Genomic DNA, 115,343 nt, shown 5'->3' with positions numbered 1-115,343 from the left:
CTCGGTGTAATAACGGGCCGCGCCGCGATAGATCAAAAGTCCGCACAGGGTCACCACGAAGGGCTGGATGCGCATCTTGGTCACCAGCGTGCCGTGGACCAGGCCGATGGCGACGCCGCCGGCGAGGATGAGGAACAAGGCGGCGACCCAGTCGACGTCCCGGTTGACGATGAGGTCGATGAACAGCACGCCGAGCAACGCGATCACCGAGCCCACGGCGAGCTCGATGCCGCCAACGATGATGACGAAGGCCTCGGCGATCGAGAAGATTCCGAACATGCCGACCTGGTTGGCGGTATTGGAGAGGTTGCCGACCAGCAGGAAGCGCGGGTTGATGAAGGCGACGACGGCGCCGACCACCAGGATCAGGATCAGCAGGCTGAGATCTTTTTTCTGCACGGGCGCCCTCGCTCAGACGGTATGGCCGACGGCGAGCTGAAGCACGTTGTGCTCGCTGAACTCGTTGCGGGCCAGGAAGCCCGAAATCATGCCTTCATGCATCACGGCGATCCGGTCGCTCACCCCGATCACCTCCTCCATGTCGCTCGAGATCATCAGGATCGCGACGCCGGAATCCGCCAGCCGCCGCAGCATGTCGTAGATCTCCTGCTTGGCGCCGACATCGATGCCCCGGGTCGGCTCGTCGAAGATCAAGACCTTTGGCCGCATCGACAGCCATTTGGCGAGCACGACCTTCTGCTGGTTGCCGCCGGACAAGGTGCCGACCGAGACCTTGACGTCGGACGCCCGGATCTTGAGCCGTTCGCGCTGCCGGTCGGCATTCTCGGTCTCACGCCTGATGTCGACAAGTCCAAAGCTGAGATAGGAGGCGAGATCCGGCAGCGAGATGTTCTCGGCGATCGACAGGTCGAGCAGCAGGCCGCAGGCCTTGCGGTCTTCCGGAATGAGATAGATGCCGCGATCGATCGCCGCGCGCGGTGTCGAGATGCGGATCGGCTCGCCCTCCAGGCTGATGCCCCCGGCCAGCAGCGGCTCGACGCCGAAGATGCCGCGCGCGAGCTCGGTGCGGCCGGAGCCGACGAGACCTGCAAGCCCGAGGATCTCGCCGCGCCGGAGCTGCAGGCTGACGGCCTGGTTGGGATAGGTCGCGGTCACGGCCTCCACCACGTCGAGCACGGCCTCGCCGGGCGGCGCGGCCGGCGGCACGTAGAGCGACCGCAGGTCCCGGCCGATCATCAGCCGGATCATCGCGGCAGGACTGAGCTCGTCCCGCGTGAGCGCGCCAACCATGCGGCCGTCGCGCAGCACGATCGCGCGATCGGCGCATTGCATGACTTCGTTCAAGCGATGCGTGATGAAGATGACGCTGACCCCGCCCGCCTTCAGGCCGGCGATGACCTGCATCAGCCGCTCGGTTTCCGACAGCGTCAGGCTGGAGGTCGGCTCGTCCATGATCACGCAGCGCGCATCGAGCGACAAAGCCTTCATGATCTCGACCAGCTGGCGCTGCGCCAAAGACAACTCGGCAAGCGGCGTCTCCGGCTCGAAATCGGCCCCGAGGCGCGCGATCAGCGGGCGCACCCTGGCTCGCAGCGTCGCCCGGTCGATCAGCCGCAGCGGACCGCCATAGACCGGCTCGCGGCCGATGAAGACGTTGCCTGCGACATCGAGATTGTCGAACAGGTTCAGCTCCTGGTGGACGAAGGCGATGCCGGACGCGATCGCGTCCGCCACCGTGTAGCTGGTCCGCGCCGCGCCATCGATCCGGATCGTGCCGCTGCTCGGCTCGACGACGCCGCCGAGCACGCGCATCAAGGTCGACTTGCCGGCGCCGTTCTCGCCGACCAGGGCGATCACCTCGCCGGGCGCGACCGACAGGCTGGCGTGGTCGAGCGCGACCACGCCAGGATAGGTCTTGCCGATGTCGATCAGCTCGAGGAAGGGCTCGCGCACGCCGGCCGTCGCGCTACTTCTTCAGCATCTGCTTCATCTGCGCCATGAAGTCGTCGACGTTCGACTTCTCGATCACCTTGCCGGGCACGATGATGATGCCGTTCGCCGGCACGCCCGACTTGTCGCCCTCAACGACCTTCGCCATCAGCTTCATGCCCTGATAGCCCCACTCGAACGGCTGCTGCACGACGGTGCCCTCGATCGCGCCGTCCTTGACGCCGCCGAGCGTGATCGGATCCTCGTCGAAGCCGATGATCTTGATCTTGCCGAGCTTGCCGGCCTCCTTCAGCACCTCATAGATGCGCGGGGTGTTGTAGGAATAGAAGCCGACCAGGCAGCTCACGTCCGGCATCGCTGCCAGGATGTCCTCGACATTGCGCTTGGCCCGGGTCTGGTCGATCTCGTCGCCGCGCACGTCGACCAGTTCGACCTTCGATCCCTTGATGGTCTCCTTCACGCCTTCGATGCGCTCGCGAGCGTTGTCAGCCCCGAGCAGGCCGACGAAGCCGACACATTTGCCGCCGTTCGGGAGCGCCTTCAGCATCAGCTTGCCGGCATCCTTGCCGAGCTCGGTATTGGAGGAGCCGATATAGGCGATGCGTTTGGATTGCGGGGCGTCGCTGTCGGTGGTGAAGAGCACCGTCTGTGCCGCAATCTTGTTGAGGTGCTCAGTCTGGTTCTTCGGATCGACGGCGCTCACCATGATTCCGGCGGCCCCGGCCGCGACGAGGTCATCCAGCATCCGCTGCTGCACGGCGGCTGCCGCCTGCTCGGGATATTTGAGCTGCAGGTTGTAATTGGGCAACTCGCCCTGCGCCTTCTTCACGCCGGCCTCGGCGATCTTCCAAAAGTCGGAGGCACCGTTGACGACGAAGGCGAGGACCTTCTTGTCCGCGGCTCCCGCGGAGCCGAGACCGAGCGCCATCGACAACAAGGCAGACGCACCGGCAATCCAAAGACGCTTCATTGAACCCCTCCCATGTGAAGCCGGCCTGCTTTGATGCGGCCGGCATTTGGTAGTCGAACGATATCTAGTCGCGAACAGTCGTCTCTCGTCCGAACCGCTGGCTCCGCCCGGACGAACAGCACCTCGATCTGGACAGCGTCCGCGCGATCGTTCGCTCAGGGCAAGACGACCAGACCGGTCCCTCACCGCTCAGTTTGCGATCCAGCTCGACTGCGCGTGCGTGCCCCAACCCACCCATTCGAAGACGCGCAAAGTACCGACCTCAAATGAGGGGCGCACCTCAAGGTAGCATGGTCATGACGGGCACGCAACAGAGGCCCGCGCAGAAAGCGCGAAACCACTGCGTTTTGCGATGCGGTACAGCAAAGTCGGCGATCAGACGCTCGAGAAATCGATGCGGCAATGCAACCGAGGCCCGCCGCTGACGAGGCGCGCACCTCTTTGGGCGCAGACGCCATCATCACGGCGATCCAGGCCCGGCGACGTCGAACGGCGGCAGTGCCCTGTTACTCGCCGTCGCGAAGCCGCCGATACACCGCGCCGAGAATGTTCGAATAATCGTCGGTCCAGACCCGTTCGCCGTCGGTCGGCTCAGTTTCGGTCCACTTGTCCGAGGAGGCCAGCTTGCCGACGTCGGCGTCCTCGCGCGCGCTGATGACGACGTCGGTGGAGAAGATGTACTCGTCGTCGCGGCCGGAGTCCTCGTTGTAGACCCAGCTCTTCAGGTCGTTGGCGTCGGCGATGCCGACGACGACGCTCTCCAGCTCCAGATGGCGATTGGAGACGTGCATCACGACGGCGCCCTGCGGCGCCAGCTTCGCCTTGTAGATCGCCATCGCCTCCTCCGTCGCCAGATGGATCGGAATCGCATCCGAGGAATAGGCGTCGACGATGATCAGATCGTAGGCGCCGTCCGGCTCCTTGGCAAAGGTCAGCCGGGCATCGCCGATGACGGGCTTGATGTCCGGCGCGCAGTTCCTGATGTAGCTGAAATATTTCGTGTCGCTGGCGGTGTCGACCATGGTCTGATCGATCTCGAAGAATTTCCAGCTCTCGCCAGGCTCGGCTGCGCATGTGAGCGTGCCGGCGCCGACGCCGATGACGGCGACCTTGAGCGGCGCGCCCTTGCGCTCCCGGATCGCGGTGATGGCGCGGCCGATGCCGCCGTCCTTGTGATAGTAGGTGATCGGCTCGGGCCGCCCCGTCACCTTGGAGCCATCGGCGTTGAGATATTTCTGCGCGCCGTGAATGGTCGTGCCGTGCATCAGCACGTGGTAGTGCCCGTCCGATGTCACCACGATCTTGTGCACACCGAAGAAGCTGCGCACCGTCTCGACGCGGCCGTCATCGGCCGGATAGGCGCGGATCAGGACGAGCGCGAGCGCGGCCGTCGCGAACACCTTCCAGCGGCCACCGTTCAGCAGCAGAGCGAGCAGCGCTGCGAGCACGCCTACGGCGCCCGCGACATAGACGCGGTGGTCCTCGAGATAGGTCGTGACCTTGCCGGTCATGCCGGCGGGCACCAGCAGCGCGACGGCGATGACCGCGAGCGGGAGCCAGTACCAGCGCGTGATCCCGGGCAAGCGCTCGTTGGCCGCGGGCCGGCACAGCGCCGCCAGCGCCAGCAGGATCGGATATTCGGCAACCCATGAGAAGGTGAAGGGGGCGATCAAGCCGGCGAACAGGCCGCCGACCATGCCACCGAACGACAGCGCGACATAGAAGCCGGTGAGATATTTGGCCGGCGGGCGCGTGCGCGCGAGCTCGCCATGGCAGGCCATGGCGATGATGAAGAAGCAGAGCTGGTGACCGCCGAGCGTGAGCGCGAGATTCTGCTCGCCGCCGAAGGCGAGCAGCACGACGACGCCGGCGATCGCCAGCGGCTGCAGCGCCAGCATCCATTTGTGCGGCAGCAGCGGCCGCGACTGGAACACCAGCACCCAGGTCAGCAAATAGAGCGACAGCGGCAGCACCCATAGCAAGGGGGCGGCCGCGACGTCGGTGGAGATGTGCGCGGTCACCGCGATCAGCAGGCCGGAAGGCACTGCGGCCAGGAAGATCCAGCGCAGGCGCAGCAGCCAGCGTGGCGCCGGCGCATGGCTCTCCTCGGTCTGCAGCAGGCTCGTCACGATCACGGGCGACCGCAACAGCAGGACGCCGCAGCCGGCGATCAGCGCGATCAGGAGGCCATAGCCACCGGTCCAGATCAGGTTCTGCATGCGCAGGCTGAAGATCGGCTCGATCAGCAGAGGATAGGACAGCAGCGCCAGAAAGCTGCCGATGTTCGACGACGCATAGAGGAAATACGGGTCGGGCGCGGCCGGATGACCCGTGCGCACGAACCACGCCTGCAGCAGCGGATTGTTGGCGGCGAGCGCGAAAAACGGCAGGCCGATCGACACGGTGAACAGGCCGAGCAGCCACAGCCCGTAGCCCGAGGTCGGCGGATCGCCCCAGCTACTCGCGATCGACAGCGGCAAGCCCAGGATTGCGAAACCGAGCAGCAGCAGATGAATCGCGATCGGCAGCACCCGGCTGCGCAGCTGGGTGAGAAAATGCGCATAGGCGTAGCCCGCCAGCAGCAGGGTCTGGAAGAACACCATCGCCACCGACCACACCGCCGGCGAGCCGCCGAGCCGCGGCAGCACCATCTTGGTGAACAGCGGCTGCACCGAGAACAACAGCAGCGCGCTGACGAAAATGGCGGCGGTATAGACGACGAGCACCAGCCGGTTGCGTGCGGCGGAGGGCTGAGCGACGGCGGCGGGCGAGGCGATTGAGGTCATGACAACTCCGGCAGCAGCGCGGCCGGCATCAGATGCCGAGGCCGGACCGCGATGAGCAGACGAGACATAGCGGATCGCAGGGCGGTATGGCGAGCAGCTGAGGCAAAATGGAGTTTTCCTTGACGTCGCAGCCTTCCGGCGCGACAGCACCAGCCGAGGTTCCCGGTGCGGGCCATTAAACAGGGCTTCTTGAAGCTGACATGAATGAAACCGACGTCATCATCATCGGCGCGGGCCACAACGGCCTGACCTGTGCGGCCTATCTCGCCATGGCGGGCCTGCGGGTGCATGTGGTCGAGCGTCGCAAGGTGGTCGGCGGCGCTGCGGTGACCGAGGAGTTTCATCCGGGCTTCCGCAACTCCGTCGCGTCCTACACGGTGAGCCTGCTCAATCCGCGCGTCATCTCCGACCTGAAGCTGCTCGAGCACGGGCTCGAGATCGTCGAGCGCCGGGCGCAGAACTTCCTGCCCTCGCCGGACGGTCGCTATCTGCTGACGGGCGAGGGTCGCACGCTGGCTTCGGTTGCGCGGCTGAGCCAGCGCGACGCCGACGCGATCGGCCCGTTCTCGGCCCGGCTCGAGGCGATCGCGGATGTGCTTCGCAGCCTCGTGCTGCGGGCGCCACCGAATCTGGTCGCCCAGTTCGGGCTGTCGGCGATCCGCGAGGCGTTCAACGCGCTCGGCACCGCCAACACCCTGCGCGCACTGTCGCTGGAGCAGCAGCGCGACCTGCTCGACCTTTTCACGCGCTCGGCCGGCGAGATGCTCGACGAGATCTTCGAGACCGACCTGGTGAAGGCGCTGTTCGGCTTCGATGCCATCGTCGGCAACTATGCCAGCCCCTACGCTGCCGGCTCGGCCTATGTGATGCTGCATCACGCCTTCGGCGAGGTGAACGGCAAGAAGGGCGTCTGGGGCCATGCGATCGGCGGGATGGGCGCGATCACGCAGGCGATGGCCGGGTGCCTGAAAGAGCTGGGAACGCTGGTCGAGGTCGAGGCCGGCGTGCGCGAGGTGATCGTCGAGCGCGACCGCGCGGTCGGCATCGTGCTCGAGGATGGCCGCACCATCCGCGCCCGCCACGTCGTCGCCAACGTGAACCCGAAGCTGCTGTATACGCGCCTGGTGCCGGCCGGTGCCGTGCCCGAGCCGTTCCTGAGCCGCATCCGGAACTGGCGCTGCGGTTCGGGCACGTTCCGCATGAACGTGGCGCTCGACCGGCTGCCCTCGTTCAGCGCGCTGCCGGGCGAAGGCGACCATCTGTCCGCGGGAATCATCCTTGGCCCGAGCCTCGGCTACATGGACCAGGCCTATCTCGACGCGCGGGCGCATGGCTGGAGCCGCGATCCCGTGGTCGAACTGCTGATCCCCTCCACGCTCGACCCGACGCTGGCGCCCGCGGGCCGGCACGTCGCCAGCCTGTTCTGCCAGCATGTCGCGCCCGAGCTGCCGGACGGCCGCTCCTGGGACAATCATCGCGACGAGGTCGCCGACCTGATGATCGCGACCGTCGACCGCTATGCGCCGGGCTTTGCGGCCAGCGTGCTCGGCCGGCAGGTGCTGTCACCGCTCGACCTCGAACGCCAGTTCGGGCTGATCGGTGGCGACATCTTCCACGGCGCGCTGACCTTGAACCAGTTGTTCTCGGCCCGCCCCATGCTCGGTCACGCCGACTATCGCTCGCCGCTGAAGGGGCTCTACCATTGCGGCTCGGGCAGCCACCCCGGTGGCGGCGTCACCGGCGCCCCCGGCCACAATGCGGCCCAGGCGATCCTGGCGGACCATCGCGCGTTGTTCGGCTGAGGATAAGGGGTGGAAAGGCGCGGCACACCCCTGTGGACAAGCGGTGGATCAACCGCCAAAGAAGCAGTGCACGGCCGTGTGGATATGCTGTGGACCCGGCGTTCGATACGCCCTCTCAAGAGCAGAAAAACCGGGCGCTGAGGCCCGGTTCTTCGAGGACGCCGCGGCGGTCGGATTACTTCAGCGACGTGTTGATCGATTCGAACTTGCTGCTGAGCGAGCTGCCCAGGCCGTTGACGGCGGCAATGATCGCCAGCGAGATGCCCGCTGCAATCAGGCCGTATTCGATGGCGGTGGCGCCGGATTCATCACGCAAGAACTTCGACAGAATGGACTTCATCTGAACCTCGTTTCCCAACCCAGGAACCGAGGATCATCCGGTTCCCATGACGGGAAAATTAGGGGCCAGGACCCTAAAGTCGGGATAATGCCCCCAGTTCAAGTTGCAGAGATTCTTCGCTGCAATTGAACCTCAACTTTTATTCGGATCAGGAAAGGCATTATACAACCGCCGGATGTGCAGATCCGGCCGCATTGCGGCCCTATCGCTTGCGTTGGCAGGCAATTCCCTTAACCACGCCGTCAAATCTCGCCAGGATCCACCTTGATGACCTCAACGACCACGCCCGCCACCCACAAGGCCAGCTTCACGGTTGCCGATGAAGCGACCGCCCGCCCGGCGGTCGACGTCCTGACCGAGGTGTTCTTCGAGGGCGACGCGGCGGTGGCGGCGTTCGAGCGTCCGGACGGGCGCTGGGACGTCACGGTTCATTTTGCCGACCCGCCCGACCAGGCGCTGGTGCGCGAGTTGGTCGGCGGGGCGGCAGGCTCCGACGTGGCCCAGACCCTGGCGTTCGAGGTCGTCGAGGCCAAGGACTGGGTCAAGGCCAGCCTGGACGACCTTGTTCCGGTGCCGGCCGGCCGTTTCATGGTCCATGGCAGCCATGACCGGCAGCGGGTGCCCGGCAACAAGCTCGGGATCGAGATCGAGGCGGCGCTCGCCTTCGGCACCGGCCACCACGGCACCACCCGCGGCTGCCTGCTGCTGCTCGATCACGTGCTCAAGACGCGCGCGCCGCGACGGGTGCTCGACCTCGGCACCGGAACCGGCGTGCTCGCCATCGCCGCCGCCAAGGCGACGCACCGGTCCGTGCTGGCGAGCGACATCGATGCGCCCTCGGTCATGGTGGCGCGGGAGAACGCCCAGCTCAACGGCGCAGGCCCCCTGGTCCGGGTCATCCGCGCCACCGGCTTCGCCGCCCCGGACTTTGCCCGGTGCGGCCCGTTCGACCTGGTGCTGGCGAATATCCTGGCCAACCCGCTGCGCCAGCTGGCCGCGCCGATGCTGCGCCACCTCGCGCCTGGAGCCTTCGTGATCCTGTCGGGCCTGTTGACCCCGCAGGCACGCGCCGTCCGCGCCGCCTATCGTGCTCGCGGCCTGGTTCCGATCCGGCATTTGAGAATCGAGGGGTGGAGCAGCCTCTTGCTGCAGAAGCAGCAGTAAGGCGGATCAGCTCGCGGCGTGGATCGAACCTGCACGCTAACCTTCACGCTGGTGCGGCAAGCTCGCGACTACGTCTTCGGCTGGCTCTGCTGGGAGGTGGAGTCGGACTGATTACGCGAGGCACGTCGACCGCGCGGCGCAACGAGACGATTGACGAGATCGGCCAGCGCGCTGCGCGGCTTCTCGGCCGGTGCGGACGCCGGTCCGCTTGGCGCGGGCGCCGATAGTTTTTCGAAGGTAAAAGCAGGCATCGTGCATCCCCTCGCCGTTGAGTTGAGGCACTCCCCGGATCATGCGACCGACCGCGGATGATCTTTACGATCGCGGTCGTCACGTCCATACGTTTCCTCGCCGCACCTCTTTCGGATGACTGGCATGCGACAGCAAATCTTTTTGCACAGGCGAATGCAAGGAGATTCTTCGTGCACTGCACTGTCGGCTGAAGGAGTATTCGTCGCCGACGCGGCAAGATCCACTTCTGCGGCAGGATCCACTTCTAAAGTATGAGACCGATGTTCGAAGCTCTGTTCCAGACGTTCGAAGAACCCGAAACCGGCGTGGCGCTGACCGCGCGGCTGGCCGCGCTCCGCGAAGAGCTGGCCAGCCGCAAGCTCACCGGATTCATCGTGCCTCGCGCCGACCAGCAGCAGAACGAATATGTGCCGCCATCGGAGGAAAGGCTGGCATGGCTGACCGGCTTCACCGGCTCGGCCGGCCTCGCGATCGTGCTGCCGCAGGCAGCCGCGATATTCGTCGACGGCCGCTATACGCTGCAGGCCGGCAAGCAGGTCGACGGCAAGGCCTGGATGGTGGAATCGCTGATCGAGCCGCCGCCCGAGAGTTGGCTGACGCGACACCTGCAGAGCGGTGACCGCGTCGGCTTCGATCCGTGGCTGCATACGACGGCCGCGGCCGAACGTCTGGCCGCCGCTTGCGCCAAGGCGGGCGCGGAGCTGGTGCCGGTCGAGCGCAACCCGGTCGACAGCATCTGGACCGAACGGCCGCTGCCGCCGCTCGGCGCCGTCTCCATCCACGGCGCGGAATTGTCCGGCGAGAGCGAGGCGGACAAGCTCGGCCGGATCCGCCAGGAGATCGAGCGCCTCGGGGTCGAGGCGCTGGTGCTGTCCGATTCCCACAACGTCGCCTGGACCTTCAACATCCGCGGCGCCGACGTCTCGCACACGCCGCTGCCGCTGTCCTATGCGCTGGTGCCCAAGGCCGGACGTCCGACGATCTTCATCGATTCCCGCAAGCTCTCGAACCTGACGCGCGATCATCTCGAGCAGAGCGCTGATGTGGCGGAGCCGGACACGCTGACACTGCGCCTGAGCGAGCTCGCACAATCCGGCGCTGCCGTCGCGCTCGACAGCGCCACGGCCGCCGATGCCCTGACGCGGCTGATCCAGGGCGCCGGCGGCAAGGCGGTGCGCGGCGCCGATCCGGTCAGCCTGCTCAAGGCCGCCAAGAACGCGGTGGAGATCGACGGCACGCGGCGCGCCCATCAGCGCGATGCGGTGGCGCTGGCGCGCTTTCTCGCCTTCATCGATCGCGAGGCGCCGAAGGGCACGTTGACCGAGATCGATGCGGTCGAGGCGCTGGAGAGCTTTCGCCGCGACACCGGCGCGCTCAAGGACGTGTCGTTCCCGACCATCTCGGGCACCGGCCCGAACGGCGCGATCGTGCATTATCGGGTCACCCGCAAGAGCAACCGCCGCATCATGCCGGGCGATCTGCTGCTGATCGATTCCGGCGCGCAATATCAGGACGGCACCACTGACGTCACCCGCACGATCGCCGTGGGCGCGCCGACCGCGGAGATGCGCGACCGCTTCACCCGCGTGCTGCGCGGCCACCTCGCGATCGCACGCGCGATCTTCCCCGACGGCACCACCGGTGCGCAGCTCGACACCTTGGCGCGGCAGTTCCTGTGGCAGGCGGGCATCGATTTCGAGCACGGGACCGGCCACGGCGTCGGCAGCTATCTGTCCGTGCACGAGGGACCCGCGCGCATCTCGAAGCTCGGCACGACACCGCTGAAGCGCGGCATGATCCTGTCCAACGAGCCCGGCTACTACAAGACCGACGCCTTCGGCATCCGCATCGAGAACCTTGAGCTCGTTGTGGCGAAGGACGTCGCGGGCGCGGAGAAGCCGATGAACGGCTTCGAGGCGCTGACCCTGGCGCCGATCGACCGCCGCCTGATCGATGTCGTCATGCTGACCGCCGAGGAACGGGCATGGCTCGACGCCTATCATGCCCGGGTCAGGGAAACCGTCCGTGCAGCGCTCGACGACAGCGACCAGCGCTGGCTCGATCAGGCGACTGCGCCACTGTAGTCATCCGGACTGTCCAGCTACGAACTGTCCCGCTGCCCGCATGGGCGCATGCCGAAACAGGCATTTCCGCGAAGCGGAAGGCCGCTACAGTCAGGGCGTTCACCCGATTTGAGCGGCACCATGCATGGAATGATCAGCAGACCGCCCGGGGCGGCGCCACCGCGCGCCGTCCCCTCGCGCACCGTGCTGGTCCTCCTGGTCGTCATGACCGGGCTGGCGCCTATCTCGCTTTACCTGCTGGTGCCGGCCCTGCCGCTGCTCGCGACCACGTTCGGGCGCGACGCCTCCGTCGTGCAGATGACGGTGTCGTTCTACATGGCCGGCATCGCGATCTCGCAGCTGCTGCTCGGGCCGCTGTCGGACCGCTTCGGCCGCCGCCCCGTGATGCTCGCAGGGCTCGCGCTCTCGATCGTCGCGAGCGTCAGCTGCATCTTCGCCGACACCCTGCCCCAGCTGATCGCGGCGCGCTTCTTCCAGGCGCTCGGCGGCGCCAGCGGCATGGTGATCAGCCGCGCCATCATCCGCGATCTCTATCCGCGCGAGCGCATCGGCGCGATGATCAGCCTCGTCGTCGCGGTGATGATGATCGCGCAGATGCTGTCGCCGCTGACCGGCGGCCTGATCGAGATCGCGTTCGGCTGGCACGCCATCTTCTATGTCGTCGCCGCGCTGTCGATCGTGATCGCGATCGCCGTGACCATGGCGCTGCCGGAGACCCGCCCTGCCCGCATCGAAGGCGCGAGCTTCCGCCGCGACGTCGCCATGCTGGTGAAGAGCCGCGCCTTCCTCGGCTACATGCTGTGCCAGGTGCTGGCCTCGCAGATCATCTTCGCCTTCGCCGGCGGCGGGCCGTATATCGTCGAGGTGCAGATGGGCCGCTCCTCGGCGGAGTATGGCGCGTGGTTTGCGACCACCGGCTTCGCCTATTTCGTCGGCAACCTGTTCTGCGTGCGCTACGCGCCGCGCCATTCGCTCGATCGGCTGATCTGGTTCGGACTGGGGCTGCAGCTCACCAGCGCCGCGCTGAACTTCACATGGAGCCTGTTCGGCGTCAACCAGGTGCCTTCGGTGCTGTTCGGCACGCAGATGCTGCTGATGTTCGCCAATGCCGCCGTGATGGCGAACTCTGCCGCCGGCGCCATCAGCGTCCGGCCGGGCGCGGCGGGCACCGCCTCCGGCGCGATGGGCTTCCTGCAGATGGGCGTGGGCGCGCTGACGTCGCAGCTCGGCGCCTGGCTCGGCGGCCATTTCAGCAGCACGCTGCCGCTGACGTCAGCGATGCTCACCCTGTCCCTCGCCTGCGCCTGCAGCATGATCTTCCTGGTTCCGCGCACGCAGATGAAGGTGACGAAGGAGCTGATCGAGACGGCGGAAGAGGACGAAGCCGGGGTAATGTGAAGGAGGTGCGTGAGCGACTGCACGACCGCGCGTCATTCTCGGCGTCATACCCGCGCAGGCGGGTATCCAGCAGGCCGAAGCGTCTCGGCTCTATGACAAATGCCTCTGGAATACTGGATCATCCGCTTTCGCGGATGATGACAATTGTTGGGGTCTCATCCAGCGTCTGTCGCAACCGACACTGCGGAGCTGCTACTCCCCGATCAGCTGCAGCCACTCGTCCTCGGTGAGCACCTGCACGCCGTGCTTCTGCGCGTCCTTCAGCTTTGATCCCGCGCCGGGACCGGCGACGACGTAGTCCGTCTTCTTCGACACCGAGCCCGAGACTTTCGCGCCGAGCCGCTCGGCGGTCGCCTTGGCCTCATCGCGCGTCATCTTTTCCAGCGTGCCGGTGAATACCACGGTCTTGGTCGCGATCGGCGAATTGCGCTTCGGCTTCTCCGCGTCGAGGATCTTCACCTCTTTCGTCAGCCGCTCGACGATGCCGCGATTATGGTCCTCGCCGAAATAGGCGGCGACGCTCTTGATCACGGTGTCGCCGATCTGGTCGAGCGCATCCATCTCCGCGATCGCCTCCTCGTCGCCGTTGGCGACCTTGAGACAGGCTTCGTGGAACGCATCCCAGGAGCCGTAGCCGCGCGCCAACGCCAGCGCCGTGGTCTCGCCGACATGGCGCATGCCGAGCGCAAAGATGAAGCGCTCCAGCGCGATCTCGCGCCGGGCGTCGATGGCATTGAAGAGATTGCGCACCGAGGTCTCGCCATAGCCCTCGATCTGCTCGAGCTTCAGCTTGCTGTTGCGTGCGGCCAGCGTGAAGATGTCGGCGGGCTCCTTGACCCAGCCCTGGTCGAAGAAGAATTCGATCTGCTTCTCGCCCAGGCCGTCGATGTCGAAAGCGCGGCGCGAGGCGAACAGCTTGAGGTGCTCGATCTTCTGGAACGGACAGGCGAACTCGCCGGTGCAGCGGGCGCGCGAGCCCTCCTCGCCGGTCGCAATCTCCTCCCGCACGACGTCGGTATGCAGCGGGCACGGGCACGTCTTGGGGAAATGGAATTCCTTAGCGTTCTTCGGCCGCTTGTCGATGAGGACGTCGACCACCTGTGGGATGACGTCGCCAGCGCGCTGGATCACGACGGTGTCGCCGATCCGGATGTCGCGGCCCTCGCGCAGAACCTCGCCCTTGTTGCCGATCCCCTTGATGTAGTCCTCATTGTGCAGCGTCACGTTCTGCACGATGACGCCGCCGACTCCGACCGGCTCAAGCTTGCCGACCGGCGTGAACGAGCCGGTGCGGCCGACCTGGATCTCGATGTCCTTGAGCACGGTCATGGCGCGCTCGGCCGGAAACTTGTGCGCGATGCCCCAACGCGGCGTGCGTGACACGAAGCCGAGCCGCTCCTGCCAGTCGATGCGGTCGACCTTGTAGACGACGCCGTCGATGTCGTAGTCGAGCTCGGCACGCTGTTCCTCGATGTGGCGATGGAACGCGATCAGTTCCTCCACCGAGTGGCAGAGCCTGGTGAGCGGATTGGTCGTGAAGCCGCAGCGTTCGAACCATTTGATCATGCCGCTCTGCGTCTCCGCCGGCATCGCGCTCATTTCGCCCCAGGCATAGGCGAAGAAGCCGAGGGGACGCGAGGCGGTGATGGCCGGATCCTTCTGCCGCAGCGAGCCTGCGGCGGAGTTGCGCGGGTTGGCGAAGATGGTGTCGCCCGCTTCCTTCTGGCGCTCGTTGAGCGCGAGGAAGGCCTGCTTGGTCATGTAGACCTCGCCGCGCACTTCGCAGATGTCGGGCAGGTTGCGGCCGTGCAGCTTGTGCGGCACGTCCTTCAGGGTGCGGATGTTGGCGGTGACGTCCTCCCCCTCGGCGCCGTCACCACGCGTCGCGGCGGTGACCAGCTCGCCGCCCTCGTAGCGCAGCGACATCGACAGCCCGTCGATCTTCGGCTCGGCCGAAAAATCGATGCGATCGTCGGCAAGCTTGAGGAAGCGCGCAATGCGGCCGACGAAGTCGCGCACGTCCTCCTCGGCGAAGGCGTTGTCGAGCGACAGCATCGGCACCGCGTGCCGCACTTTCTTGAACCGGCCGGAGGGCGCGGCGCCGACCTTCTGCGACGGAGACTCGCTGCTGACGAGCTCGGGGAAACGCTTCTCGATCGCATTGAAGCGGCGACGCAGCTCGTCATAGGCGGCGTCCGAGATCTTCGGCGCGTCATCCTGATAATAGAGCCTGTCGTGGGTCTCGAGCTCCAGCGCCAGCCGTTTCCATTCCACCTTGGCCTGGGCCTTGGTGAGATCGGCAACGTCGACGGGCTGCTTCGGTTTTGCTGTCTTGGGCATGCGTATGATCTGCTCGTCGTTGCGGGACGGCCCGGAGGCCGTTCCGAAACGACGGTGTACACAATGCGCACGCCGGAGCCAAAGCGTTCGGCCCGCTCCGTTTCCAGCTACGCCGCCGCAGCCTCCAGCAGCCGGTCGGCGGCGGCGCGGGCTTCGGCGGTGACCTCGGCGCCGGCCAGCATGCGGGCGATCTCCTCGCGGCGGTGCAGGGTGGCGAGCGTGTTGACCCGGGTGACGACACGCTTGCCGCGATCCAGCGCATCCTTGGAAATCAGGAGATGCTGGTCCGCCCTGGCCGCGACCTGCGGCGCATGGGTCACGGCCATCACCTGAACCCCGTGCGCGAGCCGCGCCAGCCGGGCGCCGATGGCATCCGCGACCGCGCCGCCAACGCCCGTGTCGATCTCGTCGAACACCAAGGTCGGCGCCGAGCCGCGGTCGGACAGCACGACCTTGAGCGCCAGCAGGAACCGCGACAGCTCGCCGCCCGAGGCGACCTTCATCATCGGGCCCGGCCGCGTGCCCGGATTGGTCTGGACCCAGAACTCGACACGGTCGATGCCCTCCGGCCCCGGCGCCTCGGCGTCGCTGTCGACCTGGGTCATGAACTTGGCGCGCTCCAGCTTGAGCGGGGCGAGTTCGGCATGGACGGCCCGGTTCAGCTTCTCCGCTGACTTGGTCCGCGCCGCCGACAGCTTGGCCGCCGCCGCGGCATAGCGCGCATCGGCTGTTGCCGCCGCCGCCTCCAGCTTCTTCAACTGCTCGGCGCCGGCATCGATCAGGACGACATCCGCGGCATATTTGGCAGCCAAGGCCGCCAGCCCATCCACCGGCGTCGAATATTTGCGCGCAGCCGCGCGCAGCGCGAACAGCCGCTCCTCGATGCGCTCCAGCTCCAGCGGATCGAAATCGGTGGCCGCGAGCGCCACCGTCAGATGCTGATCGGCCTCCTCCAGGGCGTTGATCGCCGAATCGATCGCCTTCACCGCCGGATCGACCAGCGCGGGCGAGCTGACCGCGCGTCGCTCCAGCCGGCGAACGGCCGCGGCCAGCGCGGCGATCGGCGACTGGTTGCCGCTGACCGCATCCTGCGCGTCGCGCAGATCGCCCGCGATCTTCTCGCCCTGCATCATGGCCGTGCGGCGGGCGGCGAGCTGCGTCTCCTCGCCCTCCTTCGGCGCCAGCTTCTTCAGCTCGTCCGAGGCATGCCGCAGATAGTCGGCCTCGCGGGCCGCGCGCTCCATGCCAGCCCGGTGCTCGTCGAGCGCCGTGACCGCGGTCCGGCGGGCCGCCCAGAGGGCCTCGACCGCGGCGACGTCCTTCTCCAGACCCGCAAAGGCATCCAGCAGCCGGCGGTGGGTGGCGGCATCGACCAGCGCACGCTCATCATGCTGGCCATGGATCTCGACCAGGGTGGCGCCGATCGCTTTCAGCGTCTGCACGCTGACCGACTGGTCGTTGATGAAGGCGCGGGTGCGGCCGTCGCCGAACTGGACGCGGCGCAGGATCATCTCGCCATTGGCATCCAGGCCGTTGGCGGCGAGGATCCTGGCCGCGGGATGATCCTTGCCGATCTCGAACACGGCCGTGACCTGCCCCTGGTCGGCCCCGTGGCGCACCAGGCTGGCGTCGCCGCGACCGCCGAGCGCGAGAGCGAAGGCGTCCAGCAGGATCGACTTGCCGGCACCGGTCTCGCCGGTCAGCACCGCAAGTCCATGGGAGAATTCGAGATCGAGTCGTTCGATCAGGACGATGTCACGGATCGACAGTCGCGCCAGCATGGAACCGAAGTCCTTCGTAACGGGGCGGAACGCCCCTGAGCGAACGACTCGATGCTAGCAGCAAATAGAGAACAAAACAAGAATACAGAACAAAGCCAGATCAAACGAGCGATCCGGCCGATTGCTCAGCCCAGGCCGAGCTTCTTGAAGGCGCGCGAGATGTAGGAGCCCTTGTTCTCCTCGGGCTCGACGCCGCCCGACTTCACGAGATTGTAGGCGTCCTTGTACCACTTGCTGTCGGGGAAATTGTGCCCGAGCACGGCCGCCGCGGTCTGGGCCTCGCCGACGATGCCGATCGTCATGTAGGCCTCGGTCAGGCGATACAGCGCTTCCTCGACGTGCCGCGTGGTCTGATACTGCGTCACCACCGCCTTGAAGCGGTTGATGGCGGCCGTGTAGTCGCGCTTCTGCATGTAATAGCGGCCGACATCCATTTCCTTGCCGGCGAGCTGGTCGCGGGCGCCCTCCATCTTGGCCTTGGCATTGGTGGCGTATTCGGAGGTCGGATATTTACGCACCACCTCTTCGAGGGAGGCGATGGCCTTCTCGGTCCGGCCCTGGTCGCGGCTGATGTCCGGGATCTGGTCGTAATGCGAGGCAGCGATCAGGTATTGCGCATAGGCCGCGTCGGGGCTGCCCGGGTGCAGGGTCACGTAGCGGGTGGCGGCGCCGATGCAGCCGTCGTAGTCGCCGGCCTGATAGGAGGCGTAGGCCGACATCAGCAGCGATTTGCGGGCCCAGTCGGAATAAGGATGCTGGCGGTCGACCTCCTCGAACTTCTTGGTCGCGCCTTTGACGTCCTTCTTCTCGTTCATCAGGTACAAGCCCTCATTGTAGAGCTTGTCCGCGGGCTCATCGACGAAGGTGTCGTCCTTGGCGAGGAACTTGTCCCAGAGTCCGCCGGTGCCGCAGCCGCTCAACGGCAGCGCCAGCAGGATCAGCGACGCGGCGAGCCGGAGCCGGCCGATGCTTGCTGCGGGATGACGGAGGTCGCGCGTGAGACGCTGTATCGACATGCTTCTTTGGAACCCGATGCCTGTGATCTGATCTACGCCGTGCACCATGAAGGTCGCTTCATGACCGCGAAGGAAGAGCCCCGCCAGTGGCACGCATCACGCGGCCCCGGCCTCTCTAGCCGAAAACACTTCATCAACCAACCGCATAGGAAGCCAATCCGCCCGGATTAAGGCAACACCGAGGCTGCCGCCACGCATCATGGTTACCGCTGAAGAAGCCGCTGGAAAACATCGAAATGCCGATGATCCAGCCACGGAGAAGACGTGGCCAGTAACAAACATTGACAAAAAAGCAGCCGGAAAAAACCGAACGAAGTCGAAAGCAAAGCTCCCGGCAATGTCGCGCGTCGCGCAACCCCGTCGACGGATCAGCCGAGCGGCAGGACGGCGCTCAGGACACGTCCGGGCCGTAGGCCGGCGCGACCATGCCACCGACCATACCGCCAACGACCTCCGCGGCCACGCGGGGACGCCGCACGGTCTCGCCTTCGACGATCCGCCAAGCCGTGCGATCCGCCATCAGAGCAGTCAGCACCGCATGGTTGAGCTTGTGACCGCCACGGACCGAACGATAGGTTCCGAGCATCGGCAAGCCGGCCAGCGCCAGATCGCCGATCGCATCCAGCACCTTGTGGCGGGCGCATTCGTCGGCGTAGCGCAGACCTTCGGGATTGAGCAGGCGGTCCTCGTCGAACACAAGCGTGTTGTCGAAGGACGAACCGAGCGCGAAGCCGGCGCTCCACAGTCGCGACACGTCGCTCATGCAGCCGAAGGTGCGGGCGCGGGCGATCTCGCGGCGGAAGCGCTCGGGGCTGAGCTCGAAATGATAGGCTTGGCGGCCGATCACGGGGTTGGTGAAATCGATTTCGGCTTCGACCCAGAAGCCGGAGCTGTTGGGACGCAGCTCGCCCGTGGAGGCGCCGATGGTCACCTGGACCGGCTTGAGCACCTGAATGTAGCGCCGCGGAGCCGACTGATTGACGATCCCGGCCTGGTCGATGGCAGCGACGAACGGTGCCGCACTGCCATCCATGATCGGAACCTCGGGGCCATCGACCTCGATCAGCGCATTGTCGACACCCATGCCGCGCAGCGCGGCGAGAACATGCTCGGCGGTGGACACCAGCGGACCGTTGCGGTCACCGAGCACCGTCGCCAACTCGGTGGCGATCACCGAGCCGAAGGACGCCTGGACCTCGCGGTCGGCGCCATCGAGGCCGGTGCGGAGGAACACGATCCCCGCATCGATCGGCGCAGGCCCGATCGTCAGGCTGACAGGCGCGCCAGAGTGGACGCCTACACCGGTGACGGTGGCTTGCGAACGAAGCGTTGTTTGCCGGCTGAATTTCATCGACGATCGCCCAAGACCCCGCCTGATCCCTCGTCAGCCCGCCCCTCGCGAACCGACTCACTTTCAGGCATCCCCAAGTCACGGCAGAACTTAACGAGAGCCCCAAAGAGCGCCAACTCACGCTTCTTTACGGATTGTTACCCCATCTCTGCCGTATTCGCGCCAACCCTTAACCAAACTGGAACGAGGCCTTAACCCTCCCGGTTCCCGATCTAAACACCGAAAGAATAATTAATCATTTAAAATCAGTTAGTTGAGCGGAAATCACGGAGCCCCGGCGGCCCATGGAAAAGGCCCGGCTCTCGCGAGCCGGGCCTGTTCAGCACCATCAGGGCTGTAACAATTCTCAGGTTGCCTGCCGGCGGAGGAAGGCCGGGATATCCAAATGGTCGTCTCCCTGTGGCGCCGGGGACACAGGCGCAGGACGGCCATGGACGTCCAGACCCTGCGGCGCGGGACGGCGGGCATATTCCGAGACAGGCGATTCGTGGCTCGCAACCTGCTGAGCAACGTTCCGCTGCGGCTTACGTTCCGGCAGGGGCGGCATCTGCGGCATGGCAGGACCCGCGGTCCGCACCGGCAGCGGCGGCTCGGCGTCCTCGTCCCGGCGGCCGAGACCGACATTGGCGAGACGCTGCAGCAGCGACATTCGGGTCTTCTGCGGATGCTCGTCGCCCTCGTCGCCCCTCGCCTGACGGATCTCGGCCTGGGCCGGCATCGGCAGGTCCTCGAACTTGGGCATGCGCGGCGCGCGGACGGGAACCCGCTCAGCGGCCTGGGGAATGAAGGTCTCGGGCGGGGCCGCCGGCTCGATCGGAGCCGCGCGCTGCGCCTCGGGCTCCGGGAACAGCGACGGCTTCTGCGCAATCGGGCGGACCGTCACGTCGCCATAAGAGGCTGCCGGCGCCGGAGCAGCCGAGGGCGCCGGCTCGCTTGCCATTGCGGCCGCAACGGCGGCCAGCGTGTCGCGCTCGAGATTCGGCGCCGGACGCGGCGCAGGCGCCATCGGCGCGGGCGCCGCGGCGGCGACGGCCGGAGCCTGCGACGCCTGCTGCTCGAGCTTGGCGGCGCGTTCAGCCAGGCGCTGATTGTCGGCGCGCAGGCGCGCAGTCAGATCGGCGAGGCGGCTTTCAGGGAGACCCGCGGCAGCGGTCGGGGCGGCGGCAATCGGAGCGACAGCCGCCGCCGGCTGTGAGGTCGTGACGTTCCGGTTGAACTGCGCCTGCTCGATGCCGGTCGCGACCACCGAGACCCGAATCAGCCCGTCGAGCGATTCGTCGAAGGTGGCGCCGACGATGATGTTGGCGTCCTGGTCGACCTCCTCGCGGATACGGGTCGCAGCTTCGTCGACCTCGAACAGCGTGAGATCCTTGCCGCCGGTGATCGAGATCAGGAGGCCGCGCGCGCCCTTCATCGACGAATCGTCGATCAGCGGGTTGGCGATGGCGGCTTCGGCGGCGGTGAGCGCGCGCTTGTCGCCGGAGGCTTCGCCGGTGCCCATCATCGCCTTGCCCATCTCACGCATGACAGCGCGGACGTCGGCGAAGTCGAGGTTGATCAAGCCTTCCTTGACCATCAGGTCGGTGATGCAGGCGACGCCGGAATAGAGCACCTGGTCGGCCATCGCGAAGGCGTCGGCGAAGGTGGTCTTCTCGTTGGCGACCCGGAACAGGTTCTGGTTCGGAATGATCAGCAGCGTGTCGACGACCTTGTGCAGCTCGGAGATGCCCGACTCCGCGGTGCGCATGCGGCGCGCGCCCTCGAAGTGGAACGGCTTGGTGACGACGCCCACGGTGAGAATGTTCATCTCGCGCGCGGTCTTGGCAATGACCGGAGCTGCACCGGTGCCCGTTCCGCCACCCATGCCGGCGGTCACGAACACCATGTTGGCGCCCGAGAGATGATCGCGGATCTCGTCGATCACCTCCTGCGCGGCGGCGGCGCCGACGTCCGGCTGCGAGCCGGCGCCGAGGCCTTGGGTCACCTGCGTGCCCATCTGGATGATGCGCTGAGCCTTGGACATGGTCAGCGCCTGCGCGTCGGTATTGGCGACCACGAAGTCCACCCCCTGCAGGCCGGCCGTGATCATGTTGTTGACGGCGTTGCCGCCCGCGCCGCCGACACCGAACACGGTGATCCGGGGCTTCAGCTCGTGGATATCAGGAGGGGTAATAGTGAGTGCCATGATTGCCTCTCGATCACGCGCGGGTGGGTTCGCCCCGGCCGCCGGCCGCGGTTGGTGTTGTTGAAAATCGCATGGGGTGGAAACCGGTCATCAGAAGCCCTCGCGTAGCCATCGTCCGACCTTTCCGAAGTAGCCGTCGGTTCCTGTCCCGACCTGCCGCGTATGCCGCGGTTCGACGTGTTCCAGGTGCGCGTATTGCGGATAGACCAGAAGCCCGGTGGGCACCGCGAAGGCGGCGTTCTTGGCCTCGTTGGGGAGACGGCCGAAACCGAGCGGACGGCCGACGCGCACCGGGCGGTCGAGGATCCGGGTCGCAAGCTCGACCAGCCCCGTCAGCTGGGAGGCGCCTCCGCTAAGGACGACGCGCGCCTTGGGTTCTGCCGCAAAGGGCGAATCCTTCAGCCGGTCGCGGACCATTTCAAAAATCTCCTCTGCGCGGTGCCTGACGATGTTCGCGATGGTGGCGCGGGACACGATCTGCGGAACATCCCGCTCGTTGTCACCGGCCGTCGGAACAGACATCAACTCACGCGCGTCGGACCCGCCAGTCAGCACCGTGCCATATAACGTCTTGATTCGCTCGGCATCTGCAATGCACGCTGATAGTCCGCGCGCAAGATCCATGGTCACGTGATGCCCGCCGAGCGCAAAACCGGAGGCATGGACGAAGCGGCCGCCGGAATAGATCGCGATCGTCGTGGTGCCGGCCCCCATTTCGACCACCGCCGCGCCGAGATCGGCCTCGTCGTCGGTCAGCACCGACAACCCGGCAACATACGGGCTTGCCGCCATGGCCTCGACGTTGAGGTGGCAGCGCTCGACCACGAGCATCAGGTTCTTGGCCACGGTGGCGTCGGTCGTGACGACGTTCATGTCGACGCCGAACTGCCGCGCCAGCATGCCGCGCGGGTCGCGGATGCCCTTCACGCCATCGAGCGTGTAGCCGACGGGCAAGGCATGCAGCACCGCGCGCCCGTCGCCGGTGGCGTGGTGCATGCCGGTTGAGGTCACGCGGCTGACATCGGCCTGGGTCACGGCGCCGCCGCGAATGTCCGAGGTGGCCTCGATCAGATGGCCCATGACGCGGCCGCCGGCGACCGGCAGCAGCACGGACTCGACCCGCACCTTGGCCATGCGCTCGGCAAGCGCGACCGCCTGCCGCACGGCCTGCTCGCATTCGACGGGATCGACGACGGCGCCGGCCTTGACGCCGCGCGACTGGATCTGGCTGTAGCCGATCAGCTCGACCGTGTGGGTGCGGCCGCGCAGCGCGTCGCTGGGCGGCGCCGGCTTCAGCCGCGCGATCATGCAGGCGATCTTGCTGGTGCCGACATCGAGAGAGGCCACAAGCGCGGTGCGCTTCTGGCCCATCGGGCGCGTCTTCGGAGTCTGGCGATCGAAGCCGGTCATGCGTCACCGGCCTTCTTCTTGGACTTCTTGTCCTTGAACAGCTCGTCGTGCGCCTTCGCTGCGTCCTCGGACAGTTGCACCGTCAGCCGGTCCGACAGCCGCAAGTCGATGGCGACGATGTCGCGCGAGAACAGCTTGTCGTCCTGGTCGAGCTGGGTCAGGGTCGCGAGCGCATTACCGACATCGTGCTCGGGCAGGCGAATATCGAGGCCGTCCTTGGTCCGCAGGTTCCAGCGACGCTCGCCGACGAACACGGCGGCCTTGGTGACCGCGCGCACCTGCGGGTAGCGGGCGAGCAGCGCCAGGAAATCACGCGCCCGGCTTTCGGCTCCCTTGCCGACCACGAGCGGCAGGGTCAGGAAACGGCGCGAGACATATTGCTCGAGCACGGCGCCGTCATCGGCGATGACCGAGAGGCGGCCCTCCTGCTGCCAGAGCGCGAACGCCTTGCGCTCGACAACGTCGATCTGGAGTTGATTCGGAAAGAACTTCTGCACCGTGGCTTCGGCGATCCAGGGGTTGGCCTTGAGCCTGTCGCGCACCGCGGCGGCATCGAGGAACAGCAACGAGGAGCGGCCGGTGACGCCGCCGACGGCGAGGATCTCGTCCTGGGTGAGCTGCTTGCGGCCATTGATCGCCACGGCCGTGATGCGGAAGCCGGCCGCATTGGCCAGGGCATTGCGGGTGTCGGACAGGGCCGCGCTGACGTCCTGGGCGTGGCCGCCCTTGACGATGCCGAGCCAGACGCTGCCGAACAAGAGTACCACCGTCGCCACGGTGCCGAGCCGCCGCGGCAGATAGCGCTCGACGAGTTCGACCACGCGCGGCGGCGCCTCGCGCTCGACCATCGGCGCGCGCGCGGCCTGCATCGACGCCAGATCTCTTCGGCTCGACCGCCTGCCTTGCTTCGTGCCGCCGTGCGCGAAGCGGATACGCGGAAGGCGGGCCGAGACATACTCGCGCAGCAGGATTGCCGCGCCAAGGGCAGCGGCTTTCAGGTTCGCTTGAGGCCTCTGCGATCGAGCGAGGCGTCCTGCACCATCCATTGCACGAGCTCATCAAACTGTTGCGCCCGCAGATACTCGCGGACCCACGCCTGCGCTCCCGGCCGGCCGGAGGCTGGTGACGTCGCGATGCGTGACGTCACGACCCGGCAGCCGAGCACCACTGAGGCGCCAGCGTTAACCTTCGGACGTCCTGGTAAACAAAAAGTAAAATCGGTCCGGAGAGACGAATTTTTTCTCCGATTTATGAGGACCTTGCCCGGAATTCTTAAGCATTTTACGGGTTACAGGAACCACCGGGAGACGCCGGGCCGGGTTCCTGCGGGGCGTCTACCGAACGCCGGATCGACGGCTGCGCCCCTCCGCCAAGGCGATCTGCTGATTGAGGAAATCGACAAAAGCGATCCCCTGCGCCGCGAGCGCCTTGGGATACAGCGAGGCCGCGGTCAGCCCGGGCAGCGTATTGGTCTCGAGATAAACGGGACCATTGGCCGAGACGATGAAGTCGGTCCGCGAATAGCCGCCGCAGGACAGCGCGCGATGCGCCTTGATCGCCTCCGTCTGCAGCGCGGCCGTCACCTCCGGACTGAAGCGGCCGGGACAGATCTCCTTCGTCGCCGCGGCGAGGTACTTCGCGAAATAGTTGAAGGCGCCGTCGGCGGGGAGGATCTCGATCGGCGGCAGCGCGATCAGCGAGCCGTCTACCTGTTCGAGCACGCCGCAGGTCGCTTCCGTTCCGGTGACGAACGGCTCGATCAGATACTCCTCGGTCGCGGCCGCCGCTTTGACGGCAACGAGGTCCTGGCTGGTGTTGACGAAGATCAGCCCAAAACTCGATCCGTCCTTCACCGGCTTGGCGATCAGCCGGCCGTAGCGCGCCAGCGCCGCTTCGGCGTCATCGAACGCGACGCCCTCGGCCGCTGTGACCCCGCCGAGCACGGCGAAGCGCTTGGCGGCAACCTTGTCGAAGGCGAGGTGCGAGGCGGCCGAGCTCGAGCCGGTGAACGGCACGCCGCGAAGCTCGCACATCAGTTGAAGCTCGCCATTCTCCGCCCGGCCGCCGTGGAGACCGAGCACCAGAACCCGATCCTCGACCCTGGCGCGATCGAGCGCCTCGGCGAGCGTCCCGATACTCTCACCATCGGCGGTGAACGGCTCCTCGAACGGCTTGGCGTGAGCCATGAGCGCCGGGCCGCTCGCCTGATGCACCGTGTCGTCGGCCTCCCAGAACCAGAGGTCAGCCTCGGGCAGCGCGGCATGCAGCGCTTTGGCGCTGGCGACCGAGACGAGGCGCTCCTTGTTGGAGCCGCCGAACAAAATCGTGGTGCGCATCAATGTCTTCTCGGTTGATCTCACAACCGCAGTCGCGATTGCGCTGACGTCACTTGAGCAGGCGGGGCGATCAGCTCGCCTTGACTCCGATCCGCTTGATCTCCCACTGCAACTCGATGCCCGATTTCGCCTTGACCCGCTCGCGCACGGTCTCGCCGAGAGTTTCGATGTCGTCAGCGGTGGCGTTGCCGGTGTTGATCAGGAAGTTGCAGTGCATTTCTGAAACCTGGGCGCCGCCGACCTTGAGACCGCGGCAGCCTGCGGCATCGACCAGCTTCCAGGCGGAATGTCCCGGCGGATTCTTGAAGGTCGAGCCGCCGGTCTTCTCGCGGATCGGCTGCGCCGTCTCACGATGCGCCTGCACCTCGGCCATGCGCGCCCGGATCGCCTCCGGCGCCGACGGCGTGCCGCGGAAGCGCGCTGCCGTGAAGATTAGCGACGGATCGACGCCGCTCGCGCGATAGGTGAACTTCATCTCGGCATTGTTGAAGCGGTGCGTCTTGCCATGGCGGTCAATCGCGATCGCCTCGACCAGGATGTCCTTTGTCTCGCCGCCATTGGCGCCGGCATTCATCCGCAGCGCGCCGCCGATCGTGCCGGGAATACCGAACAGGAATTCCAGGCCCGCGAGATTGGCCGACGCCGCGATCTCGGCGACGCGCTTGTCGAGCGCGGCGGTGCCGGCGGTCACGATGTCGCCCTCCGCCTTGACCTCGCCGAACGCGCGCGGCGCCAGCCGGATCACGACGCCCGGCACGCCGCCGTCGCGCACGATCAGGTTGGAGCCGACGCCGATGACGTAGAGCGGCAGATCACTGGACAGGTTCTTGAGGAAGTAGGCGAGGTCGTCGGCATCCGCCGGCGTGAACAGCACCTGCGCCGGTCCGCCGACGCGAAACCAGGTGAGAGGCGCGAGACTCTCGTTGGCGAGGAGCCGCCCGCGCAGCTCCGGCATTACGGCTTTGAGCTCGGGCGTAATGTCGGGGAAACTCACGCGGCTGCTCTCACATCGTGCGCCGACATCGTCAGGGTCGGCACGCACTCTCCGTTCCCTCCCCCCTTGTGGGGGAGGGTCAGGGAGGGGGGTGAGCCCCAGGCGCCGGCGCTCGTGGTCCCCCCCTCTCCACCTCTCCCCCACAAGGGGGGAGAGAGCAGAGTATGCCGCGTAGCTGCCAGCTCGCCCAACGACACAGCCCTCATCCCAGCGCCTTCAACTCACCGGGCAGCGCGTAGGCCCATTGCGTGATGTTGCCGGCACCGAGGCACACGACCAGGTCACCGGGCTTGGCGAGACCCTTGACGATGCCGGCGAGATCGGCGGCCTTCGGCAGCGGCACCACGTCGCGATGGCCGTGGGCGCGCAGGCCCAGAACGAAGTGATCGCGATCGATGCCCTCGATCGGCGCCTCGCCGGCCGGATAGACGTCGGCAACGACGACCGCATCGGCGTCGTTGAAGCAGGTGCAGAACTCCTCGAACAGCGATTGCAGCCGGGTGTAGCGATGCGGCTGCACCACGGCGAAGACCTTGCCATTGGTGGATTCGCGCGCCGCCTTCAGTACCGCCGCGATCTCGACCGGATGGTGACCGTAGTCATCGATCACGGTGACGCCATTCCACTCGCCGGTGCGGGTGAAGCGGCGCTTGACGCCGCCGAAGCCGGCAATCGCCTTGCGGATGGCCTCGTCGGACAGGCCGAGCTCGCGCGCGACCGCGATCGCCGCCGTTGCGTTCGAGGCATTGTGCCGGCCTGGCATCGGCAGCGCGATGTCGGCAATCTCGTGCGTCTCACCGCTCTTGCGGTCGCGGAACACGACCTTGAACGACGAGCCGCCGCCCATCGGCGCGAGGTCGACAAGGCGGACATCGGCTTGCGGGTTCACACCGTAGGTGATGATGCGGCGGTCCTCGATCTTTCCGACCAGCGTTTGCACCACCGGATGATCGATGCACATCACGGCGAAGCCGTAGAACGGCACGTTCTCGACGAAGGCGCGGAAGGCGTCCTGCACGGCCTCGAAGGTCTTGAAGTGATCGAGATGCTCGGGATCGACATTGGTGACGATCGCGACATCCGCCGGCAGCTTCAGGAAGGTGCCGTCGCTCTCGTCGGCCTCGACCACCATCCATTCGCCGGCGCCAAGCCGCGCGTTGGTGCCATAGGCATTGATGATGCCGCCATTGATGACGGTCGGATCGAGACCGCCGGCATCGAGCAGCGCCGCGACCATCGATGTCGTCGTGGTCTTGCCATGGGTGCCGGCGATGGCGACGCAGCTCTTCAGCCGCATCAGCTCGGCCAGCATCTCGGCACGCCGGACGACGGGAATGCGCTGGGCGCGCGCCGCCATCAGCTCGGGATTGTCGCGCTTGATGGCGGTCGAGACGACGACGACGTCGGCACCCGCGACGTTCTCGGCCTTGTGGCCGACGCTGACGGTGATGCCCTTCTCGCGCAGGCGTGCGACGTTCGCATTGTCCGAGGCGTCCGAGCCCTGCACCGTATAGCCGAGATTGCACAGCACCTCGGCGATACCGCTCATGCCGATGCCGCCGATCCCGACGAAGTGGATGGGTCCGATCTCGCGCGGCAGTCTCATGGGGCATCTCGTCTCAAGGGTTCCGGGCGCCCGGCGGGAGGGAGCGGCCGCGAATCATCAGCCCTTCTTGCAAGACATGACCGACCTGGACAAGTCCGCCCAGGCCGTAAGAATTGCCAAATTCGCAGGCGTTCGCCCGATTTTGGCCGATTTTGGCAGCCCAGCCGGCGCGGTCGGCCAGGAGTTCCCGCTCGATCCCACCTTCACAAATTGTTAAGCGCGATCACACGCTGCCCCCTCCCAACAGGATACCTGCAATTTTTGCGCGCTCGCCGCGTCAGTTCGCGTGGCATGAGTAGCGGGCGGCCGGCGTGCCGGGCACGCATATTTCAATCTTTGATGGAGAACCCTCGCCGATGTGCTCGCTGTGTGAAACGCACCCTCCCGTATTGTCCCGGCGCCGGCTGCTTGGCGGCGGCGCAGTGCTGGCTGCCGCGGCGGTCGGCGCACTTCCGGCGTTTGCCAAGGAAGCCAAGCAGGCGAGCGACAGCGCGATGCCTCCCAACGCCATCTCTCCGGACGACGCGATGAAGCGCATCGTCGATGGCAACGCGCGCTACGTCGCCGGCAACCTCGACAACAAGGATTTCTCGGCCGGCCGGGCAGCGCGCGCCGCGGCCCAATACCCGATCGCCGCGATCGTGAGCTGCGCCGATGCCCGGGTCGCCCCCGAGCTGGTGTTCGATCAAGCGCCCGGTGAGCTGTTCGTGGTCCGGGTCGCCGGCAATTTCGTCAACGACGACGGTCTCGCCAGCCTCGAATATGGCGTCAAGTTCCTCGGCACGCCTCTCGTGCTGGTGCTCGGTCACAGCGGCTGCGGCGCCATCGATGCGACGATCAAGGTACTCAAGGACGGCACCAAGCTGCCAGGCCACTTGCCCGCACTGATCAATGCGCTCAAACCCGGCGTCGAGGCTGCGATCGCGAAGAAGCCGCAGGATCTGCTGGCCGAAGCCACCGCGGAGAACGTGCGCAGCAACGTCCGGCGCCTGTCGACCGCCAAGCCGATTGTCGGCCGCATGGTCGCCGAAGGAAAGGTGAAGATTGTGGGCGGCATCTATGACATCGGCACCGGCCGGGTCACGATGATCTGACGCCTCAAGCTGGCCGCAGCACGCGATCCGCACGCGCGGCTGCGGCCGCGAGCCAACACACTTGGTGGCAGAACCAGGCCTCCACGGAGGCCACGAAACCCGGCGTCAGTATCAGATGCCGGCGCCCGTCGGCGAAGCGCAGCAGACCGCGCCCCTCCATGGTCGTCAGCAGATTGCGGATATGGGAGCGCGAGACGCCGAGCGAGCTCGCAAGCTCCGCCGTCGAAATCGCGACGGCCTCGCGCCCAACGGCGGACCGGGCGACGAGCGTCAGCGCCAGATGGATGCCGCTGTCGTGCTCGTCGGTCCAGGCGAGATCGGGAAATCCCGTCAGGGGCCGATTGTCGCGGCACAGCCAGCTCGCACATTGCCGGATCGTCTCCGCATAGAACGCGGCGTCATCCTGCAGACGAAGGCTCAGTCCGCCGGCATGCGTCAATCGGGCGTGGCAATCCAGATGCATGGCAAGCCAGCCTCGCAGCCCCTCGAGGATGACGGGGCCGGGCACCAGGTAGCGGATACGAGCATCCTCGGGATCGCGCTCGACGGTCACCAGCGACAGACCGCGCAACACCGCGACGAACGCCGCCGTCTGCCGCGGACCCGGCAGCCGCCTCTGCAGGCGTGTCAGGGTCGGCCGCTCGACCGGCTTGCGCGCCGACATGTGCATCATCACGATGTGCGCAGCGATTTCCGTCGGAGCGCGCTGACCGAACAGCTTGATCATCAGGCGTTGACCGCGCAGCGGCGCAATCAGCTGGTCGCAAAATCCGACGAGCACAGGCACAAAGGACGGATGGCGCCGCAAGTGCATCGGATGATCGTCAAGCAGGACAGCGCCATTGTCGGAGCTCCGGTTCATCATGGGATCACCGTGCGCTTGCGCGACTAGAGCGCCGCCGTCCTGATCACGAGATCGGCCAGCCGTTCCGCGGCATCGAGCCGCCCGGCTGTGCGCGCAGCCTGGGCCATCGCGGCGAGACGCGTCGGCTCGGCGGCGAGCGCCGAGATCTCGGAGGCCAGCCTGTCGGAGGTGAATTCGCTCTGCACGATCCGGATCGCGGCGCTCGCGTCCGACAGCACGCCGGCATTCGCGAACTGGTCCTGGTCGATGGCGCCCGGCAGCGGCACCAGGATCGAGGGCCGGCCGATCGCGGCGAGCTCGGCCACGGTGCCGGCGCCGGAACGCGAGATCACGAGGTGATTGGCGGCGAGCCGCGCCGGCAGGTCGGTGAAGAAGGGTTGCAGATCGGCATTGATCTTGAGCCGGTCATAGACCGCGCGCACCCGCGCCATGTCCTCCTGGCGCACCTGCTGGGTCAGCACCAGACGGACCCACAGCGCCGGCTCCAGCCGCTCGATCGCGCCGGGCACGATGTCGCTCATGATGCGCGCGCCCTGGCTGCCGCCGACGACGAGCAACCGCAGCGGCCCGGCGGTCTCCGGCGGGACATAGGGCACGCCCGCGGCTTCGAGGATTGCAGGTCGCATCGGGGTGCCGACCGTGGTCGTCTTGCCGGCCAGCGCGGGATCGCGGTCGAGCACGCCCGGCAACGAGGTTGCAATCGCCTTCACATGCGCGGACAGGAAACGATTGGCGCGGCCGAGCACGGCATTGGCGTCGTGGATCAGGCTGGGCACGCCGGCGAGGCGCGCCGCCAGCAGCGGCGGCACGGTCGGATAGCCGCCGAAGCCGATCACGGCCGCGGGCTTGAGCCGCCGCATCAGGTTGAAGGCCGCGATGGTGCCGGTGCCGAGCAGCAGCGCGGTGCGCGCGAGCGCGACCGGCGAGCGGCTGCGCACCGTCTCGCTCGGCACCACGTCGATCATGTCCTTGGTGAACAGGCCGCTGTAGCGCAGCGCGCGCGCGTCGGTGACGAGACGGACGCGATAGCCGCGCCTGATCAGCTCGACGCCGAGCGCTTCAGCCGGAAACAGATGGCCGCCGGTGCCGCCGGCCGCGAGCAGAATGAGAGGCGCGGTTGAGGTCATGCGCGCTTGTTTACAGGCAATGTCTCGTCATTGCGAGCCAGCAGCCTAAGCGTAATTGCGCAGCGCGCCGGCTGCGTCGCCGGCCTCGAGCTCCATCCGCGGCCGCTGTCGGGTCAGCGCCAGCATCATGCCGACGCCATAGGCCAGCGACACGATCGAGGAGCCACCGTAGGAGATGAAGGGCAAGGTCATGCCCTTGGCCGGGATCAACTGCAGATTGACCGAGATGTTGATGGCCGCCTGGATACCGAACAGGATCGCGAGGCCCGAGGCCGCGAAGCGCGCAAAGCTATCCTCGGTCGCATAGGCGCGCGACAGCGTGCGGATCACGATGAACGCAAACAGCGCGACCAGCGCCAGGCACAGGATGATGCCGAACTCCTCGGCAGCGACCGCGAACACGAAATCGGTGTGGCTGTCCGGCAGGCTGCGCTTGGCGATGCCCTCGCCCGGCCCCAGCCCGAACCAGCCGCCGTTGGAGAACGCCTCCATCGCGGTGTCGACCTGGAAGGTGTCGCCGGAGGCCGGGTTCATGAAGCGCTTGATGCGGCCGGCGACGTGCGGGACCAAGAGATAGGCGCCGAACAGGCCGGTGGCGGCGGCGCCCGCGAGGCCCGCAACCCAGATCATGCGCATGCCGGCGATGAAGAACAGCGAGCCCCAGACCATCAGGATCAGCATGGTCTGGCCGAAATCCGGCTCCATCACCAGGAGCGACACCAGCATCAGCAGCAGCACCAACGCCATCGTGGTCGCCGGCATGTCGGGCCGCCGCGCGGATTCCGAGAACAGCCAGGCGGAAACGACGACGAAGGCCGGCTTCGCCGCCTCGGACGCCTGGATGTTGACGCCGATCAGCGTGATCCAGCGCCGCGAGCCCTTCACCTCCGGGCCGATCGCGAGCGTCAGCACGATCAGCACGATGGCGATCGTGAACACCACCAGCGCGCTGCGCCGGATCTGGCGCGGCGACAGGAAGGAAACGCCGATCAGCACGATGAACGACGGCAGCAGGAACAGGACGTGGCGGTTGAAGAAGTGGAACGGATCGAGCCCGATCCGAGTCGCCACCGGCGGGCTGGCCGCGAGCGACAGGATCACCCCGCACAGCATCAGCGCGAGGATGGAGCCGAGCAGCGGCTTGTCGACCGTCCACCACCAGTCGGACAGCGGATTGCGTTCTTCACGGGAGAGCATCGGGCGTCCACCTGAGCCGAGTGTCAGCCCATTGGCACCCAGGATGGTTATCGAAGGGTTAAGAAAATCGCTGGCAATGCTGCCTCAGGCCACCCGCTCCACGCCCGGTAGCGCCTGCACCAGGTCGCGGAAATGCGTGCCGCGGATTTCGAAGTTGCGGAACTGATCGAAGGAGGCGCAGGCCGGCGACAGCAGCACCACGACATCCTTCAATCCCGAGGCCTCCGCATCGGCGGCCGCCTGGGAGACCGCGACCTCCAGCGTGCCGGACATGTCGTGCGGCACCTTGTCGCCCAGCGTGCCAGCGAACTCCGCGGCCGCCTCGCCGATCAGATAGGCCTTGCGGATGCGCGGGAAGAAACCCGCGAGGCTGGTGATGCCGCCGGCCTTCGGTTTGCCGCCGGCGATCCAGAAGATGTCGGCGAAGGACGACAATGCGTGCGCGGTCGCGTCTGCGTTGGTGCCCTTGGAGTCGTTCACGAACAGCACGTTGCCGCGACGGCCGACCTGCTCCATGCGATGCGCCAGGCCCGGGAAGCTGCGCAGCCCTTGCTGCAAAACGTCCTCCTTCACACCGATCGCGAGCGCCGCGGCGGCGGCGCAGGCCGCATTCTGAGCATTGTGCTGGCCGCGGAGCGAGCCGATGCCGCCAAGCCGGGCGACCTCGCTGCGGGCCCCGCCTGCACTGCACACAATCGTCTCGTGCTCGACATACAGCCCGTCCGCCAGCGGGTTCTTCACCGAGATGCGCACGACGCGCTTGCCGGCCCGGTCGAGCCGGTCGGCGATCGCGCGCGAAAAACCGTCGTCGACGCCGACGATCGCGGAGCCCTTGGACTGGACACTCGCCACCAAGCGCTCCTTTACGGCCGCGTAGTTCTCGATCGTGCCATGCCGGTCGATGTGATCCTCGCTGACATTGAGCAGGATGCCGACGCTCGGATCGAGCGATGGTGTCAGGTCGATCTGGTAGGACGACATCTCGATGACGTGGACGCGGCCCATGCGCGGCGGCTCGAGGGACAGGATCGCGGTGCCGATATTGCCGCCCATCTGGGTGTCGTAGCCGGCGACGCGCATCAGATGCGCGATCAACGCCGTCGTGGTCGATTTGCCGTTGGTGCCGGTGATCGCGACGAACGGCGCATCCGGCGCGTGCCGCCTGCGCTCGCGGCAGAACAGCTCGATGTCGCCGATCACCTCGACCCCGGCCTCGCGCGCCTTCAATACGGTCCAATGCGGCACGGGATGGGTCAGCGGCACGCCCGGCGCCAGCACCAGCGCGGCGAAGTTCGCCCAGGAGACGGTGCGCAAATCGGCGGTGATGAAACCCGCCTTCGCCGCTTCCGTCATCCGATCGGCGCCGTCGTCGGCCGCGATCACTTCGGCGCCGCCGGCCCGCAGGGCATGACACGAGGCCAGCCCCGAGCCGCCGAGCCCGAACACGGCGACGGTCTTTCCAGCAAATGCGGTGACGGGGATCATGTCAGCGCAGCTTCAGCGTCGAGAGACCGACCAGCGCCAGCATCACCGAGATGATCCAGAACCGGATCACGATCTGCGGCTCGGTCCAGCCGAGCTGCTCGAAATGGTGGTGGATCGGCGCCATCTTGAATATGCGCTTGCCGGTCAGCTTGAACGAGGCGACCTGCACGATCACCGACACGGCCTCCAGCACGAACAGGCCGCCGATGACAGCCAGCACGATCTCGTGCTTCACCGCGACCGCGATCGATCCGAGCATGCCGCCGAGCGCCAGCGAGCCGGTGTCGCCCATGAAGATCGACGCCGGCGGGGCGTTGAACCAGAGAAAGCCGAGGCCCGCGCCGAGCACCGCGCCGCACAGCACGGCAAGCTCACCAGTGCCCGCGACATAGTGGATCTGCAGGTAGTCCGAGAACACCGCATTGCCGGCGAGATAGGCGATCAGGCCGAAGCTGGCGGAGGCGATCATCACCGGCACGATTGCCAGGCCGTCGAGCCCGTCGGTCAGGTTCACGGCATTGCCGGCGCCGACGATGACGAACGCTCCGAAGATGACATAGAGCCAGCCGAACTTGATCACCAGATCCTTGAAGAACGGAATGGCAAGCCCGGTCGAGGACGGATCGCGCCCGAGCCGCACCAGCGCGTAACAGGCGACCAGAGCGATCGCAGCCTCGATCAGCAGCCGCAGTCTGCCGGCAAAGCCGGAATGCGACTGCTTGGTCACCTTCAGATAATCGTCATAGAAGCCGACGAAGCCGAAGCCGAGCGTCACCGCGAGCACGATCCAAACATAGGGGTTGAGCGGATTGGCCCACAGCACGGTGGAGACGACGAGGCCCGACAAGATCATCAAGCCGCCCATCGTAGGCGTGCCCTTCTTGCTGATGATGTGCGATTGCGGGCCGTCGGTGCGGATCGGCTGGCCCTTGCCCTGGCGCAGGCGAAGATGATCGATGATCCAGGGCCCGAACAGGAACACGAACAGCGCCCCGGTGACGACGGCGCCGCCCGTACGGAACGTGATGTAGCGGAACACGTTCAGCAATCCGCGAAAGACGGACAGGCTCGGAAACGTATTCGTCAGCTCGATCAACCAGTAGAACATCCAACCCGCCTATGCCGCCTCACCGAGACCGCGAACACGAATTCGGTCGCGAATCCGGTCCAGCCTCTTTTAACCATGATCGGGGCCGGGTGCGAATCATAGCCCGGCGGAATGACCCATCCGGCATGACCGCTTCGACCACCAGTGGAAAATATCCTTCTGCCGCGCCGCGATATCGCCCGATTTTCAAGTGGGCCGCTGCAGCGCCGCGGCGAGCTTCGACACGAACTTATTGACCCAGAAGATCTTCTTGCTGCCCTTGATGACGACGACGTCGCCCGGCGCAAGCAGCGCCGCGACCCGACCGGGATCCAGAGTCACCGGATCCTCATGCCAGCCGAGCCGCTTCGCGTGAGGCAGGCTATCGAACAGGTGACGCATCAGCGGACCGACGCAATAGACGCCGTCGACCCCCGCGAGATGAGCGACCATCCCCTGATGATAGGCCGGCGCCTCGTCGCCGAGTTCGAGCATGTCGCCGATGATGGCGATCCGCCGTCCCCGCACCGGTCGCGCCTGCAGACTGTCGAGCGCCGCCGCCATGCTGGCCGGGTTGCCATTGAAGCTGTCGTCGATCAGAACAATGTCGCCGACGGTCTGCTCGACGCCACGGCCGGTCATGATGCCGACATCGCCGAGCGTCGGCGCGAGCAGCGCTGGATTGAGCCCGGCCGCTGCGATGGAGGCGAGCGCCGCCAGCGCATTGTGCAGGCGATGCGGCGCACCCGGCGTCAGCGTGAAGGCGACGCGGCGACCGGCGATGTCGGCGCTCACATCCCAGGTCTCGCCGCGCGAGTCGTGCGAGAGCTCGCGGACGTCAGCGCCGCCACCGAAGCGGATCACCTTGCCGGTCCATTCCGGTGCTGCGAGATCGGCCGGCAACACGAGGACGCCGTCAGCCGGCAGCCCATGCGCGATCGAGACCTTCTCTCTCCTGATCGCTTCCAGGCTGCCGAGCTTCTCCAGATGCACCGGCTGCACATTCACGACCAGCGCCACCGTCGGCTGCGACAGCTCCGTCAGCCGCGCGATCTCGCCTTTTTGATTCATGCCCATCTCGACGACCCACACCGAAGCGGAAGGATCGGCGTTGCACAGCGTCAGCGGTACGCCCCAGAAATTGTTGAAGCTCGACGGACTCGCAGAGGCACCGGGATAGGCGGCGATGAACTCCTTGGTCGAGGTCTTGCCGGCGCTGCCGGTCAACCCGATCACCGGGCCATGGAAGCGCGCCCGCGCGGAGCGCGCCAGCGCCCACAGCCCATCGATCAGCGTGTCCGGCACCACGAGCTGCGGCACCGTGATCCCATCGATCCTGTGGGGAACGATCATCGCCACCGCGCCGGCCGCTTCGGCATTCGCCGCGAACTCCCAGCCGTCGCGGCTGGAGGCGAAGCTCGATACGAAGCCGCCACTCGGCGTGCCACTCAGTGCCACGAACAGGCTGCCGGGCTTCACCGCGCGACTGTCCTGCGTGACGAAGTCGATCGGGGTCTCCGGGTAGTCGCCGGCGAGGCCGAGCGCGCGCGCCGCCTCTGCCACGGTCCACAGCGCCTTCGTCATGATGTCCTCGCTGCCAACGCGTCCGCGACCGCTTCATGATCGCTGAAATGCAGAATAGTGCTGCCGATGATCTGTCCGGTCTCATGGCCCTTGCCGGCGATCACGAGCGCATCGCCGGGCTGCAGCTCGCCGATCGCGACGCGGATTGCCTCCGTTCGGTCGCCGATCTCACGCGCACCGGGTACGGCGGCCAGGATTGCAGCGCGGATCGCAGCCGGATCCTCGCTGCGCGGATTGTCATCGGTGACGATGACACTGTCGGCCTCTTCGGCGGCGATCGCGCCCATCAAGGGGCGCTTGCCGGTGTCACGGTCGCCGCCGGCGCCGAACACGACGACGAGCTTTCGCGGAGCATAGGGCCGCAGCGCATGCAGCGCCTTGGCGAGCGCATCCGGCTTGTGCGCGTAGTCGATGAAAATGGGTGCGCCATTGTGCTCGCCGACCAGCTCGAGCCGGCCCTTGGCGCCCTCGAGCTGCTCGAGCGATTCGAACACCGCTTGCGGATCGCTGCCGGTGCCGATCGCGAGGCCCGCCGCGACCAGCGCGTTCTCGATCTGAAACGCGCCGACCAGCGGCAGGCGGACCGCATGCATGCGGCCGCAATGCTGGATCTGGAGCTGCTGCGCAAAGCCGTCGATTGCAACGGCCACGAGGCGAATGCCCTCGCCTGCACCGTCGCCATGCGTCCCCACCGTCATCAGGCGAAGACCGCGCGTCTGCGCCGCAGCGATGACTTCCGGCGAGCACTCATGATCGGCCGAGATCACCGCAGGCCCGCCCGGCGGCACGAGATCGCGGAACAGCCTCAGCTTGGCGTTGAGGTAGTGCGCGATGTCCGGATGATAGTCCATGTGGTCGCGCGACAGGTTCGTGAACCCGCCGGCCGAGACCCTGACACCGTCGAGCCTGAACTGATCGAGCCCGTGCGACGAAGCCTCGAACGCTAGATGGGTGACGCCATCCTGCGTGATCTCGTCGATCTGCCGATGCAGCGCGATCGGATCTGGCGTCGTCAGCGAGCCGTAGACGGTGCGCTTGTCCGACACCAGCCCGACGGTGCCGATGCTGGCCGAGCTGTGGCCGAGGCGCTGCCAGATCTGGCGCGTGAAGGCCGCGACCGACGTCTTGCCGCTGGTGCCGGTGACGGCGGCAATCGTCGCCGGCTGCCGCGGATAGAACCGGGACGAAGCGAGCGCGAGTGCCCGCCGCGGGTTCGGCAGCGCGATGAATGGAACGGCCAGCCCTGTTCCAGGGCCCGCCGCGCCGGCCACGGCGACCGCACCGGCCGCGATTGCCGCCGCAATAAAGCGGGAGCCATCGGTCTTGGTGCCGGAGAGTGCAAAAAACAGGTCGCCGGGCCGCACGGCTCGGCTGTCGACGGCGAGGCCGGATATCTCGACTGCGGCGATGGGAGCGTCGAGCGTCGCCTGATCGCCCAGGAGGTCGTGAAGTTTCATCCTGGTTCCGTGCCAGTCCTGGCCCCGCCCGGGATGGCGGCAGCTCCAAAGCCTGCGATTCGACGACGGCTTACTGTGTCAGCCGCGATGCCGCAAGAATTTGGCGGTCGGACGGCGGAAGGTCAAAACGGGGCTCAATTCCCAGCAGCGGCCCGATCCGGGAGATCACGTTGCCAGCGGTCGGCACCGCGTTCCAGCCCGAGGTGATGAAGCCATAGGTTTCCTTCAGCGGCTGCGGCTCGTCCAGCATGATCAGGAGCTGGTATTTTGGCTTGTCCGCCGGGATCACGGCGGTGAAGAGGGTCAGCACCTTCTTCTTGGCGTAGCGGCCGTTGATCACCTTCTCGGCGGTGCCGGTCTTGCCGCCGATGTAGTAGCCCTTCACGTCGGCCTTGCGCGCGGTGCCGACCTCGGCGTTCAGACGCATCAGATACCGCATCTTCTCCGAGGTCTCCGGCTTGATCACGCGCTTGGCGACCTGCATCGCCTCTGCCTCGGTGCGCTTCATGAAAGTCGGCGGGATCAGATAGCCGCCATTGACCAGCGCACTGACGCCCATCACACCCTGCAGCGGCGCCACCGCCATGCCGTGACCGAACGCGATCGTGACCGTGTTCAATTCGCCCCAGCGCTTGGGCAGGATCGGCGAGGCGCTCTCAGGCAGCTCGGTGCGCAACCGGTCGAACTGGCCCATCTTGCGCAGGAACGCCTTGTGCGCTTCCACGCCCTGCGTCAACGCGATCCTGGCGGCGCCGACGTTGGACGAGAAGTAGAACACTTCCTTCATGTTGAGGAAGCGGCCCTTCGGCTCGTCGTCATGAATCGCGAACTTGCCGTAGTGCAGCGGCCCGCGTGCATCCCACAGCGAATTGAGATCATATTTGCCGGTGTCGAGCGCCATTGCCAGGGTGAACGCCTTGAAGGTCGAGCCCATCTCGTACACGCCCGTGGTCAGGCGGTTGATCCGGTCGGGATCGTGCGCTTCCTTCGGGTTGTTGGGATCGAAATCCGGCAGCGACACCATGGCGATGATCTCGCCTGTCCTGACATTGACGACGAGACCGGAAGCTGCCTTGGCCTTGAACTTGTCCTTGGCCTTGAGCAGTTCGTCGCGCAGCGCGTGCTCGACGCGCAGATCGACCGAGAGCTCGATTGGGCGCTGCAGGCGATCGGTGGCGAAGCCCGCGCGATGCAGGTCGGCAAGGCCCTGATTGTCGAGCCACTTCTCCATGCCGGCGATGCCCTGGTTGTCGATGTTCACCAGGCCGATCAGATGGGCCACCTCGTTTCCGGTCGGATAGACGCGCTTGTTCTCGCGCAGGAAGCCGATGCCCGGCAGGCCGAGGCGATGAATGTCCTGCTGCTGCTTCGGCGTCATCTCGCGCTTCAACCAGACGAAACCCTTGCGCGACAACAGTCGGTCGCGGACCTCGCCCGTATCGAGATCCGGCAAGGTCGCCGTCAGAAGCTCGATTGCCTCGTCCTTGTCGATGAGACGACGCGGCTCGGCGAACAGGCTCGGCGTCTTCACGTCGGTGGCGAGAACGGCGCCATTGCGGTCGACGATATCGGGGCGCGCGGTGGCGATGGCGTCCTGCTGCGCGGCGCGCCGCGCGCTCGGACCATCCGAGCCGATCGCGAACATCACGAGGCGGCCGCCGATGACCGCGTAGACGGCAGCAAAGGCAATGATCGCGAGGCCGACTCGCGCGCGCGCCTTGGCAGTCCGATCGACATCGCGCCCATACAGCAGCGTGCGCACCAGACGTTGCCGCCAGGGTTCCTGCGGCTTGACGTCGGGCCGAAGCTGATCGGTCATTGCTGATCCTCCGGGCGACGCACCGACCCGGTCACGGGGGGCTCTTCGTTGATCGCGTCGATCGCATCGATCATCGATCCGATCGGATCCGGATTGTCCGGTCGCGCAAATCGCGGCGGCCGCTCCGGCAGATTCTTCAGGCTGTCGTATTGTGTGGCGTTGAGCGGCTTCAGCGGCAGATGCCGCTCGACCAGCCCTTGCAGCCGCAGCGGCGCGTCGAGCTTGGCCCATTCCGCGCGCAACACTGCGATGGCCTCGCGCTGCTCGCGGATCTCGGCGCGCAATTGCAGCACGCGCTCGACCCGCGCCGTGGAGTCCATCTTGATGCGATAGACATAGGCCGCCGCGAAGATCAGCGAGCAGATCACGACGAGATGCAGGAGGCGCATCGGTCACCCTCCTCGCAGGACATCGGCCAGCCGCGGCCAGGGCGACGAGGATGCCGAAGCGTGCGCCGGCGCCGCCGTGCGCTCGGCACCGCGCAGCTTGGCGGACCGCGCCCGCGGATTGGCTTCGGTCTCAGCCTCCGCGGCCACGACCGGCTTGCGGTTGAGCAACTGGAAGCTCGGTGCCTCCTGCGCGATCTCGGGCAGATGGCGCGAGCCGCCGCCGGTCCTGCTGCGCTCGGCGAGGAACGTCTTGACGATGCGGTCCTCGAGCGAATGGAACGAGACGACCGCCAGCCGGCCGCCCGGCGCCAGCACGCGCTCCGCTGCCGACAGCGCCTGTTCGAGCTCGTCCAGCTCCTCGTTGACGAGAATCCGCAGCGCCTGGAACGTGCGCGTCGCCGGATGGATGTCGCCAGGCTTGGATCTCACCACGCGCGCGACGATGTCGGCGAGTTGCCGCGTCGTCGTGATCGGCTGTTCCTTGCGCGCGGCGACGATGGCCCGCGCCACGGCGCGGGAGTGCCGCTCTTCGCCAAAGATGTAGATGACGTCGGCCAGAGCGCGCTCGGCAGCGTTGGCGACGACATCGGCGGCCGTCGGTCCCGTGCCGCCCATCCGCATGTCGAGCGGGCCGTCGAACCTGAACGAGAAGCCGCGCGCGGCGGAGTCGAGCTGCATCGAGGAGACGCCGACATCCATCACGATGCCATCGACATGCGCAAGGCCTCGCGATGCACAGATGTCGGCCAATGCCGAGAAACGGTTCTCGACCAGTGTCAGGCGACCGCCCGCTTCGGCGAGGAGACCTGCGCCGCCGGCGATTGCGGTGCTGTCGCGATCGATCCCGATGACGTGTGTTCCCGCCGTTGCCAGGATCAGGCGCGTATAGCCACCGGCACCAAAGGTCGCATCGACGTAGGTTCCGCCGCCGCGTGGCGCCAGCATCTCGACCGCTTCGGGGCCGAGCACCGGGATGTGCCGCTGGTCAGCCGTGCTCACCCGGCCGCTCCGCACGCGCGCCGTTGCTTCAGACTGACTTTGGTTGGCAGCGAGCCCATCGCGCCCTCGATCCTCGCGCCCCGTCAATTCGCCAAGCCATCTCCCGGGACGCTCCGTCATCCGTCGCGCCGTCACGACATCAGCAGCACGATCCGGCCATGTCGAGATCCTCGATCCGACAGCGATCGCGCGGCGCCGGAGCGCCCCGGAACCGCTTTCGATCGTGATCTGCCGTGCAGGACCTTGCATCGTGGCGGCTTGCCGTCCCGAAAGCCGGCTTGGCTCTTCACCACTCAGTAACGGCGTTTAGCGTTAACAAACCGTTGATGGTCTGTGGCGGATGTTGGGCACTTGGACCGCGAGGCGGAGCTGCCCGGTAGACGTTTCGTCCTGCTCGCCGCCGTGCCGTTCGGCGGACCGGCGATCGCGATACAACGGTCCGCTCAATAGCGAGGGCTCGCATGCGATTTCGATTGCGGCTGGGTCATGTAAAAGAGTAGTGCCTGCCCATATCCGGTTTGAGCCGCCGCCGCCGTCCGCTTCGAGTCGTTCATGCCAAGTCCCTCCGACAAGCCGGAATCGAAGCGTCCTCGTGCGCTGCAGATCCCCAAAGGCGTTTCCAACCTGCCGGTCTTCACGCCGGACTCGTCGGTTGTCTCCGACGTGATCCCGTCGGCCAATTTCGGCGAGCGCAAGGGTGGGCGCCAGCCGGACATGATCATTCTTCATTACACCGGCATGCCGGATGTCGAAGGGGCAATCACCAAGCTGTGCACCGCCGGCAGCGAGGTCTCCGCGCATTACGTCGTGCTCGAGGACGGACGCATCGTCCAGTGCGTGCCGGAGGCCTTGCGCGCTTGGCACGCGGGTCTCTCGTCATGGGACGGCGAGGAGGACATCAATTCCTGCTCGATCGGCATAGAGATCGTCAATCGCGGCCACGATTGGGGCTATCCGGATTTCCCACCGCGGCAGATCGCGGCGGTCATCGCGCTGTGCCGGGGCATCATGCTCCGCCGCAATGTCCCGGCGCATCGCGTGCTCGGGCATTCCGACGTGGCACCCGCGCGCAAGAAGGATCCGGGTGAGAAATTCCCGTGGCATTCGCTGGCGAATTCGGGCGTGGGCCACTGGGTGCAGCCGGCGGCGATCACCAAGGGCGAGACGCTAAAGCTCGGCAGCATCGGCGACGACGTCAAGGGCTTGCAGAAGGCGCTCGCCAAATACGGCTATGGCGTGCCGATCACGGGTAAATTCGACGGCATCACCATGGATGTCGTCACCGCGTTCCAGCGGCACTTCCGCCCCGAAAAGATCGACGGCATCGCCGACCGCTCGACCTTGTGGACGTTGCATGCGCTGCTGACGAGCCTGCCGGCCGAGGATCAGGCGCCGCGCGTCTGACACGTCAGGCCTCCACGTCGAGCTCGCCGAGCCGCCGTGCATAGAGACGCTTGAGCGGCGCGAGCTGCGTGGCTGCGCTCGCCTCGCGGTAAGCAGCGCGCGCCTCGTCGCGCCGACCGAGCCGCCGCAGAAGGTCTGCCCGCACCGCCGGCAGCAGATCGTACTGCTTCAATCCGCCGCGCGCGGCCAGCGCATCGACCAGTGCCAGCGCCCGCGCCGGGCCGTCGACCATCGAGACAGCGGCCGCATGATTGAGCTCGATCACAGGCGATGGCGCGATCCGCAGCAGAACCTCGTAGAGCCCCACGATCTGCCGCCAATCCGTTTCAGCGTAGCTGGAGGCCTGAGCATGAAGCGCGGCAATCGCTGCCTGGACCGTATAGGGCTGCGGGAGCCCCTTCATGCCCAGGGCCTGTTCGACCAGCCCAAGCCCTTCGGCGATCTGCTCACGATTCCACAGCGAGCGGTCCTGCTCCTCCAGCAGGACGATGTCGCCCGCCGCATTGGTACGGCCGGCGCGCCGCGCATCGTGCAGCAGCATCAACGCGAGCAGGCCCTTGATGTCGCGCGCCTCCGGCATCAAGCCAAGCAGCAGGCGACACAGCCGGATCGCCTCGCGCGCGAGATCCTCACGAATCAGCTCGGTGCCTGAGGTCGCGAGATAGCCCTCGGTGAACACCAGATAGATCACGGTCAGGACACCGCGCAGCCGCTCCTCGAGCGCATCGCGTCCCGGCACCTCGTAGGGAATGCCGGCGAGGCGGATCTTCTGCTTGGCGCGCACCAGGCGCTGCGCCATCGCCTCCTCGCCGGTGACAAGTGCGCGGGCGACCTCGGCGGTGGTGAGGCCGCAGACCGTGCGCAGCGTCAGCGCCACCTGGACCTCCGGCGCGAACGACGGATGGCAGCAGGTGAAGATCAGCCGCAGCATGTCGTCGTCGAGATCGCCCGGCGCGTCGGCATCGTCGTTGGCGGCATCGCGCTCGATGGCGTGAACGATCTCCGCCTCCTTGCCGCGAAAATTGCTCCGCCGCCGGATCCGGTCGATCGCCTTGTTGCGGGCGACATTGACCAGCCACGCCCGCGGGTTGGCGGGAGCGTCGGACCCCCGCCATTTGAGCAGCGCCGCAGCGAACGCATCCTGCAGCACGTCCTCGGCCAGATCGAAGTCACCGACGAGCCGGATCAAGGTCGCGAGTGCGCGGCCGGCCTCATCGCGGAACACCTTGTCGATCGCATCAAGCGTCATCGGTGACCCTTCTCGGCCGCGAGCGCACCGGCCTCAATGATTATATTGCCAGACCGGCCGCACCTCGATCGAGCCGAAACGGGCGCCGGGAATCCGCGCGGCAATCCCGATCGCCTCGTCGAGATTCTTGGCCTCGATCATGTAATAGCCGCCGAGCTGCTCGCGGGTCTCGGCGAACGGACCGTCCGTGGTGAGGATCTTGCCGTCGCGCACCCGCACCGTCGTCGACGTCGTGGTCGGCTGCAGCCGGTCGCCGCCCTTGTAATTGCCGCTCGAGATGATCGACTGGGTGAAGGTCTGGTACTCCGCCAGCATCTTGCCCTCGGCCTCCTTCTCCATCTTCGCGTAGTCGACTTCGTTCTGGTAGATCATCAACAGATATTGCATCGAACTTGCTCCCTTGTTTCGGCCGGATCGCCGACATCCAGTCGAATGGCGCGCTCACGAAACGACACGCCCAGGATAATATTTTTGCCGGCGCAGCGATGGCTTGACCTGATGGCCGGGAAGCCCCATTCAAGCTGCGTCAGTCGGCCGGACGGCCGCTCCGGCAGGCGCCGAAAGGCCGCCGGGGAGGAAAGTCCGGGCTCCATCGACATGCGGTGCCGGATAACGTCCGGCGGGGGCGACCCCAGGGATAGTGCCACAGAGAACGAACCGCTTCCTCCCGCGAGGGAGGCGAGTAAGGGTGAAAAGGTGCGGTAAGAGCGCACCGCGGGGCCGGCAACGGAACCGGCATGGTAAACCCCACCGGGAGCAAAACCGAATAGGGACGGCCACGCGGAGACAATCGCCAAGGCAGATGATGCCAAGGCGATGACGTCCGCGGGAGCGATGTCAGGCTCGCCGTCCGGGTAGGTTGCCCGAGGTCGCGCGCAAGCGCGATCCCAGAGGAATGGCCGTCACGTATCGTCATGCGCAAGCATCACGGTGCCCTACAGAACCCGGCTTACAGGCCGGCTGATATGTTCATGAGGGGCTCGGCGCAGCAGCGCCGGGCCCCTCACCATTTTTGTCAACCGGCGGCCGAGAGCTGGCCGAACTCGGTGGCCTGGCGCTCGAACAGGCTGCGATAGAGTCCGCCGGGTCTGCCAACCAGCGTGGCGTGGCTGCCCTGCTCGACGATACGGCCGCGGTCGAACACCAGGATGCGATCGAGGCTGCGCACGGTCGCCAGCCGATGCGCGATCACGATCGCCGTCCTGCCCTTCATCAGCCGCTCCATCGCCCCCTGGATCAGCGCCTCGGATTCCGAATCGAGGCTCGAGGTCGCCTCGTCCAGGATCAGCACCCGCGCGTCCGCCAGGAACGCCCGCGCCAGCGCGACCCGCTGCCGCTCGCCGCCCGACAGCTTGACGCCGCGCTCGCCGACCAGCGTGCCGTAGCCCTTCGGCAGGCGCGTGATGAACTCATGCGCGTTGGCGAGCCGCGCCGCCTGCTCGATCTCGGCCTGGCTGGCGCCAGGACGGCCATAGGCGATGTTCTCGGCCAGCGAGCGGTGGAACAGGATCGGCTCCTGCTGCACGATCGCGATCTGGCTGCGCAGCGAGTCCTGCGTGGCATGCGCGATGTCCTGCCCGTCGATGAGGATGCGGCCGCCGCCAACGTCGTAGAGCCGCTGCACCAGCTTGACGAAGGTCGTCTTGCCGGAGCCGGAGCGCCCGACGAGGCCGATCCGCTCGCCCGGCCGGATGTCCACCGAGAGCCGGTCGTACAGCGGGGTGCGATGGCCGCCATAGTGGAACGTCACCGCATCGAACACGATGTGCCCACCGGTCACCGCGATCGGCCTGGCGTCCTTGGCATCGATGATGCCGATCGGCTCGCTGTGGATCGCGACCAGCTCGTCCATGTCGTTGACCGCGCGCTGCAGGTTGTTGATGTGCATGCCGACGTCACGCAGATACGCATGGATAACGTAGTAGCTCGTCAGCACATAGGTGACGTCGCCTGGCGAGGCCTTGCCCGCCATCCACAGCAGCACGGCGCCGCCGATCACCGAGGAGCGCAGGCACAGCAGCACGCCGAGCTGCACGGCCGCCGTGGTGTTGTAGCGCAGCCAGGTGCGGTTGACGCGGCGGCTCCAACGGCTGACGACGCGCATCAGCCGGCCGTCCTCGCGGGCTTCCGCGCCGAACGACTTGACCACCGCATTGCAGCTCAGCGCGTCCGCCAGCGTGCCGCCGACCTTGGTGTCCCAGGCGTTGGAGATCCGTGCGGCCGGGGCGATGTAGCGGGTCGAGAACGCGACGGTCATCGCGACGTACAGCACCGCGCCGACGGCGATCACGCCGCCCAGCGCGCCCCAGTGCAGGCCGAGCAGCACCATCGAGCCCAGCAGCACCGAGAGCGACGGCAGCAGCGCCAGCAGGATGGTGTCGTTATAGAGGTCGAGCGCCCACATGCCCCGGGTGATCTTGCGCACCGTGGAGCCGGCGAAGCTGTTGGCGTGCCAGTCGGTCGAGAAGCGCTGCACGCGCACGAAGGCGTCGCGCGCCACGTCGGACATGATGCGCAGGGTGAACGGCACGATCAGCTGCAGGCCCGACAATCGCAGCACGATCGAGGCGAAGCCGAGGGCTACGATGGCGGCGAACGCCACCAGCGCACTGTGCCGTGCATCGGCATTGCCTGGGCCCAGGGTGAGCGCATCGACCAGCCGGCCGGAGAACAGCGGCATGAACAGATCGGCAGCGGTGGCGCCGAGCAGCGCGCACGCAATGCCGAGCGTCATGCGTGGCTGCTTCAGCCAGTGGCGGGTCACGAACGGGATCACGACGCGGATCGCGGCGGGACGCTTGTCGGCCTTCAGGCCGGAGACGTCGACGGTCATGGCATCATCCGGCCGCGCTCGCAGCGCCAGCCGGCTCCAAATAGTGCAGACGCGACGCGGCGCGCGATCTGCGGATGAGTAACTCAGGCGTTGGGAAGTTAAGCGATGGTGCTCAAAGCGAGCGGCCGAACACCAGAACAGGCATCGAGCGGGTGCATGCGATCTGCAGATGCGATGTGGTCATGCAAATCTCCCCGGTTCGAGCGACAATTCTTGTTCCATACCATCGACGGTATGATTTGGCAACCCGCGGCGCGCGCAGGAGCCGCTCACGTCAATGTGCGTCGCCGCCGCCCGCCATCGGCGAGCTCGGCTTGTTGAGCAGCATCACCATGAAGCTGAGCCCGATGTAGAAGCAGGTCAGCATGAAGAACGCATCGCCATAGCCCATCACGACGGCCTGGCGATGCACGATCTGCGACAGCTGCTTCATCGCCATCAGGGCCGAATCGCCCATGCCCTGCAGCTTCTGCTGCAGCATGTTGAGGGTCTCGACCGCGGTGGCATTGCCCCAGTTGACGCGCTCGTGGAGGCGGGAAATGTGCAGGTCGGTGCGATCGTTCAGCACCTGGTTGATCACGGCAAGGCCGACGGCGCCGCCGAGATTGCGCATCAGGTTGAACAGGCCGGATGCATTCTTGACCCGATCCGGCGCCAGGGTGCCGAGCGCGATGTTGTTGGTCGGCACCATCGCGAACATCATGCCGACGCCGCGCAGCACCTGCGGCAGGAAAAGCTCCCAGAAGTCGTAATCGCGGGTGATGCCGGTCATCTGGTAGGAGCCGATCGCGAAGATCACGAGGCCGAACGCGATCATCAGGCGCATGTCGATCTTCAGCATCAGGCGGCCGACCACCGGCGCCATCAGGAACATGGTGACGCCGGAGACGAACATCGTCTCGCCGATCATCAGGGCGCTGTAGCCGCGAACTTCAGCGAGATAGCGCGGATAGATGTAGGTCAGGCCGTAGAGGCCGATGCCGATGCAGAACTGCAGGAGGCAGCCGACCGCGAAGTTGCGGTTGCCGAATGCGAAGAGGTCGACGATCGGCTCGTCGGCCGTCAGCACCCGCCAGAAGAAGGCGACCGCCGACACCGCGCAGACCGCGGCGAAGATCGCGACCGACGTGTCCTGCAGCCACTCATATTGCGGCCCCTCCTCCAGCACATATTCCAGCGAGCCGAGGAAGCCGGCCATGAACAGCAAGCCCCACCAGTCGAAGCGGTCGAGCAGCTCGAAATGCGGCTCGTCGAAATCCACCAGCGCCAGCACGCCTGTCGTGATGATGATGCCTGGCACGATGTTGACGAAGAACAGCCAGTGCCACGACATCGCGTCGGTGATGTAGCCGCCGACCGTGGGACCCACCGTCGGCGCCAGCGTCGCGACCAGGCCGATGATGGGACCGACGATGTGGAATTTGGTGCGCGGGAACACCGTGTAGGCCGAGGCGAACACGGTCGGAATCATGCCGGCGCCGAGGAAGCCCTGCAGCGCGCGCCACACGATCATCTGCTCGATCGACGAGGCGAAGCCGCACAGGAAGCTCGAGATGGTGAAGCCGGCCGCCGAAATCGCGAACAACAGCCGCGTGCCGAGCGCGCGCGACAGGAAGCCGGACAAGGGAATCGCGATCACCTCGGCGATCAGATAGGCCGTCTGCACCCACGACACTTCGCTGGAGCTCGCCGACAGTCCGGCCTGGATCTCGCTCAGCGACGCCGAGACGATCTGGATGTCCAGGATCGCCATGAACATGCCGAACACCATGATCAGGAACGCGATCAGCCGCCGCGGCGCGATGCGATCGGCCGGCGCCGCCGGCGCGCTCATGGTGGGGTTGGCTGTGGTGGCGGTGGCCATGGTGTTGTTCGCTGTCGAGAGAGCACGACCGCCGCGGCATCTTCGGTGCACTCCCCTCCCCCTTGCAGGGAGGGGTCGGGGGTGGGGGTCCCCAACGGCGGTCTCGCGCGGAGACCCCCCACCCCAACCCTCCCCCACAAGGGGGGAGGGAGTTCACTGCCGATGACGCGAAAGCCAACGCGATCGCATCATTCACTAACTACTTCCCCTGCACCGTCGCCGATGCGTCAAGGTCGGCTTCGGTGTCGGCATCCTTGGCGTCGGTGGTGTCGACGGTGACGTAGACCGACATGCCGGCGCGCAGCAGGTTTTGCCGCGCCACCTCCTTCGGCACGCGGATGCGCACGGGCAGGCGCTGCACGATCTTGGTGAAGTTCCCGGTGGCGTTGTCCGGCGGCAGCAGGGTGAACACCGAGCCCGCGGCCGGCGAGATGCTGTCGACCACGCCCTTGAAGCCGCGTGCGCCATAGGCGTCGACCTTGATCGTGACCAGCTGGCCCGGACGGATGCGCCTGAGCTGGGTTTCCTTGAAGTTCGCGTCGATGAAGACGTCGTCGAGCGGCACGACGTTGCCGAGCCGCTGGCCGACCGCGACGAAGTCGCCGGTGTTGACGAGACGGTTGGAGAAGGTGCCGTCGACCGGCGCGCGCACGGTGGCGAATTCGAGATCGCGCTCGGCCTTTGCAAGCGATGTCTTCAGCTCGGCGAGCTGCGCCTGGGCCTCGACCTGCTGCGCCTTCGTCACCTCGACATTGTCGCGCGCGGCGTCGTACGCGGCACGGGCGGCGCGGACCGCCGCCATGCCCTGGTCGCGCGCGGCTTCCGACTGCTCGAAGGTCGCATGCGAGGCAAAACCCTTGCTGCTCAGCGCCTGCTGGCGCTCATAGTCGAGCCCGGCGCGCTTCATCGCGGCTTCGGATGAGGTGAGATTGGCCTGCGCCTGCTCGGCGGCACTCTGCTGTGCGGCGACCTGGCGACCGATGCGCGCGATCGTCGCCTCCTGCGTGGCGATCTTGGTGCGGGCGGCGTCGACCGCGATCTTGTAGTCGCCGTCGTCGATGCGGAAGATCACGTCGCCCTTGCGAACCACCGAATTGTCCCGCGGCACGATCTCCTGGATGTGCCCGGAGACGCGCGCGCCCAGCATGGTGTTGTTGGCGCGGACGTAGGAATCGTCGGTCGAGACCATGAAGCGGCCGACCAGATAATAGTGCGTGGCATAGCCGGCGGCGGCGAGCGCGAGCAGTACGCCGATGCCCGCCAGCACGCGCTTGCGTTTGCCGGATTTCGGAGCGGCGGCGGGCGCGGCTTGCGGCTTCGCGCCCGTGGGAGCGCCGGCCGGCGCCGGCCGTTCAAGCGGCGCCTCGGTGCTGACGTCGGCCTTCGGGTCAGCCGGCTTGGCATCAACCGGCCTGCGCTGTGCCGCGTCGCTGGCCTGCGGCCGGACCGGCTCAGACCTCGTCTGTTCCAGCGTTTCCTCAGCGTCCGGACGGCGCGCCCGCACAGCCTGATCTCTCGCAGCGGCCATCAGAGACTCCCACCCATGACAGCGGGGCCGCTCAGGCCCCGAAAATCGAAAATCCCGACCGAACCGTTCGGTCAATCCACATCTACCATTGACCGAACCGTTCGGTCAATCTATATCTTCGCTACCGCAACATATCCGCGCAGATGCGTTTGTGACGTTGGCACCGGCCAAATCTTCGGGAACAGCCTAAACCAATGATTGAGCCGTACCAAAACACCACCCAGGCGACGACGGACGACGATTCCTCGAAGCGTCGGCAAATCCTCGAGGGCGCCCGCAAGGTGTTCATGGACATGGGCTTCGACGGCGCCAGCATGGGCGAGATCGCGCGCGTCGCCGGCGTCTCCAAGGGCACGCTGTACGTCTACTTCGCCGACAAATTCCGCCTGTTCGAGGCGATCGTCGAAGAGGAGAGCGTGCATCGGGGCGCCTCGAATTTCAGCTTCGACCCGGATCGCGATGCCGCGACCGTGCTCAGCGAGTTCGGCAAGGCCTGGATCGCGGTGGTCTGCCGGCCGGGCGGCGGATCGGCGATCCGTACCGTAATGGCGATCGCCGAGCGGATGCCGGACGTCGGCCGCCGTTACTACGAGTGCGTGCTCAACGGCACGATCAGCCGGCTGGCGGCCTATCTGCAGGCCCGTGTCGACGCCGGCGAGCTCGCCATCGACGACTGCCATCTGGCGGCCTCGCAATTCCAGCAGATGTGCCAGGCCACGCTGTTCCTGCCCTTCATCTTCCAGGCCGAGCCGGCCCCCTCGCCCGACCGCGTTCACAAGGTCATCGCCAGCGCCGTAGGCATGTTCCTCGCCCACTATGGCGTCAAGAACTGAGGACGGGCCGCGGATGGCGGCATCTGCGGCTCTGTTCTCACCAGCATCGGGCATGCGCTTTCCTTCTCGCGACGGATGACGTCCGAGCTTGGCGTCCGGATCACCCTCGAATCGATCGGAGGGTGCAGGGAAGGCCGGGCGCTGGCCGCGCCCGTGGCCCGCCTGCTCAAAAAAATGCAGGCGGCAGGTACCACAGGTTCAGCCGAGATCACCCGGCCCTCCCTGCGCGATGGGCTTACGACTTATACGTAGTCTCCCCGGTGTCCGGGCTTGTAGCCACCGTCATCAGCGCGATGCGCTGGGCATCGTCGCCAACTTGGCGCCAGCATCGGGGCGCCAGGACCATACGACTTCATCGTCCTGCCGGTCGCGTTCGTCCGCTCGCGATTTCAGCGCGCTGCGCGCCGACAGGCCACCGCTCCCCGCCTCCAACGCTCGTGACGACCGCGAAACGTCCCTCTTCGATCGAGGCGGGATGGCGGTAGACAACCATGAAATTCGGAAAAATGGAAGATCAAAATTTTTGCGCGAGGGACTGGACAGGGCAAATCAGTTTGATCGGGCAAACGAAATCGAATTCTGCGCGCAGCCGGCTTTAACCGCGCGCGACCGCAGCAGCAGCGGGCGACGATACCTCGGCGCCGTATCCGCGGAAGGAGCCTAGCGTCCGAGAAGGGTCGCGAGCCGACCTTGCAAGCGGTTGCGGATTGGGGCAATCGAAGCTCGGCAGCCGCGCATCCTGGGCCTACCATGTCAAAGTTCTTCGCTATGGAATCCGTCGGATCTCCCTGGGGTGACTACGGCGATATTCTTTTGAACGGCCTCGTTGAAGCGACCGAGTGCGTCGGGCCGCCGATCGTCCGCATCTTGCGCACTGGCCCATATGTGCCGCCGATGACCCAGCCATTCGGCTTCATCATCGTCACCGACGAATTTCGACGTGACCTTGAACGCAGCCAGTTGACTGGCTTTGACTTCGAGCAGACTCAGTATGGGAAAGTCGTCCGCCTCGATTGGCAGACTTGGAGCACGGACACCAATGAGCCGATGTCGTATCCCGAGACAGGCGAACCAGAGGACTACATTTTGGGATGCCCCCACGACCCCACTCTTCTGGCGCAGATGCCTCGGTTGTGGGCTCTCGCCGTCCGGCCTACGCCCGAATTGCAGGTCCAGGGCACACATTCCTTCCGCGCAGATCGACATCCGGGCACGGACATCGCTCGTGAGCATACGCTCCATTGGGTAAGCGAGCGTATGAAGGTTTGGCTCGAAAGATCGTCGGCGGCGAGATGGATTGCGTTTCGTTCGATAAGGCCGCGATGAACAATGTCCGCTTCGGGACGATTTCGTTGAAAAAGTCAGCAGTTGCGACGCAGAGATATCGGTGATTCAGTCTGTCTAGTGGGCAGGACTGAAGGTCATGATGGGGCATCGGCAAGTCGAACAGGCTGCGTTGTTCTATGAGTTCTCGCTGGAAAGGCACATCCCAGCCGACCACCTCGTGCGGTCGATCGATAGGTTCGTCGACCTTGAGGACTTACGGCGGGAGCTGGCGCCGTTCTACAGCAACATCGGGCGGCCCTCGATCGATCCGGAGCTGATGATCAGGATGCTCTTGATCGGCTATTGCTTCGGCATCCGATCGGAACGGCGCCTCTGCGATGAAGTCCATCTCAATCTGGCATACCGCTGGTTTTGCCGGCTGGGTCTAGATGGAGGCGTCCCCGATCACTCGACGTTCTCGAAGAACAGGCACGGCCGCTTCCGTGAGAGCGATCTCTTCCGTCGCGTGTTCGAGACCGTCTTGCGCCGCTGCATCCGGGAGCGCCTGATCGGCGGCGAAGGGTTCGCAGTCGACGCGAGCCTGATCAAGGCGGATGCCAATCGGCAGAAGGGAATCGAAGGCGATAAGAGGCTTCCGCCGGAGGCTGCGGGTCGAGCGATCGACGAGTATCTTGCCGTTCTTGATGATGCCGCGTTCGGTGCCGCGACGGAGGTCACGCCCAAGTTTGTATCGCCCTCCGACCCGGCGGCGCGCTGGACGGGAGCGCACGGCGGCCAAGCCTTCTTCGCCTACTCGACGAACTATCTGGTCGACGTCGAGAATGCGATCATCGTCGATGTCGAAGCGACCACGGCGATCCGCCAGGCAGAAGTATTGGCCGCCAAGCGCATGATTGAGCGTTCAATCGAAAGGTTCGATCTTTATCCAAGCCGGCTTCTCGGCGACAGCGCCTATGGCTCCGCTGAGATGCTCGGGTGGCTGGTCTACGAGCACGGGATCGAGCCGCACGTGACCGTCTTCGACAAGTCGGCCCGCACCGACGGGACCTTCTCGCGTGAGGCCTTCACCTACGACCATACCAGGGACGTCTATCGCTGTCCCGCTGGCAAACCCCTCACCACTACAGGGACGCTGGTGAACAACGACACGACGGTCCTCTACCGTGCGAGCAAGCGCGATTGTCAAGCATGCTCTCTAAGAAGCAGGTGTTGCCCCAACACCCCGGCTCGAAAAGTGCCGCGCTCGATCTACGAGGGCGCTCGCGACATGGCACGCGAGATCGCAAGCTCATGGGAAGGCCGCACTTCACGCCGGCTCCGCAAGAAGATTGAGATGCTGTTCGCGCATCTCAAGCGCATCCTCAAGCTAGATCGGCTGCGACTAAGAGGGCCGAACGGCGCACGCGACGAGTTCACCCTCGCTGCAGCCGCTCAGAACCTTCGTAAGATGGCCAAGCTGATCCCGATGCCCGCGCTGACGCCCGCGTGAACCACAACGCGCCAATTCGTCCTCGAAACAGATGGCGTTCACGACGAAACTACTGCCGACTTTTTCAACGGAATCGGACAAAATGGGATTCTGGTCGCAACAGCGGCGGAATATCTTCTGTCGTGAATGCACCAGTTGACGCGCTTCAGGATTAAACCTTCCCCGCCGCTGCCAAAGTACCTGCGGCAGCTCGTACCATTGTCATCACCGGCACGAGCAACGGCATTCTACGGCGCGCGACCGCAGTAGCACGGCGTCATCGCGAGCGAAGCGACGCGATCCAGGGGCCGCGCCGAGACTCTCGATTGCCTCAGCCCGATCGGCTGGGGCGGACACGTCGGCGCAAGGACGCCTTGCTCCGCCGCAGCCGCGGGTGATGATGCAACGGCGCCGTATCTGCGGCCGGAGCCTCGAGCCCGAGATGGGCCAAAGGCGGAAGACAAGCCGTGCAACAATCAGCCGACGCTGTCATATCATTCGGTGACGATTGACTTGGGTGAGAGTCTGCAGGAGCTACCGGAACATGCGACGCGACGGGACTCTGTTGAAGCGATATCGGGCGGGTGAGTTCGATCAGGTTTGGCGAGAAATTCGCACCTACCCAAGTATTGAAGGTGAGTTCCGCGAGGAAGTGATGGAGATCGCCGATGCGACCATGCAACGGGTCGTCCAAAACGCCGACCTCGTCGCCTCGCGATTGCAGGCCATTGGCTGGCAGGTCCTATCATCTCAAGATCAAAGTCTTCGGACACCACCGAAATCGAGCGACGAGGCGGTTTTCTCTCGCATTGTCGAGATGTCCGGAGCACCGATTCCACCGACTCTTCTGGCATTCTGGCGTGTCGTTGGTGGAATCAACTTTGTGTGGGACTACAGATCCGAGGATCGTCCGCCGGATCTTGGGTTCGATTTGCCGTCTGAGGAACACGACGCCCTATGCATAGATGCGCCCTCCATCGTTACGGATCTGTTCGATGAATGGATTTATCAGAAGGCAGACACGGAACGAGATCACGAGCATCAGCTGAGTATCGTCTTGGCACCGGACTATCTGCACAAGGCAAACATCAGCGGAGGCAGTCCATATTGCGTCCTGGTGCCATTTCTCGGTGCCGACCCGTTGTTCTCTGACGAGCGACATGGATTGCCGTTCCTCGACTATTTGCGCCTTGCATTCCGTTGGGCAGGCTTTCCCGGTCTCGATCGGCATTCAGCTCGCAGCGATGTGCGGGATTTCATAGCCAGATTCGGAAAAGATCTGCTTCCCTTCTGAGGCTCGACCGGGTCAACGGGCGCGGGCGCGAATGCAGGAGTTGTAGGGCAGGCAAAGCAGCCGCCTGCAGGACGGTCGCGTGCCCGCCATCGCTCCGCGCAGGAGATTGCGGAATGGTGGGCACGGCGCGCGGCGCATCGCGTCTGATCATTGACATCGCGGGCGCGCCTTTGCCCACCCTACCCTGTCGTCATTGCGAGCGTCAGCGAAGCGACACAGGGGCGGCACGAAAGGTCTGGATTGCTTCGTCGCTGCGCTCCTCGCAATGACGATCGGGGCAGCTATCGCGCCACACACCGGCTGTCATCGCCCGGCCTCGACCGGGCGATCCAGTACGCCGAGACGGCGATGATCCCATAGAGAGGCCGCAACGTACTGGATATCCCGCTGCGCGGGTTATGAGGAGGGAGAATTTGGCAGGCGGCGTGCCCTATCGTCTTCCGTGTTACCTCTTCCCGCTCTTCGTGCTGTGGGAATGCGAATGGCTGTGACTATGGCTATGACCATGCGCGTGCCCATGGCCTTGCGCCGGATCGACCGGCATCATCGCGACGTGGCCGTGGCGGACGCCGCGTTCGGCGATGACGTGGTCGGCGAACGCCTTGACCTCGCGACGCTCGCCCTTGAGCACGGTGACCTCGAGGCAGCTCTCCTGGTCGATGTGGACGTGCAGGGTCGCCTGGGCGAGGCCGGAATGGTCGTGCGCCTCCTGCGTCAGGCGCTTCGGCAATTCGCGCGCGGCATGGTCGTAGACGTAGCTGAGAGTCGCGATGCAGTGGCGGCTGTCGGCGGCGCCGGCGTCGGCCGTTTCGAGGCCGCTGCGCAGCAGATCGCGAAACGCCTCCGAGCGGTTGTCGTAGCCGCGCCGGGCCATGAAGGCGTCGACCTCCGCGAGCAGATCGTCGTCGATCGTGATCGTCAGGCGCTGCATGTCCGTCTCCTCGATCTGCGCGGCAAGCGCCTATCCACCAGATGAGTATGATGTTTTCACGTTGACATCATACCGGTGTCACCTTAGCGTTCTTTAACATTCGACAGTGGGGCGATCCAAGCGAGCATGTCGCGGACCAACGAAGGCGCGCGGCAGTTGACGATGCATGCCCTGTGGCGAGCTCTAGGGGCGTGACGATGCGGTGGCGTGGGGCGAGTGTTGGCGTGCTGATGGCGGCATTGGCGCAGCAGGCAAACGCCCATCCGGAACGGGCCCCTGCCGAGTTGCCGACGGTCGACGTCGACGCCCCCCGACGCACGGCCAAGCCCAAGCCGCAGGTCCGGCGCGCGGCGCAGCCGCCGAAGCCGAGCGCGGCCGGTGCGGCTGCGCATGTGATGCCGACCGCCACGACGGCGGCTGCACCGTCCGGCGCGCCCAGTGTCGGCTCCGGCCCGGCGCGGCCGCAAGGCATGGCGAGCGAGGTCGTGATATCCGGCGAGGAGATCAACGCCCGCCCGGCGACGCGCCCCGGCGAGGTGCTGGAAGCGGTGCCCGGCCTGATCGTCACGCAGCACTCCGGCGAAGGCAAAGCCAACCAGTATTTTCTGCGGGGCTACAATCTCGACCACGGCACCGACCTCGCGCTGTTCGTCGACGGCGTGCCGGTCAACATGCGCACCCATGCGCACGGCCAGGGCTATGCCGATCTGAATTGGCTGATGCCGGAAACGATCGGCCGGGTCGACGTCCGCAAGGGCCCCTACTTCGCCGACGAAGGCGACTTCGCCTCGGTGGGAAGTGTCCATATCGGCCTGATCGACAGCGTACCCAAGGCGATCGCGCAGATGACGGCCGGCAGCTTCGGCTATCGCCGTTTCTTCGGCATGGACTCGGTGCATGTCGGTGACGGCCACCTGTTGATTGCCGGTGAAGCCGGCCGCTACGACGGCCCGTGGACCACGCCGGACGACGCCAAGAAGATCAACGGCCTGATGCGCTACTCGCAGGGCACCGCGACCGACGGCTTCACCATCACCGGCATGGCCTATGCGAACCGCTGGACCTCGACCGACCAGGTGCCGGAGCGTGCCATCACCTCGGGCGATCTCGGCCGCTACGACGCGGTCGATCCGACGGACGGCGGCAAGACCAACCGCTTCGCGCTGTCGGGCCGCATCGCCGGCACCGACGAGGCCGGCTCGTGGAAGGCCAACGCCTATTTGGTGAAAAGCCAGCTCGATCTCTACAACAATTTCACCTACGCGCTGAACAACCCAACCTATGGCGACCAGTTTCACCAGCACGACGACCGGCTGATGCTCGGGGCCAACGCCTCGCGCACCTTGAACGGCAGCTTCGCCGGACGGCCGATGGAGACGACGTTCGGCGTCCAGACGCGCTATGACGACATCGCGCTGGCGCTGACGAACACCCGTCAGCGGGTGCTGCTCTCCGACATCGATCCCTTGAGCACCGGCGTCGTTCGTGCCGACAAGGTCGGCGAAGGCAGCGTCGGCCTCTACGTCGAGAACACCGTGCGCTGGACCGACTGGCTGCGCACCACGGTCGGCTATCGCGGCGACTATTATCAGACCCACGTGTATTCGCTGACCAACGGCAACAACACCGGCGATGCCGCAGCCGGCCTCGGCAGCCCGAAATTCCGGATGGTGATCGGGCCGTTCGACAAGACCGAGTTCTTCGTCGGCGCCGGCTATGGCATGCACAGCAACGATGCCCGCGGCGCGACCACGACCGAGGATCCGGCCGATCCGACCAACAAGCTCGCCTCCTCGCCGCTGCTCGTCCGCACCAAGGGCGCCGAGGTCGGCGTGCGCACGCGCATCATTCCGGGGCTCGACTCGTCGCTCAGCTTCTTCCTGCTCAACCAGGATTCCGAGATCCTGTTCTCGGGCGATGCCGGCAACACCGAGGCGAGCCGACCGAGCCGGCGCTATGGCTTCGAGCTGACCAACCATTACCGCCCGGCGTCGTGGATCGACATCGATGCCGATCTGGCGATGACGCATGCGCGCTTCGTCGGCGACAACACCGACCAAGCGGCGGTCTACGCCTCGCTCGCAGGCTACCCCCAGGCCCAGCTCGGCAATGCGCCCGGCAACTACATCCCCAACGCGCCGGCGATGATCGCGTCGGCCGGCATCACGCTCGGCGAGAAGACCGGCTGGTTCGGCGGTCTGCGCTGGCGCTATCTCGGCTCCACGCCGCTGACCGAGGACAACTACTTCCGCTCCACCCCGACCAGCGTGTTCAACGGCCGCATCGGCTTCCGCGACGCCAATGGCTGGCGCATCCAGCTTGACGTGCTGAACCTGCTCAACACCAAGGCCAGCCAGATCTCCTACGGCTACGGCTCGCTGCTGCCGACTGACCAGCTCTACCAGGCGTGCTACGGCTCATCGACCTCCCCGTTGCCGCCCCCGCCGGTGCCGCCGGCCCAGGTCTGCCAGACCGGCGTGATGGACCGCGTGCTGCACCCGATCGAGCCGCTGACGTTTCGGGTGACGGTGGCGGGGACGTTTTGAGGCGGAGCTTGCTAGGTCTCACGCCCTCTCCTCGCGGACGGTGAACTCCCCTCCCCCTTGCGGGGAGGGGTTGGGGGTGGGGGACCACGAGTCCCGCTGTTCGTGATGGAGAGTCGATCTATCAAGAACACTGGAGAATCATCGCGCGCGTCGAACGACCGCAGTCGAACGCGTGAAATCGTTCACGCGTGAAGTGTGCCCCATGGAACGTTCAGCGCGTGGGGACCCCCACCCCCGACCCCTCCCCGCAAGGGGGAGGGGACTCACCGCCGGCTGGGCAAGAGTTCGAGCCGTCGCGTGCTATAATGTGTGCCTCTTCTCGGGACCGAAACCATGTCCGACCGCACCACCCATTGGCAGAACGTCTACACCACCAAGGCCGAGACCGAGGTGAGCTGGTACCAGGACGACCCGGCGACGTCGCTGCGGATGATCCGCGAGGCCGGTGCGACACCGACATCGCGGATCATCGACATCGGTGGCGGCGCCTCGCGGCTGGTCGATGCGCTGCTCGCGGCCGGCTACGGCGCGCTCGCCGTGCTCGACATCTCCGACGCGGCACTGGCGACGGCGCGCCGCAGGCTTGGCGCGGCGGCGGCCGGGGTGACGTGGATCGCCTCCGACGTCACCACCTGGTCGCCGGACGCGCGCTACGATGTCTGGCACGACCGGGCCGCCTTCCATTTCCTCACCGCGCCCGAAGACCGCGCCGCCTATGTCGACCGCCTGCGCGCGGCCGTGGTGACCGGCGGGGCCGTCATCATCGGCACGTTCGCGCCCGATGGTCCGGAGAGGTGCAGCGGACTGCCGGTCGTCCGCTACGACGCCCACGGACTGGCCGCTGCGCTGGGTCCTGCTTTCACGCTGGAGGACAGTTGCACCGAGGTGCATCGCACGCCATGGGACTCGACGCAGCAGTTCCAGTTCTGCCGCTTCCGCGCCGGTTAGAGCATGATCCGGAAAAGTGGAAACCGGTTTTCCGAAAAGATCATGCTCAAACAAGGAGATGAGATCATGATGCGATTCCGTGGAATCGCATCATGATCTAGTCAGCAGCACAGAGGCGGGCCATCCGACACGACGAGAACCTCGGTGTCGGCATCCTCGCTGCGCGCGGCATCCTCCGCTCCACCAGCCGACGTCTCGCTCTCCGGCGGCGTGCGCCAGGGAATCGGCTTCGGCGGCATCCGCTCCAGACGCTGTGCATCGGCGACGGCGCGGCGTGCCGTCTTCAGCGAGCGGCAGACCAGCACGGCCTGCTCGGCGGTGCCGACCTCGAAGCCCGCCCCAATCGCCTTGATGCGATACGATGCCATCTCCGCCTCTCCCAATCCGGCAGCAACCAGAACCCCGCGCGCCTTGTTCCTGGCGACTGTGGCAGGTCTAGTGTCGGCCAAAGGCGGACGGCAAAACTGGTCAACGGACTCCTAATCCGCAGCGCGTGACGTCGGGGTTTCCGTTTCGGGGCGGGACAGAGCGCGGTCAGGCGCGGCTGACGGCGAAAGAAATCCACAGCCGCGCACAGGAATGGCGAATGGCGAGCAGGTGATCGTCCCGATCCCGATTCGCTACTCGCTGTTCCCTATTCGCCCTCTCAATAGTCCCGGAATTCGTCTTCCTCGTTGATCAGCTGGCCGATGCTGCGCGGCTGCTTGCGCGACGGGATCGAGCTGGTCACGTCGGGCTCGCGCTGGCCGTAGCCATAGCGCCGCTGCTGCGCACGTGCCGCCACCGCCTCGCCGGATTGCGCGGCTGGCTGGCAGATCATGCGGCGGCTGGCGCGGCGCATCAGGTCCACATGGATGTGGTCGTAGTGATAGACGTTGGAGCCGGGCGCCAGCACGGTGGTGAACTGCTGGCACGCCCCGCCCTGGATGTCGCGCAGAAAGCCCTGCTCCTCCGGCAGGCCGATCCAGCCGTCCTTGACGCTGATGCGGCGGCCGTCGGCGAGCGTGAAGGCGGCGATGTCGAGCGCGTTGCCGAAGGCATGCTCGGAAATGTGCGCGCTCGGATTGCCGTTCATGCCGCGGCAGGAATAGGCCGAGATCTGCTTGATCTCGACGACCTTGGTGCCGAACCAGCGCTGGGCTGCCGGCTGCACCGACTCCGCGATCCAGCGGTCGAGTGCCGAGACGATCGGACAGGCGAGCGTCGCGGTCGGCTTCACCGCGACCGGGCCGACGGTGCCGACCGGATCGCGCGACGGTCCGAGCCGCGGCGGCGGTTCCTGCTGCGGATAGGCGGTGCGAGCGGCCGGCTGACCGCGATAGGGCGAATAGGCCGCGTCGGCCGGCTGATCGACGTCGTCCTCGCCGACCGGCGGCTCGAGCTGCAGTGGCGCGCCGGGAGGGGCGCCATGGGACGGCGATGCCGAATTCGGATAGGCCGCGCTCGACGCGGGATAGGCCGGCTGCGGCGCGGCCTGCGGCTGATAGGTCGCGGGCGGGGCGTAGCGTTGCGGCGGCTGGTTGATCGGCCAGCGCGGCTGGCCGCCGATCGCGGCCGGTGGACGCAGGCTTTCATCGGCGAAGCCATAGCTCGTGGTCGCTTCGCCGAGCGCCGCCACCTTCAGCGGATAGTCGGCGCCGCACATGCCGGGGCCGGAGATCGGATTGATGCGGACGATATCCGCGCTCTCCTTCACCGCGCCCGATTTCAGGCAGGCGATCTCGGCCTCGGCCCGCCACGGCTCGCGCTCCTGGAAGAATCCACGGCCGCAACCCGCAAGCGAGACAAGGACGATGGAGCCGACGAGATACAAACGAACTCCGCGCGTCATATGCAGAGGTTTGCGGCAATTTGCTTAAGGACCTGTCAATGCCGTCCATTTACGGCGCGCAAACCATCGTGACGTGAAAGGCAGTCCATTTACGGGGAAGCGACAACCGCGCTGTCTTTTTTGCCGATGCCGATCGGATATGTGTGGCGCGCGCTTTGCGGAGCAGGCGTCAAGCGCGAGCGCACGCCAGGTGCGCGAGATGCGAAACGGGAGCGGTCCCATGAGCCTTGCCGATCGGCTGAGCATGGTGGTCACGTATGTCGTGTTTGCATTTGTCGGCGCGATCATCGTCGGGATGATCTGATCGCTGCGATCCGACCTCGATCGATGGACGGGCTGCGGTGGGCCGCGTGCGGCCCCAGCCGCATTGGCTTTTCGGCTGTGACCCTTGTCACAGATCGCGCCGTCACCCGCGTCTAAGAGTTCCCTCCAGGTTCACGACGCCGTCCGAGGGAGCTCATTCATGAAGACCGTGTATCTGGCCGCAGCAGCCGTTCTGATCGCGAGCAGCGCCGCGCAGGCCGGCAGCTCGATCGCGTTCAATTTCGACGGACACAAGATCCGCGTCACCGTGCCGCGCAACTGCCAGTCGCTGTCCTGCCTGCAGGTGTCCGGCATCGACCTCAGCGGGCTGAAATCATCCAAGCTCGACGATGACGATGCGCCGGCGAGCAGCGCGCCTGCGGCCGGCGCTCCGGCCCCCGCTGTCGCGGCGCCCGTGGCGGCTCCGCCGGTCGTCAACGCGCCGGCGCCCGCCGCCACCGCGCCAGCCGCGGCCGCGCCAGCCCCTGCATCGCCCACTGCCGCTGCGCCATCCACGACCGTGCAGATGCCGGTGCCGCCGGCGCCGGTCGCGGCGACCGCGCCTGCTCCACAGCCAGCCCCGGCACCCGCGCCGGTCACGGTTGCCGCGGCGCCTGCCGCAGTTCAGCCGGCGCCGGCAGCCGATCCGAACTCGCCGCTCGGGCTGTGGGCCACCGAGGGCGGCAAGGGCAATGTCGTGATCGAGCCGTGCGGCGCCAACATCTGCGGCTTTGCCGAGAAGACGCGGGAGAAGATCCTGATCAACATGAAGCCGAAGGACAGCAAATGGGTCGGCCGCATCCACGATCCGGACGGCGGCGGCAACTACGACTCCACCGTGGTGCTCAAGAATCCGAACACGCTGCGGGTCCAGGGCTGCGCCTTCGGCGGCCTGTTCTGCGGCGGACAGACCTGGAAGCGCGTGAGCTGATTGCCGTCCCTCGACATCGGCGAACGCAAAGGCCCCGCCGGGATCAGCACCGGCGGGGTTTCCTCCTCGTGGCGTCTGCTACGCCACCTTGGCGGGGATCGCCGCGGGCATCGCGAGGCGCAGCGGCAGCGACAGCCGTACCCGCAGGCCGCGCGGGGCGTTGGGCATCAGCGCGATGCCGCCGTCATGCTTCTTCATGATCTCCTGCGCGATCGACAGCCCGAGGCCGAAGCCGCCGGCGGAGCGCGCCTGGTCGAGCTTGACGAACGGCTCCAGCGCGCGCGCCTGCAGCGCCTGCGGAATGCCCGGGCCGTCATCGGCGACCTCGATCGCGATCATGCCGTCGGCCAGGGTCGACAGGCTGACCACGACCTCGCTGCCGTGCTTGACCGCGTTCTCGACCACGTTGGTGACGGCGCGCGACAGCGCCCGCGCCCGGCCCTCGCAGACCAGCCGCGACGGTCCATCGAAGCTGACGGCGTGGCCGACATCGGCGAAGTCGCAGCAGATCGTCTCGAGCAGGCTCGCCAGCTCGATCCGCGCCGGCTGCTCGGCCTTGGTGTCGTCGCGCAGGTAGTCGAGCGTCTCGTCGAGCATGCGGCTGACCTGGTCGATGTCGCGCAGCATCGCGCTGCGCATCTCCCCCTGCCCGATGCGCTCCGAGCGCAGCCTGAGCCGCGTCAGCGGCGTGCGCAGATCGTGGCTGATGGCCGCCAGCATGCGCGTGCGGTCATCGAGCAGCGCGCGGATGCGCGCCTGCATCTCGTTCAGTGCGTCGGCGACCTGCACGATCTCCTTCGGCCCGCGCCGGCCGAGCGGCTCCTGCGCCCCCGGCGAGCGGCCGAACGCGGCCGCCGCGCGCGCCATGTCCGACAGCGGCCTGATGATCGCGCGCGCCGCGTAGATCGACAGCAGCACGCCGAGGATCAGGATGAGAAACAGGAATACGGCGGTCGGCTTGAGCACCATCGACCAGAATTCGAGGCGCGGCACGTCGTCGAACACCAGCGCACGCTCGCCGTCGACCTGGACGATGATCTGGGTCGGCGGCGCCGCACCATAGCCGACGCCGTGGAGCAAGGTGACGTCACGCAGCACGCTGAGCTGACGGCGGGCCAGCCGCGAGGTCCATGGCACGTCCCTGACCGGCTTGGCGAGCAGCGTCAGCGAGGTCAGCGGCACCAGCTCGACCTGGATGCCGGAGCTGCGCAGGCTCGACAGGCTGCTCTCGACGGCCACGGGGTCGTTCGCGGCGCGGACGAAGTGCACCGCCTCGGCGACGCGCGCGATGCCGTAGGCCGGCGATTCCTGCTCGTCGGGCGGATCGAGAAACAGCAGCGCGGCCGCGATCATCAGCACCATGCCGAACAGCACCGACAGCGACGCCAAGGTCACGATCTGCGTGGTGAGGCCGAGGCGCGGGCACGGCTTGCTATCTGGCGTCATCGATGGTCTCGACTCTTGGCGTGAACACGTAGCCGCCGAGGCGCACGGTCTTGATCAGGGACCAACTGCGCGCGCCCGGCTCGATCTTCTGCCGGATACGGCTGATATGGACGTCGATGCTGCGCTCGACCGGCCCGGCCTGCCCGCCGTGCGCCAGCTCGATCAGTTGCTCGCGCGACAGCACGCGGCCGGCATTGCGGCAGAACGCCAGCAGGATATCGAACTCCGCGCTGGTCAAGGTGATCTTGACGCGGTCGGGATCGAACAGCGTGCGCGTCGCCGGCTCGATGCGCCAGCCGTCGAACGTCATCGGCGCCTGCCGCGCCGCGATCACGGCGGGATGCAATTGCGACCGGCGCAGCAGCGCGCGGATGCGCGCCACCAGCTCGCGCGGATTGAACGGCTTGACGACATAGTCGTCGGCGCCGAGCTCGAGGCCGAGGATGCGGTCGATGTCCTCGCCCTTCGCCGTCACCATGATGATCGGCACGGTCGAGATCTGGCGCAGGCGGCGGCAGATGCTCATGCCGTCGTCGTCCGGCAGCATCACGTCGAGCATGATGAGGTCGACCTGCTCGCGCTGCAGGAGGTCGTTCATCGCGGCCGCGGAGGACACGAAGCGCGGCGCGAAGCCGTGCTCCTGCAACAGCTCGGTGAGCAGCGCCGCAATCTCCCGGTCATCTTCGACGCAGAGAATGCGCGCGGCTGCCGGTATGTTCGCGTCTGCGGACACGGCGGTATCGTGTGACGACATCATGCGCGGAACATGGTCGATTTGAGTCCAAAAGAACAGCCCGAAGCGAGGTCCGATCGTGGCGAAAGTAAGCTGTATTGTTAAGGCGGAAACATTTCTTCACGCGACTTAATCCTGCGCAATCGTTAACCTGCCTAGGCTCCGCGCATCAAACAAACACGGGGAAGTCCTGCGGCGTGGCCGACCAGCCGGCGCGGCCTCCTTTCGAACCGCGATAGTATCAGCCGCCGTGAAGCCCGTCCTGCTCGCACTCTGCCTCGCCACGCCGCTGCTCGCCGGCTGCGCCGTCGGCCCCGATTACGTGACGCCTGAGTTCGGCGTGCCGAAGCGCTGGAGCAGCGACCGCAATCGGCCGGCGCAGACGCTGAAGCTCGCGCAGTGGTGGCGCAACCTCAATGATGACCTGCTCGATCAACTGATCAGCGAGGCGGTTGCCGGCAATCTCGACGTCGCCGCCGCCAAGGCGCGCATCCGCGAGGCGCGGGCGACGCAGCGCCAGGCGGTCGGCGCGCTGTTTCCGTCCGTCAGCGGCACCGGCACGGCAACGGAGACCCGCAGCGCCGGCAGCTCGACGAGCGGCATCGCGATCGCTCCTACCACCTACAGCCAGTACCAGGCCGGCTTCGATTCGAGCTGGGAGCTGGATCTGTTCGGCGCCAACCGCCGTGCGGTCGAGGCGGCGACCTACGGCGTCGATGCCGCCGAGGACGATCTGCGCGCGACCTTGCTGACGCTGGTCGGCGACGTCGCCTCCAACTACATCGATGCCCGCGCCTACCAGGCGCGAGCGGCGCTGGCGCGGCGCACTGCCGCCTCGCAGCGCGAGACCGCGGCGCTGACCGAGCGCAAGCAGAATGCCGGCTCTGCCTCGGCCGTCGACACCGCCAAGGCGAGCGCGCTGGCCGCCAGCACCGAAGCAACCATCCCGACCTATGAGAGCAGCTATCAGCAGGCCGTGCATCGGCTCGGCGTCCTGCTCGGCCGCGACCCGACGGCCCTGAATCTCCGCCTGTCGCGCGCGGCGCCGATCCCATCGCCGCGCCTGCCGCTGCCGAAGGGCATCCCGGCCGACGTGCTGGTCATGCGGCCCGACGTGCGCAAGGCCGAACGGCAGCTCGCGCAGTTCACCGCGAAGATCGGCCAAGCCACCGCCGCGCTGTACCCGGATGTCAGCCTGACCGGCACGGTCTCGACCACGGCGCTGAAGCTCGGCGATCTCGGCAAGAGCTCGACGATCGGCTGGTCGATCGGCCCGAGCGTCTCGGTGCCGATCTTCAACGGCGGCAAGCTGCAGGCCGCCGTCGAGGTCGCGGAAGCGCAGCGTGACGAATACCACGTCGCCTGGCGCAGCGCGGTGCTGAGCGCGCTCGAAGACGTCGAAAACGCCATCGTCGGCCTCGGCCAGGAGCGCATCCGCATCCGCAGCCTGAGCGAGTCGGCCCGGCGCTATGGCGAAGCCGCGCGGCTGTCGCGCTCGCTCTACCAGACCGGCTCCAGCACCTTCCTCGACGTGCTCGATGCCGAGCGCTCGCAGTTCACCGCCGAGGACAACCTGCTCGCCAGCCGCGCTACGCTCGCGAAGAACTACGTGGCGCTGGCCAAGGCGCTGGGCGGCGGTTGGACCGCAGCGATCGACAGCTCGCTGCCCGAGGTCGTCGACAGCGGCACCGGCCCGCATCTCGCACAGGCCGTCGCGCCCAAATAATCTACGATCTGAACTTCAAAAAGTGCCTCCGAAGTGATCCGATGAACGCACCCTTATCCCACATGCCCCGACCGGTCGCGGTCGATGGCGGCCTCGCGCCGGCGCCGAAGCCGAAGCGGCCACGCCGCTGGCCGCTGCTGATCGCCGGAGCGCTCGTCGTTCTGGCCGCCGCGATCGTGCTGATCATGAGGCTGACCAGCAATCCCAACGCCAATCTCGTCACCGCACCCGTCACGACCGGCGACATCGAGCAGACCGTGCTCGCCACCGGCACGCTGAAGCCGGTCAAGCTCGTCGCGGTCGGTGCCCAGGCCTCGGGGCGCCTCGTCGCGCTCAACGTCAAGCTCGGCCAGAAAGTGAAGGCCGGCGACCTGATCGCCGAGATCGACTCGCTGACGCAACAGAACACGCTGCGCACCAACGAGGCGAGCCTGCGGAGCGTGCGGGCGCAGCGTGACGAGAAGGTCGCCACCCTGGCGCTGGCGGAGGCCAACCTGGCGCGGCAGCAGGTTACGCTGGCGCAGAAGGCGTCGTCGCGCGCCGACTACGACAGCGCCGAGGCGACCGCGAAGCAGACCCAGGCCCAGATCGCGCAGCTCGACGCGCAGATCGTCGAGGCCGAGGTGGCGATCGAGACCGCGCGCGTCAATCTCGGCTACACGAAGATCACGGCTCCGATCGACGGCACCGTGCTGTCGATCGTCACCCAGCAGGGCCAGACCGTGAATGCGGTGCAGTCGGCACCGACCATCGTCGTGCTCGGCCAGGTCGAGACGATGACCGTGCGGGTGGAGATTTCCGAGGCCGATGTCGTCAAGGTCAGGCCCGGACAGAACGTCTATTTCACCGTGCTGGGCGAGCCCGATCATCGGTACGAGGGCACGCTCGGATCGATCGAGCCGGCGCCCGAATCGATCAAGAGCGATTCGAGCTTCTCGTCGAGCACGACGACCACGTCGAGCAGCAGCTCGTCCTCGTCCACCACGTCCTCCGCGATCTACTACAACGGCGTGTTCGACATCGCCAATCCGGACGGGCGGCTGATGACCTACATGACGGCCGAGGTTCACATCCTGCTCGGCGAGGCCCGCAAGGTCCCGACCATTCCGTCGTCCGCGCTTGGCAACGCCAATCCCGATGGCAGCTACACGGTGCGCGTGCTGACCGGCGCAGGAACGCTGGAGAGGCGCACCATTCGCATCGGCCTCAACAACAAGATCCGGGCCGAGGTGCAGTCCGGCCTGCGCGAGGGCGAGCGGGTCGTCATCTCGACGCCCGACGAGGGACCGAAGCGAACCGTGATGCCGCCGCCGGCCTCCTCCGGAGGCCCGTGATGGCGGAGGTGCTGATCGATCTGCAGAACGTCGGGCGGTGCTACGCCTCCGGCGAAAGCGCCGTCCATGCCTTGCGCGGGGTCGACCTCCAAATCGCGCGCGGCGAGATGGTCGCCATCGTCGGGCAATCTGGCTCCGGCAAGTCGACGCTGATGAACATTCTGGGCTGCCTCGACCGCCCGACATCCGGCAGCTACCGGATCGCCGGCCGCGAGATGGGCTCGCTCGATCCGGACGAACTGGCGGCGTTGCGGCGCGAGCATTTCGGCTTCATCTTCCAGCGCTACCATCTGCTGGGCGAACTCAGCGCCGCCGACAATGCCGAGGTGCCTGCGGTCTATGCCGGGCTCGGCCCGGCGGCACGCCACCGCAAGGCCGAGGCGCTGCTGCAGCGGCTCGGCATGGGCAGCCGTACCGACCACAAGCCGGGTCAGCTCTCGGGCGGCCAGCAGCAGCGGGTCTCGATCGCCCGCGCGCTGGTCAACGATCCCGACGTGATCCTGGCCGACGAGCCGACCGGCGCGCTCGACCGCGCCAGCGGCGAGGAGGTGCTGCGCATCCTCGACGAGATCAGCGCCTCCGGGCGCACCGTCATCATCGTCACGCACGATCCGAGCGTCGCGCAGCGCGCCCGGCGCATCATCGAGATCGAGGACGGCCGCGTCATTTCCGACCGGCTCAATCCGCGGACTTCGGAACCCGCGCCAGCCGCAGCGACCGAAGACCACGCAGCGCAGGCGGCGTCGTGGTGGCGCAGCCAGCTCGACCGTTTCCGCGAGGCCGCGCGGATGGCACTGCTCGCCATGAATGCGCACCGGATGCGCGCATTCCTCACCATGCTCGGCATCATCATCGGCGTCGCCTCGGTCGTGCTGGTGCTGGCGCTCGGCAAGGGCTCGCAGGCCAAGGTGCTGAAGGACATCAACCGGCTCGGCACCAACACGCTGGAATTCTTTCCCGGCAAGGATTTCGGCGATACGCGCTCCAGCAAGATCAGGACGCTGGTGCTCGCCGATGCCAAGGTCATGGCGCAGCAGCCTTATGTCGATGCGATCTCGCCGACGGTCTCGACCACCAGCACGCTGCGGTTCGGCGCGATCGAGGTCAGCGCCCAGATCTCCGGCGTCGGCGAGCAGTATTTCCGGGTCAAGAACACCGAGCTTGCCGAAGGCAGCTATCTCGATGCCGATACCGTGCGCTCCTACGCCCAGGACGCCGTGATCGACGATAATGCGCGCAAGGCGCTGTTTCCCGATCCCGACGTCAGTCCGCTCGGCAGCGTGGTCCTGATCGGCAAGGTGCCCTGCCGCGTCGTCGGCATCACCAAGCAGCAGCAGGCCGGCTTCGGCTCCAGCTCCACGCCGATCGTGTACCTGCCCTACACGACCGTGCAGGCGCGCTTCCTCGGCAACCAGGTGCTGCGCAGCATCAGCGTCCGCGTCGACGAGGCGACGCCGATGGCGGCGGCCGAGCGTGCCGCAACGGCGCTGCTGACGGCGCGGCACAATGCCAAGGATTTCTTCGTCCTCAACACCGATGACATCCGCAAGACCGTCGAAAGCACGACGCAGGTGCTGACACTGCTGGTGGCGGCCATCGCCGTGATCTCGCTCTTGGTCGGCGGCATCGGGGTCATGAACATCATGCTGGTGTCGGTGTCGGAGCGCGTCGGCGAGATCGGGGTGCGCATGGCGGTCGGCGCCCGCCGCAGCGACATCCTGATGCAGTTCCTGATCGAGGCGGTGCTGGTCTGCCTGCTGGGCGGTGCGCTGGGCCTTGCGCTCGCGGTCGGCTTCGGCACGGTCTTCAACGCGCTCGACGTCGGCTTCCAGCTGATCTATTCGCCGCTCGCCATGGTCGGCGCCGCCGTCACGTCGATGGCGATCGGCATCGGCTTCGGCTACATGCCCGCCCGCAGCGCCTCGCGGCTCGATCCGGCAACGGCTCTGGCAAGGGAGTAGGTCGGAAAGAATGAGCTCCACTCCTCCGGACAACAACCGGATCGATCTACTTCACCGGGCGCTTCTCCAGCTTGCGCGCGAGCGTCCGGCGATGCATGCCGAGCCTCCTCGCAGCTTCGGAGATGTTGAAGTCGGTCTCGATCAGGGTCTGGTGGATGCGCTCCCATTCCAGGGTCTTGATCGAGGTGGAGCGCTCGGCCAGGGCCACTTGCGCATTGCCCTGCGCCTTGCGGAACGCCTCCTCGATGTCGTCGGTGTTCGACGGCTTGGCCAGATAGTGGCAGGCGCCGAGCTTGATCGCCTCGACAGCAGTGGCGATGCTGGCAAAGCCGGTCAGCACCACGATCAGCATCTCCGGATCGTGCGCATGCAGCTTCTCGACGCAGACGAGGCCGGAAGCGCCGCCGAGCTTGAGATCGACGACGGCATAGCCGAACGTCTTCTTCTCGAGGATCTCGTCGACGTCCTCGAGCGAGCCGGCGACGACGGCCTCGTAGCCGCGCCGTTCGAACGAGCGCTTCAGGGTGCGTGCAAAACCGTCATCGTCCTCGACGATCAGGAGGGACAGGTCATTCGCCATCGCGCTCTCCAATGACAAGCGTCGACAACGGCAGTGACAGCCGTACGGTCGCTCCACGTCCCCGGTGGTTCCAGGCGGAAACGCTGCCGCCCAGCTTGCGGATCACGTTGACCACCAGGAAAAGGCCCAGGCCGCGGCCCGGGCGGCCCTTGCTCGACTGATAGGGACGTCCGAGTTGCCCCAGCATCGCCGGATCAAAACCCGGCCCGCGATCGCTGACGCTGAGCAGCAGCTGATCACCATCTCGTTCGACCACGAACTCCACCCACTCGCGCGAGACTTCGAACGCGTTGTCGAGCACGTTGACGATCGCCTGCTTCAGGGCGACGTCGGAGACGATCGCCGGATCCGAGCCGAACTCGTTGCGGACCATCAGATTGCGCGCCGAGCGCGCCGCGCTCCATTCGGCGACCAGCGTCGTCAGGAACGCCTTCAACGTCGTGGGCGCCGAGCCTTCGCCGCGCGCCTGACCGGCCGAGACCAGGATGTCAGTGACGATCGACTTGCAGCGCTGCACCGCCGCTTCCATTTCGGTGAAATCCTCCGCGAGCGTCGGATCGGCAGAGATCGCGGTCATGCGGCGCCAATCGTTCAGGATGACCGAGATCGACGCCAGCGGCGTGCCGAGCTCATGCGCGGCGCCTGAGGCGAGCAGGCCCATGCGGATGATGTGATCCTGCTCGACGGCGTGCTGGCGCAGATCGGCGAGTTTGGCGTCACGCTCGCGCAGGTTCCGGTTGATGCGGGTGACGAAGACGACGAGCAGCACGGCGTCGAGCATGAAGCCGACGAACATGCCGGTGATGTGCAGGGTGAAGGCATCGCTGACATGATGCTGCGGCAGTTGCAGCGGGCGGTACTCGATGGTGAGCCAGATGAAGCTGAGCACCGTCAGCGCGACCAGCGACCAGGACGAGCGCGCGTCGAGCAGCACGGCCCCCAGCGTCACCTGCAGCAGATAGAGGCACGTGAACGGGTTCGACGCGCCGCCGGTGAGATAGAGCTCCGATGTCAACGCCACCACGTCGAGCATCAGCGCGATCAGCAAATGGCGATTGCCGACGTCGTCGCGCCTGCGCAGCCAGATATGGCTGGCGATGTTGAGCGCCACCAGCGCGCAGATGATCGCCGCCATCGGCAGCACCGGCAGCGCAATGCCGAACCAGGTGGTCACGAAGCCGATGGTGACGATCTGGCCGACCACGGCGATCCAGCGCAGCTGGATCAGCAGCACCATGTTCTTGCGGTTGGTCGCGTCCTTGGTCGGCAGCGGCGCGTTGATCTCGGGTGTGGCGATCGCGGCCACGACTCCGAACGGCAAATTGGGGGCCTCGCTGCTCATGAGGGCCCGTCCGATCTCCGCCGGCAGAACGGCAAGCGTCGATCGCTCAAGACGCCGTCCCGCATCCACCCATGTCCTGCCGCTGCTGATCCCATTCCACATCCTGCGCTGCCGGCGCGCTGGGCTCACGCTGCGCGCGGATGAGCCGCTGCAGCCCGGCGCCGGCCAGCATGAGGGCCAATGTAAACCAGGTCAGCGCGTAAACCAGATGGTTGTTCGGAAACGAGATCACGGTGAGTCCGCCGATTGGAAGTCCGCCGGGATTCGGGGTCGCATCGGCATCGACGAAGAATGGTGCGACGTCGGACAGACCGCGCGCCGCCGCGATCGCCGCGACGTCACGTGAATACCAGCGATTCCCCGCGGGATCGTTGTGGCGCAGGAAGCCGCCGCCAGGCTCGGAGATCCGCAGCAATCCGGTCACGCTTACCGTGCCATTCGGGTTCCCGGCGCTGCGGCTTGCGGGCGCGCGGCGATCCGCGGGCACGAAGCCACGATTGACGAGCACGGCGCCGCCGGCGGTCTGCAGCGGCGTCACCACCCAATAGCCGGAGCCCTCGACCGTCAGCGCCTGGACCAGCGTCTCGCGGTCGTTGAGGAAGCGGCCGCTCGACGTTATCAGCTTGTACTCGTCGCTGCTGCGATCGATGGCCGGCCAATCCGCCGGGCTCGGCGCCGGCACGGGCGCGGCATGAACGCGGCGCTCGACGCGATCGATCAGGTCGAGCTTCCAGGCCCGCCGCTCGATCTGCCAGACGCCCAGCGACAGCAGCATCGCGACGCAGGCAACCCACGCCGCAACGATCGCGAGCCGCAGCGCGCCGGATCGCCCGCGGCTGGCCTCGTCGCGTTCCCCTGCCCCGTCGGCAGGAGCTGACATCACGGCGTCTGGCCCATCTCGTGTACCGGCATCATGTTGGTGGTCAGGTGATGCATGACCCAGAGCGAGCCGCTGAGCGCGATCGCCACCATGATGATGGTGAAGATCAGCGCCATCATGGTCCAGCCGCCCTCGGCCTTGGTGTTCATGTGCAGGAAGAAGATCATGTGGACGACGACCTGCACGGCCGCGAATGCCATGATGATCAGCGCCGTGGCCTGCTTGTCGAGCGAGCCGTTCATGACCAGCAGAAACGGAATCGCCGTCAGGACGACGGAGGCGCCGAAGCCGATCAGTTGGCCCGAGCGCGTGCCGGCATGGTCGTCCGCCGAACCGTGCGCGTGTGCATCAGAGCTCATCGAAGCATCCCCATCAGATAGACGAAGGTGAAGACACCAATCCAGATCACGTCGAGGAAGTGCCAGAACATGCTGAGGCAGACCAGCCGGCGGCGGTTAGCCTCGATCAGGCCGTGGGTCCCGACCTGCACCATCAGGGTGACCAGCCAGACCAGACCGAACGTCACATGCAGGCCGTGGGTTCCAACCAGCGTGAAGAACGACGATAGGAAGGCGCTGCGCTGCGGCGTCGCGCCCTCATGGATCATGTGCGCGAACTCGGTCAGCTCGATGCCGAGAAAGGCGAGGCCGAACAGCCCGGTCACCACGAGCCAGGCCTGCATCGCGCCAATGCGGTTCCGCTGCATCGACAGCATCGCGAAGCCATAGGTGAGCGACGACAGCAGCAGGAACGAGGTGTTGACCGCGACCAGCGACAGGTCGAACAGATCCTTCGGCGCCGGCCCGGCGGCGTACCTGGCGCCGAGCACGCCATAGACGGCAAACAGGATCGCAAAGATGAGACAGTCGCTCATCAGATAGATCCAGAAGCCGAGCATCGTGCTGCTGCCTTCGGGATGCTCGTGCTCGTCGACGACATAGAAGACCGGCTCCCCGGCCTTCATCGTGCCCATCGCAACGGTCATGACTTGGCTCCTGCCACGAGCAGCTTGGTGCGCGCGCGCTCGACGCTTATGACCTCATCGGCCGGGATGTGGAAGCTGCGGTGATAGTTGAAGGTGTGGCCGATCGCGACCGCGAGCAGCGCGACGAAGCTGCCTGCCGCCATCCACCACATGTACCAGATCAGTCCGAATGCCATGGTGGTGCTGAGGCCCGCCAGAATCATGCCGGTACCGGTGTTGCTCGGCATGTGGATCGCCTTGAAGCCGGCGAGCGGACGCGCGTAACCGCGGCGCTTCATGTCCCACCAGGCGTCGTTGTCGTGGACGACGGGCGTGAAGGCGAAGTTGTAGGCCGGCGGCGGCGACGACGTCGCCCATTCCAGGGTGCGCGCATTCCAGGGATCGCCGGAGACGTCGGCGAGCTGCTCGCGGCGGAGGATGCTGACCGCGATCTGGATCAGGAAGCTCGCGATGCCCAGCAGGATCAGGAACGCGCCGATGCCGGCGATGATGAACCATATCTGCAGGCTCGGATCGTCGAAGATGCGCAGCCGACGGGTCACGCCCATCAGGCCGAGCACGTAGAGCGGCATGAAGGCGAAGTAGAAGCCCACCGTCCAGAACCAGAACGACATCTTGCCCCAGAACGGATCGAGCCTGAAGCCGAACGCCTTGGGGAACCAGTAGGCGATGCCGGCGAACAGGCCGAACAGCACGCCGCCGATGATCACGTTGTGGAAATGCGCGACCAGGAACAGGCTGTTGTGCAAGACGAAGTCGGCCGGCGGCACTGCAAGCAGCACGCCGGTCATGCCGCCGATCACAAAGGTCAGCATGAAGGCGACCGTCCACATCATCGGCAGCTCGAAGCGGATGCGGCCGCGATACATCGTGAACAGCCAGTTGAACATCTTCGCGCCGGTCGGGATCGAGATGATCATCGTGGTGATGCCGAAGAACGAGTTCACGCTGGCGCCGGAGCCCATCGTGAAGAAGTGGTGCAGCCAGACCAGGTAGGACAGGATGGTGATGACGACGGTGGCGTAGACCATCGAGGTGTAGCCGAACAGCCGCTTGCCCGAGAAGGTCGAGGTCACCTCGGAGAAGATGCCGAAGGCCGGCAGGATGAGGATGTAGACCTCCGGATGGCCCCAGATCCAGATGAGGTTGACATACATCATCGGATCGCCGCCGAAATCATTGGTGAAGAAGTTGGTTCCGACGTAGCGATCGAGCGACAGCAGCGCCAGCACCGCCGTCAGCACCGGGAAGGAGGCGACGATCAGCACGTTGGTGCACAGCGAGGTCCAGGTGAAGACTGGCATCTTCATCATGGTCATGCCGGGCGCACGCATTTTCACGATCGTGCAGATCAGGTTGACGCCGGACAACAGCGTACCGACGCCGGCGACCTGCAGGGCCCAGATGTAATAGTCGACGCCGACATCCGGACTGTAGGAGAGGTTCGACAACGGCGGATAGGCCAGCCAGCCGGTGCGCGCGAACTCGCCGACGAACAGCGAGCACATCACCAGAACGGCGCCCGACGTGGTCATCCAGAAGCTGAAATTGTTGAGGAACGGGAACGACACGTCGCGGGCGCCGATCTGCAGCGGCACAACGTAGTTCATCAGGCCGGTGACCAAAGGCATCGCCACGAAGAAGATCATGATCACGCCGTGCGCCGTGAACACCTGATCATAGTGGTGCGAGTTGAGATAACCTTCGGAGCCGTTGAACGCGATCGCCTGCTGAAGGCGCATCATCAGCGCATCGGCGAAGCCGCGCAGCAGCATGACGATGCCGAGCACCATGTACATGATTCCGATGCGCTTGTGGTCGACGGTCGTGAACCACTCCTTCCAGAGATAGCCCCACAGCCGGAAATAGGTGATGGCGCCGAACAGCGTGAGGCCGCCGAGCGCGACCATCGCGAAGGTGCCGACGATGATCGGCTCGTGCAACGGCAGCGACTCCAGCGTCAGCCGGCCGAAGATGAACCTGGTGAGATTGGCAGTGTCGAACATGATGTGACCCTCACGAATCCGACGTCACGAATCCGATTTGGAGGTTGTCCCCGTGATGAAGGTGGCCTTGGACGGCCGCAGCAGGCCGGGCCGCTCCAATCCACGGCCCTGCAGCGGCGTCCAGTCGAGCGGCGCCAGGACCGTCGGCGAGGAATCGTCGGCCATCCGCGTGACCTGATCGCCCGGCAGGCAGACGCCGCCGGCAACGAAGCTCGGCTCGGCGCCGAACACGGCGCCGCGGCCGGCGAACTTGTCGTAGGCGAGCGGCAGCGTGTTGCGGACGCCGGCCATGCCCATGCCGCCTCTCGCGTCGATCGCCATCATCTCGCTCATGCACATCTTGCCGGGCTCGACGCACATGTTGAGGACGGCGCGAAACAGGTCGCTATCCACCGATGCGTAGTAGCGGACCGGCTCGTTCGCGCTGGGACGCTCCAGCTTGAGATAGTCCGGCTTGCCAAGCTCGGCGCCGCTGGCCTTGGCCTTCTCGATCCAACCGGCGAATTCGACGTCAGACAGGCCATGAAAGGCAAAGCGCATGCCGGAGAAGCCGGCGCCGCTGTAGTTCGCCGAGAAGCCGCGATAGACGCCGGGCTTGTTGATGATGGCGTGCAGCCGGCTCTGCATGCCCGGCATCGCATAGATCTGGCCGGCGAGCGCGGGGATGTAGAACGAGTTCATCACCGACGACGAGGTGATCCTGAAATCGAGCGGCCGGTTCACCGGCGCCGCAAGCTCGTTGAGGCTGGCGATGCCATATTCGGGATAGATGAACAGCCACTTCCAATCGAGCGCGACGACGTCGACCTCGAGCGGCTTGTCCTGCGGCGTCACCGCGCGCTCGGCGGAGATGCGTCCGAGCGTGCGATAGGGATCGAGCAGATGCGTGCCCATCCACGTCACCGCGCCCAGGCAGATGATGATCAGCAGCGGCGCCGCCCAGATCAGAAGCTCGAGCTGGGTGGAGTGATCCCAATCCGGCGTGTAGGCCGCCGCCTGGTTCGACTGGCGGTAGCGCCAGGCCACGATGGCGGTTGCGGCCATCACCGGCACCACGATCAGCAGCATCAGCACAGTTGCGATGATCACGAGATCGCGCTGCTGGGCGGCCACGTCACCGGAGGGCGAGAGCACGACCAGATTGCAGCCTCCGAGCGCGAGCCCCAGCGGCAGCAGTGCCAAGAATTTCCAGTAACGCACGCTTAACCTCGTCGCACGGCGGATCTCTGAACGAGGCCTCACGTAGCGACCGGACGACACGGCCGACATTGGACAATTTGTCCAATACCGGAGCGGCGCCGAGGACGACAATTACGGGGCAACAATAGAGTATGAGAGGACTGCAGGCAGCGCGATGACACAGGCAGCGGCGACCGCCGACGGCGAAACCCAACTCTCCCGCACGCATGAGGCGCATCCGGGCGAGATCGCGATCGGCGTGATCATCGGGCGCACGTCGGAATTCTTCGACTTCTTCGTCTATGCCATCGCCTCGGTGATCGTGTTTCCGCGCCTCGTGTTTCCGTTCGCCGACGAGCTGACGCAGACCCTGTATTCGTTCGCGCTGTTCGCGCTCGCCTTCATCGCACGCCCGTTCGGCAGCGTGATCTTCATGGCGATCGACCGCCGCTACGGCAAGAGCGCCAAGCTGATCACCGCATTGTTCCTGCTCGGCACCTCGACCGTCGCGATCGCGTTCCTGCCGAGCTACCACACCGTCGGCGCCGCGGCGATCTGGCTGCTGGCGCTGGCGCGGATCGGCCAGGGCCTCGCCTGGGGCGGCGCCTGGGACGGGCTGGCGTCGCTGCTCGCCATGAATGCGCCGGAGCACCGGCGCGGCTGGTATGCGATGATCCCGCAGCTCGGCGCGCCGCTCGGGCTGATCGTCGCCAGCGTGCTGTTCGCGTTCTTCGTCGGTTATCTCTCCGCGGCCGACTTCTTCGACTGGGGCTGGCGCTACCCGTTTTTCGTGGCGTTTGCCATCAACGTCGTGGCGCTGTTCGCGCGGCTGCGCATGGTGGTGACGCCGGAATATGACGAGCTGTTCCAGTCGCGCGAATTGCAGCCGGCACGCGTCATCACCACGATTCGGCACGAGGGCCGCAACATCGTGATCGGCGCCTTCGCGCCGCTGGCGAGCTTCGCGCTGTTCCACATGGTGACGGTGTTTCCGCTGTCCTGGGTGTTCCTGTTCACCAAGGAGACCCCGGCGCGCTTCCTGATCATCGAGGCCGTCGGCGCGGTGTTCGGCGTCGTCGCGATCGTGGTGTCCGGCATGCTGGCCGACCGCATCGGGCGCAAGTCGCTCCTGATCAGCTCGGCGATCGCGATCGCGGTGTTCTCCGGCTTCGCTCCGCAACTGCTCGACGCCGGCCCGGTCGGCGAGACCATCTACATGGTGCTCGGCTTCATCCTGCTCGGCCTGTCGTTCGGCCAGTCCTCGGGCGCGATCGCCGCCAACTTCGCGCGCACCTATCGCTACACGGCCTCGGCGCTCACCGCCGACCTCGCCTGGCTGTTCGGCGCCGGCTTCGCGCCGCTGGCGGCATTGGTGCTGGCGGCCAATCTCGGCCTGCTGTCGGCCGGCGGCTATCTCTTGTCCGGCGCCGTCTGCACCCTGCTCGCGCTGTGGCTCAGCGCGCCGCGCCAACTGCAGCAGGTGTGAGGCCTCACGAGCCGCGCCACTTCCGTTCCGCCTCGTCCCACGCAGCAAGCGGCTGCAGGTCCGGCACCCAGGCGAGTCCTGTCTTGGCATCCGACGACACCGCTTCCGGCGTGACGACCATGTCGAGCAGCGCCGGGCGGTTGGCCAGCGCGCGCTGGATCGCGGGGCCGAGCTGCTCCTCGGTCTCGACGCGCTCGGCATGCATGCCGAAGGCGCGCGCCATCGCCGCGTGATCGGCAAATTGCAGCCTGGTGCCGACCACCTTGCCATGTGTCACCGCCTGGTCGTGCACCTCGATCTGCCAGGCGCCATTGTTGGCGACGACGATCAGCACCGGCGCCTTGTGGCGGACGGCGGTGTCGACCTCGATCGCGTTGAAGCCGAAGGCACCGTCGCCGGTCGCGACCACCACCGGCTTGTCTGGATAGGCCAGGCTCGCGGCAATGCCATAGGGCACGCCGATGCCGATACAGCCGAACGGGCCGGGATCGAGCATCAGGGGCGCGCTCAGGCCGACGCGGGCAAAGGACAGGAAATCGCCGCCGTCGGCGATGACCACGGCGTCGTTGCCGATCGCGTCCTGGATGGCCGAGAGCACACGATTCGGATGCAACCGGCCGTCGGAGCCGGCCGGCGCCGTCGCCATGCTCTGCTTCAGCTTCGTGGCACGCTCCTGATGCGCCGCCCGCAGTCTTGCAGCCCATTGCCGATCGACAGCCGACTCGCGGTTGCCCGCCAGCCCCACCATCGCGCGCAAGGTCTCCGCTGGTGTCGCCAGGATCTCGGCCGCACCGCGGCGGTTGTCGCGCAGCTCGCTGGCGATGTCGCTGATGCGGACGAATTTGGCGTCCTTGAACACAGCCGGGGAGCCGTAGGCGAGCTGGAAGTCGAGCCGGCGGCCGACCGTCAGCACGACGTCGGCATCGCCCATCACGGCGCCGCGCATCGCGCCGACAACAGACGGATGATCGTGGGGCACCAGCCCCCTGCTCTCACCGGTGTCGAGATAGACCGCACCGAGCCGGTCGAGCAGCGCGATCAGCTCCGGGCCGGCGCCACGCGCGCCGCGGCCGGAGATGACGAGCACGCGGCGCGCCGACCACAACAGCTCGACCGCCTTCTCGACCTCGGCCGGATCCGGCCGCATCGCCGCCCGCGGCTTCGGTGCGAGATGCTCCTCCAGTTGCAGCGCCTTGGGCACGATGCCGCGCAAAGTATCCACCGGGAAATCGATGAAAACGGGCCCGGGCTCGCCGCCGTCGCCGAAGGCGCGGGAGATCGCCTCGTCGAGCTCCTGCAGCACCAGCGACGGTTCCCGCACGGTGCGCGCATAGCGCGTGATCGAGCGCACCAGCTGGGTGTGATCCATGTCCTGCAGGCCGCCGCGGTTCTCCTGCGGCCGCGGATTGCCGCCCGAGATCACCAGCACCGGCGCGCGCGAGACATGGGCATTGGCGATGCCGGTGATCGCGTTGGTCATGCCCGGCCCGGCGGTGACCAGCGCGACGCCGAGCTCGCCGGTGAGCTCCGTATGCGCCTGCGCCATGTGCACGGCGGCGCGCTCGTCGCGCACGTCGATGATGCCGATGCCTTCCGCGTCCAGCCGCATCCAGATCGGCATGATGTGGCCGCCGCACAGCGCGAACACGCGGCTGACGCCGCGGCGCTTGAGCAGGCGGGCGATCAGATCGGCGGCACTGTCGGGAGAGATCTTCATCTGACGACTCCTGCGGATGGTGACGTGATCAGCCCGGCGCAAGCCAGGCCACGAGCAGCGAGACAGTGAGGACGGCGAAGATGTGCGAAACGAGAATCGAGCCGGAGGTGACGCCGGCCTCCAGGCCGTGGAGCTTGGCGATCGTGAATGGTCCCGAGCCGATCGGCAGCGCGCTCAGGATCACGGCCGAATGCGACCACAGCGGCGGCATCGAGAACACGTAAAAGGCGAGCAGCGCGGTCACCGCCGGCTGCATCACGAGCTTCAGCGAGACGAGGATGGCGATCGAGGTCGCATCGCGCGTCGCGACGCGCTCCTGTGCCAGGAACAGCCCGATGCAGACCAGCGCGGCCGGCGAGGCTGCGCCGCCGAGCAAGGTCGTGAAGCTGAGGAACGGCGCCGGCAGCGAGAATCCGCTGAGGCCGACCGCGAGCCCGGCGACGGGCGCGATGAACAACGGGCTGGTCAGCAGCGAACGCGCCACCTTGGCGACCGTCGCGCCCAGCGTGGCGCCCTTCTGCAGATCCATCTCGACGACCACGATCGCGAACAGGAACAGCACGCAGGCCGTGAACAGGGTGGCGATGATCGAGGCCGGCGCGCTGTCCGGACCGAACACCAGGAGGCACATCGGAATGCCCATGAAGCCGACATTGCTGTAGCCGGCGTCCAGCCCCTCGATGCTGGCGTTCGCAATGCGCCGGCCGCGCAGACGGCTGATCACGAAGCCGGTCGCGAAGGTCGCGGCGATGCCGCCGCAGAACGCGCCGATGAAGCCGAACTGGCTGACCTGCTCGACGCCGATCTTGGACATCGCGGTGAAGATCAGCGCCGGCAGCGCCAGATAGACGGCAAAACGGTTGAGATTGTCGGTCGCGGTGCGATCGAACACGCCGAACCAGCCACACAGGAATCCGGTCAGAATCAGCGCGAAGATCGGAAGGGCGGAATTGAGGACGGCCTGCATCGCAACTACATATCAGACCGTAAGCCATTGCAGCGACTCACTGCGAGAATCTCTTCTTCAGCTCGCGATGCAGGATCTTGCCCGTCGCGTTGCGCGGCATCTCGGCGTCGGTGATGAAGGCGTAGGAGCGCGGCCGCTTGAAGCCGGCGAGCCGTTCTTTCGCCCATTCGGCCAGATCGCCCTCCTTCACCGCCATGCCGTCGCGCGGCACGATCACGGCATGAACGCGCTCGCCCCATTTGTCGTCGGGCAGGCCGATCACGGCGATGTCCTTGACACCAGGATGCGCGCCGACCTGCGCTTCGACCTCGGAGGGATAGATGTTCTCGCCGCCCGAGATGATCATGTTGCTCTTGCGGTCGGCGAGATGGATGTAGCCGTCGGCATCGCGGCGCGCCATGTCGCCGACCGAGCAATAGTCACCGCGGAACGCCTCCGCGGTCTTCTCCGGCAGGCGCCAATAGCAGTCGAAGGTGTGCGCGTTCGACGAATAGAGCTCGCCCGCCTCGCCGTCCGGCACCTCGTGGCCGGCCTCGTCGAGGATGCGGATCGGTGCGGCGCCGACACACTCGCGCCCGACCGAGCCGGGCTTGGTAAACTGCTCATGCGGATGCAGCATGGTGACCCAGCCAGTCTCGGTCGCCCCATACAGCTCATAGAGCCCGGACTTCGGAAACATCTCCATCACCTCGCGCTTGGTCTCCGGGCGCGCCGGCGCCGAGGAGATCATCAGCTTGGTGACGGCGCTGAAATCATGCTGCGCGCGCACCGCGCGCGGCAGATCCAGCATCATGATGTAGTGAGTCGGCACCAGCGACGTGAACGTGGAGCCGCCATCGGCAAGCGTCGTCACGGCGTGCTCGGGATCGAAACTCTTGCGCGAATAGATCGAGTTGACGCCGCCGATATAGCCGAACGCGCCGAAGAAGTTCAGCGAATTGGCATGGCACATCGGCATCACCAGCAGCGCGCCGTCGTTGCGGCTCAGCTTCAGTTCGATCTCGGTGACCATCGACAAGAGGACGGCGCTGCGATGGCTGCGCAGCACGCCCTTGGGCTTGCCGGTGGTGCCCGAGGTGTACATCAACGTCCAGGGATCGGACAGCGCGACCTGCTGGTCCGGCTCGCGGTCCGCAGCCGCGGCGATGACGTCCTCGTAGCCGCGATAGCCTGCCGGACGCGGCCTGGTGCCAAAGTGGATGAAGCGGTCGTCGGCGATGCCAAGATCCTTGCGCGTCTCCTCGACCAGGCCCACGAGTTCGTCCTGCACGATGACAGCGGCCGCTTCGGCATTCTGCACGATGAACTGCATCTCGGGCGCGGTGAGGCGGAAATTGATCGGCAGCGCCACCAGGCCGGCCTTGGCCGTGGCTGCATAGATCTCGCACCATTCGACACAATTGTAGGCAAGGATCGCAACCCGATCGCCCTTGGCAAGGCCGAGCCCGAGCAGCGCGTTTGCGAGCCGGCACGCGCGCTCGTTCCACAGCGCAAAGCTCATCGCACGTTCGAGATCTCGGGCACCGGTGCGCTCCGGCGACATGCGCGCATGGGCCGACAGCATCTGCCCGAAATTCAAGAGATCCCTCATCGTCGTTTCCTCCCGGCAACCGGGTTCACGACGCCGACTGGCGCGCGCCTCCAGCGGAGCGCGATGAAGGTCGGCGGCGGATTAGTTGATATCCTTGGTGATCCGCACCAGCGTCTGATCGACGAAGCTCTTGGCGTCCTGATCCGGCTTGCGGAACAGCTCGCGCTCGACCGTCAGGGTCCGGCCGGGCACCGTCTTCTTGCAGACCTCGCGCAGGAACACGCCCCCGACGGGCTGCTCGCCTGCGGTCGGCTGCTGCTCCTTGCACTCCCAGCCCTCGGCGCCATAGCGCGACTTCACCTGGTTGCCGAGCAGGAACGCCTTCTTGCGAATATAGAGCCGCGCCTTCGGATCGGTCTCGATCGTCAGGCCGGTGACGGTGCCCTTGTCGTCGACCAGGACCGTCAGCAGCACGGGATGACCGGCCACCTTTGTGCCGTCCTGGCTGGTCGCCGGATCGAAATCGAAGCGCACCGCGTGCCGCGCCTGCTCGTCCGCGGGACAGTCGCGCCATGCCGACCACGCATTGAGCTTGCGATTCGGATCCTCGGCGCAAGTCAGATTGACATAGCCCTGATCGGGCAGGTCGCCGACCGGCATGCCGACGGTGATGTCACGCAGATCGTAGTTCGGCACCGCCTGCGCGGAGGCCGCGTGCATCACGAACGACAGCACGAACGTGGCGAAGATCGCAGCGCAGGTCGACCGCTTCATTTCGATGGCTCGCTTGCAGGCTTGGTGGCATTCGCCTTGTAGATATCGCAGACCCGCGACGTGTTGCCGAAGAAGGCGGTGCACTCGTCGTAGGTCGGCTCGCCGCGCCCCTTGATGTGCGCGAGCACGTAGTCTGCGACCGCCTCGATGTCGTTCGGCCGCAGGAACACGCCGCCTTCCGGCGGCATGCGCTCGCCGACATCCTGGCGGCTCATGCCGTAGCACTTCGCCGTGTCATAGGAGCCGCGCGCGAAGTACGGCATGCCCGTCCCGGGCCGGCCGCAGGTCACGGTCTCGATGATCTGGTCACGAGTGAGCTGCGTCCTGCGCAGCGACAGCGCGTCGCCGCCATAGCCACCACCGCCATTGCCGTGCCATTTGTGGCAGCCGACGCAGTTCGCGCGCTTGAACACGGCCTTGCCGGCCTCGGTCGGATCCGCCGGCGCCGCGGACTGCGCCAACGCGAGCGAAGCGGAGCCGAGGACGAGAGCCGACGTCACGGCGAACGTGATCGCACTGAGTTTCATCTGATCTTCTTGTCGAACAGGGGATAGGAGGCGGAGCGGAGGCCATGCCTCCGCTCCGCAGCCGACTTCACAGCGAGAAGACGTAGAGCATCGAGCCGGGCTGGATCTTCTTCAGCTCGGGCGTGGATTCGATGAACCACTTGTCCCAGGCGCCGCCGAGACCGACCAGGATCGCGACATACTGCTTGCCGTCGACCGAGAACGTCACGGGAGGCGCATTGACGCCGCCACCGGTGTTGAACTCCCACAGCTTCTGCAGGGTCTTGGCATCGAGCGCCATCACCTCGCCCGAGGGCTGGCCGGTGAAGACGAGATCGGGCGTCGACAGCATGCCACCGAGATTCGGGAACGGCGTCTCCATCTTGCCGGCGATCTTGCCGGTGGTGACGTCGATCGCGGTCACGCTGCCCGTGATCTTGAACGGCTGGCTCGGTCCGCCGCCGGTCCAGAACTCGCGCGGCTTCAGCTTGTCCTTGGTCGCTTCTTCCACGGTGATCCGGTTGCAGCTCTCGATGACAGGGATGTACCAGAGCTTCAGGTCCGGATTGTACGAGGTCGGCGGCCAGTTCTTGCCGCCCATGTTGCCTGGGCAGATGTCCGCGACCTTGTTCTCACGATGCGGCGACACCGACGCATTGTAGCGCTGCACCGGGTTCTTCGGATCATACTCGATCGGCTTGCCGGTCTCGGCATCGAGCCCCTTGGTCCAGGTCACCTTCTTGACGAAGGGCAGGCCCCAGATGAACTTGCCGCTGGTGCGGTCGATCGCATAGGCAAAGCCGTTGCGGTCGGCCTCGAGCGCGAGCTTCAGGGTCGAGCCGTTCGGCGCGGGCACATCGACCAAGACGTTCTCGGCGACGCTGTCATAGTCGAAGGGATCGTTCGGCGTGTGCTGATAGTGCCACTTGATCTTGCCGGTGTTGGCATCGAGCGCCAGCGAACTGTCGGTGTAGAGGTTGTCGCCCGGACGATAGGCGTTGTCCCAGTCCGGACCGGGATTGCCGACGCCCCAGATGATGGTGTCGGTCGCCGGGTCGTAGGTCCCGGTCACCCAGGTCGAGCCGCCGCCGGCCGCGGCCGCGTCGTTGCTGTCCTTCCAGGTCTCGCTGCCCGGCTCGCCCTTCCCCGGAATGGTGTGGGTGCGCCAGACCTCCTTCTGCGTGCCGAGATCGGTCGCCGCGATCCAGCCGCGGATGCCGTATTCGGCGCCGGCCACGCCCGAGATCGCCATGTTCTTCACGATCAGCGGCGCACCGGTGATGACCTCGCCCTTGTCGGGATCGGCGACCTGGCGCTGCCAGGCGACCTGTCCGGTCTCCTTGTTGGTCGCGATCAGGCGGCCGTCGAGCGTGTGCGAAATGACCAGATTGCCCCACAGCGCGACGCCGCGATTGTCGACGCCGCAGCAGGCGATGGCGCCGGCCCAGTCGTGATCCGTCTTCGGATCCATCTTCCAGACCAGTTGGCCTTTGCCACCGCGCGCGTCGATCTTGTAGACCGAGCCCCAGCCGTCGGTGACGTAGATCATGCCGTTCTCGACGATCGGCGTGCCTTCGAGACCGCCGTGGCTCCAGATGCCGCCGCCCTCGACGCCGCCGAGATGCATCGTCCAGGCGACCTTCAGGTTCTTGACGTTATCCTTGTTGATCTCCCTCAGCGCCGAGAACCGTGTGCCCGAGTAGTTCTTATGATGGTGCAGCCAGTTGCCGGCTTCGTTGTCGGCGTTGAGAAGCCGTTCGGGGGTCATCTCGTCGGCGGCCTGCGCCGGCGATGCAAGCTGGAAACAGGCGAAGGCTGCGCTGGCCAGCAGCACCGCCCGCAGGGTCGACCTGACGTTAGTCCTCATCGTTTCCTTCTCCCATTATATTGATTATGAGTTGGAGCGAATACCGCTCCGCCAAGCGCGACGGCGGAGGGCAGCAGGCGACAAACACGCTTCAAGGGGACTTGCGAACCTCGACCTCCGTTTCGATGGATCCTGCTTTCTGGAACACGATCGTGCAGGTGAAGCGCTTGCCTGGCTCGAGCGGCTCCCGCGTCTGCAGCAGCATCACGTGATAGGCGGTCGGCAGCAGCACCAGCGTGCTGCCCGCGGCAATTGGAATGTTGGGAATGGAGCGCATCGCCGGCGCGCCTTCGCCGCGGTCGACGGTGTGCCGCTCCGAAAAATTTGCGATCGGACAACGCACGCGCATCAAGGCTTCCGGCGCGGTCGTGTCATTCTTGATCGTGATCAGCAACGGGATGTCGCGTCCCACCTCGGGCGCCGCCGGCACCCACGCATCCGACAGGGTCAGGCCTTCTCCGGCCACCCCGAGCGCAGGCGCCATCGCTGCAACCGACGCCACAGAGGCCGCCAGCAATGCGCGCGAGACCGCCGGCATCACGCCGGCGCGCACGCTGCCCTCCGAGCGCGCGGACCAAACCTGATCGCGCTCCAGACTGGTCGGATCTTCCGACAACGGAGTCCCTCCCCTATATGGCCGCCTCTTTAACTTGCCCTAGGGCGGCGCCCTTTTTTGAATTCGTACTCTGAATTCGAATACGTCGCAAATGGATTTTCTGTCTTGACATGCTAATGTCCGGCAAAACGTGATGACCCATGCGAATCGTGCCCGCCGCTCCCTCTCTGGTCGACCAGGTCGTCGAAGCCATCACTGACGAGATCGTCAGCGGCGTTCTCGCGCCGGGCTCGCGGCTGATCCAGGACGATCTGGCCCAGGCTTACGGAGTGTCGCGCCAGCCGGTTCAGCAGGCGCTGATCCTGCTGCGCGGCTGCGGGCTGGTGCAGAGCGCGCCGGGCCGCGGGTTGATCGTGGCGCCGCTCGACCCCGGCTTCGTCCGGGACCTCTATGAGATGCGGGCAGTGCTCGAAGGCCTCGCGGCGCGACTGGCCGCCGAGCGGGCGAGCGATCGCGCTGCGCGCGAAGGTCCGGCCTACATCGCGGCCGGCTACGAGGCGGTGAAGAGCGGGCTCGTCAACCGCAAGATCGAGACCGACATCGCCTTCCATCGCTTCCTCGGCGACCTCTCCGGCAACGCGCTGATCGGCGAGACGATGGCACCGCATTGGCCGTGCCTGAAGCGGGTGATGTCCGACGTGCTGCAGAAGGAGCAGAGCATGTCACGGATGGTCTGGGACGAGCATGAGGACATTCTTGCAGCCGTCATCGAGGGCCGCAGCGCCGAGGCCGAACGGCTGAGCCGGGAGCACATTTCGCGCGCGGCCAGCGTGTTCATCCATCACCTCGAAATCCAGCAGGACAGCAAGTCCAAGCAGCGGCGGACGCTCACTGCGCGGAAATTCCCGCTATGACTCCGTTCAAACCGACAGCGGCCGCAATGCGAGCGCTGGGCTCCGGCACGGCAGCCTCGCATTCGCGACCGGACATCACACCTGATCCCGTGGAGGCCGTGTGCCGCCGCTGAAGACCCAGCCGAGCCTGACCGAACGCGTCTACGAGCGCATTCTCTCCGACATCGTCGGCGGGGAGTTGCCGGAATCTGCCCGCCTCATCCAGGACGATCTGGCCCGCGACCTCGGCGTCTCGCGCCAGCCGGTGCAGCAGGCCCTGCTGCTGCTGCGCAATCAGGGCTTTGTGCGCGAGGCGCCGGGCCGCGGCCTGGAAGTCGCGCCGATCGACACCGACTTCATCCGCAACCTCTATGAAATACGCGCGGTCGCCGAGGGCCTCGCCTGCCGGCTCGCGGCGACCCGCGGCGCCAAGCGAGCGGCCGAGGAAGGCCCGAATTTGATCGAGCAGGGCCGGCGCGCCGAGCGCGAGCATTCGGTCGAGAAGCTGATCGAGGCCGACGTCAGGTTTCATGAATTCCTCTACGAGATCTCCGGCAACTCCGTCATCCAGGACACCACCCTGCCGCATTGGCTGCATCTGCGCCGGCTGATGGGCGAGGTGCTGATGCGCGACGAGACGCCGCGGCGGATCTGGGATCAGCATGAGGACATCCTGCGGGCGGTGATCGCGGGCGATGCGCAGACAGCCGAGGATCTTGCCAGGCAGCACATCACGCGAACCGCAACCGTGCTGCTGGCGCGGTTGACCAATCAGCGCGAGCGCGTGCCGGTCGCAACGGCGTCCTGATCACCTCGGGCTTGGCTTCTGCCCGCAACATCCGACGGCACCGCCGTCAGGAACCCCAGCATCGTTTCGAAGGGATACCCAGCATCCCACTTCAGCGTCGGCAGCAGCGCCGCCGCTATGGTCAAGCCGCCGGCAAGCTGAAAGAGAACGTGGCGCCGCCCTGCGGCTCGTTGCTGGCCAACAGCTCGCCGCCGTGCTCGCGGACGATGCCGTAGCTGATCCACAGCCCGAGCCCCGTCCCCTCCCCGACGCGCTTGGTGGTGAAGAACGGCTCGAAGATGTGGGTCAGATGATCCTTGTCGATGCCCGGGCCGTTATCGGTGATGCGAAAGGCGATCTCGCTGCCCTGGCGCGCCACCGCGACCAGAAGGCGCGGCAGGTCGGTCGATCGCATCGCGTCGATCGCGTTCTCCACGAGGTTGACGATCACCTGATGCAGCTGGCCTTCGTTGCCCAAGATCCACAGATCCGGCTCGACCTCGATCTGGATGTCGACACGATGCTGCTTGGTGCGCCCTGCCCACAGCACGGCGGTATTGATCAGTCGCTCGATGTTGACGCGCTCGACCTCGCCGAGCTTCGAGAACGACAGGCGGCGCAGGTTCTTGACGATCTCGCTGATGCGCACCGCGCCTTCCAGCGTGCCGTCGATCAGCGGCCCGAAATCCTCGAGGATGGCGTCGATCCTCAGATCCGAGCGAAGCGCTGCGATGTCCTCGCTGACCGGCTGCTCATGGATGGCATCGAGATAGCCGACCAGCGAGGTGCGGTAGCGCATCAGGGTGTGGATGTTGCCATAGACGAAGCTGATCGGATTGTTCAGCTCGTGGGCCACGCCGGCGACGAGCCGGCCGAGGCTCGCCATCTTCTCCTGCTCGACCAATTGCCGCTGCGCCCGCTGCAACTCCTGATGCGCCTTGTGCAGGGCCTCATAGGCGCGGCGCAGCTCGCCGATCGGACGGCCCGTCAGCACGACGCCGATGAAGCGGCCGCGATGGTCATGCCGCGGCGAGCTGTTGATCGCGAACAGATCGGAGCTGACGCCGGCTGCCGCGGCAAAGCGCAATTCACCGTCGACCACATCGGCGCTGCTGCGCGGCTTCAGCAGCGAGGCGAGCTTGGGCCGATGATCGGGATCGATCATCTCGGCGATATCGCGACCGGCGATGTCGGCCAAGGCCCGTCCCGATGTCTGCAGGAATGCGGAGTTGGCCTGCTGTACCGTGCCCCTGGCGTCGCAGACGACCAGGATGTCGGAGACGGACTCGATGACGTTGGTGACGAAGGCCTGGGCTTCCTCGAGCTCGGCGTTCTTGTGCTCGAGATCGACCTCGTAGCGCAGCAGGTCGGAATAGACCTCGTCCATCTTGCGGATCACTTCGATCCACACGCCTTCGCGCTCGCTGTCGAGTTCGAGCGTGCTGCTGCTCGCGATAAGCTTGAGCAGCGTGTCAGCCCCGGACTCAGGAGAGTGAGTGGCCTTTGCCATGTTTCTTCAGATCGTATCTCGACAATTTGTTCCGGAGCCCCACCCTTGACAGGCCGAGCTCGCTGGCGACGCGACTGATGTTACCATCATATTTCTCCAGACAGTGAACGATGATGGTCTTTTCAAGATCCTCGACCCTGTCCTTCAGGCTCCCGGAACCGTTGAGCTTGCCATTGGCGATCGCGGGCGCGGCGCGGCGGCCGTTGCGCCGGCCGGCGAACGGCGGACAGCGCAGTTCGTCGGCATCGGCCAGCACGGCCATGCGCTGGATCTCGTTCTGCAACTCGCGAACATTGCCGGGCCAGTGATAGCGGGAGAATTCCTCCAGCGCCGCCGGTGCGAACCGCAGATGCGGCCGGTTGAACGATGTCTTCACCGCCGACAGCACGCCCTCGGCGATCAGCGGAATGTCCATCGGACGCTCGCGCAAGGACGGCATGTGCACCGGAAACGCGGCGAGCCGGTAGTACAGATCGCGGCGGAAGCGGCCGGCTTCGACTTCGGCCTCGAGATCCCGGTTGGTGGCAGCGACCACGCGCACGTCGACCTGGCGCACGCGCTGCGCGCCGAGCGGCCGGATCTCGCTCTCCTGCAGCACACGCAGCAACTTGACCTGAAAGGCGGGGGATGTCTCGCCGATCTCGTCGAGAAAGATGGTGCCGCCGTCGGCGACCTCGAACAGGCCGATGCGGTCCTGATAGGCGCCGGTGAACGCGCCCTTCTTGCAGCCGAACAGCTCGCTCTCGAGCAGCTCATCGGGTAGCGCGCCGCAATTCTCGACCACGAAGGCCTTGGTGGCGCGCGCAGAGCCATAGTGAATCGCACGCGCCAGGAGCTCCTTGCCGGTGCCGGATTCGCCGGTGATCAAGACCGAGATGTCGTAGTCGGCGGCGCGCCGGCCGAGCTCGATCACGTTGCGCATCGGGCTCGCCGCCGAATGCACGATGCGGTCGAAATCATAGAGCTGCTTGGCGGCGCCGCGCTTGACCGACACCACCTTCTTGATGTGGGCCGGCGTGGCCTTCACGTCGACGCCGGCGGTCTCCGTCTCCTTCTGCAGCCGGTACAACTGCACGGCCTCGCGGACGATCTCGATCAGGCGATCCGGCTGCCAGGGCTTTGTGATGTACTGATAGATGCCGGCCTCGTTGAGGCCGGCGATGATGTCCTCGGAGTCCGAATAGCCGGAGATGATCATCCTGACAGGGTCGGGCCACATCTCGCGCACGCGCTTCAGGAAGCTGACGCCGGATTCCTGCGGCATGCGCTGGTCGCAGATCACGGCATGCACGATCTCGCCTTCGAGCAGCTTCTCGGCGTCGTTCGTGTTGCCGGCACACAAGACCTCGAAGTCCTGGTTGAGGACGCGGCGCAGCGCCTCCTGCGACCGGACCTCGTCATCCACGACCAGTATCGTTCCCTGGATCCCCATCGCGCGTCTCAGCAGATCCGCGGCAACTGCTCGCCGGACAGCCAGTCGACGATACGGCCGCCGCCGAAGCTCGTCGCCATCTGGACGAAGCGGTGATCATCGGCCACCGCTTCGCCGATGTCAGCCGCATCGCGGCCGAGCGGATGCGCCCTCATGGCGGCGAGCACGGCGCCGGCCAGCTCCGGCGCGACCACCGCGACGAGCTTGCCCTCATTGGCGACGTGGAGCGGATCGAGCCCGAGCAGCTCGCAGGCGGCAGCGACCGCAGGCTTCACCGGAATCGCTTCCTCCTGCAGACGGAAGCCGAGATTGGACTGCTGCGCGATCTCGTTCATCGTGGCCGCAACCCCGCCGCGCGTGGGATCGCGCATCAGCCGGATGCCGGCGCCGCCGGCTGCAACCATGTCGGCGACGAGCCCGTGCAGCGAGGCCGAGTCGGAGATGATCTCGGTGTCGAAGGTGAGGTTCTGCCGCCGCGACATGATCGCCACGCCGTGATCACCGAGGCTGCCGGACAACAGCACGCGGTCGCCGGGCCTGGCCTTGTCGGCCGAGAGATCGAGGCCGTCCGGCAGCACGCCGACGCCGGCCGTCGAAATGAACACGCCATCCGCCTTGCCGCGCTCGACCACCTTGGTGTCGCCGGTGATGATCGCAATCCCCGCCTCGCGCGCCGCCTCGCCCATCGCATCGGCGATCCGTTTCAGGTCGGAAAACGCAAACCCCTCCTCGATGATGAAGCTCGCCGACAGATACAGCGGCCTGGCGCCGGCCATGGCGATGTCGTTGACCGTGCCGTGCACCGCCAGCGAGCCGATATTGCCGCCGGGGAAGAACAGCGGCGAGACCACGTAGCCGTCGGTCGTCATCACCATGCGGCCGGCGGCGACGTCGAACGCCGACTGGTCGTTGCCACGCGCCAGCCATTCATTGCCGAACGCCTCGTGGAACAGGCCGGCAATCAGTTGCGCCATCGCGCGACCGCCGGCGCCATGCGAGAGATCGACGCAGCCGTTCTTCATGTCGAGCCGGCGCTGATGCATGCTCATGATGCAAGCCTCCGCTGATGGTCGCGGAAGCGGCCATAGGTCCAATGCGCCGCGCAGGCGCCTTCCGACGACACCATGCAGGAGCCGATCGGCGTCTCCGGCGTGCAGGCGGTGCCGAACAGCCGGCAGTCCACCGGCTTCTTCAGGCCGCGCAGAATGGCCGGACATTCGCAGGCCGGATTGTCGGCCACAACCAGCTCGGACATGGCAAAGCGCAGCTCGGCGTCGAGATGCGCGAAGGCGGGCCGCAGTTTCAATGCGCTCGCCGGAATGCTGCCGAGGCCGCGCCATTCGAACTGGTCGCGCAGTTCGAAGATCTCGGCGACCTCGCGGATGGCGCGCTGGTTGCCGCTGGCGGTGACGGCGCGACGGTACTGGTTCTCCACCTCGTGGCGGCCGTCATTGACCTGCTCGATCAGCATCAGGATCGCCTGCATCATGTCGAGCGGCTCGAAGCCTGCGATCACGACGGGCTTGCCGTCATCGCGCGCGAACGGCGCGTAGGGCTCGGTGCCGATCACGGTCGAGACATGCGCCGGCCCGACGAAGCCGTCGATCTCGACCGTGTCGTCGCTGTCGAGGATCGCGCGCATCGCCGGCGGCGTCAGCACGTGGTTGCAGAACACGGTGAAGTTCGACAGCTGCTTCTTCTCGGCGGCCCGGATCATCACGGCGGTCGGGGGCGTCGTGGTCTCGAAGCCGATGGCGAAGAACACCACCTCGCGACCAGGATTCTGCTCGGCCAGCGCGATCGCATCCAGCGTCGAATACACCATGCGGACGTCGGCGCCGCGCGCTTTCGCCTTGAGCAGCGAGGACCCGCGCGAGCCCGGCACGCGCATCAGGTCGCCATAAACGCAGAGGATGACCTCGGCCCGTTCGGCCAGCGCGGTCGCCATGTCGATGCGCCCGGCGGGCAGCACGCAGACCGGACAGCCGGGGCCATGGATCATGCGCACATTGTCGGGCAGCATGTCCTCGAGGCCATAGCGCGCGATCGCATGGGTATGTCCGCCGCAGAACTCCATGAAGCGATAGGCGCGCGCCGGATCGGCCTTGGCGCGGATGGCGCGCGCAAGACCTGTCGCCAACTCCTTGTCGCGAAACTCGTCGGCATATTTCATGGCCTGACCTCCGCCACAGCCTCGCCCATCTGCCGGAGCAGGTCGAGCGTCTCGCGCGCCTCCTCCGGATCGATCTTGGCCAGCGCATGGCCGACATGGAGAATGACGTAGTCGCCGACGGCGATCTCCTCGATCAGCGCGACCGAGACCTCCTTGCTGACGCCGTCGATCGAGACGATCGCCATGTCGTCGGCCAAGAGCTTGATCACCTCGGCAGGAATGGCCAGGCACATCAGACGGTCCCTCCAGACATCATGTTGTTTTGTGTGAGATGCAGACCGGCCACCCAGGCCTGCCCGAGGCTGAGGCCGCCGTCATTGGGCGGCAGACGGCGCGGCAGGAACGGATCGAGCCCTGCGGACCGGCAGCCGCGCACGATCTGTTCGGCCAGATGCGCATTGAGAAAACAGCCGCCGCTCAGCGCGATCGTACCGATGCCGGTCGCGCGCGAAGCTCTCACGATCCAGTCGACGCAGGCCGCGGCCAACGTGCCGTGAAACAGCCCCGCCGCTTCGACAGCGTCGAGATCACGCGCGATCAGATGCGCGAGCAGCGGCCGCAGCGACAGCACGCCATCGGCAATGGTCCAGCCGCGCTCCAGCGCTGCCGGTTCGCGCACCAGCGCCTCCAGCTTCATGGCCGCCTCGCCTTCGTAGCTCTGCACCGTGGTGACACCGAGCAGTCCGGCCACGGCATCGAACAGCCGGCCGGCGCTGGTGGTGACCGGAGCATCGGCACGATCCAGCAGCATGGAGATGTTGCGCGACTGTGTCTGGGCCGCGAAACGCCGCCCGATCTCGTCACCGCGACCGATGTCGTGCAGCACGGACGCCGCCATCCGCCACGGCTCGCGTGCGGCCCGGTCGCCGCCCGGCATCTTCAACGGAGCGAGATGGCCGAGGCGCTGGAAGCCGGCGCCGTCGCACGACAGCAGTTCACCGCCCCAGGCGCCGCCATCGCTGCCATAGCCGTAGCCATCCAGCACCAGCGCGATTGCGGGGCTGGTCACGCCATGCTCGGCCATGACCGAGGCCGCATGCGCCTGGTGATGCTGCACCGGCAGCGTCGGCAGACCGTGTGCCTGCGCGAACCGCGTCGACGCCATATCCGGATGCAGGTCATGCGCGATCGCGACCGGCTGGACGTCGAGGATGGCGGTGAGATGCGCAATCGTCTCTTCGAAGAAGCGGATCGCCGCCGCCGTGTCGAGATCACCGAGATGCTGCGACACGAACGCCTCGTCGCCGCGCGTCACCGTCACCGTCGCCTTCAGCTGAGCGCCGACCGCGAGCACCGGCGGCATGGTGCGCGCGAGCCGGATCGGCTCCGGAACATAGCCGCGCGCACGCCTGACGAAGCGGGGAACGCCGGCCACGACGGCAAGCACGGAATCGTCGGCGCGGATGACGATGTCCCGGTCGTGGGTGACGATCAGATCCGCAATGTCGGCAAGATCCGCGAGCGCCTCGGCGTTGTCGGTCAGCAGCGGCTCCCCGCTCGGATTGGCGCTGGTGCAGACCAGCGCCCATGGTCTGTCGGCAGCCGCGCGGCGGCCCGCCTCCAGCACATGGAAGATCAGATGATGCAGCGGAGCGACCGGCAGCATCACCCCGATCTTTGCGAGACCTGGTGCGACCGAGGACGCAACACGCTGGCGTGAGCGCAACAGCACGATCGGCCGCGCCACCCGCTCCAGCAGCGCGCGCTCAGGCGCATCGATCTCGGCAATCTCAGTTGCGGCGTCGGCCGTGGCCAACATCACGGCAAACGGCTTGCCGTTGCGCTGCTTAAGCCCGCGCAGCCGCCGGACGGCCTGCTCATCCTGGGCGTCACAGAGCAGCTGATAGCCACCGAGACCCTTGATGGCGACGATCCTGCCATTCGCGAGCGCGGCTGCGATATCATCGATGCCATGGCTGAGCCGCGGACCGCAGCGCGGACACGAGATCGCCTCGGCATGAAAGCGGCGCCCTGCAGGATCTTCGTAGTCGGACCGGCACGCCTCACACATCGGAAAGTGCTTCATCGCCGTGGACACGCGATCGTAAGGCAGGCGCTCGGCGATGGTGAAGCGCGGGCCGCAATGGGTGCAGTTGACAAAAGGATAGAGATGGAAGCGGCTGCCGGGATCGAACAGCTCGGCCAGGCATGCGGCACAGGTGGCTGCGTCCGGCACGATCCGCGTCGTGACGCGCCCGCCCACGCTCCCGGCGATCCGGAAGCCCGTGCCGATACCGGCCGCGATCGGCTCGACGGCGATGTCGTCGATGCGCGCCAGCGGCGGCGTCTGCCGCGGCAGGGCCTCGATGAATTCGGCGACCTCGTCGCCCTCGACCTCGATCAGCACGCCATCAGCATCGTTGGCGACGAAGCCGCCGAGCCGATGGCGGGTTGCCAGACCATGGACATAGGGACGAAAGCCGACGCCCTGCACGGCCCCGCGGACACGGAGCCGGAGGCACGTATGGTTCGCCGCCGATGTCCGGCCGGGCGTGCTCATCCCCGCACCGCGTTCGCTGCGCCCGCCCGCATCCGCTCAGACTGCTTCCTGATCCAGGCGTAGAACGCCGAAAGGCCCTCGCCTGTCTTCGCGGAGATCGTCAGCACCTCGATCTTCGGATTGACGCGGCGGGCATATTCGATCGTCTGCGCAAGATCGAAATCGAGCACCGGCGCCAGATCGATCTTGTTGATGAGCATCAGCGATGACGCTGCAAACATGTCGGGATATTTGAGCGGCTTGTCCTCGCCCTCGGTGGTCGAGAACACGACGATCTTGCAGGCCTCGCCGAGATCGAAGGCGGCCGGACATACGAGGTTGCCGACATTCTCGATGAACAGCAGCCCGCCGCGCAGTGACGGCAGCCGGCCAAAGGCTTCGCCGACCATGGCCGCGTCGAGATGACAGCCCTTGCCGGTGTTGATCTGGATCGCCGGCACGCCGGTGGCGCGGATGCGCTCGGCATCGTTGGAGGTCTGCTGGTCGCCCTCGATCACCGCGACGGGCCGACTCTGCTTGAGATCGGAGACGGCGCGGACCAGCAGCGAGGTCTTGCCGGCGCCCGGGCTGGAAACGAAGTTGAATGCCAGCACGTCATGCGCGGCGAAGCGCGCGCGGTTTTCTGCCGCGAGCCGGTTGTTCTTGCCGAGAATGTCGCGTTCGATCTGGATGATGCGCCCGCTGGAGAGGCCGGCAACCTCCTGCCCGGCCGGATTGGCCGAACAGTCGACGTGGTCGGCAGCATGATCATGTTGATGATCATGCGCGCGACCGTGATCATGCGGGTCATCATCGTGATGGTGACCATGCTCGTGAACATGATCATGATGATGATGGCCGTGATGGTGATGATGTCCGGACTGATCATGGCTGTGATCGTGTCCATGAGCCTGATGATGCTTACCGTGATCGTGATGATGATCACCGGATTCGACGGAGGGCTTGCCGTCGCTGCAGCCACACACCGTGCACATTACTCGACCTCCAGCTCCTTGACCCGCATGTCCTCACCGCCCGTGACCTGCAGCTGATGACTGCCGCAGGCCGGACAAGACTGATAGCGTTGACTGATCTCGACGCCGCGCGAGCAGCCCAGGCACCATGCCGTGCCCGGCTGTTCGATGATCTCGAGCGCTGCCCCGTGCAACAGGGTTTTCGCGGTCACCGCCTCGAAACAGAATCGCAGCGCCTCCGGCGCGACATGGCTGAGCGCACCGATCTCCAACCACACGGTCTTCACCGTGGAGAAGGCGCCCTTACGTGCCTCCTGCTCGACGATCTCGACGATGCCTTCGCACAGCGCCATCTCATGCATCGGCCATCCCCCGGAACGCCAGGTGATAGCCGACGCAGGGATCGAACGATCCGACCATCGTATGGATGGCCTGGCGATCGACGGTGCCGCGCAGCGCAACCCCCGTGAGGCTCCTCACGACAGGACCGCGCGGGTGAAAATTCCATTCCGTCGGCGCCAGATACTCGAAACGCGAGACCGCGCCGTGCGCATCCAGCTCGATCGCGTGATGCAGCCGGCCGCGCGCGCATTCGACTGCGGCGGCGCCGCGCCGCGACCCGAGCGCGTAGCTTGCGACGGCATGCGGGTCGGCCGCCTGGTCCTCCGCCTCGCCGGTCTCGATCCAGCGGAACAGCTCAGCAATCTCAGCTATCTTGGCTGAGAGACGTTCGACGGGACCAGCCGATGCCAATTGATGGCGCTCCGCATAGCGGGCCCAGACTCCGGTCTCCGGAACGCGGCCGTCGAGCTCGGGAGCCTCAGCAAAGGCAGATCCCACGTCGATCAATTGCGTGACGATGGCGCCATCATCGGCGGCCGACAGGATGTCATGCTCGGCCGGCATGTGCCTCCATCCTCCATCATCGGCGGCCTTCCGGGCCGCGTCCATCATCGATGCAAGCGGAGTTCCCGGCAGAACCGGCTCCGCTGGCAAGCCTATGCCCAGAGCCACCATGCCCGTCTTGATCTGAGACAAGGTTGCAGCGCGAGATTGCTGCGAGACGCCGGAATGCGTCTGTAGCGCCGCGATCGCCTGCAAGAGCCGTGGCACCGGCTGCGCAGCACTACGATTGTCCGCCATTGAAGCGATCAGCAGACCGCGCATGAGTTCGGCGAAGCGTTCCGTCAGCACGGCCTCGATCCGACGATGACGCGTCGACGGCTTCGCCTGCTCGCCGCGCGCCGCTTCCAGCGCCGAGAGCAGCGCGACCTGATGCGCACCGGCGCACAGCGAGAACAGCCGCGGCAGGGCCGCAAGCAGCATCTCGGCCGGCTTGCCGGCGAACAGCCGTCCCAGCGGCGGCCGCGTGCGCGGCTGAATGTCGACGCCTGTGATCCGCCGATCGGCGACCGACAGCGTCACGTCGATGCGGTTGCGAAAGCCGAGGGTCATGCGCGGCCCTCGGAGAGGGTGCCGCGCAGGAACGCGCGGCGATCGATCGTGCTCGACGCCTTCGCGGCGCGCTCGGACAACGCCTCGTCCTCAGGTGCCGCCGTCAGCGCGGCCAGCGCGGCCTCCGCCGCCGCACGCGCCGCGGCCATGTCCGCGAACTCGAACATCGGCGAGAACAGCGAGCAGCTCGCGATCCGCCCGATCCCGGCGATATCGCTGATCGTGAACTCGAACGAGCCGGCCGGAAGCACGATCTTGACGACGGATCCCGCGGAGTCCTGGGCGGCCGGAGTGACCACGTTCATGAACCAGGGCGTGACGACGATGCCGAGGATGCGGCCCTCAACCACCGAAAATCCGATCGCCTCGACGTCGAGCGCGTCGTGATAGATCGGCAGCTCGCGCATCGCACGCGCGCCGATCCCACGATAGACGCCGGCGAGACGCTCGCCCCACGCGACCGGCGTGACGTCAGACGTGCCCTGCGCGTCCGCGCTCATTGCTCGACCACCATGAACTTGGTCTTCGGCGCGTCGCAGTTCGGGCAATGCCAGTCGTCCGGCAGCGCCGCGAACGGCGTGCCCGGCGCAATCTGGGCGACGCCGTCACCGTCGGCCGGATCGTAGCGCGTCCAGCAGATGCCGCACTCCAACAGCGCGTCATCAGCGAGATCGCTGCGGACACCGTAATTCTCGAAGCCGCCGTTCATGTGAAATAGGCCTCGATGATCTGGGTCAGGCGCTCGGCCGAATCCTCGAAATCCTCGGCCGCGGCGAGCGCGACCACCGGCACGCCGCCGACTTCGAGGGTGTCGAGAATGATCGTATCCATGGCGTTGAAGAATTGCACCGACCAGACATGGCGGATGCCGGTCGCGAGCACGCAGCAGGTGCCGTAGCCGCGCGACATCAACTGGATCGGGCCGTTGCCGAGCGTCTGCTGCAGGAAGCTCATGTCGGCCGGGCTCATCGGCAGCAGCGTGAAGTTGATGGTCTGCGAGCGCTGGCCCGGTCGCCAGGACAGCGCGCGCTCGCGGATCTCGGCGAGCACCGGCAGCGCGTTCATCGTGCCCTCGGGCACCGGTCCGATCGCGATGTCATTTGCGGTCAGGTCGGCGGCCGCGCGCGACACGATCTCCGGCACGGCGCCGACCTCGATGTAGTCGTGGCGCTCATCCGCTTCCAGCCGCACCCGCCAGATGCCGGCGAGCACCGATTCCTGGATCTGGGCGAGCGTCCCGTCGGGAAGAGCCACGACGCCCGCGACCTCGCCCTCGCCCAGCACGTCGTCGATCAGCCGCCGCTCGAGATCGTTGAGGCCTTCGAGACGGAATAATTGCGTCGGTGCGCCGGCCGTCTGCGCCGCGGTGGCGGATGCAATCGTCGACAGCAGTTCGACCGCGCGCGGACAGCTCCGCGCCAGCGCCTCCGAGTCGAGCGAGGCCAGCTTGGCCAGCGCTCCGGAGGCGGTCAGCCCCTTGTGTGAGGTATCGAGCGCCTCTTCGCCGATCGGAAAGATGTTGACCGGCTCCTCGGCTCCTTCAGGCGCGATCCAGAATCCCGGCTTCATCGCTCGACTCCCGCAGGCTGATGGACTGGGACGATGCTGGCAACGACCGCCGCCGTCGCGCCCTGCGGCCGGTCGATCAGCCGCGAGATGCGATCGACATAAACCGACCAGTCCTGGATCTTGGCGATCAGGCCGAGCGTCTCTCCCCCGCGGCACAGGATCAGGCTCGGCTGCACACGCACGCCGAATCGCGCCCCGATCTCGGCCTCCGCTTCGCGCGCGACGACCGCGCCGCGCAGCCGGCCCTGAAACGCCGTGATCAGCTCCGGCAGCACGATGGCCACGTCCAGTGCCTCTGGAAACCGCGCGGGATCCCCGGCCGACAGCAGCACGGCGACAAGCCCGGCGCAATCAGCCTCGGAGAGAAAGGCATCGACGGTGCCCGTATCGACCTCCGGCAACCCGCCTCGCGCGCGCGCGGGGTCACGCTGCTGCATTTCCATCGGTGTTTCTCCCTGACCAGTTATCGTTGCCATATTCCCCATGATCAGCAATCGACGTGCCAGACGCCCACGCGGGGCCAGGAATGCTCAAGGCATTGAAATATATTAAGTTTTTATTGCAACTAAAGGATTGCGCGAGAAATCGGAAAGGTGCTTTCCAGGCAAGGCCTGCAAACTTACTTCGTCTATGGAAATCTTGTTATCAGTAATTTGGCGCCGCCCGAGGGCATGACGCCGCTACCGCAGATGCTCCGGAAGCTCCGGCTCGCGCCCGATCAGATCCGCGAAGAAGTCATCGCAATTCTCGCCGTTCACGGCCGCCTGCAGGCCGCGCAGCGCCTCGCCGATCAGCCGCGCTTCCTCGTCATCGAGCAGGCGAACGGCATTGTCGATATAGACGAGCACCCTGGCTCCGACCGGCGGATTCGACAGCAACAGCACCGAGACGCGGCGCTCCTCGCCGTCGAAGCTGCACAGCGCCGAGACGCCATCGGTCTCCAGGATTGTCATCGGCAGGCCAAGACACATGGCGGATTCCCTCGCGGCGCGGTCAATCGGCCGTGCGCGCCCCCAGCTCGTAGCTGTGATGGTCGATGTCGTTCGCGAGCAGGCGTTCGTCGCCGGCGAGCGGTTCACGCCGCGACACGGCCGGCGAGCCCCATTCCGCCAGCAGGGCGCAGGCCAGCTCGATCGCCGGCGCGATCTGCGCACGAACCGGCGCCGTCAGCGGACCGCCCCAATCCTCGAGGTCGAGCGGCTGGCAGCCGATCAGCGCAAGCCGCTGCGGATAGCGGCCGAGCAGGTCAGCCGCGCTCAGTACTTCCTGAAAGCCCGTCTGGTGCAGGCTCATCTTCTTGGCGCCGGTGAAGCGCGGCACCTCGTCGTCGCGGACGAGCTTGAGCTCGCCCGGCACCAGGCCATAGTCGATGGCGTCGAACACGATCAGGCCGTCAGCTTCCTCGACATAGTTGACGAGGTAAAGCCCCTGCGTGCCGCCATCGAGGATCGTGACGTTGTCGGGCACGGTGAAGCGGCGGTGGAATTCCTCCACCACCCGCACGCCAAAGCCTTCGTCCGCCCAGAGAATGTTGCCGATCCCGAGCACCAGAATGCGATCGCGCCCGCGCTCATCGACCATGCCGGCCCCCCACTGCTACTCGCGGAACTGCCGCTCGCCCGAGATCATCGAGGAGATGATGCTCTGACGTGACATGATGTCTTCGCGAATGGCGGCATAGACGTGCACCATCACGAAGGTGACCAGCGCCCACATCCCGAGATGATGCCAGGTGTGGACGTCCTGGCTGTTCGGCCAGATCGCGAACACCCAACCGAACAATTTGTGCTGCCAGCTGTCGATGCCGGTGCCTTCCGAATAGAGCGCAAAGCCGGTGATGATCATGAAGGTCACGAACAGCGTGAAGCCGGTAAACATGGCTGTCTGCGCCAGGGGATTATGGCCGACATACATCTTCGGCTCACGCTCGAGGAAAGCGTACCAGCGGATCTCGTGCAGCACCTCCTTCCAGAACTGCTTGCGGTGCACCGGAATGTAGAAGATCTGCCGGGAATGGTGGTTGCCGACGAAGGCCCAGAAGATGCGGGCAAGGAAGAACACCGCCAGCACCTGTCCGGCCGCGAAATGTGCAAAGCGGATGTAGCCCATCACGAAATTCGCCGACGCCTCGCCTTCGACGCTGGGCAGCGGAGTCCCGATCAGATAGCCGGTGATCATCAGCACGACGATCGCGAACGCATTCACCCAATGGCAGATGCGCACCGGTGCTTCGTACACGTAGACCGTGGGCCGGCCGACCGCGTGTTCACCGGCGGCGTCGGCCGCGATCGCCGCAAGGTTGGGCTCTGCCTCGGCGGGACGTGCAATGGCATCCATCATGGTGCGTCTCCCACTACCTGACCGTGACCGTCGCCATTTGCTGGCCGTCCGGGCTCATCACGTGGGTCGAGCACGCGAGGCACGGATCGAACGAATGGATCGTGCGCAGGATCTCCAGCGGCTTCTCCGGATCCGCCATCGGCGTATCCATCAGGGAGGCCTCGAAGGCGCCGATATTGCCCTTGGGATCGCGCGGCGAGCCGTTCCAGGTCGTCGGCACGACACACTGATAGTTGTCGATCTTGGTGTCCTTGATCTTGATCCAGTGCGCCAGCGCACCGCGCGGCGCCTCGGTGAAGCCGTAGCCCTTGGCCTCCTTCGGCCAGCTCTCCGGCTTCCACTTCTCGATGTTCGCGGTCGAGGAATCGCCGGCCTTGATGCGTGCCACCAACTTGTCCTGGAAGTAGCGCATCTGGTTCGCCGCCCATTCGCATTCCAGCGCCCGTGCCGCGGTGCGGCCAAGCGTGGAGAACAGCGCTGTGACCGGCAGGTTCAGCGTCTTCAGAAGCCTGTCGGTCGGCTCCTTGAACTCCGGCCGCCCTTGCGCATAACCAATGATGTAGCGCGCTAGCGGTCCGACCTCGACCGCGTTGCCGCGCCAGCGCGGCGCCTTGATCCAGGAGTATTTTCCGCCCTCGTCGAGCTCCTTGATGTCCGTCTTGGTGCCCTTGGCGTTGGGGCCGAGCTGGTAGTTCGGCTCAGTGACGCCGTCCCAGGGATGCAGGCCCTTGCTCTCGTCGGGATATTTGTACCAGGAGTGGGTGACGAACTCCTGGATCTGCTCGGGGTCGCCGTGATCGATCGGCAGGATCTCGTTCAGATTCCCGTTGAGGATCACGCCACGCGGCAGCTTGAGATTCTTCCCTGAATAATCGTTCGCATTCTCCGGAATGTCGCCGTAGGACATCACGTTCTTGCCGGAGAGACCGCCGCCATAGAGCCAGTCCTTGTAGAAGGAGCCGATCGCCGCCACGTCGGGCAGATAGACCTTCTGCACGAACTCGATCGAGCGATCGATGATCGAGGAGACGAGGTTCAGCCGCTCCATGTTGATCGCACCGACCGCGCCGGTGCCGTCGACATTGATCGCACACGGCACGCCGCCGACCAGCCAGTTCGGATGCGGGTTCTTACCGCCGTAGATGGTGTGGATCTTGACGATCTCCTTCTGGAAGTCGAGCGCTTCCAGATAGTGCGCCACCGCCATCAGGTTCGCCTCCGGCGGCAGCTTGTAGGCCGCATGACCCCAATAGGCGTTCTTGAACGGACCGAGCTGACCGGACTCGACGAACTTGGTCAGCCGGATCTGCAGGTCCTTGAAATAGCCCGGCGAGGACAGCGGCCAGTCCGAGACCGACTGCGCCAGCGCCGAGGTCGCCTTTGGATCGGCCTTGAGCGCCGAGACCACGTCGACCCAGTCGAGCGCATGCAGATGATAGAAGTGCACGAGGTGATCGTGCACCTGCAGGCAGAGCTGCATGATATTGCGGATCGAGTTGGCATTATCGGGGATCATGATCCCCAGCGCGTTCTCGACCGCGCGGACCGAGGTCAGCGCGTGCGTGCCGGTGCAGACGCCGCAGATCCGCTCGGTGAAGGCCCAGGCGTCGCGCGGATCGCGGTTCCGCAGGATGGTCTCGATGCCGCGCCACATGGTGCCGGTCGAGACCGCGTTGCGAATCACGTTATTGGAATCGACATTCACCTCGACGCGCAGATGGCCCTCGATGCGCGTCAGCGGATCGACGACGACGCGCTTGCCGGAATTGTCGAGATTGAAGCCGTTGGGAGTCTGGATGCCCATCGTTGCCTGCCCTGAATTCGATTAATGATCTTGCTTGGCGTCGTCGCGCTTGCCGGCGAGTCGCTTCACGGCCGTCACCGCCGCATGCGCTGCAACCGCTGCGCCCACCGTGCCCGCGGCCACCATGCCGACCTGGTCGGCGTTGTGCTCGATGCCGAACTGCTTGATGTTGGTGAGGCGGTCGTAGAACGAGCCCTTGTCCCAGAAGCCGTCCTCCGAGCAGCCGATGCAGCCGTGACCGGACTGGATCGGGAACGACACGCCGCCGTTCCAGCGCACCGTCGAGCAGGCGTTGTAGGTGGTCGGGCCCTTGCAGCCCATCTTGTAGAGGCAGTAGCCCTTGCGCGCGGCCTCGTCGTCCCACTCCTCGACGAACTGGCCGGCGTCGAAATGCGGTCGGCGATAGCACTTGTCGTGGATACGTTGTGAGTAGAACATCTTCGGCCGGCCCTGGCGGTCGAGCTCGGGCAGCTTGCCGAACGTGGTGATGAAGGTGACGACGCCGGTCATGACCTCGGCGATCGGCGGGCAGCCCGGCACCTTGATGATCGGCTTGTTGGTGATGACCTTGTCGATCGGCGTCGCCTGCGTCGGATTCGGCTTCGCCGCCTGCACGCAGCCCCAGGACGCGCAGGCGCCCCAGGCGATGATCGCCATGGCGTCCTCGGCCATCATCTTGAGCTTCTCGACGAACGGCTTGCCGCCGTCGATGCAGAACATGCCGCCCTCGTTCAGCGGCGGATTGCCCTCGACCGCAAGAATGTACTGTCCCTTGTACTTCGCACGCGTCTCTTCGAGGATGGCCTCCGCCTGGTGGCCGGCCGCCGCCATGATGGTGTCGTCATAGTCGAGCGAGATCATCGACAGCACGGCATCCTTCACCAGCGGATGCGCCGAGCGGATGAAGCTCTCCGAGCAACACGTGCATTCGAGCCCGTGCATCCAGATCACCGGCGTGCGCGGCTTGGTTTCGAGCGCGTTGGCGATGCGGCTGGCCGCGAGCGGCCCGAGGCCGAGGCTCGTTGCGGTGAGGCTGCAGAATTTGTGAAAGCTGCGCCGCGTGATGCCCTGACGCCTGATGACGCTGTAAAAAGTTTCCGTTGCCGCGCCCATGAGTCCTCCCCTGACATCGCGTTGGCGATCATCTGATCGCGTTCTGGCGAGAAGGACAGCAAGATGCGGGCCAGCATCATTGCTGGATTTGAATCATAATGATTCCAGATGCTTGCAGCAGCGAGGCCGCGATCGTGGATCCTTGGAAGGCGGATCGCGCGCGATAATCGGAAATCACGCGCTTTGCACCGACAAGCTTGTTTCCGCTTGCTGCCTGCCTGTGTGCAGCGCGCTCAATGGGCCGTGCAGACCATGCAGGGATCGAACGACCGCACGACGTGCTGAATGCCGACCGCACGCGCGCCGGCAGTGCCGACCTCGGTGCCGACCAGCGCCTGTTCGAGCGGGCCAGCTACCCCATCCGCGTCGCGCGGAGAGAAATTCCAGCTCGTCGGCGCGATGATCTGATAACGCTCGATCCGGCCGGAGCGCACCGCGAGCCAGTGGCCGAGGCTGCCGCGCGCAGCTTCCACGAGCCCGACGAAATTGCCGTCGGCCGCGCTGGCGCTGCTGTCGCAGAACGGCTCGTTGAGACGCAGCCCCTTGATCCAGTGCTCGATCGACAGCGCGAGCCGCGCAGTTTCGATCAGCCGGGCGATGACACGATTGCGGACATTGCTGCGACCGCTCGCGAGCAGCGCGGTGATCAACGGCTGACCGTCGATGGCCTGCCTTGCGAGAGCGCCGACCTCGACCGGTTCTCCCGCAAGACGCGGCGCCTTGCACCAGCTATAGGCGTCGGCTTTGTCGGCATCGGGCACGGTGCGGCTCTCGGCCGGATCGAGCGACGTATCGTGCATCCAGGCGTGCGAGACGTCCTCGGTGATGCCGTCCGACGGCAAAGCGTGGACCTCGCCGCTGCTCGTGCGGACACCAGCGCGAAAACGAGCCCCATTGAAATCGTGATACGCGCCGAAGCTCATCAAGAGACCGGGTCCGCTGCCGAGGTCGGCCAGCGCGAGCGCATCGGCCAGCCGAAGGAAATGCGCGAAGTCGCCGGCGCGGCCCTGCCGCCAACGGTCGAGTTCGTCCGATGTCGACAAGGCGAGCACATTCTCCAGCTTGTCGGCAAACACGACGCGTTCAAGGAAACCGCGAAACGACGCCGCGATCGCGTTGAGCCGCACGCGCTCGCCGAGCTCGATCGCGCGCGTCGTCCCGCCTGGCTGGAAGGCGAGACTGTGCGGCCATTTGCCGGCGATCAGGCCCATGATCTCGAGCAGTCGCGCGCGTGCAGGCAACGCATCGCGGGCCGCGCTGCCCTTCGTCGCCGCGAAGCGCTCGGCCGTAGCCGAATGCCAGGCATGCGAGGCGTAGGCGTCGCGGGCGAAGTCCGGCATGAAGAAGATGTAGAAATGCGTCAGATGGTCCGCTGCGTTCTCGGCCGCGTGCGCGATGTTGGCCGCGAGGACGCCGTTTGGCGCTGCCGCAATACCCATGGCCTGGCGCAACGCCGCAGCGGCCGCGATCGATTGCGACACCGAGCAGATGCCGCAGATTCGCGGCGCGATCACCAGGGCGTCCAGCGGCGGCCGCCCCTCCAGGATCTGCTCGAAGCCGCGATAGAGCGGCGCCGTCACCTCTGCCCTGGTGACGCGACCGCTCTCGATATCGAGCCTGACCTCGAGATCGCCTTCGACACGATTGAACGGTCCGACCGTGATCCGCGTCATGGACGGCGCTTGTCGCCGGCACGGCCCGGCGGCACCACGACATGATCCGCCGTCGCATTGACTCGGACGCGACGCGGCGTGGCCGATTTCGACAGCGCTGCGAGCGCGACGAACCAGGCCTTGGGCATGTCGGTCGGAAGCCCCACGGGAATGCCGGCGAGCTTGGCCGTCTGCAGATAGTTCTGCGCGCTCTCGAAGCCCGGCGAGGTGCAGGCGATGCAGGCGTAGCCGCCCTTGGTGCAGGAGCCGCCGCCGTTCCACGAGCGCTGATTGCAGTCGCCGACCGCTTGCGTTGCGCGGCAGCCGAGATGCTCCATCAGGCAGCCGCGCTCCGACATCGTCTCCGCGCTCGCCTTGAACTCGTAAAACTCGTTGCGCGAGCAGCCGTGATGAGCCAGGTGATTGGCGATGAAGGTCGGACGGCCGACTGCGTCGAGGCCGTCTGCCGTCAGATCGCCCGAGGTGAGCGCCAGCAGGCTTTCCATCATCCAACCCGGATGCGGCGCACAGCCTGCGACGTTGATCACCGGCAGCCCGCGTTTCGAGCGGAAGCCCGCGCCGAGCGCGCCGCCGATGTCGCTGCCCTCGAACTGCAATCCGACCGCATCGGTCGGGTTGATGCCGGCAGCAGGAATGCCGCCATATGCGGCGCAACTGCCGACGGCAACGACGTAGTCGGCCAGCGGCGCCAGATCGAGCAGCCAGTGATAGATCGAGCGGTTGGTGCCGGCGAGCATGTTGAAGCGGCCGGTCAGACCAGGTCCGCGCGCCACCGAGCCTTCGAGCACCAGCAGGTCGAGCCGCTCGCGACCGTCGCGGATCGCCTCCAACAGCTCCACCACCTCGTCTCCGGTCTGTTCGCTGACGGAGGGATGCCATACCAGATCGATGCCGGATTGGCGCAGCTCGTCGAACCAGCCGGACGCGCCGCTTTCCAGGATCGACATCGTGCAGCCGCCGCAGCTCGCACCCTGCAGCCATAGCATCCTGATCGTTCCCTCAGAGCCGACCATCATAAGGCCCCGCTCCTAGCCCGTCTTAAGCGTTCCGCTTCGTATCACCGGCGGGTTTAGCGCCCCCGCATGAACACTGGCAAGCGCTTCCCCGGGGATAGCCTCGGAACCGCGCTGGCTGCGACCGAGCAGCATGGCGACCGCCCAGATCAGTCCGAACAGGCCAATCGCGACGATCCCGAGATTGGCGACATCGTCGCCCAGCGCGGTGGCGACCCCCGTCCATCCCCCGGTCAGGCCAAGCCGCGGCGCCAACAGCGTGATCGCCTCGAAGCCGCCGATCACCAGCGCGATGGCAACGGATGCGCCGGTGATCACGAGGTTATAGCGCAGCTTGCGTGCGGGATCGGTCAGCGCCCAGCGATAGGCGCCCGCCATCAGCATGCTGTCGGCGGTGTCGACGGTGGCCATCGCAGCCGCGAACAGCGCCGGAAACACCAGGACATGGGCGAGGCTCGCGCCGCGCGCTGCCTCGGTTGCCGACAGGCTGAGAAGCCCGATCTCGCTCGCAGTGTCGAAGCCGAGACCGAACAGGAAACCGAGCGGATACATGTGCCAGGCGCGTCCCACCAGGCGGAGCACCGGGCGCAGCAGGCGGAAGAGGATGCCCCGTCCGGAGCTTCCGGCGGTTTCCATCTCGGACTGCGGCTGTGCGGCGCGGCGCCAGAGGTTCACGAACAGAATGAGGTTCGCCAACGCGATCAGCAGCAGGAAGCCGGCCGACACCGACGTGCCGATGACGCCGCCGATCGCCCTGATCGCGCTCTCTTCATCCAGGAGGTCGGCGCCGGCGATGAGGCTCACGACGATGGTGGCGATGACGACGACGCTGGAATGGCCGAGCGCAAAATACAGGCCGGCGGCGCGCGGGGCGCTACCGTCCTGCACCAGCTTCCGTACGACGTTGTCGATCGCCGCGATGTGATCCGCATCGACCGCATGGCGCAGTCCGAGCAGCCAGGCCAGCATCGCGGTGCCGACGATGGTGGGCCGGTCGGCGTAGAGCGCGAACGCCCAGGCCCAGGCGAGCGCGTTGGCGGCGACCAGCCCGCCGACGAGCGCAACGTTGCGGCCGGGCTGCGATCGCCACCACAGCAGCCGAGGGGCACGAGGATGATCAATTTGAACAATCGTCATACTCGGACTATAGCAAGAGCCAGGCCAGTTCGGTAAAGCCCCCCGCTGCAGGCAAAAACTGCAGGAAAACGTGGGCGGCCCTTCCCGGATTGCCCTCTCGCTTGGCAACCCGCTATCCAGTCACGCACAGATCATGACCAGCGGCGGGACATCTTCTTCTCTCGCCCCTCCTTCGCTCACCGCATCGAGGCACTCTGTGCCGTGATCTCGCGCCGCACGACCGCCTCGAACTGGCTCGCGGGGGCGGCGAACATCAGCCGGGTCTCCTCGTGGAACGCCGAGAAGATGCCGACCACGGCCGGCTGTCCGCCGACGTCGGCCATGATGGGGGAGCCCGAATAGCCGAAATTGGCGAGGCAATGCACCGTCAGCAGCATCTCGTCCTTGGTCATGCCGGCGCTGCAATTGCGCTGGCCGGTCGGCGAATAGCGCCGCTCCTGGCCATAGCCGATCTCGGAGATGGTTCCGGCCGTGGTCGCAGCCTGCAATTCCTCGCGCGTCAGCGCCCTGACCTCAACCGGCTTCGACGGCAGCGCGTCCTTCAGCACGATCAGTGCCCAATCGGCGGGCGAGCGGTCGAGCGACCATCTGTCGTGCCGGGTCGGGACGAAATCGGGCGCCACGATCAGCTTGTCGGCGACCGACGATGCCGCCGGCGTGCCCCTGTTCATGCCGGCCAGGAAGCGGACGTTGCCGGGGCTGACCTGCGCCACGCCGTTGAACACGCAATGCGCCGCGGTGAGCACGACGCGCGGCGCGACCAGCGTGCCGGTGCACCAGCCGCCGGTCGAGTATTGCGCGACGGTGACGACGCCGATCGACGACGCCGGCCACGAGGTGGGATCGACGACCTCGCCGATGTGGCGGTCGAGCCCGAGCAGTTGCTCCGGACGCGGAGCGGCGATGCCGGCCTCCGCCGATTCCGGCTTCGGCCGCCAGGCCGCAATGGCACTCTGGGCCTGGACGCGCTGCGGCTCGGTCAACTTGACCCGCTGCACGTCGCGGCCGGCCGATCGCACGCCGCTACGGCCCGCCATCACCAGCCAGGCATAGCCCTGCACGACGTCCTGTTTCACACCGCGGCCGTCGAGCAGCATCAGGCCGAGCATGTATTGCGACTGGGCGAAGCCCTGCGCCGCGGCGCGGCTGAACCAGCGGCCGGCTTCGCCGTAATTGCTCGCAACACCTTCGCCGTTGACGTAGGCGATGCCGAGATAGTGTTGCGCGACAGCGAGCCCCTGATCGGCGGCCTTGCGGTACCACGCCAGCGCCTCGGCGGGGTTGCGCGGTTGGCCCCAGCCGAAGGCGTGCATGAAGCCGACGTCGAACTGCGCCCGCGCATCGCCCTTGGCGGCCAGCGGCAGCAGCCGTCGCATCGCCGCCGCATGCTGCCCGTTGCCTGCCGCCGCGACCGCGTCTTCGAGCTCGGCGGCCGTGGCGCCCGCCGCGCCGCCGAGCAGCACGGCAAGAGATATGATGATGGTCTTGATCAAGGGCGTCCGCTGGCACCGAAACATCGTGACGGGCCACGAAGCAGACACGATCAAGACGGCGGCGGCGTGGCGGAAAGCGGACCGCGATCTCCTCAATCGGGCCGCCTCGCGTCTCACACCTGCTGCGTCCTCACGCCCGATCGCCCCTTACACCTGCTCGCTCTTGGCGAAGCGATCATCGAGCGCATAACCGGCGCCGCGCACGGTGCGGATCGGGTCCTGCTCGCGGCCGGGATTGAGCAGCTTGCGCAGGCGGCCGATATGGACGTCGACGGTGCGCTCGTCGATGTAGATGTCGCGGCCCCAGACACTGTCGAGCAGCTGCTCGCGGCTGAACACGCGGCCGGGATGCTCCAGGAAGAACTCGAGCAGGCGGTATTCGGTCGGGCCGAGATCGATCGGCCTACCAGAGCGCGCCACGCGGCGCTTCTCGCGGTCGAGCTCGATGTCGCCATAGGACAGCACGGTCGCCAGCCGCTCCGGACTCGCCCGCCGCAGCAGGCCTTTCACCCGCGCCAGAAGCTCCGGCACCGAGAACGGCTTGACGATGTAGTCGTCGGCGCCGGTCGCGAGGCCGCGCACGCGCTCGCTCTCCTCGCCGCGTGCGGTGAGCATGATGATCGGCAACTGCCGGGTCTCGGTCCGCGCCCGCAGGCGGCGGCACAGCTCGATGCCGGACAGGCCCGGCAGCATCCAGTCGAGCACGACGAGATCGGGAACACGCTCCTTCAGGCGCGTGTCGGCCTCGTCGCCGCGCGCCACGGTCTCGACCTCGTAGCCTTCGGCCTCGAGGTTGTAGCGCAGCAGCGTCGTCAGCGCCTCCTCGTCCTCCACCACCAGAATTCGGGCGCCCATGTCTGAACCGTCTCTCTCAGTTGCCGGGGATCGTCGATGCGAAGCTCGTCATGTCGCCCTTCGGGCGCTTGTCCATGATCTGCTGGCCTTCGATCATATAGAACACCGTCTCGGCGATGTTGGTCGCGTGATCGCCGATGCGCTCGATGTTCTTGGCGCAGAACATCAGGTGGATGCAGAACGAGATGTTGCGCGGATCCTCCATCATGTAGGTCAGGAGCTCGCGAAACAGCGAGGTGCAGATGGCATCGACTTCCTCATCGCCCTTCCACACCGTCATCGCCGCCGGCAAATCGTGCGCGGCATAGGCGTCCAGCACCGTCTTGACCTGCGACTGCACGAGATCGGTCATGTGCTCGAGCCCGCGGATCAGCTTCAGCGGATGGAAGTCGCTCTCCAGCGCCGCGACGCGCTTGCCGATGTTCTTGGCGAGATCGCCGATACGCTCCAGATCGGTCGCCACGCGCATCGCGCCGACGATCTCACGCAGGTCGACCGCCATCGGCTGTCGCCGGGCGATGGTAAGAACGGCGCGCTCCTCGATGATGCGTTGCAGCTTGTCGACCTCGGCGTCGGTGGCGACCACCTTCTGGCCGAGCGCGATGTCGCGTCGCACCAGCGCATCGACGGAATCGACGATCAGCCGCTCGGCGAGGCCGCCCATCTCCGATACCAGACGGGTGAGGTCCTGCAGATCGCTGTCGAACGCCTTGGCGGTATGTTCACTGGCCATGATGATCTCCTGAAGACAATGTCGTCGGCGTCAGCCGAACCGGCCGGTGATGTAATCCTGGGTCCGCCGATCGCTCGGCGAGGTGAAGATCTTGCTGGTGTCGTCGAACTCGATCAGCTCGCCGAGATACATGAAGGCGGTCTTGTCGGAGACGCGCGCCGCCTGCTGCATGTTATGCGTCACGATGGCGATCGTATAGTTTTCGGCGAGTTCCTGAATCAGCTCCTCGACCTTGGCGGTCGAGATCGGATCGAGCGCCGAGCACGGCTCGTCGAACAGGATCACCTCCGGCCGGACCGCCACGGTACGCGCGATGCACAGCCGCTGCTGCTGGCCGCCGGACAGCGACAGGCCCGAGGCGTTGAGCTTGTCCTTGACCTCGTTCCACAACGCGCCGCCGCGCAGCGCCTTCTCGACCCGGTCGTCCATCTCCGACTTGGAGATCTTCTCATAGAGGCGGATGCCGAAGGCGATGTTCTCGTAGATCGTCATCGGGAACGGCGTCGGCTTCTGGAACACCATGCCGACCCGGGCACGCAGCAGGTTCAGATCGAGCTTGGGATCGAGGATGTTGGTGTTGTCGAGCATCAGCTGCCCGGTCGCCCGCTGCCCCGGATAGAGATCGTACATCCGGTTGAAGATGCGCAGCAGCGTGGACTTGCCGCAGCCGGACGGGCCGATGAACGCGGTGACGCGGTTGGTGCCCAGCGACAGGTTGATGTTCTTCAGCGCATGATGGTCGCCGTAGTAGAAGTTGAGGTTGCGCGCGGTCACCTTGGCCGGCGCATCCGGAAGCGCCTTGCCGTGAAGAGCGTGATTGGGCTGACTGACGGAGACGGACAGTTCGGTCATTTGGTGTTCCTCTCGGCGCCGAGAATGCGTGCACCGATGTTCAGGGCGAGCACGGCCAGAGTGATGAGAAGGGCTCCGCTCCAGGCCAGTTGTTTCCAGTAGGCATAAGGGCTCTGGACGAAATTGTTGATGGTGACGGGCAGGTTCGCCATCGTCTTGGAAAGGTTGAGGCTCCAGAACTGGTTCGACAGCGCGGTGAACAGCAGAGGCGCGGTCTCGCCGGCGACGCGGGCGGTCGCCAGCAGCACGCCGGTGATGAGGCCCGAGCGCGCCGCCCGATAGGCGATGCGGCGGATCACCAGCGAGCGCGGCAGGCCGAGCGCAGACGCCGCCTCGCGCAGCGGGTTGGGCACGAGCAGCAGCATGTCCTCGGTGGTGCGCAGCACCACCGGGATCACGATGACCGCCAATGCAAGGGAACCCGCGAGTGCCGAGAAGCCGCCCATCGGCACCACGACCGCACCATAGATGAACAGGCCGATGATGATCGAGGGCGCCGACAGCAGGATGTCGTTGATGAAGCGGATCACCGAGGTCAGGCGGTCGTTGCGGCCGTATTCGGCGAGATAGGTGCCGGCGAACAGGCCGAGCGGCGCGCCGATGCCGACGCCGATGATCGTCATGATCAAGGAGCCGACGATGGCGTTGCGCAGGCCGCCTTCGCTGGAGCCGGGCGGTGGCGTGTCGGCGGCAAAAACCTGCAGGCTGAGGCCGGCGAGTCCGTTATAGAACAGCGTGAACAGGATCAGCGCCAGCCAGGTGACGCCGAACATCGCGGCGGCAACGCAGAGGCCGCGGATCACGATGTCTCTGCGGCGCCGGCGCGCATAGATCGGATTGACCGGCGCATCGAGTGTAAGCGTGTCAGCGCTGGACATGGCTTATTTTCCCGCCTTGGCTTCGAGCCGCATGAGCATCAGCCGCGCGCTCGCCAGCACGAAGAAGGTGAGCACGAACAGCAGCAGGCCGAGCAGGATCAGGCTCGACTGGTGCAGCCCGTCGCTCTCCTGGAATTCGGAGGCGATGGCGGCCGAGATCGTGGTGCCCGGTGCGAAGATCGAGGATGAGATCCGGAACGAGTTGCCGATGATGAAGGTCACCGCCATCGTTTCGCCGAGCGCACGTCCCAGCGCCAGCATGACGCCGCCGATCACGCCGACACGGGTGTAGGGAATGACGACGCTGCGCACGACCTCCCAGGTGGTGCAGCCGACCCCGTAGGCGGCTTCCTTCAGCACCGGCGGGACCGTCTTGAACACGTCGACCGAGATCGAGGTGATGAACGGCAGCACCATGATCGCCAGGATCAGCGAGGCGTTGAACAGGCTGAGATAGGACGGCGGACCGGCGAAGATGTCCTGCAGCACGGGGATGCCGGCGCAGAGATTGATCATGAACGGCTGGAACGTATAGGCCAGGAACGGCCCCAGCACGAAGAAGCCCCACATGCCGTAGATGATCGAAGGAATGCCGGCGAGCAGCTCGATGGCAAGTCCGATCGGACGGCGCAGCCATTGCGGGCACAGCTCGGTGAGGAAGATCGCAATGCCCAGACCGACCGGAATGGCGATCAGCATCGCGATGAAGGACGTGACCAAGGTACCGTAGATCGGGCCGAGCGCCCCGAGCACCGGCGGATCGGCCGACGGCGCCCAGCGCCGCGTCCACAGGAATTCGAAGCCATATTCTCTCATGGCCGGCCATGCGCCGACGATGAGCGACAGGATGATGCCGCCCAGGATCAACAGGACGGAGATCGCGGACAGCCGCGTGATCCAATAGAAGGTCACGTCGCCGAGCTTGAAGGCGTTGAGCGCGCGTGCCCGGTCATAGGGTCCGGCAGCAGCCGCGATATCGCTGACTTCGGTCTGAACCGCCATCTCTGCCAATTCTGCCCCCTGTTCCTTGGACACGCCTCAACCCCGGTAGCGCCCCTCCCCCGGAGGCCGGGAGAGGGGGATTTTCGATACGTCCGGATCAGCTCTTGATGTCGGCCGACCAGGTCTTCTCGATCAGCTTCACGACGCTGTCGGGCATCGGGATGTAGTCGAGCTCCTCAGCCATCTTGGCGCCCTTCTCGAACGACCACTTGAAGAACTTGATGGCTTCGCCGGACGCCGCCTTGTCGGCCGGCTCCTTGTGCATCAGGATGAAGGTCGCCGCCGTCATCGGCCAGGACTTGTCGCCGGGCTGGTTGGCGAGGATCACGTAGTAGCCGGGGGCCTTGGCCCAGTCGGCATTCGCGGCCGCGGCCTGGAAGGCCTCGACGGTCGGCTGCACGGTCTTGCCGGCCTTGTTGATCATGCCGGTGTAGGTGAGCTTGTTCTGCTTGGCATAGGCGTACTCGACATAGCCGATCGAGTTCTTGGTCTGGCCGATGTTGCCGGACACACCCTCATTGCCCTTGGCGCCGACACCGACCGGCCACTCGACGGCGGTGTTGAAGCCGATCTTGCTCTTCCAGTCGGCGCTGACCTCGGAGAGGTAGTAGGTGAAGTTGAAGGTCGTGCCCGAACCGTCGGAGCGGCGCACCACGGCAATCGCGTCGGACGGCAGCTTGACGTTGGGGTTCAGCTTCTTGATCGCGGCGTCATCCCACTTGGTGATCTTGCCAAGATAGATGTTGGCGAGCGTCTCGCCGTCCAGCACCATCTCGCCCGGCTTCACGCCCTCGAGGTTGACGACGGGCACGATGCCGCCCATCACCATCGGCCACTGCACCAGGCCGTCCTTCTCGAGCTGCTCGGCCTTGAGCGGCGCGTCGGTGGCGCCGAAGGTCACGGTCTTAGCCTGGATCTGCTTGATGCCGCCGCCGGAACCGATCGACTGGTAGTTCAGACCGTTGCCGGTTTCCTTCTTGTAGGCGTCAGCCCACTTGGAATAGATGGGGAACGGGAACGTCGCGCCCGCACCGGTGATGTCGGCAGCGAACGCCGACGTCGATGCGGCGACCAAGCCGGCAGCGACGATAGCTTTGACGAAATTCATAGCTGGTCTCCATGCTTGGGAAGCGAAGCGCCATCTGCGCCCGATTGCGCTTCCCCGGCCGCTTTACGGGGCCTCAGTGTGGCTTTTATAAAGGTTCGATGACAGTCGGATGACAGTCACAAGCCGTTGATAAGTATTGATCTTTCGATCCAACTCCGAATTTCTACGGGCCAGCCGACATATTGCAGCGGGCTGCGGCACCTCGCGTCCGTGCGAGCGTCGCCCCCCCGGGGACAGACCATCACCGCCGTCATCGCCCGCGCAGGCGGGCGAACCAGTATGCCATCGGCGGCCATGATCCGCCGAGACGCCGCGGCCTACTGGATGCCCGCCTGCGCCCTGGGGTTATGGGTCCCTGTGTCTGGAAAGTCTGCCATGATGATGGTGGGCGGGAAGCCGTTGGGTCCTTGGCGCT

Annotated in this window: 97 protein-coding genes and 1 other RNA gene (1 of these 98 running past the window's edge); 21 read left to right on the top strand and 77 right to left on the bottom strand. The window is 66.2% G+C overall.

Annotation, left to right across the window (positions count from 1 at the left end; translation table 11 throughout):
- The 4 genes from QW887_RS21705 to QW887_RS21690 all read right to left on the bottom strand — a co-directional run.
- Positions 1-399, bottom strand: the 5' portion of a protein-coding gene (locus QW887_RS21705) for an ABC transporter permease (RefSeq protein WP_315713414.1). It extends 627 nt beyond the left edge of the window; the window shows 399 of its 1,026 coding nt (coding positions 1-399); it begins with the start codon at positions 397-399; its stop codon lies off the left edge, out of view.
- Positions 400-411: 12 nt separating this feature from the next.
- Positions 412-1,914: a sugar ABC transporter ATP-binding protein gene (locus QW887_RS21700; RefSeq protein WP_315752443.1), complete on the bottom strand. Its 1,503-nt coding sequence runs from the start codon at positions 1,912-1,914 to the stop codon at positions 412-414.
- Positions 1,915-1,927: 13 nt separating this feature from the next.
- Complete coding sequence (locus QW887_RS21695; RefSeq protein ID WP_315713416.1) at positions 1,928-2,881, bottom strand: sugar-binding protein; 954 nt, start codon at positions 2,879-2,881, stop codon at positions 1,928-1,930.
- Between the two features lie 506 nt (positions 2,882-3,387).
- Positions 3,388-5,667 (bottom strand): fused MFS/spermidine synthase, encoded by a 2,280-nt coding sequence (locus tag QW887_RS21690; RefSeq protein ID WP_315713417.1) that lies wholly within the window; start codon positions 5,665-5,667, stop codon positions 3,388-3,390.
- Positions 5,668-5,867: 200 nt separating this feature from the next.
- Between QW887_RS21690 and QW887_RS21685 the strand changes: the two genes are divergently transcribed.
- Complete coding sequence (locus QW887_RS21685; RefSeq protein ID WP_315713418.1) at positions 5,868-7,469, top strand: NAD(P)/FAD-dependent oxidoreductase; 1,602 nt, start codon at positions 5,868-5,870, stop codon at positions 7,467-7,469.
- Between the two features lie 175 nt (positions 7,470-7,644).
- On the opposite strand, the gene QW887_RS21680 is transcribed toward QW887_RS21685, so the two are convergent.
- A complete protein-coding gene (locus QW887_RS21680; RefSeq protein ID WP_315713419.1) occupies positions 7,645-7,809 on the bottom strand; it encodes a Flp family type IVb pilin in 165 nt (54 codons plus the stop codon).
- Positions 7,810-8,076: 267 nt separating this feature from the next.
- On the opposite strand from QW887_RS21680, the gene QW887_RS21675 reads away from it, so the two are divergent.
- From QW887_RS21675 to QW887_RS21665, 3 genes are all read left to right on the top strand, one after another.
- Positions 8,077-8,973, top strand: coding sequence for a 50S ribosomal protein L11 methyltransferase (locus QW887_RS21675; protein ID WP_316184002.1), 897 nt, complete (start codon positions 8,077-8,079; stop codon positions 8,971-8,973).
- A 512-nt stretch (positions 8,974-9,485) separates the two neighbouring features.
- Complete coding sequence (locus tag QW887_RS21670; protein WP_316184003.1) at positions 9,486-11,309, top strand: aminopeptidase P family protein; 1,824 nt, start codon at positions 9,486-9,488, stop codon at positions 11,307-11,309.
- A 120-nt stretch (positions 11,310-11,429) separates the two neighbouring features.
- A complete protein-coding gene (locus QW887_RS21665; protein WP_316184004.1) occupies positions 11,430-12,707 on the top strand; it encodes a multidrug effflux MFS transporter in 1,278 nt (425 codons plus the stop codon).
- Between the two features lie 192 nt (positions 12,708-12,899).
- On the opposite strand, the gene ligA is transcribed toward QW887_RS21665, so the two are convergent.
- The 10 genes from ligA to murC form a co-directional block, all read right to left on the bottom strand.
- The gene (ligA, locus tag QW887_RS21660; RefSeq protein WP_316184005.1) at positions 12,900-15,047 is read right to left on the bottom strand and encodes an NAD-dependent DNA ligase LigA; all 2,148 of its coding nucleotides are present in this window, start codon (positions 15,045-15,047) and stop codon (positions 12,900-12,902) included.
- Between the two features lie 107 nt (positions 15,048-15,154).
- Positions 15,155-16,828 (bottom strand): DNA repair protein RecN, encoded by a 1,674-nt coding sequence (gene recN / locus QW887_RS21655; RefSeq protein WP_315713425.1) that lies wholly within the window; start codon positions 16,826-16,828, stop codon positions 15,155-15,157.
- Between the two features lie 125 nt (positions 16,829-16,953).
- Positions 16,954-17,844, bottom strand: coding sequence for an outer membrane protein assembly factor BamD (locus tag QW887_RS21650; RefSeq protein ID WP_315713426.1), 891 nt, complete (start codon positions 17,842-17,844; stop codon positions 16,954-16,956).
- Between the two features lie 391 nt (positions 17,845-18,235).
- A complete protein-coding gene (gene lpxC, locus QW887_RS21645; RefSeq protein ID WP_315713427.1) occupies positions 18,236-19,195 on the bottom strand; it encodes a UDP-3-O-acyl-N-acetylglucosamine deacetylase in 960 nt (319 codons plus the stop codon).
- Positions 19,196-19,541: 346 nt separating this feature from the next.
- A complete protein-coding gene (ftsZ, locus tag QW887_RS21640) occupies positions 19,542-21,380 on the bottom strand; it encodes a cell division protein FtsZ (RefSeq protein ID WP_315713428.1) in 1,839 nt (612 codons plus the stop codon).
- Positions 21,381-21,470: 90 nt separating this feature from the next.
- Positions 21,471-22,790 (bottom strand): cell division protein FtsA, encoded by a 1,320-nt coding sequence (gene ftsA / locus QW887_RS21635; protein ID WP_315713429.1) that lies wholly within the window; start codon positions 22,788-22,790, stop codon positions 21,471-21,473.
- The gene (locus tag QW887_RS21630) at positions 22,787-23,836 is read right to left on the bottom strand and encodes a cell division protein FtsQ/DivIB (RefSeq protein WP_316184008.1); all 1,050 of its coding nucleotides are present in this window, start codon (positions 23,834-23,836) and stop codon (positions 22,787-22,789) included. Before QW887_RS21630 ends, ftsA begins: the two co-directional genes overlap by 4 nt.
- Before the next feature lie 288 nt (positions 23,837-24,124).
- Entirely contained in the window at positions 24,125-25,126 is a 1,002-nt protein-coding gene (locus QW887_RS21625) for a D-alanine--D-alanine ligase (protein ID WP_316184010.1), read from the bottom strand.
- Positions 25,127-25,196: 70 nt separating this feature from the next.
- Positions 25,197-26,120: a UDP-N-acetylmuramate dehydrogenase gene (gene murB / locus QW887_RS21620; RefSeq protein WP_316184011.1), complete on the bottom strand. Its 924-nt coding sequence runs from the start codon at positions 26,118-26,120 to the stop codon at positions 25,197-25,199.
- Positions 26,121-26,322: 202 nt separating this feature from the next.
- On the bottom strand, positions 26,323-27,726 hold the full coding sequence (gene murC, locus QW887_RS21615; RefSeq protein ID WP_315825274.1) for a UDP-N-acetylmuramate--L-alanine ligase: 1,404 nt from the start codon (positions 27,724-27,726) through the stop codon (positions 26,323-26,325).
- A 356-nt stretch (positions 27,727-28,082) separates the two neighbouring features.
- Here murC and QW887_RS21610 point away from each other — a divergent pair, with 356 nt between their 5' ends.
- The gene (locus QW887_RS21610) at positions 28,083-28,820 is read left to right on the top strand and encodes a carbonic anhydrase (protein ID WP_315769162.1); all 738 of its coding nucleotides are present in this window, start codon (positions 28,083-28,085) and stop codon (positions 28,818-28,820) included.
- Between the two features lie 4 nt (positions 28,821-28,824).
- Here the strand turns inward: QW887_RS21610 and QW887_RS21605 are convergent, their stop codons facing one another.
- The gene (locus tag QW887_RS21605; RefSeq protein ID WP_316184012.1) at positions 28,825-29,484 is read right to left on the bottom strand and encodes a hypothetical protein; all 660 of its coding nucleotides are present in this window, start codon (positions 29,482-29,484) and stop codon (positions 28,825-28,827) included.
- Here QW887_RS21605 and QW887_RS21600 point away from each other — a divergent pair, their 5' ends adjacent.
- On the top strand, positions 29,485-29,712 hold the full coding sequence (locus QW887_RS21600; protein ID WP_316194950.1) for a hypothetical protein: 228 nt from the start codon (positions 29,485-29,487) through the stop codon (positions 29,710-29,712).
- Here QW887_RS21600 and murG read toward each other — a convergent pair.
- The 9 genes from murG to rsmH all read right to left on the bottom strand — a co-directional run bounded on the left by murG (position 29,709) and on the right by rsmH (position 40,829).
- Positions 29,709-30,812 (bottom strand): undecaprenyldiphospho-muramoylpentapeptide beta-N-acetylglucosaminyltransferase, encoded by a 1,104-nt coding sequence (gene murG, locus QW887_RS21595; RefSeq protein WP_316184014.1) that lies wholly within the window; start codon positions 30,810-30,812, stop codon positions 29,709-29,711. The genes QW887_RS21600 and murG overlap by 4 nt on opposite strands.
- A 45-nt stretch (positions 30,813-30,857) precedes the next feature.
- Positions 30,858-32,009 carry a putative lipid II flippase FtsW gene (gene ftsW / locus QW887_RS21590; protein ID WP_315752427.1) on the bottom strand — a complete coding sequence of 384 codons (1,152 nt, stop codon included), beginning with the start codon at positions 32,007-32,009 and terminating at the stop codon, positions 30,858-30,860.
- Positions 32,010-32,093: 84 nt separating this feature from the next.
- A complete protein-coding gene (gene murD / locus QW887_RS21585) occupies positions 32,094-33,494 on the bottom strand; it encodes a UDP-N-acetylmuramoyl-L-alanine--D-glutamate ligase (RefSeq protein WP_316184016.1) in 1,401 nt (466 codons plus the stop codon).
- 1 nt (position 33,495) lies between these two features.
- Positions 33,496-34,602, bottom strand: a complete 1,107-nt coding sequence (gene mraY, locus QW887_RS21580; protein ID WP_315713440.1) for a phospho-N-acetylmuramoyl-pentapeptide-transferase — start codon at positions 34,600-34,602, stop codon at positions 33,496-33,498.
- A gap of 186 nt (positions 34,603-34,788) precedes the next feature.
- The gene (gene murF, locus QW887_RS21575; RefSeq protein WP_316184018.1) at positions 34,789-36,165 is read right to left on the bottom strand and encodes a UDP-N-acetylmuramoyl-tripeptide--D-alanyl-D-alanine ligase; all 1,377 of its coding nucleotides are present in this window, start codon (positions 36,163-36,165) and stop codon (positions 34,789-34,791) included.
- Complete coding sequence (locus tag QW887_RS21570; RefSeq protein WP_316184019.1) at positions 36,162-37,622, bottom strand: UDP-N-acetylmuramoyl-L-alanyl-D-glutamate--2,6-diaminopimelate ligase; 1,461 nt, start codon at positions 37,620-37,622, stop codon at positions 36,162-36,164. The genes murF and QW887_RS21570 overlap by 4 nt, the downstream gene beginning before the upstream one ends.
- A 70-nt stretch (positions 37,623-37,692) precedes the next feature.
- A complete protein-coding gene (locus tag QW887_RS21565) occupies positions 37,693-39,441 on the bottom strand; it encodes a penicillin-binding protein 2 (RefSeq protein WP_315752422.1) in 1,749 nt (582 codons plus the stop codon).
- Entirely contained in the window at positions 39,438-39,830 is a 393-nt protein-coding gene (locus QW887_RS21560) for a hypothetical protein (RefSeq protein ID WP_315713444.1), read from the bottom strand. The genes QW887_RS21565 and QW887_RS21560 overlap by 4 nt, the downstream gene beginning before the upstream one ends.
- A gap of 3 nt (positions 39,831-39,833) precedes the next feature.
- Positions 39,834-40,829: a 16S rRNA (cytosine(1402)-N(4))-methyltransferase RsmH gene (rsmH, locus tag QW887_RS21555; RefSeq protein WP_315769172.1), complete on the bottom strand. Its 996-nt coding sequence runs from the start codon at positions 40,827-40,829 to the stop codon at positions 39,834-39,836.
- Positions 40,830-41,381: 552 nt separating this feature from the next.
- Between rsmH and QW887_RS21550 the strand changes: the two genes are divergently transcribed.
- On the top strand, positions 41,382-42,233 hold the full coding sequence (locus tag QW887_RS21550; protein ID WP_315769174.1) for an N-acetylmuramoyl-L-alanine amidase: 852 nt from the start codon (positions 41,382-41,384) through the stop codon (positions 42,231-42,233).
- A gap of 4 nt (positions 42,234-42,237) precedes the next feature.
- On the opposite strand, the gene QW887_RS21545 is transcribed toward QW887_RS21550, so the two are convergent.
- Together QW887_RS21545 and QW887_RS21540 are read right to left on the bottom strand one after the other, a co-directional pair.
- On the bottom strand, positions 42,238-43,482 hold the full coding sequence (locus QW887_RS21545; protein ID WP_315769176.1) for an RNA polymerase sigma factor: 1,245 nt from the start codon (positions 43,480-43,482) through the stop codon (positions 42,238-42,240).
- A 33-nt stretch (positions 43,483-43,515) separates the two neighbouring features.
- Positions 43,516-43,869, bottom strand: a complete 354-nt coding sequence (locus tag QW887_RS21540; RefSeq protein ID WP_315713448.1) for a YciI family protein — start codon at positions 43,867-43,869, stop codon at positions 43,516-43,518.
- A 139-nt stretch (positions 43,870-44,008) separates the two neighbouring features.
- Here QW887_RS21540 and rnpB point away from each other — a divergent pair.
- Positions 44,009-44,450, top strand: an RNA gene (gene rnpB, locus QW887_RS21535) — RNase P RNA component class A.
- 47 nt (positions 44,451-44,497) lie between these two features.
- Here the strand turns inward: rnpB and QW887_RS21530 are convergent.
- The 3 genes from QW887_RS21530 to QW887_RS21520 form a co-directional block, all read right to left on the bottom strand.
- Positions 44,498-46,315 carry an ABC transporter ATP-binding protein gene (locus QW887_RS21530; protein ID WP_316174265.1) on the bottom strand — a complete coding sequence of 606 codons (1,818 nt, stop codon included), beginning with the start codon at positions 46,313-46,315 and terminating at the stop codon, positions 44,498-44,500.
- A 274-nt stretch (positions 46,316-46,589) separates the two neighbouring features.
- Entirely contained in the window at positions 46,590-48,179 is a 1,590-nt protein-coding gene (locus QW887_RS21525) for a DHA2 family efflux MFS transporter permease subunit (RefSeq protein ID WP_316184023.1), read from the bottom strand.
- 199 nt (positions 48,180-48,378) lie between these two features.
- A complete protein-coding gene (locus tag QW887_RS21520) occupies positions 48,379-49,707 on the bottom strand; it encodes an HlyD family secretion protein (RefSeq protein WP_316169818.1) in 1,329 nt (442 codons plus the stop codon).
- 194 nt (positions 49,708-49,901) lie between these two features.
- Between QW887_RS21520 and QW887_RS21515 the strand changes: the two genes are divergently transcribed.
- The 4 genes from QW887_RS21515 (at position 49,902) to QW887_RS21500 (ending at position 54,589) form a co-directional block, all read left to right on the top strand.
- Positions 49,902-50,540 carry a TetR/AcrR family transcriptional regulator gene (locus QW887_RS21515; protein WP_315752415.1) on the top strand — a complete coding sequence of 213 codons (639 nt, stop codon included), beginning with the start codon at positions 49,902-49,904 and terminating at the stop codon, positions 50,538-50,540.
- 750 nt (positions 50,541-51,290) lie between these two features.
- Positions 51,291-51,866 carry a hypothetical protein gene (locus tag QW887_RS21510; protein WP_316169819.1) on the top strand — a complete coding sequence of 192 codons (576 nt, stop codon included), beginning with the start codon at positions 51,291-51,293 and terminating at the stop codon, positions 51,864-51,866.
- A gap of 97 nt (positions 51,867-51,963) precedes the next feature.
- On the top strand, positions 51,964-53,316 hold the full coding sequence (locus QW887_RS21505) for an IS1182 family transposase (RefSeq protein ID WP_315750567.1): 1,353 nt from the start codon (positions 51,964-51,966) through the stop codon (positions 53,314-53,316).
- A 523-nt stretch (positions 53,317-53,839) separates the two neighbouring features.
- Positions 53,840-54,589: a hypothetical protein gene (locus tag QW887_RS21500; RefSeq protein WP_316169820.1), complete on the top strand. Its 750-nt coding sequence runs from the start codon at positions 53,840-53,842 to the stop codon at positions 54,587-54,589.
- Positions 54,590-55,034: 445 nt separating this feature from the next.
- Here QW887_RS21500 and nikR read toward each other — a convergent pair whose 3' ends face one another.
- Entirely contained in the window at positions 55,035-55,520 is a 486-nt protein-coding gene (gene nikR, locus QW887_RS21495; RefSeq protein WP_316169821.1) for a nickel-responsive transcriptional regulator NikR, read from the bottom strand.
- A 197-nt stretch (positions 55,521-55,717) separates the two neighbouring features.
- Between nikR and QW887_RS21490 the strand changes: the two genes are divergently transcribed.
- A complete protein-coding gene (locus tag QW887_RS21490; protein ID WP_316169822.1) occupies positions 55,718-58,066 on the top strand; it encodes a TonB-dependent receptor in 2,349 nt (782 codons plus the stop codon).
- Positions 58,067-58,399: 333 nt separating this feature from the next.
- Positions 58,400-59,014, top strand: coding sequence for a class I SAM-dependent methyltransferase (locus tag QW887_RS21485; protein WP_316184026.1), 615 nt, complete (start codon positions 58,400-58,402; stop codon positions 59,012-59,014).
- A gap of 101 nt (positions 59,015-59,115) precedes the next feature.
- Here QW887_RS21485 and QW887_RS21480 read toward each other — a convergent pair whose 3' ends face one another.
- Together QW887_RS21480 and QW887_RS21475 are read right to left on the bottom strand one after the other, a co-directional pair.
- Entirely contained in the window at positions 59,116-59,382 is a 267-nt protein-coding gene (locus QW887_RS21480; protein ID WP_315713457.1) for a hypothetical protein, read from the bottom strand.
- Between the two features lie 278 nt (positions 59,383-59,660).
- Positions 59,661-60,845, bottom strand: coding sequence for an extensin family protein (locus QW887_RS21475; protein WP_315825288.1), 1,185 nt, complete (start codon positions 60,843-60,845; stop codon positions 59,661-59,663).
- Positions 60,846-61,308: 463 nt separating this feature from the next.
- Between QW887_RS21475 and QW887_RS21470 the strand changes: the two genes are divergently transcribed.
- Positions 61,309-62,079 carry a DUF2147 domain-containing protein gene (locus tag QW887_RS21470; RefSeq protein ID WP_315769196.1) on the top strand — a complete coding sequence of 257 codons (771 nt, stop codon included), beginning with the start codon at positions 61,309-61,311 and terminating at the stop codon, positions 62,077-62,079.
- A gap of 78 nt (positions 62,080-62,157) precedes the next feature.
- Here the strand turns inward: QW887_RS21470 and QW887_RS21465 are convergent, their stop codons facing one another.
- Positions 62,158-63,525 carry an ATP-binding protein gene (locus tag QW887_RS21465; RefSeq protein WP_316184029.1) on the bottom strand — a complete coding sequence of 456 codons (1,368 nt, stop codon included), beginning with the start codon at positions 63,523-63,525 and terminating at the stop codon, positions 62,158-62,160.
- Positions 63,512-64,282 carry a response regulator gene (locus QW887_RS21460; protein ID WP_315713462.1) on the bottom strand — a complete coding sequence of 257 codons (771 nt, stop codon included), beginning with the start codon at positions 64,280-64,282 and terminating at the stop codon, positions 63,512-63,514. The genes QW887_RS21465 and QW887_RS21460 overlap by 14 nt, the downstream gene beginning before the upstream one ends.
- A 226-nt stretch (positions 64,283-64,508) precedes the next feature.
- On the opposite strand from QW887_RS21460, the gene QW887_RS21455 reads away from it, so the two are divergent.
- From QW887_RS21455 to QW887_RS21445, 3 genes are read left to right on the top strand one after another with little or no spacing between them, the layout of a single operon-like run.
- Positions 64,509-65,984 (top strand): efflux transporter outer membrane subunit, encoded by a 1,476-nt coding sequence (locus QW887_RS21455; protein WP_315769200.1) that lies wholly within the window; start codon positions 64,509-64,511, stop codon positions 65,982-65,984.
- A gap of 41 nt (positions 65,985-66,025) precedes the next feature.
- Positions 66,026-67,318, top strand: coding sequence for an efflux RND transporter periplasmic adaptor subunit (locus QW887_RS21450; RefSeq protein WP_316184032.1), 1,293 nt, complete (start codon positions 66,026-66,028; stop codon positions 67,316-67,318).
- The gene (locus QW887_RS21445) at positions 67,318-69,279 is read left to right on the top strand and encodes a MacB family efflux pump subunit (RefSeq protein WP_316184034.1); all 1,962 of its coding nucleotides are present in this window, start codon (positions 67,318-67,320) and stop codon (positions 69,277-69,279) included. Before QW887_RS21450 ends, QW887_RS21445 begins: the two co-directional genes overlap by 1 nt.
- Before the next feature lie 46 nt (positions 69,280-69,325).
- Here QW887_RS21445 and QW887_RS21440 read toward each other — a convergent pair whose 3' ends face one another.
- Genes QW887_RS21440 through cyoA form a run of 7 tightly spaced genes read right to left on the bottom strand, consistent with a single transcriptional unit; the run spans position 69,326 to position 76,272 of the window.
- Positions 69,326-69,859: a response regulator transcription factor gene (locus QW887_RS21440; RefSeq protein WP_316184035.1), complete on the bottom strand. Its 534-nt coding sequence runs from the start codon at positions 69,857-69,859 to the stop codon at positions 69,326-69,328.
- On the bottom strand, positions 69,849-71,201 hold the full coding sequence (locus QW887_RS21435) for an ATP-binding protein (RefSeq protein ID WP_316184036.1): 1,353 nt from the start codon (positions 71,199-71,201) through the stop codon (positions 69,849-69,851). The genes QW887_RS21440 and QW887_RS21435 overlap by 11 nt, the downstream gene beginning before the upstream one ends.
- Positions 71,202-71,247: 46 nt before the next feature.
- Entirely contained in the window at positions 71,248-72,081 is an 834-nt protein-coding gene (locus QW887_RS21430) for an SURF1 family protein (protein ID WP_316194948.1), read from the bottom strand.
- Positions 72,081-72,440, bottom strand: a complete 360-nt coding sequence (gene cyoD, locus QW887_RS21425) for a cytochrome o ubiquinol oxidase subunit IV (protein WP_315769206.1) — start codon at positions 72,438-72,440, stop codon at positions 72,081-72,083. Before cyoD ends, QW887_RS21430 begins: the two co-directional genes overlap by 1 nt.
- Positions 72,437-73,066, bottom strand: a complete 630-nt coding sequence (gene cyoC, locus QW887_RS21420) for a cytochrome o ubiquinol oxidase subunit III (RefSeq protein ID WP_315752396.1) — start codon at positions 73,064-73,066, stop codon at positions 72,437-72,439. Before cyoC ends, cyoD begins: the two co-directional genes overlap by 4 nt.
- On the bottom strand, positions 73,063-75,072 hold the full coding sequence (cyoB, locus tag QW887_RS21415; RefSeq protein ID WP_315769208.1) for a cytochrome o ubiquinol oxidase subunit I: 2,010 nt from the start codon (positions 75,070-75,072) through the stop codon (positions 73,063-73,065). The genes cyoC and cyoB overlap by 4 nt, the downstream gene beginning before the upstream one ends.
- Before the next feature lie 24 nt (positions 75,073-75,096).
- A complete protein-coding gene (gene cyoA, locus QW887_RS21410; protein WP_315769210.1) occupies positions 75,097-76,272 on the bottom strand; it encodes a ubiquinol oxidase subunit II in 1,176 nt (391 codons plus the stop codon).
- A gap of 154 nt (positions 76,273-76,426) precedes the next feature.
- On the opposite strand from cyoA, the gene QW887_RS21405 reads away from it, so the two are divergent.
- Positions 76,427-77,737 carry an MFS transporter gene (locus QW887_RS21405; RefSeq protein WP_315769211.1) on the top strand — a complete coding sequence of 437 codons (1,311 nt, stop codon included), beginning with the start codon at positions 76,427-76,429 and terminating at the stop codon, positions 77,735-77,737.
- A gap of 4 nt (positions 77,738-77,741) precedes the next feature.
- Here the strand turns inward: QW887_RS21405 and QW887_RS21400 are convergent, their stop codons facing one another.
- From QW887_RS21400 to QW887_RS21370, 7 genes are all read right to left on the bottom strand, one after another.
- The gene (locus tag QW887_RS21400) at positions 77,742-79,454 is read right to left on the bottom strand and encodes a thiamine pyrophosphate-binding protein (RefSeq protein WP_315769213.1); all 1,713 of its coding nucleotides are present in this window, start codon (positions 79,452-79,454) and stop codon (positions 77,742-77,744) included.
- Positions 79,455-79,482: 28 nt separating this feature from the next.
- Positions 79,483-80,421: an AEC family transporter gene (locus tag QW887_RS21395; RefSeq protein WP_315769215.1), complete on the bottom strand. Its 939-nt coding sequence runs from the start codon at positions 80,419-80,421 to the stop codon at positions 79,483-79,485.
- Between the two features lie 37 nt (positions 80,422-80,458).
- Positions 80,459-82,012: an AMP-binding protein gene (locus QW887_RS21390; RefSeq protein ID WP_315713476.1), complete on the bottom strand. Its 1,554-nt coding sequence runs from the start codon at positions 82,010-82,012 to the stop codon at positions 80,459-80,461.
- Between the two features lie 81 nt (positions 82,013-82,093).
- Positions 82,094-82,726, bottom strand: a complete 633-nt coding sequence (locus QW887_RS21385; protein WP_316184042.1) for a hypothetical protein — start codon at positions 82,724-82,726, stop codon at positions 82,094-82,096.
- Positions 82,723-83,253, bottom strand: a complete 531-nt coding sequence (locus QW887_RS21380; protein ID WP_315713478.1) for a c-type cytochrome — start codon at positions 83,251-83,253, stop codon at positions 82,723-82,725. Before QW887_RS21380 ends, QW887_RS21385 begins: the two co-directional genes overlap by 4 nt.
- A gap of 67 nt (positions 83,254-83,320) precedes the next feature.
- Positions 83,321-85,099 carry a PQQ-dependent dehydrogenase, methanol/ethanol family gene (locus QW887_RS21375; protein ID WP_315769218.1) on the bottom strand — a complete coding sequence of 593 codons (1,779 nt, stop codon included), beginning with the start codon at positions 85,097-85,099 and terminating at the stop codon, positions 83,321-83,323.
- A 91-nt stretch (positions 85,100-85,190) separates the two neighbouring features.
- Positions 85,191-85,715 carry a copper chaperone PCu(A)C gene (locus QW887_RS21370; protein WP_315769220.1) on the bottom strand — a complete coding sequence of 175 codons (525 nt, stop codon included), beginning with the start codon at positions 85,713-85,715 and terminating at the stop codon, positions 85,191-85,193.
- Between the two features lie 140 nt (positions 85,716-85,855).
- On the opposite strand from QW887_RS21370, the gene QW887_RS21365 reads away from it, so the two are divergent.
- Positions 85,856-86,569 carry a GntR family transcriptional regulator gene (locus QW887_RS21365; protein WP_315713481.1) on the top strand — a complete coding sequence of 238 codons (714 nt, stop codon included), beginning with the start codon at positions 85,856-85,858 and terminating at the stop codon, positions 86,567-86,569.
- Between the two features lie 100 nt (positions 86,570-86,669).
- Positions 86,670-87,356 carry a GntR family transcriptional regulator gene (locus QW887_RS21360; RefSeq protein ID WP_315825303.1) on the top strand — a complete coding sequence of 229 codons (687 nt, stop codon included), beginning with the start codon at positions 86,670-86,672 and terminating at the stop codon, positions 87,354-87,356.
- A 121-nt stretch (positions 87,357-87,477) separates the two neighbouring features.
- Here QW887_RS21360 and QW887_RS21355 read toward each other — a convergent pair whose 3' ends face one another.
- The 28 genes from QW887_RS21355 to pstS all read right to left on the bottom strand — a co-directional run bounded on the left by QW887_RS21355 (position 87,478) and on the right by pstS (position 114,928).
- Entirely contained in the window at positions 87,478-88,845 is a 1,368-nt protein-coding gene (locus tag QW887_RS21355) for a sensor histidine kinase (RefSeq protein WP_315752381.1), read from the bottom strand.
- The gene (locus tag QW887_RS21350; RefSeq protein WP_315713484.1) at positions 88,820-90,277 is read right to left on the bottom strand and encodes a sigma-54 dependent transcriptional regulator; all 1,458 of its coding nucleotides are present in this window, start codon (positions 90,275-90,277) and stop codon (positions 88,820-88,822) included. Before QW887_RS21350 ends, QW887_RS21355 begins: the two co-directional genes overlap by 26 nt.
- 8 nt (positions 90,278-90,285) lie before the next feature.
- Entirely contained in the window at positions 90,286-91,326 is a 1,041-nt protein-coding gene (gene hypE, locus QW887_RS21345) for a hydrogenase expression/formation protein HypE (protein WP_315825305.1), read from the bottom strand.
- Positions 91,323-92,450, bottom strand: a complete 1,128-nt coding sequence (gene hypD / locus QW887_RS21340; RefSeq protein WP_316184045.1) for a hydrogenase formation protein HypD — start codon at positions 92,448-92,450, stop codon at positions 91,323-91,325. Before hypD ends, hypE begins: the two co-directional genes overlap by 4 nt.
- Positions 92,447-92,683, bottom strand: coding sequence for a HypC/HybG/HupF family hydrogenase formation chaperone (locus QW887_RS21335; protein WP_315754994.1), 237 nt, complete (start codon positions 92,681-92,683; stop codon positions 92,447-92,449). Before QW887_RS21335 ends, hypD begins: the two co-directional genes overlap by 4 nt.
- Positions 92,683-94,950 carry a carbamoyltransferase HypF gene (hypF, locus tag QW887_RS21330; protein WP_316184047.1) on the bottom strand — a complete coding sequence of 756 codons (2,268 nt, stop codon included), beginning with the start codon at positions 94,948-94,950 and terminating at the stop codon, positions 92,683-92,685. Before hypF ends, QW887_RS21335 begins: the two co-directional genes overlap by 1 nt.
- Positions 94,947-95,924: a hydrogenase nickel incorporation protein HypB gene (gene hypB / locus QW887_RS21325; protein ID WP_316184049.1), complete on the bottom strand. Its 978-nt coding sequence runs from the start codon at positions 95,922-95,924 to the stop codon at positions 94,947-94,949. Before hypB ends, hypF begins: the two co-directional genes overlap by 4 nt.
- The gene (gene hypA / locus QW887_RS21320) at positions 95,924-96,265 is read right to left on the bottom strand and encodes a hydrogenase maturation nickel metallochaperone HypA (RefSeq protein WP_315752375.1); all 342 of its coding nucleotides are present in this window, start codon (positions 96,263-96,265) and stop codon (positions 95,924-95,926) included. The genes hypB and hypA overlap by 1 nt, the downstream gene beginning before the upstream one ends.
- Positions 96,258-97,358 carry a nickel-dependent hydrogenase large subunit gene (locus QW887_RS21315; RefSeq protein ID WP_316184051.1) on the bottom strand — a complete coding sequence of 367 codons (1,101 nt, stop codon included), beginning with the start codon at positions 97,356-97,358 and terminating at the stop codon, positions 96,258-96,260. The genes hypA and QW887_RS21315 overlap by 8 nt, the downstream gene beginning before the upstream one ends.
- Positions 97,355-97,858, bottom strand: a complete 504-nt coding sequence (gene hybE, locus QW887_RS21310) for a [NiFe]-hydrogenase assembly chaperone HybE (protein ID WP_316184053.1) — start codon at positions 97,856-97,858, stop codon at positions 97,355-97,357. The genes QW887_RS21315 and hybE overlap by 4 nt, the downstream gene beginning before the upstream one ends.
- The gene (locus tag QW887_RS21305; protein WP_315752372.1) at positions 97,855-98,067 is read right to left on the bottom strand and encodes a rubredoxin; all 213 of its coding nucleotides are present in this window, start codon (positions 98,065-98,067) and stop codon (positions 97,855-97,857) included. The genes hybE and QW887_RS21305 overlap by 4 nt, the downstream gene beginning before the upstream one ends.
- A complete protein-coding gene (locus QW887_RS21300) occupies positions 98,064-98,927 on the bottom strand; it encodes a hydrogenase expression/formation protein (RefSeq protein WP_316184055.1) in 864 nt (287 codons plus the stop codon). The genes QW887_RS21305 and QW887_RS21300 overlap by 4 nt, the downstream gene beginning before the upstream one ends.
- Positions 98,924-99,370, bottom strand: a complete 447-nt coding sequence (locus QW887_RS21295) for a hydrogenase accessory protein (RefSeq protein WP_315769264.1) — start codon at positions 99,368-99,370, stop codon at positions 98,924-98,926. Before QW887_RS21295 ends, QW887_RS21300 begins: the two co-directional genes overlap by 4 nt.
- A gap of 237 nt (positions 99,371-99,607) precedes the next feature.
- Positions 99,608-99,898: a HypC/HybG/HupF family hydrogenase formation chaperone gene (locus QW887_RS21290; RefSeq protein WP_315825312.1), complete on the bottom strand. Its 291-nt coding sequence runs from the start codon at positions 99,896-99,898 to the stop codon at positions 99,608-99,610.
- A gap of 22 nt (positions 99,899-99,920) precedes the next feature.
- The gene (locus QW887_RS21285; RefSeq protein WP_316174284.1) at positions 99,921-100,508 is read right to left on the bottom strand and encodes a HyaD/HybD family hydrogenase maturation endopeptidase; all 588 of its coding nucleotides are present in this window, start codon (positions 100,506-100,508) and stop codon (positions 99,921-99,923) included.
- A 15-nt stretch (positions 100,509-100,523) separates the two neighbouring features.
- Positions 100,524-101,267, bottom strand: a complete 744-nt coding sequence (cybH, locus tag QW887_RS21280; RefSeq protein WP_315752369.1) for a Ni/Fe-hydrogenase, b-type cytochrome subunit — start codon at positions 101,265-101,267, stop codon at positions 100,524-100,526.
- A 13-nt stretch (positions 101,268-101,280) separates the two neighbouring features.
- Entirely contained in the window at positions 101,281-103,071 is a 1,791-nt protein-coding gene (locus tag QW887_RS21275) for a nickel-dependent hydrogenase large subunit (RefSeq protein WP_315713498.1), read from the bottom strand.
- A 21-nt stretch (positions 103,072-103,092) separates the two neighbouring features.
- Positions 103,093-104,184 (bottom strand): hydrogenase small subunit, encoded by a 1,092-nt coding sequence (locus QW887_RS21270; RefSeq protein ID WP_315713499.1) that lies wholly within the window; start codon positions 104,182-104,184, stop codon positions 103,093-103,095.
- 233 nt (positions 104,185-104,417) lie between these two features.
- On the bottom strand, positions 104,418-105,857 hold the full coding sequence (locus tag QW887_RS21265; protein ID WP_316184058.1) for a nickel-dependent hydrogenase large subunit: 1,440 nt from the start codon (positions 105,855-105,857) through the stop codon (positions 104,418-104,420).
- Positions 105,854-106,870 carry a HupU protein gene (locus tag QW887_RS21260; protein WP_315713655.1) on the bottom strand — a complete coding sequence of 339 codons (1,017 nt, stop codon included), beginning with the start codon at positions 106,868-106,870 and terminating at the stop codon, positions 105,854-105,856. The genes QW887_RS21265 and QW887_RS21260 overlap by 4 nt, the downstream gene beginning before the upstream one ends.
- Before the next feature lie 15 nt (positions 106,871-106,885).
- Entirely contained in the window at positions 106,886-108,007 is a 1,122-nt protein-coding gene (locus QW887_RS21255; protein WP_316184060.1) for a HoxN/HupN/NixA family nickel/cobalt transporter, read from the bottom strand.
- Positions 108,008-108,183: 176 nt separating this feature from the next.
- On the bottom strand, positions 108,184-109,500 hold the full coding sequence (locus QW887_RS21250; RefSeq protein ID WP_316184062.1) for a trypsin-like serine protease: 1,317 nt from the start codon (positions 109,498-109,500) through the stop codon (positions 108,184-108,186).
- A gap of 147 nt (positions 109,501-109,647) precedes the next feature.
- A complete protein-coding gene (gene phoB, locus QW887_RS21245) occupies positions 109,648-110,355 on the bottom strand; it encodes a phosphate regulon transcriptional regulator PhoB (protein ID WP_315713503.1) in 708 nt (235 codons plus the stop codon).
- 16 nt (positions 110,356-110,371) lie between these two features.
- Complete coding sequence (gene phoU, locus QW887_RS21240; RefSeq protein WP_315713504.1) at positions 110,372-111,088, bottom strand: phosphate signaling complex protein PhoU; 717 nt, start codon at positions 111,086-111,088, stop codon at positions 110,372-110,374.
- 30 nt (positions 111,089-111,118) lie between these two features.
- Positions 111,119-111,940 (bottom strand): phosphate ABC transporter ATP-binding protein PstB, encoded by an 822-nt coding sequence (pstB, locus tag QW887_RS21235; RefSeq protein ID WP_315713505.1) that lies wholly within the window; start codon positions 111,938-111,940, stop codon positions 111,119-111,121.
- Entirely contained in the window at positions 111,937-112,818 is an 882-nt protein-coding gene (gene pstA / locus QW887_RS21230; protein WP_315713506.1) for a phosphate ABC transporter permease PstA, read from the bottom strand. The genes pstB and pstA overlap by 4 nt, the downstream gene beginning before the upstream one ends.
- Before the next feature lie 3 nt (positions 112,819-112,821).
- Entirely contained in the window at positions 112,822-113,820 is a 999-nt protein-coding gene (pstC, locus tag QW887_RS21225) for a phosphate ABC transporter permease subunit PstC (protein WP_315736700.1), read from the bottom strand.
- A 97-nt stretch (positions 113,821-113,917) separates the two neighbouring features.
- Positions 113,918-114,928, bottom strand: coding sequence for a phosphate ABC transporter substrate-binding protein PstS (pstS, locus tag QW887_RS21220; RefSeq protein WP_316184064.1), 1,011 nt, complete (start codon positions 114,926-114,928; stop codon positions 113,918-113,920).
- Between the last annotated feature and the right edge of the window lie 415 nt (positions 114,929-115,343).

The organism is Bradyrhizobium sp. SZCCHNRI3052 (genome assembly GCF_032484895.1).
Lineage (GTDB): Bacteria > Pseudomonadota > Alphaproteobacteria > Rhizobiales > Xanthobacteraceae > Bradyrhizobium.
Note: the sequence above shows the minus strand (reverse complement) of the source record. Positions and strands in the feature narration are given on the sequence as shown.

Excerpts from the sequence above, each read along its gene's own strand:
- QW887_RS21465 (WP_316184029.1), bottom strand. The coding sequence starts at position 63,525 with ATGACGCCAGATAGCAAGCCGTGCCCGCGCCTCGGCCTCACCACGCAG.
- QW887_RS21665 (WP_316184004.1), top strand. The coding sequence starts at position 11,430 with ATGCATGGAATGATCAGCAGACCGCCCGGGGCGGCGCCACCGCGCGCC.
- mraY (WP_315713440.1), bottom strand. The coding sequence starts at position 34,602 with ATGTTCTACTGGTTGATCGAGCTGACGAATACGTTTCCGAGCCTGTCC.
- QW887_RS21690 (WP_315713417.1), bottom strand. The coding sequence starts at position 5,667 with ATGACCTCAATCGCCTCGCCCGCCGCCGTCGCTCAGCCCTCCGCCGCA.
- cyoD (WP_315769206.1), bottom strand. The coding sequence starts at position 72,440 with ATGAGCTCTGATGCACACGCGCACGGTTCGGCGGACGACCATGCCGGC.
- QW887_RS21365 (WP_315713481.1), top strand. The coding sequence starts at position 85,856 with ATGCGAATCGTGCCCGCCGCTCCCTCTCTGGTCGACCAGGTCGTCGAA.
- pstB (WP_315713505.1), bottom strand. The coding sequence starts at position 111,940 with ATGACCGAACTGTCCGTCTCCGTCAGTCAGCCCAATCACGCTCTTCAC.
- QW887_RS21520 (WP_316169818.1), bottom strand. The coding sequence starts at position 49,707 with ATGGCCGCTGCGAGAGATCAGGCTGTGCGGGCGCGCCGTCCGGACGCT.
- hypF (WP_316184047.1), bottom strand. The coding sequence starts at position 94,950 with ATGAGCACGCCCGGCCGGACATCGGCGGCGAACCATACGTGCCTCCGG.
- QW887_RS21505 (WP_315750567.1), top strand. The coding sequence starts at position 51,964 with ATGATGGGGCATCGGCAAGTCGAACAGGCTGCGTTGTTCTATGAGTTC.
- ligA (WP_316184005.1), bottom strand. The coding sequence starts at position 15,047 with ATGCCCAAGACAGCAAAACCGAAGCAGCCCGTCGACGTTGCCGATCTC.
- QW887_RS21685 (WP_315713418.1), top strand. The coding sequence starts at position 5,868 with ATGAATGAAACCGACGTCATCATCATCGGCGCGGGCCACAACGGCCTG.
- ftsZ (WP_315713428.1), bottom strand. The coding sequence starts at position 21,380 with ATGGCACTCACTATTACCCCTCCTGATATCCACGAGCTGAAGCCCCGG.
- QW887_RS21355 (WP_315752381.1), bottom strand. The coding sequence starts at position 88,845 with ATGGCAAAGGCCACTCACTCTCCTGAGTCCGGGGCTGACACGCTGCTC.
- QW887_RS21430 (WP_316194948.1), bottom strand. The coding sequence starts at position 72,081 with ATGTCAGCTCCTGCCGACGGGGCAGGGGAACGCGACGAGGCCAGCCGC.
- QW887_RS21530 (WP_316174265.1), bottom strand. The coding sequence starts at position 46,315 with ATGACCGTCGACGTCTCCGGCCTGAAGGCCGACAAGCGTCCCGCCGCG.
- QW887_RS21290 (WP_315825312.1), bottom strand. The coding sequence starts at position 99,898 with ATGTGTCTTGGCCTGCCGATGACAATCCTGGAGACCGATGGCGTCTCG.
- QW887_RS21480 (WP_315713457.1), bottom strand. The coding sequence starts at position 59,382 with ATGGCATCGTATCGCATCAAGGCGATTGGGGCGGGCTTCGAGGTCGGC.
- QW887_RS21470 (WP_315769196.1), top strand. The coding sequence starts at position 61,309 with ATGAAGACCGTGTATCTGGCCGCAGCAGCCGTTCTGATCGCGAGCAGC.
- QW887_RS21275 (WP_315713498.1), bottom strand. The coding sequence starts at position 103,071 with ATGGGCATCCAGACTCCCAACGGCTTCAATCTCGACAATTCCGGCAAG.
- QW887_RS21540 (WP_315713448.1), bottom strand. The coding sequence starts at position 43,869 with ATGCAATATCTGTTGATGATCTACCAGAACGAAGTCGACTACGCGAAG.
- QW887_RS21625 (WP_316184010.1), bottom strand. The coding sequence starts at position 25,126 with ATGCGCACCACGATTTTGTTCGGCGGCTCCAACAAGGAGCGCCTCGTC.
- nikR (WP_316169821.1), bottom strand. The coding sequence starts at position 55,520 with ATGCAGCGCCTGACGATCACGATCGACGACGATCTGCTCGCGGAGGTC.
- QW887_RS21490 (WP_316169822.1), top strand. The coding sequence starts at position 55,718 with ATGCGGTGGCGTGGGGCGAGTGTTGGCGTGCTGATGGCGGCATTGGCG.
- QW887_RS21335 (WP_315754994.1), bottom strand. The coding sequence starts at position 92,683 with ATGTGCCTGGCCATTCCTGCCGAGGTGATCAAGCTCTTGGCCGACGAC.
- QW887_RS21630 (WP_316184008.1), bottom strand. The coding sequence starts at position 23,836 with ATGGATGGTGCAGGACGCCTCGCTCGATCGCAGAGGCCTCAAGCGAAC.
- QW887_RS21300 (WP_316184055.1), bottom strand. The coding sequence starts at position 98,927 with ATGAAGCCGGGATTCTGGATCGCGCCTGAAGGAGCCGAGGAGCCGGTC.
- QW887_RS21560 (WP_315713444.1), bottom strand. The coding sequence starts at position 39,830 with ATGCGCCTCCTGCATCTCGTCGTGATCTGCTCGCTGATCTTCGCGGCG.
- QW887_RS21295 (WP_315769264.1), bottom strand. The coding sequence starts at position 99,370 with ATGGAAATGCAGCAGCGTGACCCCGCGCGCGCGCGAGGCGGGTTGCCG.
- QW887_RS21450 (WP_316184032.1), top strand. The coding sequence starts at position 66,026 with ATGAACGCACCCTTATCCCACATGCCCCGACCGGTCGCGGTCGATGGC.
- ftsW (WP_315752427.1), bottom strand. The coding sequence starts at position 32,009 with ATGCTCTCCCGTGAAGAACGCAATCCGCTGTCCGACTGGTGGTGGACG.
- QW887_RS21525 (WP_316184023.1), bottom strand. The coding sequence starts at position 48,179 with ATGGCCACCGCCACCACAGCCAACCCCACCATGAGCGCGCCGGCGGCG.
- QW887_RS21565 (WP_315752422.1), bottom strand. The coding sequence starts at position 39,441 with ATGACCGATCAGCTTCGGCCCGACGTCAAGCCGCAGGAACCCTGGCGG.
- QW887_RS21305 (WP_315752372.1), bottom strand. The coding sequence starts at position 98,067 with ATGAACGGCGGCTTCGAGAATTACGGTGTCCGCAGCGATCTCGCTGAT.
- QW887_RS21405 (WP_315769211.1), top strand. The coding sequence starts at position 76,427 with ATGACACAGGCAGCGGCGACCGCCGACGGCGAAACCCAACTCTCCCGC.
- ftsA (WP_315713429.1), bottom strand. The coding sequence starts at position 22,790 with ATGACCGGCTTCGATCGCCAGACTCCGAAGACGCGCCCGATGGGCCAG.
- hybE (WP_316184053.1), bottom strand. The coding sequence starts at position 97,858 with ATGAGCGCGGACGCGCAGGGCACGTCTGACGTCACGCCGGTCGCGTGG.
- hypA (WP_315752375.1), bottom strand. The coding sequence starts at position 96,265 with ATGCATGAGATGGCGCTGTGCGAAGGCATCGTCGAGATCGTCGAGCAG.
- QW887_RS21445 (WP_316184034.1), top strand. The coding sequence starts at position 67,318 with ATGGCGGAGGTGCTGATCGATCTGCAGAACGTCGGGCGGTGCTACGCC.
- phoB (WP_315713503.1), bottom strand. The coding sequence starts at position 110,355 with ATGGGCGCCCGAATTCTGGTGGTGGAGGACGAGGAGGCGCTGACGACG.
- QW887_RS21255 (WP_316184060.1), bottom strand. The coding sequence starts at position 108,007 with ATGACGATTGTTCAAATTGATCATCCTCGTGCCCCTCGGCTGCTGTGG.
- QW887_RS21605 (WP_316184012.1), bottom strand. The coding sequence starts at position 29,484 with ATGTCGGCGCGCAAGCCGGTCGAGCGGCCGACCCTGACACGCCTGCAG.
- cyoC (WP_315752396.1), bottom strand. The coding sequence starts at position 73,066 with ATGACCGTTGCGATGGGCACGATGAAGGCCGGGGAGCCGGTCTTCTAT.
- QW887_RS21390 (WP_315713476.1), bottom strand. The coding sequence starts at position 82,012 with ATGAGGGATCTCTTGAATTTCGGGCAGATGCTGTCGGCCCATGCGCGC.
- cyoB (WP_315769208.1), bottom strand. The coding sequence starts at position 75,072 with ATGTTCGACACTGCCAATCTCACCAGGTTCATCTTCGGCCGGCTGACG.
- murG (WP_316184014.1), bottom strand. The coding sequence starts at position 30,812 with ATGACCTCAACCGCGCCTCTCATTCTGCTCGCGGCCGGCGGCACCGGC.
- phoU (WP_315713504.1), bottom strand. The coding sequence starts at position 111,088 with ATGGCCAGTGAACATACCGCCAAGGCGTTCGACAGCGATCTGCAGGAC.
- pstC (WP_315736700.1), bottom strand. The coding sequence starts at position 113,820 with ATGGCGGTTCAGACCGAAGTCAGCGATATCGCGGCTGCTGCCGGACCC.
- pstA (WP_315713506.1), bottom strand. The coding sequence starts at position 112,818 with ATGTCCAGCGCTGACACGCTTACACTCGATGCGCCGGTCAATCCGATC.
- QW887_RS21265 (WP_316184058.1), bottom strand. The coding sequence starts at position 105,857 with ATGACGCGGATCACGGTCGGACCGTTCAATCGTGTCGAAGGCGATCTC.
- pstS (WP_316184064.1), bottom strand. The coding sequence starts at position 114,928 with ATGAATTTCGTCAAAGCTATCGTCGCTGCCGGCTTGGTCGCCGCATCG.
- QW887_RS21475 (WP_315825288.1), bottom strand. The coding sequence starts at position 60,845 with ATGACGCGCGGAGTTCGTTTGTATCTCGTCGGCTCCATCGTCCTTGTC.
- QW887_RS21440 (WP_316184035.1), bottom strand. The coding sequence starts at position 69,859 with ATGGCGAATGACCTGTCCCTCCTGATCGTCGAGGACGATGACGGTTTT.
- QW887_RS21650 (WP_315713426.1), bottom strand. The coding sequence starts at position 17,844 with ATGTCGATACAGCGTCTCACGCGCGACCTCCGTCATCCCGCAGCAAGC.
- QW887_RS21675 (WP_316184002.1), top strand. The coding sequence starts at position 8,077 with ATGACCTCAACGACCACGCCCGCCACCCACAAGGCCAGCTTCACGGTT.
- QW887_RS21380 (WP_315713478.1), bottom strand. The coding sequence starts at position 83,253 with ATGAAACTCAGTGCGATCACGTTCGCCGTGACGTCGGCTCTCGTCCTC.
- QW887_RS21515 (WP_315752415.1), top strand. The coding sequence starts at position 49,902 with ATGATTGAGCCGTACCAAAACACCACCCAGGCGACGACGGACGACGAT.
- cybH (WP_315752369.1), bottom strand. The coding sequence starts at position 101,267 with ATGATGGATGCCATTGCACGTCCCGCCGAGGCAGAGCCCAACCTTGCG.
- QW887_RS21400 (WP_315769213.1), bottom strand. The coding sequence starts at position 79,454 with ATGAAGATCTCTCCCGACAGTGCCGCCGATCTGATCGCCCGCCTGCTC.
- hypE (WP_315825305.1), bottom strand. The coding sequence starts at position 91,326 with ATGAGCATGCATCAGCGCCGGCTCGACATGAAGAACGGCTGCGTCGAT.
- QW887_RS21260 (WP_315713655.1), bottom strand. The coding sequence starts at position 106,870 with ATGGTCGGCTCTGAGGGAACGATCAGGATGCTATGGCTGCAGGGTGCG.
- QW887_RS21395 (WP_315769215.1), bottom strand. The coding sequence starts at position 80,421 with ATGCAGGCCGTCCTCAATTCCGCCCTTCCGATCTTCGCGCTGATTCTG.
- QW887_RS21680 (WP_315713419.1), bottom strand. The coding sequence starts at position 7,809 with ATGAAGTCCATTCTGTCGAAGTTCTTGCGTGATGAATCCGGCGCCACC.
- hypB (WP_316184049.1), bottom strand. The coding sequence starts at position 95,924 with ATGTGCACGGTGTGTGGCTGCAGCGACGGCAAGCCCTCCGTCGAATCC.
- QW887_RS21460 (WP_315713462.1), bottom strand. The coding sequence starts at position 64,282 with ATGATGTCGTCACACGATACCGCCGTGTCCGCAGACGCGAACATACCG.
- QW887_RS21375 (WP_315769218.1), bottom strand. The coding sequence starts at position 85,099 with ATGAGGACTAACGTCAGGTCGACCCTGCGGGCGGTGCTGCTGGCCAGC.
- hypD (WP_316184045.1), bottom strand. The coding sequence starts at position 92,450 with ATGAAATATGCCGACGAGTTTCGCGACAAGGAGTTGGCGACAGGTCTT.
- QW887_RS21695 (WP_315713416.1), bottom strand. The coding sequence starts at position 2,881 with ATGAAGCGTCTTTGGATTGCCGGTGCGTCTGCCTTGTTGTCGATGGCG.
- QW887_RS21285 (WP_316174284.1), bottom strand. The coding sequence starts at position 100,508 with ATGGTCGATGAGCGCGGGCGCGATCGCATTCTGGTGCTCGGGATCGGC.
- murD (WP_316184016.1), bottom strand. The coding sequence starts at position 33,494 with ATGATCCCCGTCACCGCATTTGCTGGAAAGACCGTCGCCGTGTTCGGG.
- QW887_RS21570 (WP_316184019.1), bottom strand. The coding sequence starts at position 37,622 with ATGAAACTTCACGACCTCCTGGGCGATCAGGCGACGCTCGACGCTCCC.
- QW887_RS21350 (WP_315713484.1), bottom strand. The coding sequence starts at position 90,277 with ATGGGGATCCAGGGAACGATACTGGTCGTGGATGACGAGGTCCGGTCG.
- QW887_RS21435 (WP_316184036.1), bottom strand. The coding sequence starts at position 71,201 with ATGAGCAGCGAGGCCCCCAATTTGCCGTTCGGAGTCGTGGCCGCGATC.
- QW887_RS21610 (WP_315769162.1), top strand. The coding sequence starts at position 28,083 with ATGTGCTCGCTGTGTGAAACGCACCCTCCCGTATTGTCCCGGCGCCGG.
- murC (WP_315825274.1), bottom strand. The coding sequence starts at position 27,726 with ATGAGACTGCCGCGCGAGATCGGACCCATCCACTTCGTCGGGATCGGC.
- QW887_RS21485 (WP_316184026.1), top strand. The coding sequence starts at position 58,400 with ATGTCCGACCGCACCACCCATTGGCAGAACGTCTACACCACCAAGGCC.
- recN (WP_315713425.1), bottom strand. The coding sequence starts at position 16,828 with ATGCTGGCGCGACTGTCGATCCGTGACATCGTCCTGATCGAACGACTC.
- QW887_RS21670 (WP_316184003.1), top strand. The coding sequence starts at position 9,486 with ATGTTCGAAGCTCTGTTCCAGACGTTCGAAGAACCCGAAACCGGCGTG.
- murF (WP_316184018.1), bottom strand. The coding sequence starts at position 36,165 with ATGACGAAGGCGCTGTGGACCGTGGCAGAGGCGGCGCGCGCGCTCGGC.
- QW887_RS21500 (WP_316169820.1), top strand. The coding sequence starts at position 53,840 with ATGCGACGCGACGGGACTCTGTTGAAGCGATATCGGGCGGGTGAGTTC.
- QW887_RS21545 (WP_315769176.1), bottom strand. The coding sequence starts at position 43,482 with ATGACGCTTGATGCGATCGACAAGGTGTTCCGCGATGAGGCCGGCCGC.
- QW887_RS21550 (WP_315769174.1), top strand. The coding sequence starts at position 41,382 with ATGCCAAGTCCCTCCGACAAGCCGGAATCGAAGCGTCCTCGTGCGCTG.
- lpxC (WP_315713427.1), bottom strand. The coding sequence starts at position 19,195 with ATGAAATTCAGCCGGCAAACAACGCTTCGTTCGCAAGCCACCGTCACC.
- QW887_RS21385 (WP_316184042.1), bottom strand. The coding sequence starts at position 82,726 with ATGAAGCGGTCGACCTGCGCTGCGATCTTCGCCACGTTCGTGCTGTCG.
- QW887_RS21270 (WP_315713499.1), bottom strand. The coding sequence starts at position 104,184 with ATGGGCGCGGCAACGGAAACTTTTTACAGCGTCATCAGGCGTCAGGGC.
- QW887_RS21315 (WP_316184051.1), bottom strand. The coding sequence starts at position 97,358 with ATGACCCTCGGCTTTCGCAACCGCATCGACGTGACGCTGTCGGTCGCC.
- QW887_RS21510 (WP_316169819.1), top strand. The coding sequence starts at position 51,291 with ATGTCAAAGTTCTTCGCTATGGAATCCGTCGGATCTCCCTGGGGTGAC.